The 87,555-nt window shown below is 37.2% G+C and carries 110 protein-coding genes, 3 pseudogenes and 2 other annotated features; of the genes and pseudogenes, 8 read left to right on the forward strand and 105 right to left on the reverse strand.

Annotation, left to right across the window (positions count from 1 at the left end):
• Nucleotides 1–148: 148 nt before the first annotated feature.
• Together secDF and ACIQ7T_RS20460 are read right to left on the reverse strand one after the other, a co-directional pair.
• The gene (gene secDF / locus ACIQ7T_RS20455) at nt 149–2,416 is read right to left on the reverse strand and encodes a protein translocase subunit SecDF (RefSeq protein ID WP_370075412.1); all 2,268 of its coding nucleotides are present in this window, start codon (nt 2,414–2,416) and stop codon (nt 149–151) included.
• Between the two features lie 348 nt (nt 2,417–2,764).
• Entirely contained in the window at nt 2,765–3,073 is a 309-nt protein-coding gene (locus tag ACIQ7T_RS20460; RefSeq protein ID WP_370075413.1) for a post-transcriptional regulator, read from the reverse strand.
• A gap of 93 nt (nt 3,074–3,166) precedes the next feature.
• On the opposite strand from ACIQ7T_RS20460, the gene ACIQ7T_RS20465 reads away from it, so the two are divergent.
• Nucleotides 3,167–4,684, forward strand: a complete 1,518-nt coding sequence (locus ACIQ7T_RS20465) for a putative polysaccharide biosynthesis protein (protein ID WP_370075414.1) — start codon at nt 3,167–3,169, stop codon at nt 4,682–4,684.
• Here ACIQ7T_RS20465 and ACIQ7T_RS20470 read toward each other — a convergent pair.
• The 8 genes from ACIQ7T_RS20470 to ACIQ7T_RS20505 form a co-directional block, all read right to left on the reverse strand.
• Entirely contained in the window at nt 4,681–5,316 is a 636-nt protein-coding gene (locus tag ACIQ7T_RS20470; protein ID WP_370075415.1) for a DUF421 domain-containing protein, read from the reverse strand. The two genes, ACIQ7T_RS20465 and ACIQ7T_RS20470, sit on opposite strands and share 4 nt — an antisense overlap.
• Before the next feature lie 149 nt (nt 5,317–5,465).
• Nucleotides 5,466–5,726: a preprotein translocase subunit YajC gene (gene yajC, locus ACIQ7T_RS20475; protein WP_370075823.1), complete on the reverse strand. Its 261-nt coding sequence runs from the start codon at nt 5,724–5,726 to the stop codon at nt 5,466–5,468.
• A gap of 173 nt (nt 5,727–5,899) precedes the next feature.
• A complete protein-coding gene (gene tgt, locus ACIQ7T_RS20480) occupies nt 5,900–7,045 on the reverse strand; it encodes a tRNA guanosine(34) transglycosylase Tgt (protein WP_370075416.1) in 1,146 nt (381 codons plus the stop codon).
• A gap of 54 nt (nt 7,046–7,099) precedes the next feature.
• Nucleotides 7,100–8,143, reverse strand: a complete 1,044-nt coding sequence (queA, locus tag ACIQ7T_RS20485; protein ID WP_370075417.1) for a tRNA preQ1(34) S-adenosylmethionine ribosyltransferase-isomerase QueA — start codon at nt 8,141–8,143, stop codon at nt 7,100–7,102.
• A gap of 17 nt (nt 8,144–8,160) precedes the next feature.
• On the reverse strand, nt 8,161–9,165 hold the full coding sequence (ruvB, locus tag ACIQ7T_RS20490; RefSeq protein ID WP_370075418.1) for a Holliday junction branch migration DNA helicase RuvB: 1,005 nt from the start codon (nt 9,163–9,165) through the stop codon (nt 8,161–8,163).
• Between the two features lie 18 nt (nt 9,166–9,183).
• Nucleotides 9,184–9,804 carry a Holliday junction branch migration protein RuvA gene (gene ruvA / locus ACIQ7T_RS20495; RefSeq protein ID WP_370075419.1) on the reverse strand — a complete coding sequence of 207 codons (621 nt, stop codon included), beginning with the start codon at nt 9,802–9,804 and terminating at the stop codon, nt 9,184–9,186.
• Nucleotides 9,805–9,918: 114 nt separating this feature from the next.
• Entirely contained in the window at nt 9,919–10,716 is a 798-nt protein-coding gene (locus tag ACIQ7T_RS20500; RefSeq protein WP_402873027.1) for a phosphotransferase, read from the reverse strand.
• Between the two features lie 70 nt (nt 10,717–10,786).
• Entirely contained in the window at nt 10,787–11,809 is a 1,023-nt protein-coding gene (locus tag ACIQ7T_RS20505) for a LysM peptidoglycan-binding domain-containing protein (protein WP_402873030.1), read from the reverse strand.
• Between the two features lie 141 nt (nt 11,810–11,950).
• On the opposite strand from ACIQ7T_RS20505, the gene ACIQ7T_RS20510 reads away from it, so the two are divergent.
• Complete coding sequence (locus ACIQ7T_RS20510) at nt 11,951–12,484, forward strand: transcription repressor NadR (protein ID WP_370075422.1); 534 nt, start codon at nt 11,951–11,953, stop codon at nt 12,482–12,484.
• Nucleotides 12,485–12,825: 341 nt separating this feature from the next.
• Here ACIQ7T_RS20510 and ACIQ7T_RS20515 read toward each other — a convergent pair whose 3' ends face one another.
• Nucleotides 12,826–13,215, reverse strand: a complete 390-nt coding sequence (locus ACIQ7T_RS20515; protein WP_370075423.1) for a thiol-disulfide oxidoreductase DCC family protein — start codon at nt 13,213–13,215, stop codon at nt 12,826–12,828.
• Nucleotides 13,216–13,245: 30 nt separating this feature from the next.
• Nucleotides 13,246–14,121 carry a prephenate dehydratase gene (gene pheA / locus ACIQ7T_RS20520; RefSeq protein WP_402873032.1) on the reverse strand — a complete coding sequence of 292 codons (876 nt, stop codon included), beginning with the start codon at nt 14,119–14,121 and terminating at the stop codon, nt 13,246–13,248.
• Between the two features lie 169 nt (nt 14,122–14,290).
• On the opposite strand from pheA, the gene ACIQ7T_RS20525 reads away from it, so the two are divergent.
• Nucleotides 14,291–14,440: a hypothetical protein gene (locus ACIQ7T_RS20525; protein WP_370075425.1), complete on the forward strand. Its 150-nt coding sequence runs from the start codon at nt 14,291–14,293 to the stop codon at nt 14,438–14,440.
• Nucleotides 14,441–14,702: 262 nt separating this feature from the next.
• Here ACIQ7T_RS20525 and ACIQ7T_RS20530 read toward each other — a convergent pair whose 3' ends face one another.
• The 22 genes and pseudogenes from ACIQ7T_RS20530 to ACIQ7T_RS20635 form a co-directional block, all read right to left on the reverse strand.
• Nucleotides 14,703–15,158 carry an ACT domain-containing protein gene (locus ACIQ7T_RS20530; RefSeq protein WP_053484814.1) on the reverse strand — a complete coding sequence of 152 codons (456 nt, stop codon included), beginning with the start codon at nt 15,156–15,158 and terminating at the stop codon, nt 14,703–14,705.
• Nucleotides 15,159–15,181: 23 nt separating this feature from the next.
• A complete protein-coding gene (obgE, locus tag ACIQ7T_RS20535) occupies nt 15,182–16,471 on the reverse strand; it encodes a GTPase ObgE (protein WP_402873035.1) in 1,290 nt (429 codons plus the stop codon).
• A 5-nt stretch (nt 16,472–16,476) separates the two neighbouring features.
• Nucleotides 16,477–17,004, reverse strand: a complete 528-nt coding sequence (locus ACIQ7T_RS20540) for a Spo0B domain-containing protein (protein WP_370075427.1) — start codon at nt 17,002–17,004, stop codon at nt 16,477–16,479.
• A gap of 67 nt (nt 17,005–17,071) precedes the next feature.
• Nucleotides 17,072–17,353, reverse strand: a complete 282-nt coding sequence (locus ACIQ7T_RS20545) for a hypothetical protein (RefSeq protein WP_370075428.1) — start codon at nt 17,351–17,353, stop codon at nt 17,072–17,074.
• Between the two features lie 39 nt (nt 17,354–17,392).
• On the reverse strand, nt 17,393–17,692 hold the full coding sequence (gene rpmA / locus ACIQ7T_RS20550) for a 50S ribosomal protein L27 (protein WP_132356986.1): 300 nt from the start codon (nt 17,690–17,692) through the stop codon (nt 17,393–17,395).
• On the reverse strand, nt 17,689–18,045 hold the full coding sequence (locus ACIQ7T_RS20555) for a ribosomal-processing cysteine protease Prp (protein ID WP_132356987.1): 357 nt from the start codon (nt 18,043–18,045) through the stop codon (nt 17,689–17,691). Before ACIQ7T_RS20555 ends, rpmA begins: the two co-directional genes overlap by 4 nt.
• Before the next feature lie 16 nt (nt 18,046–18,061).
• Nucleotides 18,062–18,370 carry a 50S ribosomal protein L21 gene (gene rplU, locus ACIQ7T_RS20560; protein ID WP_323647589.1) on the reverse strand — a complete coding sequence of 103 codons (309 nt, stop codon included), beginning with the start codon at nt 18,368–18,370 and terminating at the stop codon, nt 18,062–18,064.
• Between the two features lie 14 nt (nt 18,371–18,384).
• Nucleotides 18,385–18,460: a sequence feature (ribosomal protein L21 leader region), on the reverse strand.
• Between the two features lie 45 nt (nt 18,461–18,505).
• The gene (locus ACIQ7T_RS20565; RefSeq protein WP_402873040.1) at nt 18,506–19,117 is read right to left on the reverse strand and encodes a zinc metalloprotease; all 612 of its coding nucleotides are present in this window, start codon (nt 19,115–19,117) and stop codon (nt 18,506–18,508) included.
• On the reverse strand, nt 19,107–19,661 hold the full coding sequence (locus ACIQ7T_RS20570; protein WP_132356989.1) for a peptidoglycan DD-metalloendopeptidase family protein: 555 nt from the start codon (nt 19,659–19,661) through the stop codon (nt 19,107–19,109). Before ACIQ7T_RS20570 ends, ACIQ7T_RS20565 begins: the two co-directional genes overlap by 11 nt.
• A gap of 93 nt (nt 19,662–19,754) precedes the next feature.
• A complete protein-coding gene (gene minD / locus ACIQ7T_RS20575) occupies nt 19,755–20,552 on the reverse strand; it encodes a septum site-determining protein MinD (protein ID WP_370075430.1) in 798 nt (265 codons plus the stop codon).
• 1 nt (nt 20,553) lies between these two features.
• Nucleotides 20,554–21,222 (reverse strand): septum site-determining protein MinC, encoded by a 669-nt coding sequence (gene minC / locus ACIQ7T_RS20580; protein ID WP_370075431.1) that lies wholly within the window; start codon nt 21,220–21,222, stop codon nt 20,554–20,556.
• A gap of 27 nt (nt 21,223–21,249) precedes the next feature.
• Entirely contained in the window at nt 21,250–21,774 is a 525-nt protein-coding gene (gene mreD / locus ACIQ7T_RS20585; protein ID WP_370075432.1) for a rod shape-determining protein MreD, read from the reverse strand.
• Nucleotides 21,774–22,685: a rod shape-determining protein MreC gene (gene mreC / locus ACIQ7T_RS20590; protein WP_370075433.1), complete on the reverse strand. Its 912-nt coding sequence runs from the start codon at nt 22,683–22,685 to the stop codon at nt 21,774–21,776. Before mreC ends, mreD begins: the two co-directional genes overlap by 1 nt.
• 13 nt (nt 22,686–22,698) lie before the next feature.
• A complete protein-coding gene (locus ACIQ7T_RS20595) occupies nt 22,699–23,718 on the reverse strand; it encodes a rod shape-determining protein (protein WP_132356994.1) in 1,020 nt (339 codons plus the stop codon).
• 867 nt (nt 23,719–24,585) lie between these two features.
• Nucleotides 24,586–24,732, reverse strand: a pseudogene (locus ACIQ7T_RS20600) (JAB domain-containing protein); the annotation flags it as partial.
• A gap of 853 nt (nt 24,733–25,585) precedes the next feature.
• Nucleotides 25,586–25,753: pseudogene (locus ACIQ7T_RS20605) on the reverse strand (JAB domain-containing protein); the annotation flags it as partial.
• Nucleotides 25,754–25,854: 101 nt separating this feature from the next.
• Complete coding sequence (locus tag ACIQ7T_RS20610) at nt 25,855–26,388, reverse strand: hypothetical protein (RefSeq protein WP_402873047.1); 534 nt, start codon at nt 26,386–26,388, stop codon at nt 25,855–25,857.
• 13 nt (nt 26,389–26,401) lie between these two features.
• The gene (locus tag ACIQ7T_RS20615; RefSeq protein ID WP_402873049.1) at nt 26,402–26,929 is read right to left on the reverse strand and encodes a replication-relaxation family protein; all 528 of its coding nucleotides are present in this window, start codon (nt 26,927–26,929) and stop codon (nt 26,402–26,404) included.
• 4 nt (nt 26,930–26,933) lie between these two features.
• Nucleotides 26,934–28,232, reverse strand: a complete 1,299-nt coding sequence (locus ACIQ7T_RS20620) for an FtsK/SpoIIIE domain-containing protein (RefSeq protein WP_402873051.1) — start codon at nt 28,230–28,232, stop codon at nt 26,934–26,936.
• A 183-nt stretch (nt 28,233–28,415) separates the two neighbouring features.
• On the reverse strand, nt 28,416–28,592 hold the full coding sequence (locus ACIQ7T_RS20625) for a hypothetical protein (RefSeq protein ID WP_402873054.1): 177 nt from the start codon (nt 28,590–28,592) through the stop codon (nt 28,416–28,418).
• Nucleotides 28,593–28,607: 15 nt separating this feature from the next.
• The gene (locus ACIQ7T_RS20630; RefSeq protein WP_402873057.1) at nt 28,608–29,507 is read right to left on the reverse strand and encodes a helix-turn-helix domain-containing protein; all 900 of its coding nucleotides are present in this window, start codon (nt 29,505–29,507) and stop codon (nt 28,608–28,610) included.
• Between the two features lie 42 nt (nt 29,508–29,549).
• Nucleotides 29,550–29,771: a hypothetical protein gene (locus tag ACIQ7T_RS20635; protein ID WP_402873060.1), complete on the reverse strand. Its 222-nt coding sequence runs from the start codon at nt 29,769–29,771 to the stop codon at nt 29,550–29,552.
• Between the two features lie 164 nt (nt 29,772–29,935).
• Here ACIQ7T_RS20635 and ACIQ7T_RS20640 point away from each other — a divergent pair, with 164 nt between their 5' ends.
• Entirely contained in the window at nt 29,936–30,139 is a 204-nt protein-coding gene (locus ACIQ7T_RS20640) for a helix-turn-helix domain-containing protein (protein ID WP_036127261.1), read from the forward strand.
• Between the two features lie 89 nt (nt 30,140–30,228).
• On the forward strand, nt 30,229–30,783 hold the full coding sequence (locus ACIQ7T_RS20645; protein WP_402873064.1) for a DUF5067 domain-containing protein: 555 nt from the start codon (nt 30,229–30,231) through the stop codon (nt 30,781–30,783).
• 73 nt (nt 30,784–30,856) lie between these two features.
• Here the strand turns inward: ACIQ7T_RS20645 and ACIQ7T_RS20650 are convergent, their stop codons facing one another.
• From ACIQ7T_RS20650 to ACIQ7T_RS20915, 54 genes are all read right to left on the reverse strand, one after another.
• Nucleotides 30,857–31,198, reverse strand: a complete 342-nt coding sequence (locus ACIQ7T_RS20650) for a YhjD family protein (protein WP_402873067.1) — start codon at nt 31,196–31,198, stop codon at nt 30,857–30,859.
• On the reverse strand, nt 31,195–31,416 hold the full coding sequence (locus tag ACIQ7T_RS20655) for a transcriptional regulator (protein ID WP_402873070.1): 222 nt from the start codon (nt 31,414–31,416) through the stop codon (nt 31,195–31,197). Before ACIQ7T_RS20655 ends, ACIQ7T_RS20650 begins: the two co-directional genes overlap by 4 nt.
• A 134-nt stretch (nt 31,417–31,550) precedes the next feature.
• Nucleotides 31,551–32,297 (reverse strand): lysozyme, encoded by a 747-nt coding sequence (locus tag ACIQ7T_RS20660; RefSeq protein WP_402873073.1) that lies wholly within the window; start codon nt 32,295–32,297, stop codon nt 31,551–31,553.
• Nucleotides 32,294–32,710: a phage holin family protein gene (locus tag ACIQ7T_RS20665; RefSeq protein ID WP_402873076.1), complete on the reverse strand. Its 417-nt coding sequence runs from the start codon at nt 32,708–32,710 to the stop codon at nt 32,294–32,296. Before ACIQ7T_RS20665 ends, ACIQ7T_RS20660 begins: the two co-directional genes overlap by 4 nt.
• A gap of 61 nt (nt 32,711–32,771) precedes the next feature.
• Nucleotides 32,772–33,026: a hypothetical protein gene (locus ACIQ7T_RS20670; protein WP_402873079.1), complete on the reverse strand. Its 255-nt coding sequence runs from the start codon at nt 33,024–33,026 to the stop codon at nt 32,772–32,774.
• Nucleotides 33,027–33,069: 43 nt separating this feature from the next.
• Entirely contained in the window at nt 33,070–33,237 is a 168-nt protein-coding gene (locus ACIQ7T_RS20675; RefSeq protein ID WP_402873082.1) for a hypothetical protein, read from the reverse strand.
• 2 nt (nt 33,238–33,239) lie between these two features.
• The gene (locus ACIQ7T_RS20680; protein WP_402873083.1) at nt 33,240–33,506 is read right to left on the reverse strand and encodes a hypothetical protein; all 267 of its coding nucleotides are present in this window, start codon (nt 33,504–33,506) and stop codon (nt 33,240–33,242) included.
• 4 nt (nt 33,507–33,510) lie between these two features.
• Complete coding sequence (locus ACIQ7T_RS20685) at nt 33,511–34,119, reverse strand: hypothetical protein (protein WP_402873086.1); 609 nt, start codon at nt 34,117–34,119, stop codon at nt 33,511–33,513.
• Nucleotides 34,119–34,985 carry a hypothetical protein gene (locus ACIQ7T_RS20690; protein WP_402873088.1) on the reverse strand — a complete coding sequence of 289 codons (867 nt, stop codon included), beginning with the start codon at nt 34,983–34,985 and terminating at the stop codon, nt 34,119–34,121. The genes ACIQ7T_RS20685 and ACIQ7T_RS20690 overlap by 1 nt, the downstream gene beginning before the upstream one ends.
• 2 nt (nt 34,986–34,987) lie before the next feature.
• Entirely contained in the window at nt 34,988–36,085 is a 1,098-nt protein-coding gene (locus ACIQ7T_RS20695) for a siphovirus ReqiPepy6 Gp37-like family protein (RefSeq protein WP_402873091.1), read from the reverse strand.
• Between the two features lie 3 nt (nt 36,086–36,088).
• Nucleotides 36,089–36,967, reverse strand: coding sequence for a phage tail domain-containing protein (locus ACIQ7T_RS20700; RefSeq protein ID WP_402873094.1), 879 nt, complete (start codon nt 36,965–36,967; stop codon nt 36,089–36,091).
• 12 nt (nt 36,968–36,979) lie between these two features.
• Nucleotides 36,980–42,253 carry a phage tail tape measure protein gene (locus ACIQ7T_RS20705; protein WP_402873096.1) on the reverse strand — a complete coding sequence of 1,758 codons (5,274 nt, stop codon included), beginning with the start codon at nt 42,251–42,253 and terminating at the stop codon, nt 36,980–36,982.
• Between the two features lie 206 nt (nt 42,254–42,459).
• Nucleotides 42,460–42,771, reverse strand: a complete 312-nt coding sequence (gene gpG, locus ACIQ7T_RS20710) for a phage tail assembly chaperone G (protein ID WP_402873099.1) — start codon at nt 42,769–42,771, stop codon at nt 42,460–42,462.
• A 72-nt stretch (nt 42,772–42,843) separates the two neighbouring features.
• Nucleotides 42,844–43,431, reverse strand: a complete 588-nt coding sequence (locus tag ACIQ7T_RS20715; protein WP_402873102.1) for a major tail protein — start codon at nt 43,429–43,431, stop codon at nt 42,844–42,846.
• 34 nt (nt 43,432–43,465) lie between these two features.
• Nucleotides 43,466–43,663: a hypothetical protein gene (locus tag ACIQ7T_RS20720; protein ID WP_402873105.1), complete on the reverse strand. Its 198-nt coding sequence runs from the start codon at nt 43,661–43,663 to the stop codon at nt 43,466–43,468.
• A gap of 13 nt (nt 43,664–43,676) precedes the next feature.
• Complete coding sequence (locus ACIQ7T_RS20725; protein WP_402873107.1) at nt 43,677–44,021, reverse strand: hypothetical protein; 345 nt, start codon at nt 44,019–44,021, stop codon at nt 43,677–43,679.
• Entirely contained in the window at nt 44,018–44,422 is a 405-nt protein-coding gene (locus tag ACIQ7T_RS20730; RefSeq protein WP_402873110.1) for an HK97-gp10 family putative phage morphogenesis protein, read from the reverse strand. Before ACIQ7T_RS20730 ends, ACIQ7T_RS20725 begins: the two co-directional genes overlap by 4 nt.
• Nucleotide 44,423: 1 nt before the next feature.
• The gene (locus tag ACIQ7T_RS20735; protein ID WP_402873113.1) at nt 44,424–44,759 is read right to left on the reverse strand and encodes a phage head closure protein; all 336 of its coding nucleotides are present in this window, start codon (nt 44,757–44,759) and stop codon (nt 44,424–44,426) included.
• Nucleotides 44,737–45,069, reverse strand: a complete 333-nt coding sequence (locus ACIQ7T_RS20740) for a head-tail connector protein (protein ID WP_402873116.1) — start codon at nt 45,067–45,069, stop codon at nt 44,737–44,739. The genes ACIQ7T_RS20735 and ACIQ7T_RS20740 overlap by 23 nt, the downstream gene beginning before the upstream one ends.
• Complete coding sequence (locus tag ACIQ7T_RS20745; protein WP_402873119.1) at nt 45,069–45,302, reverse strand: hypothetical protein; 234 nt, start codon at nt 45,300–45,302, stop codon at nt 45,069–45,071. Before ACIQ7T_RS20745 ends, ACIQ7T_RS20740 begins: the two co-directional genes overlap by 1 nt.
• 42 nt (nt 45,303–45,344) lie before the next feature.
• Nucleotides 45,345–46,493 (reverse strand): phage major capsid protein, encoded by a 1,149-nt coding sequence (locus tag ACIQ7T_RS20750; RefSeq protein WP_402873122.1) that lies wholly within the window; start codon nt 46,491–46,493, stop codon nt 45,345–45,347.
• A gap of 14 nt (nt 46,494–46,507) precedes the next feature.
• Nucleotides 46,508–47,239, reverse strand: a complete 732-nt coding sequence (locus ACIQ7T_RS20755; RefSeq protein ID WP_402873124.1) for a head maturation protease, ClpP-related — start codon at nt 47,237–47,239, stop codon at nt 46,508–46,510.
• Nucleotides 47,232–48,476, reverse strand: a complete 1,245-nt coding sequence (locus ACIQ7T_RS20760) for a phage portal protein (RefSeq protein WP_402873127.1) — start codon at nt 48,474–48,476, stop codon at nt 47,232–47,234. The genes ACIQ7T_RS20755 and ACIQ7T_RS20760 overlap by 8 nt, the downstream gene beginning before the upstream one ends.
• 15 nt (nt 48,477–48,491) lie before the next feature.
• Complete coding sequence (locus tag ACIQ7T_RS20765) at nt 48,492–50,180, reverse strand: terminase large subunit (RefSeq protein WP_402873130.1); 1,689 nt, start codon at nt 50,178–50,180, stop codon at nt 48,492–48,494.
• The gene (locus tag ACIQ7T_RS20770; RefSeq protein WP_402873133.1) at nt 50,177–50,695 is read right to left on the reverse strand and encodes a phage terminase small subunit P27 family; all 519 of its coding nucleotides are present in this window, start codon (nt 50,693–50,695) and stop codon (nt 50,177–50,179) included. The genes ACIQ7T_RS20765 and ACIQ7T_RS20770 overlap by 4 nt, the downstream gene beginning before the upstream one ends.
• A gap of 128 nt (nt 50,696–50,823) precedes the next feature.
• On the reverse strand, nt 50,824–51,234 hold the full coding sequence (locus ACIQ7T_RS20775) for an HNH endonuclease (protein WP_402873136.1): 411 nt from the start codon (nt 51,232–51,234) through the stop codon (nt 50,824–50,826).
• Complete coding sequence (locus ACIQ7T_RS20780) at nt 51,194–51,517, reverse strand: hypothetical protein (RefSeq protein WP_402873139.1); 324 nt, start codon at nt 51,515–51,517, stop codon at nt 51,194–51,196. The genes ACIQ7T_RS20775 and ACIQ7T_RS20780 overlap by 41 nt, the downstream gene beginning before the upstream one ends.
• Before the next feature lie 161 nt (nt 51,518–51,678).
• Nucleotides 51,679–51,888 (reverse strand): hypothetical protein, encoded by a 210-nt coding sequence (locus tag ACIQ7T_RS20785; RefSeq protein WP_402873142.1) that lies wholly within the window; start codon nt 51,886–51,888, stop codon nt 51,679–51,681.
• Nucleotides 51,889–52,182: 294 nt separating this feature from the next.
• Nucleotides 52,183–52,338: a hypothetical protein gene (locus ACIQ7T_RS20790; protein WP_402873144.1), complete on the reverse strand. Its 156-nt coding sequence runs from the start codon at nt 52,336–52,338 to the stop codon at nt 52,183–52,185.
• 205 nt (nt 52,339–52,543) lie between these two features.
• Entirely contained in the window at nt 52,544–52,744 is a 201-nt protein-coding gene (locus ACIQ7T_RS20795) for a hypothetical protein (RefSeq protein WP_402873147.1), read from the reverse strand.
• 263 nt (nt 52,745–53,007) lie between these two features.
• Complete coding sequence (locus ACIQ7T_RS20800; RefSeq protein WP_402873239.1) at nt 53,008–53,427, reverse strand: SAM-dependent methyltransferase; 420 nt, start codon at nt 53,425–53,427, stop codon at nt 53,008–53,010.
• Between the two features lie 41 nt (nt 53,428–53,468).
• Nucleotides 53,469–53,885: a transcriptional regulator gene (locus ACIQ7T_RS20805; RefSeq protein ID WP_402873149.1), complete on the reverse strand. Its 417-nt coding sequence runs from the start codon at nt 53,883–53,885 to the stop codon at nt 53,469–53,471.
• Nucleotides 53,886–54,020: 135 nt separating this feature from the next.
• Entirely contained in the window at nt 54,021–54,179 is a 159-nt protein-coding gene (locus ACIQ7T_RS20810) for a hypothetical protein (protein ID WP_402873152.1), read from the reverse strand.
• Nucleotide 54,180: 1 nt separating this feature from the next.
• Complete coding sequence (locus tag ACIQ7T_RS20815; protein ID WP_402873155.1) at nt 54,181–54,681, reverse strand: hypothetical protein; 501 nt, start codon at nt 54,679–54,681, stop codon at nt 54,181–54,183.
• A gap of 45 nt (nt 54,682–54,726) precedes the next feature.
• Nucleotides 54,727–54,888 (reverse strand): hypothetical protein, encoded by a 162-nt coding sequence (locus ACIQ7T_RS20820; protein ID WP_402873158.1) that lies wholly within the window; start codon nt 54,886–54,888, stop codon nt 54,727–54,729.
• Between the two features lie 43 nt (nt 54,889–54,931).
• On the reverse strand, nt 54,932–55,147 hold the full coding sequence (locus ACIQ7T_RS20825; protein ID WP_402873161.1) for a hypothetical protein: 216 nt from the start codon (nt 55,145–55,147) through the stop codon (nt 54,932–54,934).
• Nucleotides 55,148–55,171: 24 nt separating this feature from the next.
• Nucleotides 55,172–55,471, reverse strand: a complete 300-nt coding sequence (locus ACIQ7T_RS20830) for a MazG-like family protein (RefSeq protein WP_402873164.1) — start codon at nt 55,469–55,471, stop codon at nt 55,172–55,174.
• Entirely contained in the window at nt 55,468–55,686 is a 219-nt protein-coding gene (locus ACIQ7T_RS20835) for a hypothetical protein (RefSeq protein WP_402873166.1), read from the reverse strand. Before ACIQ7T_RS20835 ends, ACIQ7T_RS20830 begins: the two co-directional genes overlap by 4 nt.
• A complete protein-coding gene (locus ACIQ7T_RS20840; protein WP_402873168.1) occupies nt 55,676–56,062 on the reverse strand; it encodes a helix-turn-helix domain-containing protein in 387 nt (128 codons plus the stop codon). Before ACIQ7T_RS20840 ends, ACIQ7T_RS20835 begins: the two co-directional genes overlap by 11 nt.
• A complete protein-coding gene (locus ACIQ7T_RS20845) occupies nt 56,031–56,279 on the reverse strand; it encodes a hypothetical protein (RefSeq protein WP_402873170.1) in 249 nt (82 codons plus the stop codon). The genes ACIQ7T_RS20840 and ACIQ7T_RS20845 overlap by 32 nt, the downstream gene beginning before the upstream one ends.
• Before the next feature lie 5 nt (nt 56,280–56,284).
• A complete protein-coding gene (locus ACIQ7T_RS20850; RefSeq protein ID WP_402873172.1) occupies nt 56,285–56,824 on the reverse strand; it encodes an ERCC4 domain-containing protein in 540 nt (179 codons plus the stop codon).
• Nucleotides 56,821–57,051, reverse strand: a complete 231-nt coding sequence (locus ACIQ7T_RS20855) for a DUF1653 domain-containing protein (protein ID WP_402873174.1) — start codon at nt 57,049–57,051, stop codon at nt 56,821–56,823. Before ACIQ7T_RS20855 ends, ACIQ7T_RS20850 begins: the two co-directional genes overlap by 4 nt.
• Before the next feature lie 109 nt (nt 57,052–57,160).
• Nucleotides 57,161–57,589, reverse strand: coding sequence for a hypothetical protein (locus ACIQ7T_RS20860; RefSeq protein WP_402873176.1), 429 nt, complete (start codon nt 57,587–57,589; stop codon nt 57,161–57,163).
• Complete coding sequence (locus ACIQ7T_RS20865) at nt 57,586–58,038, reverse strand: PDDEXK family nuclease (protein WP_402873179.1); 453 nt, start codon at nt 58,036–58,038, stop codon at nt 57,586–57,588. Before ACIQ7T_RS20865 ends, ACIQ7T_RS20860 begins: the two co-directional genes overlap by 4 nt.
• 251 nt (nt 58,039–58,289) lie before the next feature.
• Entirely contained in the window at nt 58,290–60,596 is a 2,307-nt protein-coding gene (locus ACIQ7T_RS20870; protein WP_402873182.1) for a phage/plasmid primase, P4 family, read from the reverse strand.
• A gap of 77 nt (nt 60,597–60,673) precedes the next feature.
• Entirely contained in the window at nt 60,674–61,153 is a 480-nt protein-coding gene (locus tag ACIQ7T_RS20875) for a DUF669 domain-containing protein (protein WP_402873185.1), read from the reverse strand.
• Nucleotides 61,153–61,869 carry an AAA family ATPase gene (locus tag ACIQ7T_RS20880; protein ID WP_402873188.1) on the reverse strand — a complete coding sequence of 239 codons (717 nt, stop codon included), beginning with the start codon at nt 61,867–61,869 and terminating at the stop codon, nt 61,153–61,155. The genes ACIQ7T_RS20875 and ACIQ7T_RS20880 overlap by 1 nt, the downstream gene beginning before the upstream one ends.
• Before the next feature lie 24 nt (nt 61,870–61,893).
• On the reverse strand, nt 61,894–62,277 hold the full coding sequence (locus ACIQ7T_RS20885) for an organic solvent tolerance protein OstA (protein ID WP_402873191.1): 384 nt from the start codon (nt 62,275–62,277) through the stop codon (nt 61,894–61,896).
• Between the two features lie 12 nt (nt 62,278–62,289).
• Complete coding sequence (locus ACIQ7T_RS20890; RefSeq protein ID WP_402873193.1) at nt 62,290–62,856, reverse strand: host-nuclease inhibitor Gam family protein; 567 nt, start codon at nt 62,854–62,856, stop codon at nt 62,290–62,292.
• Nucleotides 62,853–63,980, reverse strand: coding sequence for a bZIP transcription factor (locus ACIQ7T_RS20895; RefSeq protein WP_402873196.1), 1,128 nt, complete (start codon nt 63,978–63,980; stop codon nt 62,853–62,855). The genes ACIQ7T_RS20890 and ACIQ7T_RS20895 overlap by 4 nt, the downstream gene beginning before the upstream one ends.
• Nucleotides 63,977–64,159, reverse strand: a complete 183-nt coding sequence (locus ACIQ7T_RS20900) for a hypothetical protein (protein WP_402873198.1) — start codon at nt 64,157–64,159, stop codon at nt 63,977–63,979. The genes ACIQ7T_RS20895 and ACIQ7T_RS20900 overlap by 4 nt, the downstream gene beginning before the upstream one ends.
• Before the next feature lie 8 nt (nt 64,160–64,167).
• The gene (locus ACIQ7T_RS20905; protein WP_402873201.1) at nt 64,168–64,437 is read right to left on the reverse strand and encodes an AbrB/MazE/SpoVT family DNA-binding domain-containing protein; all 270 of its coding nucleotides are present in this window, start codon (nt 64,435–64,437) and stop codon (nt 64,168–64,170) included.
• Nucleotides 64,434–64,739: a hypothetical protein gene (locus ACIQ7T_RS20910; RefSeq protein WP_402873204.1), complete on the reverse strand. Its 306-nt coding sequence runs from the start codon at nt 64,737–64,739 to the stop codon at nt 64,434–64,436. The genes ACIQ7T_RS20905 and ACIQ7T_RS20910 overlap by 4 nt, the downstream gene beginning before the upstream one ends.
• Nucleotides 64,740–64,851: 112 nt before the next feature.
• A complete protein-coding gene (locus ACIQ7T_RS20915) occupies nt 64,852–65,343 on the reverse strand; it encodes a hypothetical protein (protein ID WP_402873207.1) in 492 nt (163 codons plus the stop codon).
• Nucleotides 65,344–65,401: 58 nt separating this feature from the next.
• On the opposite strand from ACIQ7T_RS20915, the gene ACIQ7T_RS20920 reads away from it, so the two are divergent.
• Entirely contained in the window at nt 65,402–65,746 is a 345-nt protein-coding gene (locus ACIQ7T_RS20920) for a hypothetical protein (protein WP_402873210.1), read from the forward strand.
• 242 nt (nt 65,747–65,988) lie between these two features.
• Here ACIQ7T_RS20920 and ACIQ7T_RS20925 read toward each other — a convergent pair whose 3' ends face one another.
• From ACIQ7T_RS20925 to ACIQ7T_RS20935, 3 genes are all read right to left on the reverse strand, one after another.
• Complete coding sequence (locus ACIQ7T_RS20925; protein ID WP_402873213.1) at nt 65,989–66,720, reverse strand: AP2 domain-containing protein; 732 nt, start codon at nt 66,718–66,720, stop codon at nt 65,989–65,991.
• A gap of 41 nt (nt 66,721–66,761) precedes the next feature.
• Nucleotides 66,762–66,935 (reverse strand): hypothetical protein, encoded by a 174-nt coding sequence (locus ACIQ7T_RS20930; protein WP_402873241.1) that lies wholly within the window; start codon nt 66,933–66,935, stop codon nt 66,762–66,764.
• A 118-nt stretch (nt 66,936–67,053) separates the two neighbouring features.
• Nucleotides 67,054–67,224, reverse strand: a complete 171-nt coding sequence (locus ACIQ7T_RS20935) for a hypothetical protein (protein WP_402873216.1) — start codon at nt 67,222–67,224, stop codon at nt 67,054–67,056.
• A gap of 139 nt (nt 67,225–67,363) precedes the next feature.
• On the opposite strand from ACIQ7T_RS20935, the gene ACIQ7T_RS20940 reads away from it, so the two are divergent.
• Nucleotides 67,364–67,726, forward strand: a complete 363-nt coding sequence (locus ACIQ7T_RS20940) for a helix-turn-helix transcriptional regulator (protein ID WP_402873219.1) — start codon at nt 67,364–67,366, stop codon at nt 67,724–67,726.
• A 559-nt stretch (nt 67,727–68,285) separates the two neighbouring features.
• Complete coding sequence (locus tag ACIQ7T_RS20945) at nt 68,286–69,716, forward strand: recombinase family protein (protein WP_402873222.1); 1,431 nt, start codon at nt 68,286–68,288, stop codon at nt 69,714–69,716.
• Nucleotides 69,717–69,749: 33 nt separating this feature from the next.
• On the opposite strand, the pseudogene ACIQ7T_RS20950 reads toward ACIQ7T_RS20945, so the two are convergent.
• From ACIQ7T_RS20950 to hemA, 14 genes and pseudogenes are all read right to left on the reverse strand, one after another.
• Nucleotides 69,750–70,136: pseudogene (locus tag ACIQ7T_RS20950) on the reverse strand (UPF0758 domain-containing protein); the annotation flags it as partial.
• Nucleotides 70,137–70,170: 34 nt separating this feature from the next.
• A complete protein-coding gene (locus tag ACIQ7T_RS20955) occupies nt 70,171–70,764 on the reverse strand; it encodes a Maf family protein (RefSeq protein WP_370075435.1) in 594 nt (197 codons plus the stop codon).
• Nucleotides 70,765–70,863: 99 nt separating this feature from the next.
• Nucleotides 70,864–71,511, reverse strand: a complete 648-nt coding sequence (locus ACIQ7T_RS20960; RefSeq protein WP_370075436.1) for a hypothetical protein — start codon at nt 71,509–71,511, stop codon at nt 70,864–70,866.
• A gap of 618 nt (nt 71,512–72,129) precedes the next feature.
• Nucleotides 72,130–73,383, reverse strand: a complete 1,254-nt coding sequence (locus tag ACIQ7T_RS20965) for a bifunctional folylpolyglutamate synthase/dihydrofolate synthase (protein ID WP_370075437.1) — start codon at nt 73,381–73,383, stop codon at nt 72,130–72,132.
• Nucleotides 73,380–74,672, reverse strand: coding sequence for a bifunctional folylpolyglutamate synthase/dihydrofolate synthase (locus tag ACIQ7T_RS20970; RefSeq protein WP_370075438.1), 1,293 nt, complete (start codon nt 74,670–74,672; stop codon nt 73,380–73,382). The genes ACIQ7T_RS20965 and ACIQ7T_RS20970 overlap by 4 nt, the downstream gene beginning before the upstream one ends.
• A 269-nt stretch (nt 74,673–74,941) precedes the next feature.
• Entirely contained in the window at nt 74,942–77,587 is a 2,646-nt protein-coding gene (locus ACIQ7T_RS20975; protein ID WP_402873226.1) for a valine--tRNA ligase, read from the reverse strand.
• A 126-nt stretch (nt 77,588–77,713) separates the two neighbouring features.
• Nucleotides 77,714–77,991, reverse strand: a binding site (T-box leader).
• Between the two features lie 269 nt (nt 77,992–78,260).
• Nucleotides 78,261–79,208: a valyl-tRNA synthetase gene (locus tag ACIQ7T_RS20980; RefSeq protein WP_370075440.1), complete on the reverse strand. Its 948-nt coding sequence runs from the start codon at nt 79,206–79,208 to the stop codon at nt 78,261–78,263.
• A 294-nt stretch (nt 79,209–79,502) separates the two neighbouring features.
• Nucleotides 79,503–79,949, reverse strand: coding sequence for an SRPBCC family protein (locus ACIQ7T_RS20985; protein WP_370075441.1), 447 nt, complete (start codon nt 79,947–79,949; stop codon nt 79,503–79,505).
• 675 nt (nt 79,950–80,624) lie between these two features.
• Entirely contained in the window at nt 80,625–81,917 is a 1,293-nt protein-coding gene (hemL, locus tag ACIQ7T_RS20990; protein WP_370075442.1) for a glutamate-1-semialdehyde 2,1-aminomutase, read from the reverse strand.
• A complete protein-coding gene (hemB, locus tag ACIQ7T_RS20995; RefSeq protein WP_402873231.1) occupies nt 81,918–82,898 on the reverse strand; it encodes a porphobilinogen synthase in 981 nt (326 codons plus the stop codon).
• Complete coding sequence (locus tag ACIQ7T_RS21000; protein WP_370075444.1) at nt 82,895–83,656, reverse strand: uroporphyrinogen-III synthase; 762 nt, start codon at nt 83,654–83,656, stop codon at nt 82,895–82,897. The genes hemB and ACIQ7T_RS21000 overlap by 4 nt, the downstream gene beginning before the upstream one ends.
• Complete coding sequence (gene hemC, locus ACIQ7T_RS21005; protein ID WP_402873234.1) at nt 83,646–84,578, reverse strand: hydroxymethylbilane synthase; 933 nt, start codon at nt 84,576–84,578, stop codon at nt 83,646–83,648. Before hemC ends, ACIQ7T_RS21000 begins: the two co-directional genes overlap by 11 nt.
• Nucleotides 84,579–84,596: 18 nt before the next feature.
• A complete protein-coding gene (gene ccsA, locus ACIQ7T_RS21010; protein WP_370075446.1) occupies nt 84,597–85,424 on the reverse strand; it encodes a cytochrome c biogenesis protein CcsA in 828 nt (275 codons plus the stop codon).
• A gap of 191 nt (nt 85,425–85,615) precedes the next feature.
• Nucleotides 85,616–86,980, reverse strand: coding sequence for a glutamyl-tRNA reductase (gene hemA, locus ACIQ7T_RS21015; protein WP_370075447.1), 1,365 nt, complete (start codon nt 86,978–86,980; stop codon nt 85,616–85,618).
• Nucleotides 86,981–87,555: the final 575 nt, after the last annotated feature.

Below are 87,555 nucleotides of genomic sequence, written 5' to 3' on the forward strand. Positions count from 1 at the left end.
ACTATATCAACAACCGACCAAGAAAATGTCTTGGTTGGAAAACTGCAAACGAGGCTTTTAATGAGCAATTGTTGCACTTAATTTGACAAATCATCTTATAAAAAAACAGGGAAAGAAATGTTTCCTTTCCCTGTTTTAAAGACTTATGTTAAACAGTAGGCTCGTCAGTACCCCATTGTTTTTTCTCTTTTTTGTGTATTTGACCATCTGATTTTTTCATTTCACGAACTTTAAGTGAATACCAGATTTGTGCAGCAATACAAATTGAAGAATACATACCTGTGATTAAACCGATTAATAACGCGATTGAGAAGTTTTGAATCGACGGTGCACCTAAAATAAGAAGTGACACTGTCACGATAATAACCGTTAACACTGTGTTAACAGATCGACCCATCGTTTGACGTAGTGATTTGTTCACGATATCCGCTAACACTTCACGGTCTTTAATCGTATCATATCGATCTAAGTTTTCACGCATCCGGTCAAACGTAACGATCGTATCATTAATAGAATAACCGACAATCGTCAGTACAGCTGCAATAAACGTAATATCAACTTCTAAGCGCATGAAACTAAATACAGCAACAATTAAGAATACGTCATGTAGTAACGAGACAATCGCCCCAACACCCATGCGCCATTCGAAACGAACCGCTACATAGATAATGATACCGATAGCCGCAAGTGATAATGCTTTTACAGCATTTTTTACAAGCTCTTTACCGACAGTTGGTGACACTGTACTTACGCCAGGTTCATGACCATATTTTTTGCCAGCTTCTTTTTTGAATTTTAAAATTTCTGCTTGCGATAGGTCATGTTTGTAACGGATAACCGCAGAGTTACTCTTTTCACCTGTCAAAACGATATCTTCAGATGAGAAGCCAATACTATCTAGATATTTAGATACTTCTTCTTTATTCAACGTTTGCTCCGCCTCAATTTGCACACGAGTACCACTTAAAAAATCAATACCAAGGTTTAGACGGAATATACCAAGAACCACTAAACCAGCTACTAGAATAGCTAATGAGAATGTATAGAATTTCTTACGGTTGTGTACAAAGTCAAAACGATCAAATTTCGTTGATAAATCTAATGTACCAATATTTTCATCTAAGCTATGCTGTTTAGATTTTGCAATACCAAACCATGCTGGATTGTTGAAATAGCCACTATTTGCAAGTAAAGCTAATAGTACACGAGAACCCCAAACAGCTGTTACGAAGCTTAGTAAAATACTAATAATTAATGTTGTTGCAAATCCTTTAACAGAGCTTGTCCCCCATTGGAATAATACAGCAGCAGCTAATAATGTAGTTAGCTGTGCATCGATAATTGCTGATAAAGACTCCTTCGAGCCAATCTGGAATGCTTGTTTAACCGAATAACCTACTCGTAGCTCTTCACGAATACGCTCCGCTGCTAAAATATTCGCATCAACGGCCATCCCTATACCGAGCACGATAGCTGCAATACCTGGCAGTGTTAATACCGCGTTAATCCAGCCAAATACAACTAGTACTAGGAACGTGAAAATAGCAAGTGTAATGATGGAAATAAAGCCAGGTAAACGATAGTAGAATAGCATAAATAAGAAAATTATTACTACGCCTACAACACCTGCGAAAATTGTACTTTTCAGTGCTTGGTCACCAAATTGTGCACCAACTGAAGTAGAATAAATTTCTTTAAGCTTTACAGGAAGTGCCCCAGCATCTAAAATACCTGCTAAATTTTTTGTTTCTTCAACTGTGAAATTCCCGCTAATCATTACATCCGTTGTATTTAATGTTTGGTTAACAGTTGCTGCAGATGCATAACGAGGCTTCGCTTTTTGTGATTCAGCTTTATATGAATCAACACCATCTTCAAAGTCTAACCATACAACGAGTAAATTTTGACCTGCTGGTTTAGCGGCAATTTTACTAGTTATATCAGCAAATTTCTTTGCATCTTTTAATGTTAGGGAAACAATTGGACGGTTTTGTTGGTCAAAGGAATCCTTAGCGCCACCTGGCTTTAAGTCATTACCATCCAGCAATATATTGTCATCGACATCACGGAATGTTAAATTCGCAGTAGTAGACAATAATTTACGTGCTGATTCTTGGTCTTCGACACCCGCTAATTGTACACGAATACGATTTTTGTCTTCAACCTGAATGCTCGGTTCACTTACCCCGATAGCATTTACACGTTCACCAAGAGCTGTTGCTGTTGCCGACAAAACACCCGGTGTAATTTCTTCTCCCTTGTGTAATTCTGTCACCTCATAAAGAACCTCAAACCCGCCTTGTAAGTCAAGACCTAGCTTAATGTCCTTTAAGACGCCGCTTACAGTCGTACCAATGGTTGCTGTAAAAATAACCAATAGTAATACGAATGCAACTATACGACTTTTTAGTTTCATTTATAAATCCTCCTCGAATTGGTGTAAGGCAATTCCTTACACTACAAACAAGTATAATAGCAAGTCCTTTTGAAACGTTTATTCCTCCTTTTCCTTTAGAATAATGTTGCCTGTGCTTCAAAAAGATTGCTCTACTTATTTCAATCGTTCATAACGCGCAAATTTATCCCTGTATTTGAATAGGTGTATTCCTCCAGATTTAGAAAAGAATTATTAGGAGGTATTTGAATAAATATACTTATACAAATAAAAAAAGCGCAACACACTCATTATGAAACACGTTGCGCTTGGTGTCAATTCAACACTTTTAGTATTCTTTTATTATTTGACAAATTTCACACATTCTTCTTAAGTTTTAACCGGACCAAGTAGCATTTTTAACTCTTCCGTATTCAATTCTGTAAACCATTCATTGCTTTGTAAAAATTCTACTTGATTAAATGATACGATATCAGATGGTGATACTGAAAAAATAGTGGAGATAATTTCATGTAAACGTAATTGTTCAATATTTTTTTTGCGCCATTTTTTTTCTATACAGAAGCGCCATAGTTCTTCTGCTGTAATCGCATCATATTGAAAATGTTTAAACTCTTCTATCTTACTATCAATTGCAGGACGAATTTTTTCAAATAGTTGCTCATACTGCATACTCATTTTGAATCATCTCCAATCAAAGTTGTATCGTAAGACATGTCTGCATACAAATAGTGTAAATGAATTTTTGTGGCTTGAGAAGGGACGGATGGCATGAGTTCTTTTGTACGGGGTACACTATTTTTAATGTTCGTGATTTTTTTATCAAAACTCTTTGGCTTCTTTTATAGAATGCAATTTATGCGTATCGCTGGTGAAGAGGCAGTCGGCATTTATATGACCGTCTATCCGGCGTTCATTTTCTTCATCTCACTCATTCAACTTGGACTACCTATCGCTGTGGCAAAAATTGTAGCAGAGTTACTAGCAAAGAACAAACGCGAAGGCATCTATGGTGTTATGCGTACGGCTATACTTTGGTCATTTATTGGAATGATCATCTTTATGCCGATTGTTGCACTTACTATACCATATATCTCGACTACACTTTTACATAATGAACAAACAACAATTACGCTTTGGATTGCACTCTTTGCTGTACCAGTGTCAGTTGGTTCTGGCTTATTGCGCGCTTATTTACAGGGTATTGCGAAAATTACACCAACAGCTTGGGCTCAAATGATTGAGCAAATTATCCGCATTACCTTCATCACATTTACACTGCCTTTTGTGGCTGCCTATGATAACGCTGCCGTTACAGCAGCCTCTGCTATGGGTATTACGCTTCTAGCTGAAGTCGTTGCTTTCTTGTATTTGTGGATGCATTATATTGTCTCAAAGAAAAAATTATTGACACAAAAAAACAAAATTGAGGCTTATCCTTCCTCTCCGATGTTACGGATTGCCCTTCCTTCTGCAGGAAGCAAGCTATTTGGATCTTTTACTTGGTTTTTAGAGCCTATCATTTTTTTAAAGGCTTTAACAATGGCAGGATTAACAGCCTCCGCTGCAACAATTTTATATGGGGTTATTTCAGGTGTACTAGTCCCCCTATTATTATTCCCGGCTTTTGTGTCTGCAGCACTTTCGATCGTTCTTATACCAGCTGTTAGTGATGCCGTTGCACGTCAGCACATACCGCTCCTACAGGAACGTATTTCTGTATCATTGCGACTTTCATCATTAGTGGGCTGTGTTGCTGCTACGTACTTTTTCGTTCATGGAGACGACTTAGCTATGAAGCTCTTTCACTTACAAGAAAATCGTGGATATGTGAAAATATTGGCCCCTATTTTTTATTTTTATTATATACAAAGTCCATTGCACTCTATATTACAAGCAATCGGTGAGGCTCGTGCAGCAATGATGAACTCCATTTATGGTGGTCTTGGTAAACTCTTTGTCATGTTCGTACTTGCTTCTCAGCCTGGGATACAGGAAAAAGGTGCCGTTGTAGCAATTGGCTTTGGCGTTTTATTAACTTCATTTTTGCATATCGCAACAGTAAGACAGCGCAAAAATTTACGTGCTGGCTTTAGAATGTTTGTCGTGCCATATAGCTGCTTTATTGCTGTTTGTGTTACTCAGTATTTCCTGATGCAAATAATGCCACTGCCTTTTATTTTAAGTAGCTGTGTAACGTTGTTTTTACTATTTACTTTCTTATTATTTACCAATCAGTTGCGCATAACTGATTTGCGCTACCTTCGTAAGCTGGCCAAGAAAGTTTAAGATTCTTTCAGCTGGATATGAAGCCGATCTTCTTCCCAAACACAAAAAAATACTATGTTACTATCCGTAATATTATTTTTAGCAAGCTCTGCTATTAACCAATCAGTATCTTTATGCAAGACCTGTAAATGCCTATCCTGAATATCACCGTCGATAATCAGTGGGTAAACAAATGCCTTTTCATCTTTTTGGTATACAGACAGATTGCCCGAGGGCTCTAGATAAGCATAAGCAATATCTGTAACGGAAGCATTTCCGTTTTCGCGTAATTGTTGACACAAATCATCTAAATTATAGCGTTGCTTGCGCATTTCACTTTCTAAAATGACACCATCTCTTATCAGTAATACTGGATCACCATCAACTAGATCACGGAATTTTTTACTTTTGAGTGAAATATATGCAGTTGTTATTTGTATGAAAAACAATATGATGATTGGTAAAATCACACTAAATAAAGGACTTTCGAAATCATCAAGTGCAAACGCAGCAACCTCAGCCATTAAAATGGATACAACTAAATCTATTACAGATAATTCGCCGACCTCACGTTTACCCATTAAACGAAAAATTATTAGGATAAACACATATAAAAAGCATGTTCTAAAAATAATCGTTAAATATTCTTCCATACAGTCACCCCCATAATATAAGGTGACCGTGTACGTTACTTTTTATACAAAAAAAGCCTTGTCAAAAATGAATTCTGCATTTTGACAAAGCTATTTATATGGTGTAAGGCGTTGTCCACTAATGTTGGACAACGCCTTTAAAATCAATTTTAGTCATTGTTAACTCGTCCGATTGCCTGACGATCAAATTTTACGCGCACATTGTCTGCGATTTTTAATGTTATAGTTGTGTCCTCAATTGAGTCAATCTCACCATGTAAACCACCGATTGTAATAACTTTATCTCCACGTTGCAAATTACCCTGCATATTTTGTGTTTCCTGCTGTCTCTTTTTGGCAGGGCGGATTAAAATAAACCACATTGCAACGAACATGATTAAAATCATGATTAAGCCAGAATATTGTTCCATCATTCTTGCCCCCTTTCTAATTCTCACTTTTTTAGTATAGACTATTCCACCCTAAAAAAGCGACGGACAAGCCCATTTTTTTTCTATATTACTAATATTTTTTCTAAGATAGACAATTTTTCGCTAGAAATATTCACATTTCACACAAATTTACATGATTTTTTTACTAAATATTAGAAGTTCTTTGCGTTTGGTCCATTAAAGCCATATTTCTCGAAAAATTCTTCTCGGAAATCACCAAGACGGTCCTCGCGTATTGCCTCACGTACTTGTTCCATTAGCTTCAATAGGAAGTGTAAGTTATGGTAAGTCGTTAAACGGATACCAAACGTTTCTTCCGTACGAATTAGATGGCGGATATAGGCGCGTGAATAGTTTTTACATGTATAGCAATCACAATTCGGATCAATTGGTCCGAAATCACGTGCATATTTTGCATTTTTAACAACTAAACGACCTTCAGATGTCATTAATGTGCCATTACGGGCAATACGTGTTGGTAATACACAGTCAAACATATCAATACCACGAATAGCACCATCAATTAATGAGTCAGGTGAACCGACACCCATTAAATAACGTGGTTTATTCGTTGGCATTAATGGTGTTGTAAACTCTAACACTCGGTTCATAACATCCTTAGGCTCACCAACAGATAGTCCTCCAATTGCATAACCAGGGAAATCTAGCTCTACTAATGCTTCTGCAGAACGACGGCGTAACTCCTCGTATTCTCCCCCTTGAATGATACCGAATAGACCTTGGTCTTCTGGACGTTTATGTGCCTCTTTACAACGTTTAGCCCAACGAGTTGTACGGTCTACCGATTGCAGCATATAGTCATATGTCGCAGGGTAAGGTGGACATTCATCAAAAGCCATCATAATATCTGAGCCTAAATCATTTTGAATTTCCATCGCCTTTTCTGGACTTAAAAACAATTTGTCCCCATTCAAGTGATTGCGGAAATGAACCCCTTCTTCTTCGATTTTACGGAATTGACTAAGTGAGAAAACTTGGAAACCACCTGAATCTGTTAGAATCGGGCGATCCCAGTTCATAAATTTATGCAAGCCACCTGCTTCTTTAACAATATCATTACCTGGTCGTAGCCATAAATGATACGTATTTGACAGAATAATACCTGCATTCATGTCCTTTAATTCCTCAGGTGACATTGTTTTAACAGTTGCTTGTGTACCAACAGGCATAAAAGCTGGCGTTTCAAAAGAGCCATGTGGTGTATGCACGATGCCAAGGCGTGCTCCTGTTTGCTTACAAGTATGAAGTAGCTCATAACGAATTGCTGGTTGTGTCATATTATAAAAATCCCTCTCTTATCTAAAGTAAAAACAGTACTCCGATTTTTATCTTTATTCTCCTTTTGGACGAATAAACATAGCATCACCAAAGCTAAAGAAACGATATTTTTCTTCTACAGCTTGATGATATGCACTTAAAATTGTTTCTTTTGTTGCAAGCGTACTAACAAGCATTACTAGTGTAGACTTTGGTAAATGGAAGTTTGTGATTAAACCATCTACAACAGTAAATTCATATCCCGGATAAATGAAAATAGACGTCCAACCTTGTTCTGCTCGCACTTCGCCTTCATATTTAGAGCCGATAGTTTCTAATGTACGTGTAGAGGTTGTACCAACTGCAATCACTTTTCCACCATTACTCTTCACTCTATTTATGATAGATGCGGTTTCTTCCGTTACACTATAAAATTCTGAATGCATTTCGTGATTTTCAATTGAATCTACACTTACAGGACGGAAAGTTCCAAGTCCCACATGTAAAGTGATAAATACAACTTCGACCCCTTTTGCTTTTACTTGCTCAAGTAATTCTTCTGTAAAATGCAAGCCAGCAGTCGGTGCTGCAGCTGAGCCACGCTCTTTTGCATAAACGGTTTGGTAACGATCCTTGTCCTCTAATTTTTCACGAATATATGGAGGTAGTGGCATCTCACCAAGTTGCTCTAAAATTTCATAAAAAATCCCATTATATTTAAACTCAAATGTACGCCCACCATGATCAAGCTCTCCTGTACAAGTAGCTGTCAGTAAGCCATCTCCAAATGTTACAACTGTGCCGACTTTTACACGTTTAGCTGGTTTAACAAGTGTTTCCCATTCATCCGTACCTGCCATTTGCTTTAATAGCAGTACTTCTATATGAGCACCAGTTTCTTCTTTAACGCCCATTAAACGCGCTGGTAAGACTCTTGTATCATTTAACACAAGGCAGTCTCCCGCTTGTAGCTCATCTAAAATATGAGCAAAATGATGATGCTCTACATTTTGTGAGCCTGGCGTCACTACCATTAAACGACTAGCTGTTCGGTCCAAAAGTGGTGTTTGTGCAATAAGCTCTTCTGGCAATTCAAAATCAAAATCTTCTACACGCATGAAAATACTTCCTTCTTCTAGGTTTGTTGGGGATACTCATATCCAAAATGTTCGTAGGCTGAATGTGTTGCCACACGTCCACGTGGCGTACGTTGTATAAAGCCAATTTGCATCAAATATGGCTCATATACATCTTCAATCGTTACGCGTTCCTCGCCTATAGATGCTGCCAGCGTATCTAAGCCTACAGGGCCACCACGGAAGCGCTCAATCATATTGGTCACAAGTTTATGGTCAATATGGTCAAGTCCTCTAGGATCGACTTGTAATAGCTCAAGCGCTTGCTTAGCAAGTCCCTCCGTTATCATACCATCTCCGATCACCTGTGCATAATCTCGCACTCGTTTTAGCAAACGGTTAGCAATACGGGGTGTACCACGTGAGCGTGTCGCCATTTCAAGTGCTGCTACTTGCTCAATCTCAACATCAAATAAATGCGCACTACGTACAACAATTTCTGCAAGTGACGTATTATCATAATACTCCAACCTCAATAACACGCCAAAGCGATCCCTTAAAGGTGCTGATAATGCGCCAGCTCTTGTTGTGGCACCAACGAGTGTAAATGGCGGTAAATCTAGTCGTACAGAACGCGCTTCAGGGCCCTTACCAACGACAATATCTAAACAAAAATCCTCCATCGCAGGATAAAGCACCTCTTCTATTGCACGAGGCAGGCGATGTATTTCATCGATAAATAGCACATCCCCTGGTTCCAGTGAGCTTAAAATAGCTGCTAAATCTCCAGGGCGTTCAATCGCAGGGCCGCTAGTCATGCGCACATTGACATTCATTTCATTAGCAATAACAGCAGCTAATGTAGTTTTACCAAGTCCAGGCGGTCCATATAACAGCACATGATCTAAACTTTCCTGACGAAGCTTTGCCGCTTCAATGAAAATTTGTAAATTCTCCTTTACCTTATGTTGACCAATGTATTGTGCTAATCTTTGTGGCCGTAAAGATAATTCAAACTGTTCATCATAGCTACCTGCCTCACTAGCAATCATACGTTCAGACATGTACTTCCCCCCCTTTCACTATTTTAACTTTAATAGCAATTGTAAAGCTTGTTTCATAAATGCATCTGTTGTTTCAAGCTTGTCGTTTTCTTCGAGCTGTGGACGTATTTTTTCCAATTCTTTTTCAGAATAACCAAGTGCCATTAAGGCAAGAATAGCTTCTTCAAGCTCATGTTTATATGGATTCACACCAAATAACGGTAGCTCATCTTCTGTACTTGGCAGCTCAATTGTCTCTAACAATCCGCCAAGTTTACCTTTTAAATCTAGAATCATTTGACGTGCCGTTTTCTTACCCACACCAGGAAACTTTACTAAAAACGATTCATCTTCTCGTTCAATGGCACTGATAACCTGTTGCGGATTCCCAGTAGCTAAAATAGCAAGTGCACCCTTCGGTCCAATTCCTGATACTAAAATAAGTTTACGAAACAGCTCTCGTTGGTCTAAACTTGGAAAGCCATATAACACTTGTGCATCCTCACGTACATGCAAGTGAACAAAAATTTGTTGTTCAAGGGCCGATGTCCGGAACGCAAATGGATTTGGTGTATTAAGCTGCCAGCCAATCCCTTGCTGTTCAAGGACGATATACTCCGGAGTTATACGCTTTACTTGTCCTTTTAAATAATCATACATTCTATAATCCCTCACAATCATCGTCTTCGATTATAGCATATTACGAACGAATGCTCGACTATAAGAAATAACACAAGTAGTCGTTCACATACAAAAATGACCGCCAAAAGACGGTCATTTCTTTATCATTTTATCAATATCGTACCACAGTTTTGGCCAATATGTGAGAGCCCGTTTTGTAAATGGCACTAAATAATCTAAAAATACCAGCTGTTGATTTAATGGTAAATCCGCTGCAAAAAGCCATTCACGTAATAGCTCATTTGGATATTTTAAACGATGTAGCTTTCTTTTATCTAATCGTTTCAACTCTGGTAGCTCAGCAAATATTTTACCAAGGTCATAATCTACGGCAGGCAATACACGATGTAACCATAAAATGTATTCATCATCTGCTTCCCCAAGGTGAGCCAAATCAAAATCAATTAAACGTAATTCCCCATCTGAGCACCATAAAAAATTATGATGGACGACATCTCCATGTAAAAGCGTTGTTTCTTTTTCAGGTACATCTTCCTGAGCGATTAGCTGTAACGATTTCTCACTATAATGTAAAATTTGATTGATTTCTTCCTTTGTTAAAAATGCACGAAATTCATTCCGTCTGCTTTTAAAACGCATATGGCGCATTTGCCATTTTAAAAGCTGTGAATAGGTGTGCAAACCTGGCACCCGCTGCCAAGCAATTTTTTTATTTGTATCATGTAATGTATTTAATAGCTTTAGTGATTCCTTCCGATCCTTTTTATGTGCAAAATTAGCACTATGACTTCCTTCTTGCCAATCTTGCACGATTAAATACTCATCTTCACTTTTCATTAAAGGTAAGATCAACGAGGGCTCCAGATGTCCAAGTCGGCGATGAATAACCCTTACCTTTTCTGCTATTTCTATCTGCTTTGCTCGTTTCACAAAATAATTTTTGGATTGATATTTATACTTCCAAATATTAGGCTTTATTTCTTCGATAATATACGCTTTTTCACCATCGATAAGGCGTCATCCCGCCTGGAGAAAAGTGCGGTGACATCCATGGTCCTACCGAAGCATGTGGCATATGGCAATGTGAATGACACGGCATTGGGCATGGTGGTGGACATGGCGGCGGACAACAACATGGGTCCATTTGCCAAGTCGGCATCATGACTGGTTGTGCGTGACAACCACATGGCTGTTCCATTTCCGGCATCATTTCCGGCATTGGCTGATATTCTGGATTCATAGGGAAGAATGGAGATGTACTAGATTCTAAGAACTCCTCCGCCCCAGCAACTTTTTCACAACCCATTTCACATGATGGTTGCTCTGGCATTGTATAAGCCTCAACTTGCGGTTCCATTGGCATTGGCATTGGCATTGGCATCGGCCAATACATATGATGATGCACTGGCTGATGGCAGCTTGCACAATGTGGTACTGCTGGCATTTGTGGCATTTGTGGCATGATAAAAATCGGTTGTGGCATTGGTGCTGGTGGTTGCGCCATCGGTTGGGCTACAGGCTGTGGTGGTGGTTGAATTTGAATTGGAGATACAGTTTGTTCTACACTTGGCATGACAACGTTTTGATTCCAGCTAAGCTCAACAGGCGCTGGCTGAGGCATCGGCATTGGCATTGGATAAGGAATTGGAATCATCTGCGGTTCTGGCATTGGTGGTGGTGGTACAACAATTGGTGGTGGCGTTGGTCTTTGAACCTCTTTTTCTTTAACGTGCCTTGTAGGTGACTCCTTGTGCATATGTTCTTTATGCATGTGCTCCTTATGCCCCTCTTTATGGGATTCTCTATGTCCCCCCTCTCTATGCATTCCCCAATCTGTTTCTCGATGATGTTCTCTATGTGGTTCTTTGTGTATTTTTTCAGGTAGGATAATTTCCATGCCCGGTACAATATAATCTGGATTAGCAAGATGGGCATTAAGCCGCTTTAAATCTTCAAACGAAATTCCGTACTCTTTCGCAATCTTCCACAACGTGTCTCCCTTTTGGACAATATGAATACGCAATTTTTTCCTCCCTTCCTCTCTTCGTATCATATGTTCAATGTTTCATTTGGATACAAAAATTTCACGCATGTTGGAAATGCTTCATGGTACACTAGTTTTAAGGAAAACTGCTTCCTTTATTACAAGCAGAGGTGATCTCTTATGAAAAAAATGTTAGGCGAAGAACGCCGACTGCAACTCCTAGCACAACTTAAAAAAAGTACAGCACCTATAACGGGGACGGACCTAGCTAAATTCGCTAATGTTTCTAGACAAGTCATTGTCAATGATATGACATTATTAAAGGCTAGAAATGAACCTATTATTGCAACTAGCCAAGGATATCTTTATATGCATCAGGAACAATTACAACAAACTGTTGAACGTACAATTCCTTGCTTCCACTCTGCTGAGGATGCAGAAGATGAACTTATAACAATAGTTGATTGCGGTGGTACAGTAAAAAATGTTATCGTTGAACACCCAATTTACGGGGAAATTACCGCATCCATTATGGTTTCTAACCGTCATGAGGTAAAAAAATTTATTCAACGCGTCAATGAAACACAGGCAAGTTATTTATCCGAACTAACAGGTGGTACACATCTTCATGTTATTTCTGCTCCTTCTGTTGACATTTTAGATTTAATTGAACTTACTTTGCAAAAAAAGAGCTATTTAGTTGTAGATCAATAATGTAACAAATTTTTATTGAATTTAAATGATTAACTTGAATTATCATTTAATTTTTATGAAGCTTATTTCATTTGTTCCATATTCATATTGAACTTACTATTGCAATTTCAACCAAAAGAGCTATCCACTTGGATAGCTCTTTTGTATGTCAATGAAATTAAGATATTAAAGTATGGCTCTGCGGCAAAATGAGGGGGGGGGGTTCCGTCCGCTGAAACAGGAAGTGAGTAGCATGAAACGGAAATCATCCTCATTTAAAGCTCCAACATTCACAAAGAATTTCTTGGCCATTTTGTTTTTCAATACTATGAGCTATCCACTTTAATTGGATAGCTTCAAAGCTAGAGAAATCTATTTCGTTGTGAAGGTGTTGGCAATAAACATACTTCTTTTCGTCCAAAAAGACGATATCTATTTTTTGCAAATAACCGATACATTGTATTTCGTATAGATGGAGGAATCATGATCAAAATATAACAAACAGGCCAAAAACTATCTAATCTCCTACAGATTTTAAGTGCTGCCGTGGATTCAAAATATACCTTTCCCTGTTCAATTAATATGACACTATCAATATTTTCTGGTACTTCGTATTGTGCAAGTAATGCCTGCCCAGCTTCACTTTGAATGGACGCGAATTGAAAATACGCTGCTTGATCATATTTGATAATAAATTGCACACTGCTATCACAAAAATTGCACACTCCGTCAAATAATATAATGCCGCCCATACTGATTCCTCCTCGTCAAGACGAAATTGATTACTCGTCTGATGTTCGATAAGTAAAGTATGTACCAAGTGATTTCACCTTGCAACCAAGTGCAGCTAGTTCTTCCATAGCTCCACGCATCATAGGCTCCTTTTCATCTGCTAAAACATCAATCATAAAGAAATAATCACCTAAGCCTGTTTTTAATGGTCGTGATTCGATTTTACTTAAATTTAATTGTCGCCATGCAAATACTGATAATACTTGATGTAATGCCCCTGAACGGTCCGTTGGTAATGTAATCATGAAAGTTGTCTTCGCTTGTCCATCAGATAATTCTTGCGGCAATCGTCTATTTTGCTTTGATAATACGAAGAAGCGTGTATGGTTAAAATGGAAATCATGAATATCAGGTTGAACGATTTCTAAGCCATATTTAATTGCCGCCGCTGCATTTCCAACTGCCGCAATGCACTCGTTTGGATTTTCGGATACAAATTTTGCCGCTGCTGCTGTTGATGTTGTTTGATGTAACGGAGCATGGCTGAAGCGATAAAATAAATATTTATGACATTGGGCTAGAGCATGTGGATGTGAATAAACTCCTACGATTGACTCCCAATTGTCCTTCTGCTCTTTATTTACCATTAAATGCTGCTGTATTTTTAACTGAAGCTCACCTGTAACATATAAGGTCGCCTCATGAAATAAATAATCAAGCGTTAACGATACAGATCCTTCTAAAGCATTTTCCAGTGGTACAACTGCTAAATCTACCTTCCCCTTTGCTACCGCTTCAATACATTCTGGAATTGTAGAACAAGGGACAAGCCACTCATTCGGAAAGGTTGCCTTTGTTGCTAAGTATGTAAATGATGCCTCAGGTCCTAAATATCCTATTCGTTTTTCCCATTGTTGCTCTGTCATTACATGTACCTCCTTAACTACAACTTGTAGCTTTTGATTTTATATTTAAATGGCTCATCACCATAACGTGGGGTTGATTTCCGTGCCGACTGCGCGCTTTGTTGTTGCTGTCGCTTCGCTTTCGCACAGAGCAGAGCTCCGATGAGCCGCTTGGGGCAACAGATGTTTTTTGCGCGAAAGCGTAGTGCTAACGAAGCGTCAGCAGCAGGATGTTGGTCACGAAGGCGTTATCACAGGACGTGATGTTCTTAGCCTTCGTTCCTCTATTGCTGATCCCCAAGGAGTCGCGCAGTCTCAACTTCTCCCTAAATTTCACTAATGAAAAAATTCGGAATTTTCAATCCGTGAAATTCACTTTATATTTCTACATCAAATGTTAGGCAAAGGCATAATGTGAAGCTTTCCAAAATGCTCCGGCGATTGCCGCACCTCTTAAATCAAATTATAGAATTTTTTGTGATAGTCTTTATTTTTTGTTATAGAATAAGGAGCTGTCCCATGAAGTGATCATTTCATCACATGGGACTGCTCCTTTTGAGCTTATTTACATTCTGTCAAAAATTCAAACTTGCTGTCAGTCATTACAATGCACCAGAACTAATTACTTCCGCTGACTCTACAAAATCTAAACGTTTAAGTTGCTGTATTAAATCATCCAGTTCACATGTCATACTAGTGACATCTAACGATAATGTAACATTCGCACGTCCTTGAATCGGTATTGTTTGATGGATAGTCAGTACATTGCAATGCGTAATTGTCACTGTTTCTAAAAGCTTTGCAAGTGTTCCTTTACGGTCCTGAAGCTGTAAAAAGACTGTTAAAATGCGTTCCTGCACAATTGAATGAAAAGGAAATACAGCATCCCGATATTTGTAAAACGCACTACGCGATAAATCCACCTGCTTTACCGCATCCCAAATGGAAGATACCGAACCACTTGAAAGTAAGTGTTTCGCCTCCAAAGTTTTTTGCATAGCATCCGTTAAAACATCTTCACGAACTAAATAATATCGCTGATTCGCAACATTCTTCATACGCTTCCCCCTAAAACCTATTCTTAGTCGACAAATTCAAATTCGAATTCCAATAAGCGTACAATATCACCATTTTGTGCACCACGTTCACGTAATGCTTCATCGACGCCCATACCACGTAATTGGCGTGCAAAACGACGTACACCGTCCTCGCGGCTGAAGTCTGTCATTTTGAAGATACGCTCAATCGCATATCCACCAAGAATGAATGTACCATCAGGATCACGAGAGATTTCGATTGAATCTGCTTCAGATTGGTGTTTGTAAAGTACCGTTGCATCTGATTCTTCATCTAGATCGTCGAATAATGGGAATTCAGGAGTCACTTCCAGTAAGTCGGCAATTTCAAATAATACCGGCTTTAAACCTTGGCGAGAAACCGCTGATACTGGGAAGATTTTCGCATCTTCGCCCACTTTTTCACGGAAAATTTCTAAGTTTTCCTCTGCATCTGGCATGTCCATTTTATTTGCCACAATAATTTGTGGACGTTCTGTTAAACGAAGATTATATTGTTTTAGCTCATCATTGATTGTTAAGTAATCTTCATAAGGATCGCGCCCTTCCATACCCGACATATCAATTACATGTACGATAACACGTGTACGTTCAATATGACGGAGGAATTGGTGACCTAGACCAACACCTTCGTGCGCACCTTCGATTAAACCTGGTAAATCTGCCATTGCAAAGCTACGATGATCATCCGTTTCAACCATTCCTAAGTTCGGTACGATTGTAGTGAAATGATAAGCACCTATTTTTGGCTTTGCCGCAGAAACAACAGATAATAATGTTGATTTACCTACACTTGGGAAGCCAACTAATCCTACATCTGCTAGTACTTTCAACTCTAATATAACATTTAATTCTTGTCCTGGCTCACCTTTTTCAGAAAGTTCTGGAGCAGGATTGGCTGGTGTTGCAAAGCGGGAATTCCCGCGGCCACCGCGACCAGCTTTTGCGATAATCGCTTGTTGACCATGCTCGACTAAATCCGCAATAACAACGCCTGTTTCTTCGTTCATTACAACCGTGCCCGGTGGTACTTTAACGATTAAATCATCTGCACGTTTACCATGCATCCCTTTACTCATACCATGCTCACCACGGTCAGCCTTGAAGTGGCGTTTGTAGCGGAAATCCATTAACGTTCGCAGACCTTCTTCAACTTGAAAGACAACATTCCCGCCGTGACCACCATCGCCACCAGCTGGACCACCATTCGGTACAAATTTTTCACGACGGAAGGCTACCATTCCATCCCCACCGTCGCCACCTTTTACATAAATCTTGACGTGATCGACAAACATTTAATTCACTCCCTGCTTGCACTCAATACATATATCCAAGACGCATTTGTCTCTTCCACTGTTTGAATGTCTAATTGTTTCAAACCTTTTTCGGTGAATGCATCAGCACTCCATAGCCCATTTAACGTGAATGTCACGGCAAATGTATGATCGTCAACACGTACATCGAGCACTAATCTCTGCTCTGTAAATGGATCTAATGTATCATAAACATGCATAACTGTTTTGTTTAAGTAATCTACAACTTCCGAATCAACTGTATTTGTGACAGACATTTTTATGTCACCGCTAAGCTTCATTGGTAATGAAGGATAGCGCCAACCTGCTGTTTGCAGCCATTCGATTGTTTGCGGTAATTGTAGACGATTAAGGATAGAAAGTACTTGTAATTGTTCTGAATAATTTTGAATAAGTTTTTTTGATTCATCAATTCTACCTAAATCTAAATTCATGCGAATAAGCTGAAGCTGATTCACATAATCATGATTTGCAAAACGTATTACTTCACTAATGGTTAGTGATTGATTGTTCATCCCATTCACTCCAATAAAGTTATCCTTACTAGTATAACAAGTTTTGCTGTATTTTTCCCTTAATTCTTCAATCAATTATGCCGAGGCATAATTGTTGCTGTCGCTTCGCTTTCGCACAGATAAAACCTTGTTGCTGTCGCTTCGCTTTCGCACAGATAAAACCTTGTTGCTGTCGCTTCGCTTTCGCACAGATAAAACCGTGTTTCTGTCTCTTCACTTTCGCTACGAAAACACTTGTAGCTGACGCTTTGCTTTCGCTACCAAAACCATTTGTAACTGACGTTTCACTTACGTTACATAAAACATTTTGCTGAAAGAAATTGAAATTTAGCCAAAAAAAGGACTGCAATAAATGCAGTCCTCCGCTTTATGTTATCTTTTTAAAAGATTAAGCTTCTTGTGATGCTGGGTATACAGATACTTGTTTGCGATCGCGACCTAAGCGTTCGAATTTAACAACGCCGTCAACTTTAGCAAATAGTGTATCGTCACCACCACGACCTACGTTTGTACCAGGGTAAATTTTTGTACCGCGTTGACGGTAAAGAATTGAACCACCAGTTACGAATTGGCCATCAGCACGTTTAGCACCAAGGCGTTTTGACTCAGAGTCACGTCCGTTTTTAGTAGAACCTACACCTTTTTTCGATGCGAAAAATTGTAAGTCTAAAGTTAATAATAATTTCATTCCGTTCCACCTCCTACTTGGTTGTAGTTGATTTGGATGTATTGTCCGTAATTTTGCACCATCGAATACACTTGGGCAGTCATTACTTGGACAATTAACTGTAGTTTCGCATCAATCTCAGGCTCTAATTCTGATGGTAAGTTTACCTTAAGATAGCCTCCACCTTCAGCAGCTTGTTCGATTTCTGGCTGTAATTGTAATAGTGCATAAATAGCATTTACTGTACCAATGGCAATTGTAGATGCTCCAGCACATACTAAATCCTTACCAGATTCATCGTATTCTGCATGTCCTGAAAATTCAAATGCTGACACATGTCTATTTTCATCGTGATGAATCGTAACTTGTATCATTCGCTACACCTCACAATTAAGCGTTGATAGCTTCAACAACTAATTTTGTGTAAGGTTGACGGTGACCTTGTTTACGACGGTAGTTCTTTTTAGCTTTCAATTTGAAAACAACGATTTTTTTCGCACGGCCTTCTTTAACAACTTTAGCTGTTACAGTAGCGCCTTCTACGAATGGAGCTCCAACTTTAACGTTTTCGCCACCAACGAATAAAACTTTATCGAAAGTTACAACCTCGTCAGCTTCTACACCTAATTTTTCAATATAGATTTCTTGACCAGCTTCTACTTTGATTTGTTTACCACCAGTTTCAATAATTGCGTACATTTTACTGCACCTCCTCTTAGACTCAGACTCGCCTGTTTATAAAGGTGATCCTAGGATACTTAAACCTTTCCAGTGCGGTTGCAGTAGCACAGGTGCTACAAACAATAACATTAAAATATTACCACAAGATTTTTTTTAAGTCAATCTATTCATTACATATTTCTCGAATGCTAAACGATATTTTCGATAATTCCATTCCTTTAACGCTTGAAGCCATATAAATAAACATAAAATTGCTAAAAAAATAGATTGTGGGAGGTAACATAAAGTTACCATGAATAGTATAAAGGCGATTATAAGAGAAAACCAGTAATAATATTCAAACGCACGAACACTTGGAGTGAATAAAAATAAGCATGCTAAAAATATTCTACCACCGTCCAACGGAATAATCGGTAAAACATTGATTGCTAATAGCACAAGTTGCACATTAATAAATTTAGTAGCAAGCAGTTCTGGCATAAAAAAAGCGAGGCCAATCCCCAATATTGTAGCGATTGGTCCCCCTAAGGCAATCCAAAGGAGTGACGTTGCAGGCACAACCGCTGGATTTTCAAATTCTATTTCCCCTCCGTAAGGTGTAATAACGCATGATTTCACCTTAACACCACAAAGCATTGCCGTTAACAAATGACCAGCTTCATGCCATAATAACGAAGATAAAATAATGGCGTAATAAGCAATTTGACCAGTAAAAATCATTAAAAATACGAGAGGGATACATAGAAGATGCAGTTTAATTTTCATTGGACGCCGCTGTTTCAAGCCATTGTACAATCTGCTCTAAGCTATATTGTGTTTTATCTTTTTCAATCGAAATATAGAGTTGTCCCGCCTCTTTCATGCCGATTAAATCGTTTGCCTGCACCGTTGTATATGGAAGTTGTGCTAAACTATCCAGCATCCCATAGGATACTGTTGTACCATCATCATAGCTTATTGTCATTGTTTTACCGGTATATTTAGTATGGCCGGTAAAAACGACAAGACCATTCTTTCCAGCATAAACCGGTAGGCCCATGTCATATTGCAATAAAAAACCTTCCTTAAAAACTTGCGCATTGGCAAATGATAATAGTTCAGTTTGCCCAACATCACTCGAAACTAAAATTGTTGTATCTTCTTTATTTAGCCAACTTTGCCCGAGCTCACTTAAGTAGGTTAAATCTGCTGATGTTGTAACAAGTTTTCTCACAGGTGTTTCCAATACACCTTGATCCTCTAAACGTATTACAAGCATAATTGCAGCCACAAGCAGTATCGTGACCAACCATTTCCATTTTTTAAACAAGCCCTCATCCTTTTTTCACACTATATGAGATTGCATGTCCATTCATGCACAAGAAAAAAACCTTCTCGTACAAATGCACGAAAAGGCTGATGATTATTTAGAAAATAACGCTTTTAGTTTTGAAAATACACCTCTATGCTCATCTTCAATTGCCATAAGTGGCACAGACTCGCCAAGAATTCGACGGGCAATATTACGATAGCCTAGAGATGCTTTATTAGTAGGATCCATTACTACCGGTTCACCTTTATTGGATGATGAAATAACTCCTTCATTATCTACGATGATCCCTAATAAATCGATAGACAAATGTGTTGTAATTTCATTAACATCCAACGTATCACCGCTTTTCATCATATGCTGGCGAATGCGGTTAATAATTAGTTTAGGTGCAGTAATTTCTTCCTGTTCGAGCAAGCCAATAATTCGATCTGCATCACGCACGGCAGAGATTTCTGGCGTTGTTACAACAATTGCATGATCTGCACCAGCAACAGCATTGCGATAGCCTTGTTCAATACCCGCTGGACAGTCTATTAAAACATAGTCATAGTCCCTTTTTAATTCTTCTACTAAGCTCTTCATCTGCTCAGGTTTAACAGCATTTTTATCTGTCGTTTGAGCAGCAGGTAATAAAAATAGTTTCTCATCTACTCGTTTATCTTTTATTAACGCTTGATGAATCTTACAGCGTCCTTCAACAACGTCTACTAAATCATAAATAATCCGATTCTCAAGACCTAAAATTACGTCCAAATTACGAAGTCCAATATCAGTATCTACTAAACATACTTTCTTACCTTGTAGAGCCAATGCAGTCCCCAGGTTAGCCGTTGTCGTTGTTTTTCCGACACCGCCTTTACCTGAAGTTATGACGATCGCTTCTCCCACACTAGCTACCTCCCTTAGACACATTTAATAATGGTCGAATATTTTTTAACGCGTTTATTTGATCGTACGTAATGCGCCCATCATAGCCAATAAATGCACAAGTCATCTCTTCATGTTTAATAGCTTTTACATGCTCGTCCGACATTGCCTGAACCTGATCAGCAATCATAATATGTGTGGCTTCAAAAAGAGATGCTGCAATGATTGCCTCCTTATTACCATGAACGCCAGCATGCGCAATTCCCTTGAGTTTACCTAGGACATACACATTGCCACCCGCTTCTACACGTCCGTTCGGATTGACATTCCCTACGATAATAATATCTCCTGACGAACGCAGAACTTGACCCGATCTGACCACACCAATATATGTATCTTGTTGACTTTCAATCCTTTTCTGGTTGCTTTCATGGACAGTCAGTACTTCACTTTGCACCTTTGAAACAATTAGTTGCTCTGTTTCCTGAACAATTTTAATAAGCTCTTTGATTTGTTCATCAGAACAGTATCGATAGCCCAAATATAATTGTACATCTACTTTACTATCGATACCGCTTTCTGACACTTTCTTTTTAAGCTCTTCTACTAAATCGACATATGCACATTGATCGTCTAAATGAAGAACAAATCCATCCTTTGTCCCCTTCATATTAACTAACTGTTTTTTCATGAATGCCTCACCCCACGTTGCTCTTTATTAAGAAACTTCACGTGCTCTCTGTAAGACACGCGCATTTATTAGATACTTAAAGGCCCAACCAAGAATCATTAAAAATAGTGCATTAGCAATGATCGTTGGCAGCAGTCGTGAACGTAAGAAATCCGATAATGGGATCGTTGTAAAGTCGATAAGATAGAAGAATTGATAGAGTATAAATTCTAAAATTGCTACTAAAACAACCGAAATCGTCGTTGTCACAACTAAGTGCTGATGAATAACTTTCACAATAGACCCTGCTAAAAAACAAATAAGCGGAAACAGTACTGAATATAATCCAATAATATCAATGTAAAACACATCATACAAGACACCAAAAAAAAGTCCATACATTACCGCTCGCTGACGGCTGTAATAGATGGAAATAAATATTAAATATAAGATTAAAAATCTCGGAACTAAATAAAAGATTTGCCCTTTCACTTCAATCGGTGAAAACATAGCAAACTCTGGTTCTACCAAAAATAGTAAAACTGCCACAGAGGGGATGAGAAACCGAACCATTATTCCGCCTCCTCTTTACCCTTTTGTGGATGTGTTAAATCCTCGTTCGATGTATTACCATCAGATCCGTCTATTACAGTAGCGGAACGTTTAGCAATAACAACATAGTCTAAAATTGAAAAATCAGCAGATGGTTTTACATAAGCCATTTTTGTTAAGCCAAAATCATCTGTACTTACTTCAGTTATTTCTCCGATTGGCACATTTTTAGGGAAAATACCGCCAAGTCCTGATGAAACGACTTGCTGACCCTTTTTAACTGTTAAACTTGAATCGATTCGCTTCATGATGAGTTCATTACGCTCTTTATCATAGCCCTCGATTAAACCGTATGCTTGTTTATCTCCTTGAACCATCGCAGAAACACGATAGTTTGGATTATTTGTATATAAAAGCTCTACCTCAGAGGTGAAAGGTGTCACTAAAGTAACTTTACCGACTAAACCTTTTGCTGTCATAACTGCCATATTTTTTTCTACACCGTGTGAAGATCCTTTATCTAAAATGATCTTTTCTTCCCACTGGTCAGGATTTCTAGCAATAACTGTGGCATGAATCGGATCATAAGCTTTTAAGCTTTCCGATTTGTCCGTAAGCTCTTGAAACTTTTTAATATCAGCTTTCAAGTCCGATGCCTCAGCCTGTACGGCTGCAAATTCATCTAAGCGTGCTTTTAAACGTTTATTTTCTTCGTACGTGTTTAAGAGGGAATCAATACTATTAAAAACACCAGTAATATAATTCGCCGGCTTCGCAACAATAGATTGTGCGACGCCGACAGTGTCTTTAATAATTTGCTCTGGTAAAGTTGCATTCGTCCGTTCACGTAATGAGAAGCTAATCAATGCCACAAGAAAAACCATGCCCACGAGTAGCAAAATTAATTTCTTATTGAAAAAAAAATGTGGCATTGCCTAAACCTCCTTACCCTTTAACTTGTTGTTGACGAATTAAATCAATATGTTCTAGAGCCTTACCTGTACCAATAGCAACACAGTCCAGTGGATCTTCTGCGATAAATACTGGCATATTAGTTTCTTGGCTAATAACTTTGTCTAAATTCGTTAATAGCGCACCACCGCCTGTTAGTACAATTCCGCGTTCCATTACGTCTGCAGATAATTCAGGAGGTGTTTGTTCTAGAGTTTTTCGAACACCATCAATAATAGATGCTACCGCTTCACGTAAAGATTCAGAAATCTCCTGTGAAGAAATTTCGATCGTTTTTGGTAAACCTGTTAAAAGGTCGCGTCCTCTAATTTCCATTCTTTCTTCTGGACCCTCAGCCAATGCTGTACCAATTTCCATTTTTACTGCTTCCGCAGTACGTTCACCAATTGTTAAGTTATATGATTTACGAATATACGAAATGATGGATTGGTCCATTGCATCCCCGCCAACACGCACGGATTCACTTGTTACAATACCACCTAATGAAATAACCGCTACCTCTGTTGTACCACCACCGATATCAACGACCATTGACCCTGTTGGATCCCATACTGGTAAGTTCGAACCGATTGCTGCTGCAAATGGCTCTTCAATTGTAAATGCTTCTTTAGCACCTGCTTGGCGAGCAGCATCAATAACCGCACGTTGTTCAACCGATGTAATACCATAAGGCACACAAATCATAACATTCGGTTTTTTCCAGTTACCGCCAGAATTTTTACAAGCTTCTTTTAAATAGTATTCTATCATTGCTGTAGTAATATCAAAATCAGCAATAACGCCATCTTTCATAGGACGGATTGCTACGATTGACCCAGGTGTACGACCAATCATATTTTTTGCATCATTACCAACTGCAACAATATCTCCCGTTTTTGTATTTTTCGCTACAACTGAAGGCTCGCGTAAAACGATTCCCTTCCCTTTAATAAACACTAATGTATTCGCTGTGCCAAGGTCGATCCCGACATCTTTACTTCCTAATCCAAACAATTTGTGTACTCCCTTTCTATTTAAGCCATACTTTCGTTGACATCAACTACACCCAGGCGTATTTACGCCCCAAGCCTCTATCTTCATTCACTCAGTGTTAGACACCTACTGAAAAAAAACTACACACTCATTTATCTCACACCTGTTGGAGTAAGAGTCTTTTTCTGAACAAAAATAAAATCATACCGTTCATTATAACGGAAAAACGCAAGAATTTGTAGTGCCACATACCTCTTCTCGCGGAAAAGATACTATTTTAATTCCCACCCAAACAAAAATAGTACGTATAGATTAGCATATAATTTTTATTCTTGTAAGACAACGTGTAATAGGCTACCAATTTTTGTGAATATTATAGACATTTTTCTACGAGTACAATAACGTTTTCTAAAAAAAAAGGTTCGCTTTTATTTTTGGCTTTTCGCAAAAAGATACAAAATATTTATTTATCAATTATGCCTTGGCATAATTACGTCCGGAATCGACTTTGTTCTTGCACAAAGCACTCCTTTCCGATTCCGTGACATCCGCCGGAGGCTTTGGGCCAACGTGATGTTGGTCACTCAGTCGTTGCCACAGGACGTGGCGTACTTAGACTGAGTTCCTCTATTTCAGCGGGTGTTTGGACACACTCTGAAAAGTAACTTAAATTCGCATTCATCTCACCACCTATAGAAGTAGGTGACTTCTGCTGAAAGAAGTTAAAATAATAAAGCGATTTGATTCTTCACTAAATTTTGGAAACAAAGAACACTGTAAGGCTTCCCGAAATGATTCGGCAACTGCTTTACAATTCTAAATCGTGTAAATCTCGCATAACCCCCCTAAATTTTCCATCAAAAAAACTCTGCAAAATTTATTGCAGAGTTAAAAGTATCCTTTTTCTTTCAAACTAATGAACTGATGATCACCGATGATAAGATGATCTATTAAATCTATGCCTATAATATAACCAGCCTCTAAAATTCTTCTCGTCACTTCTATATCCTCTTCACTAGGTGTTGGAACTCCGCTAGATAGCAATAGGTAAGGCTTTGAAGTAATCTCTACCTTTTCCCCTGCTCCACACCGTGCATGCAACTTTCATCGCACACGGCATTCCATCGTTTGCCTTCTATTTCATTTATCTCAATCTACTAAGTTTTCGCTCAAGGTCTATCACGCTCCAATCATGGCTCGTGACCTTTTTAGTCATCCTAGAATCCTTGAAATGATTGAGTTGAAATAGTTTAGACGAAACGACTTGAGGCTATTGTTCCATTTCCATTACAGAAACTTCATTACTCCTGCCTCTACTCTCACTATCATAAAAGGAAGTTATAGATACATTCCTTTCCTTCCTAACACTTCATCGAGTGTGTACTCTTCATGTTGATAGCTTTCCACGTTCCCTTAACCCTATCAATACTTAACTTAGGTGCTAGCTCTTGCCTGGCGTCCTCTCCATCGCCTGTAACGATGCATGGAGCTTTCGAAACCACCATACTTACTCGCCCACGGAAACGCACTTGAATTCTCATCAAGTCTACTCATTTCTAAATAGTCACACTTACAGACATTTCGTTCGCTAGTTCGTCAGTGTTTTACCACATTCTCACCATATTAAGTTTTAATGACTCCCGACCTATCCGTTACACCAACTACCTCTAGTTAGCTTTCGGTTATCAATTAGATTGGCACTACGGTAACATTCAGCCGACTTCACCGAGCTTCACACCTTATTCTTATACACATTCGAATAACGCATGTCGGAGTATTAGAGTAGGCGTTTCAAGGCGTTACCCTATCATTCCACCTATCGAGTGAAGAGTTCACGACTCTCTTACTTGTCAACTTGACGTTCGGACAGCATGCGCAACCTTTTCAGTTACGAACGTGTCGCACGGTGATTGTGTGCACAAATAATAGAAGCCGCAGATCTTTTTACAGCTTCGCGATATATCTCCCTAGGATGAACAATCGAAGCATTTAGACTGCCTATAAAAATCGTCTGTCTATGAATAATTTGATTTTTTACGTTTAAAAAAAGAACCACTAACTTCATATAAATACAAACTATTAAAACGCCATTAAAGATATACTTTCTTTCTATTATATGTAACGATTTAGACCACCAAAAAAGGTGGTCTTTTCCTATTAAACAGCCTTACCAATAGCTCTAAGTATTTCTAGAAACAATGGAGACATTTGAATTAATACATAACCTAATCCAGCGTTCATAATAGTACTCCAAGCCTTTTCAGAATTACCTAGCATGAAAAAGAAGCAACCACCAACCATGATTACAGATGCGATAGGAAAACTAATAGCGACTAATATTTGTACAACTGGATCTAAAGCAGTTGCTAATATTTCCAATGATTTATCTGCAATTATTCCAGTCTGTTGAGGAATAGTAGTAATAGAAATTGTGGAAGGCATTTGTGCCATTACGGGAGCTAATACAGGTTGTTGTATAGGAACTTCTACAGGAGTGTTTATGGAGGAAAGTGTGCTATGAAATTTGTTAAACATAAATAACCCAGTACCAACAGCTGTGATTGCTGGAACTGATGCAGCAATTGCTACATGTTTTAAAGTTGCATATTTTTCATCACCTTCAAATCGGTCCGAATAATCCGTATACTCATTTACAGGTACTACCTCAGTTTTAATACGTTTTTTTAACATTTATAATCCTCCTCTATTTAATTTCGTTTATTGTGTACACCTTGCACTTTAGCCCTCCACAGGATTCTTCTAGTTGTTTACGTCTTAGCTCAGTCGTGGTAAGCCAAACGACAGTTGGGTAATAGCCCATTTGATTAACCAGGTTATCCATCAACAATTTGTACCGTTTAATCTTTTCACGGTTCTCTTTCATGGTTTGTAGATTATCTACTTCAAGAAAGTGTTGAAATCCATTTCTAGAAAACATGCCGTCCACAATGATTGAAGTGGTACCATCCGATATTTTCACTTCATTCTTCCAATCCATCGGACATTTATAAAACAACCAAAATTCATTACGCATGATGGTGTGCTGTACATGGCCACCCTTTTTACGAACCTTTTCGCAGTCAACATATAGGCGGCCTAAATTATTTAGATAGTAAATTGTTTCATAGCCGTCTCGAATTGTAGATAGATATTCTGATAAATTGTGGAGGACCCTATTTGTGTTTCGCTTCTTCCCAAGGTTAAAATATCGACTGAGTTGATCACGCGTCATAAAATCAAACTTCTTCAAAAGTAACAGTATGCTCTCGTCTCTCGATGATAGCTGTTTCTTCAACGCGTTCCCCTTTCTTATCGATTATGTGAGGTTCAATAGTATCGTGGATAATTTGTGGTGTAATTAGTGGTGTTTGAAGTATTTCTCGTTTGTCTGCTGTTTGGTAAATTGCACGACCTTTAATCATAGGTAATGACTCTGCTCCCTCTGCATCCAGTACAACACGTGAAGCGACTGCCGATTGCACTCTAAAGCAAAGCTTGGCATCTGCATTTTGTTTAACCTGTCGTGGAATTACGTCACCTACAGGATACTGTGTGGCTACGACTAGCCTAAAACCTAGCCCAGCACCAAGTCTTGCTATTTGGCTCATAATCGTTTGGCATTCTTGCTTTAATAATTTTTCATCACGTGTAACAGATTCAGAAGCGTTTAACTCCCCTACTTCATCGATGACAACAAAGTAACGTTCTTTTATATTTGCTTGCTGTACATTTTTCTTACCTAGTCGCTTAAGTTGCCTTTGAATATCACGCATCTCGTCATAAGCCATTTGTAAAGTGTGGAGGGCCTCATGTGGTTCGTATGCAATGGAAATCGTCTGTTTAATATTTTCATAGTCGCACAGTTCCACTCCACCTTTTAGATCAATTAAATAAAGGTTTGTGTGTTCTGGTTCACATTGGACCAGACTGCAAATCATTGAATTAATGAAATTACTCTTTCCGTATCGTGTAGCACCACCCAGGACTAGATGAGGCACCAATTCAAAATCATGATACTTAAACTCGTTCATTGCTCTAGTGACACCTACTGGCACTCTCCAACCTTCTCCTGGTGTAAATGCTACTTCCCTTGCTAATGGCTTATCATACACCCTAACAATTAGTAAACCATCATAAGATAATTCAATTTCCTTTTGTTCAGTAAGCTTTGCTTTCCACAGTTGTTGTAGCTGCAGAAGGATGTCTTTATCAAAATTTAACTGTCGTAAATCGTTAAAGGTAACATTCTTCTTTCGATTATTCAGACCATCCTCAAAGACCTTTAGCTTAGCTTCATAGTCGCTGAATGAACGGCCTAATGGGATACGGTACTTATATTCCCAACCCCATTCATATTGTTTTTTCTTAACAAGTTGCGTGGTTAATGTGTCCTTCCCATCTCGGACATTTAATCCGGATAGAGACATGATCCGCTGAATCTTTCCGGAATCATTAGAAGATAATCCTTTGTGTTTCGAGAATGCTTTTAATGCAATTCCACCCATCAATCCAGTCGTTAAAATTTCAAACAGCAAACTTTCATCCTTCCTTAAATAAAGTAGGCGTCACGGTTATCTTACATAGTAAGAGTTGCAGTAAATGAGCATATTTAAAAGATGCACAAACTATTGATACAACAGCATTTCATCTATGCCCACTTTAATACTACCGAAGCAATCAATCAGGCATAGTATCGGGTATACAAGTAGGCATAAAAATCACCTAACAATATAACCAACCTTTCGAGGTACAATGTAATTCTTTTTAACAACAGGTTTACTAACAGTTGAGGATGGCAATCGGTCCACATCTAGCTTATGGTCCGATTCTTGGACCGAAAGAAAATCAAAAATCGTTAATTGACCTTGTTGCTGCATGTACTCAAAATGTGTCATTTCTTCATCTCCCTTTTACCATAACAACCAGTTATCGATTGTCGGTCTTTTATTAGTATTTGATTGTGGAAGGCCATCACGCTCATTCAACCAATTGTAGAAAGGTACAGGGCGTTCTTTAGATGGAGTTTCTTCTATAGAAGAAGATTTATTCGACTTACTACTTAAACACCCTAGAGCCTTGTTATAAGCTCCAGTGAATACTGCTCTTAATGTACTAGTAACAGTCAGTACACCTTCTTTAATATCCATTGCAATTTTAAATAGAACATTTTTCGCTTTAATAAAGTCCTCTACAGAATTTACTGGTGAAGCTAGTACACATTTGTGCAATTCATCTTTTAAGTTATCTGCTAATGGCAAGCTACTCATGAAATCAAACAGCATTGCCTGGTACTCGTTCATGTATTCTTTTTTCTTTTCAGCTTGCAAAGCCAATTCATTTTCTAAATCACATAAATTATTACTTGCTTGTTTAGAACTTAAAAGATTAAAAGATTTAATGCTTACATCTTCTGAAACATCTTCCGAATCCTTGTCGTTACTAGCTTCAACGACTCCATCTCGATGCATCATATCCGATACATCATTTTGTGGTAAGAAGAAATAAATGTTCGCTCCCTTGATACCGTTTCGTTTTGGACGATTTGCTTTGCCAATGATTTTTAAATCAATTAGCTTTTTAATCGCACGACTAACTGTAATTAAAGAAACTCCTACTTCCTTTGCAATTGTTTCGTTTTTTAAATGACAAGCACCAGGATAATCTAAACAGTGTGACTTGATAGCGAAAACGATGGTACGCTCAGATTTAGTTAGATTGAATCGATCTTCTTTAATTCGGTCATTGATTTCTAAATCCATGTCCTCCACAGATTCAAATGTTGTGTATTGTGCTAGGTATTCGAATGCCACCGTTTTCACCTCACTTTCATTACCATAACTTCTACTTAAATGTTAGTTTTGTTTGTTATTACATTTTTGTTCTGGAAACTTTTCTTCTACATCTGCTAATCCTTCATCGATGATACCCAATAGTTTAGTTGCAAACTTGACAACTTCACTAGATTCGTCGTACTTGATAGTGCCTTTTAAATGACCTTTTACTGTAGATAACACAAGTGTTTGCTCTAATAAATATCTAGAACGCTCTTGCTCGAGTTTGAAATAATTGTTCATATTAATTCCACCTTTCGTTATTAAATATAATAATTTAATTATTTGTTGATTTGAGTATAAATTATTAAATTTAATAATTCAAGTATTTCATAAAAATTATTTATTAAATTTATGGATTTGTGTATAATGGAATTCAAGAAGAATATAATTAAAGAGGTGAAATCATGGAACTAAAAGTTAAACTAAAAGAAGTGTTAAACGAACGAGGAATGTCACAAGTGGAATTAGCAGAAAAGACAGGACTAACACGTACAGTAATTAGCGAACTTGCAACTAATAGAAGAACATCAATTAATCGTGAACACATCACCAAAGTTTTACAAGCTCTTGAAATTACAGATATGAATGAAATGTTTGAGATCAAGTAACAGATAACTAAATACAGTTGTCTGTTTTTTTATATGTACTTTTCAATCATAATTTCCTAAAATGGAAATATAGAGGGAGGATTTTATATATGAATAAAAAATTAATTTTTAGTGCAGCTTTAGTATTGAGTTTAGGTTTAGCTGGTTGTGGAGCAGATTCATCGAATGAAGATAAACCTAAAGAGGAAACAAAAACAACTGCTTCTACCGATAAAACAGTTGATAAAGAGGTTTATTTTAAAGATAACGAGGCAAAATTAGAGAGTTTAAAAATAAAGATCACTGAAACTAAAGTAATTAAACCAGGAGAAAAAGGAAACGAACATGGCGATAAACCTGTATTCGCAATCTGGTATGAAACAACAAATTTAATTGATGAAGGTATTGATCCAATGGATGCATGGTTTGTAGTCTTTTCAGTAATTCAAGATAACAATCCAAATGCTATCAATAAATTGGAAGTTGGATTGTTACCAGACAGTAGATTTAGAGATACTCAATTAGAAAAGATTAAAAAAGATGGAACTGTAGAAAATGCTATTGCTTATGAATTGGATGATTTAGAAACACCAGTTACATTAATAGCAAATCAAGGTCTTGGTGGTAAAGAATTAGGCAAGCAAGATTATCAAATTAAACAATAATGAAATTTTAGTCACTCAAATGAGTGGCTTTTTTCATTGCATAAAAAATAGGCACTCTTTTAATAAGTGCCTGTCATTTATCTTGGTGGTTAATTAACAATTTTTCCACTTGCGTTTTAAGAGCCATATTAGCATACGTCAGCACTAGGTCTTCACCAGCTGTGGCAACAGTTAAATCACTAAAGTATTCACTATTCTTTTCCCACTTCACAATTCTAATTTTATCTTTGGCCAACAACCTTTTAGAGTTGTAACATTCTTGAGAAATGTCGTCTAAAAGCTTATCAAGTATTGGCAAATATACTTTACTCATTTTTAAGTTTTCGATTACTTTGTAATCCCTTTGCAACGATTGAACAGCCATATCATAAACCACATATTTATGAAGTAGTTTTCTTTGCTCTGCGTTTATCATACAACTTCTCGCTCTCTTTGGGTGATTGGAACAACTGCCAATACACTATCAATCATAAATGTACGTTTGGCTTGCCTTGTAAAACAATATGCCTGAAACGAATCACCAACAATTTTAATGATTTTGATTCGTCTTTTAGATACTTCACCAGATTTAGCTAAGTACATCATATTCATAATTTGATTACGTTGCATTGCTTTAATCAGTTGTTCTTTCATCCTCTACACTCCTCTAAATAAGAACGTTTGTTTGTAACTATATTAGAACAGTTGTTTGCATTTTGGCAAGAAAAAGTTGATGGAAATAAAAAAAAGACTAGCTCGGCTAAATTAGCTTTGCTAGTCATTACTTTCTATTTAGATGTTCCACGAATTGTAGCATAACTTAACTTGCCTTCCACAATAGCACGTTCAGCAATTCGTTTCGCTTCAGGTAAAGTGTTACTCCATCCGCTGATAAAACGCCAACCATTTTGATTCGAATTACCTTGCGCTGGCTCTGCATATGATAAATACTTTTGTTGCACAGCTGCATTCATGGCTGCAATCATCGCTTCGCGACTTCCATAATTACCGCTTAGAATACGGAATTTCTTTGGTTCTTTATCGATTTCTAGGTATTCAATTTTATTGCTTACATCAACACTTACGTTAACGACAGGCTTTTTAAATAAGACTACTTCGTCTTTTCTTCGATTGACTAACCCTTGAAGTTTCTTGCCACCAGCATTGCAATATAACAGCATTTCATTGCATGCTTGATCCCATTGACGGGCATTTAAATAATTTAAAAGTGCAGTATTCCTCAAGATATTACGACCAAGATTATACTGGAAAGAAGCAAGTGCATCATATTGATTTTGGTTAAGAGGCACTTTAACATACTGTTCAATTGTATTGGCATGTTCTTGAGCTTGCTTACGTAGTAATTCCAGTGCTTCGTCTTTTTTGATTGTTTGACCTTGCTTTACTGCCTGTCCGTTAGGCCATTTAGTAGTACCATATCCAATTGTCCATATGTTCACGGGATCACGATAAGCGTTTGGATAAAACCCTTCCCACTTAGAAATTAAATTAAGAGCAGTGTTTGAAATTTTCATTTAGAATCATCCTTTCTATCATCGTTATCCATCTGTAACTGTGAAAAGGCATTCGCTAAAAATTTCGGTACACGAATGCCAAGTTTACCTAAGTTTTCAATCATACTAATACCTTCCATACCGATTAAAAAGAGAATCATTGTATTACGCATGAAGTTGCCACTCTCTGTTGCTAAATCTAGTTGTACAGCAGCAATGACCATTAATACCATTGCTGTCTTTTTAATTAAACCTTTGAACATCTTTTTACTTTCGGTTTTTTTGAATACTAAACTAACCATAAATCCTAATGTATAGTCGATAGTCATAAAAATAGCTAACGCTTTTATCAAGTGGTCAATACCTCCAACAAGGTATCCTAACCACGCCATAGTACCGCCAATTATCGATGTATATAGTGTGTCTGTTTTCATCTGACACCTTCCTTTTCTGCATAATAAAAGCCCTCCACAATTATCTGTGGAAGGCAAACTGTTACTTAGTTGAATTACTTTCTTTAAGCTTACTAGCTATTTTAGCAAAGAGTTCTGATAAGTCTTCACACATTTCAACAGTTAGATTTGTACCGAAATATTCATCACACATTTCATAAAGTGAAAATACCTCTTTTTCTTCAACATAAAGAATGTTAAAAACTCTATTCTCAGCAAGCTTTTCTAACGTTTTCTCACAATCACCAAATAAGTTTTTATCTACATATTCATCAGCATCTTTTACATAGTGTTCCATGCAATTCACTCCTTATTATGAAGCATAAAAAATAACGCTAAGCTTATGCTTGCGTTTCCATTAATGTACATAACTCTTTATATTCATCTTGCGTGATACGTTTTGTCAGAACAAATAAATCCATGCTTGTTAACAATTCATTCTTTTGCGTTTCTGTCATGTTTTCACGCTCTGCTAACTTTTTGCAAGCTCGATAAGTAAGGCTGTTCATGCTTAAACCTCCATTTCTTTCATAGAAATAAGCGTTTCTGTATTTACTAAAATCTTAGCTTGTATTTCATCTATTTGCGGTTCAATTGGAGTTGGTTCAGAAATTGAAGGAGCTGTAAACTTACCTGTTTTACTGTTATAATCCCAACCTTCTTGGATATTATTTTTACTTGTGATATCAACCAAAACAATATCAGGTGCAAACTCAGGTTTTTCATCAGCTTCAAAAATCCAATGTGCTTTATTATATAATATTTGTGCTATTCTCATTTAATCACTCCCACCATTTGACTGTTAATATTCCGTTGCCACCTTTACCAACACTACCAGGACCACCAGGGTTGCCTCCGACACCTATAGTTATCGGAATGGACGTATTAGGTGTAACAGTGACAGGGTAATCTGCAACAAAGTGACCACCACCGCCGCCACTTCCTGATCCATTACCTCCACCACCACAACAGTAAGCGCCATTAGCGAATGTTCCAGTTGGAGGATAAAATCCACTACCACCACCTATTCCGCCTGTATTGTTTGGTGTTGTAACGATTGGGTATCCGCCTTGACTTCCTCCTAGACCTCCAGATAGTCCTCCTGAACCGTAATTACCTCCAGCACCTCCTGATAGACTTAATAAAGCACCAAATGATGTTGTGCCTCCTGCTTTACCACTATTTGCGTTACTATCAGCACCACCACCACCAGCTCCGCCACCTGTGATATATACCTCTGTCACACCTGCTGGAACAACAAAAGTTCCGTTTTCTGTATATACTTTACTTTTTAATCTTTTTCCTACAGTAGCCAATGAAGTGTTGATGCTATCTACTTTTGTTTTTATTTCATCTTGTGTCTTCTTAGTTGGTAATTGAATTTCAGGCATTATAGAACCTCCTCATAAACAAAAATAAGACCATCCTTATCTTGATTGGTCTTAAATCCGTATTTATATTTTTTATTGTCTGTGGAATCTAAAAACTTGTGAGGTAATGCATCATTTTTATGGTCATCAATCATATTAAACAGGTTCCCTGCAGCATCTTCGCTTAATTTACCTTTTATGGTTTCGAACCATGCAAGAAATAGCGCTTCTTCAGCACGTCTCCAAGCTATGAAGTCTTTTTCTTGTGCATCAATCCAAGCCTCTAATGCCGTTGTTACATCGGTCTGCCATTTCGAAAACTCATTTGCCTTTGTGACACTATAACTATTAAACCATGATTGATATTGATTAAAGATTGTAGTTGTGTCCACTTGATTTATAACGGCGTGCATATAGCCGCAAAGACTATTATTTAAACGCGTATCTGTAATAGATGCTTGTGTAATTGTTAAAGCACCTTTTGCGATATAAATATCAGCCAAAGCTAATTCATAAGCATCAGCATCTCGTTTTAATGTTGGTGCAACTGGAGATGCAGAAAGCGTTCCTTTTTTGACTTCCACACTCATCTTTCTTTGGAGGAAATCTAATCGTATAACAATACGATCAATACGATTTAGTGACGTATCACCAACTGCTAATGACAAACTGTAGTCATCATCATTAATTAAATAATATCCATTAATCCATGCCTTACCTGGTCTGATTATAACTTTCATAGCATTCGTAACAGCCATTACCTGTAAGCAATCTGAAGGTTTAACGAAAATACCGTTCCCAATAAATGTTGCAAAATACTGAGCGAAATCTTCCGCCTTATATCGTCTATCTCCATTAATAGAGTTCATCATTCCAAATTTAATCATTACTAATTCACCATCCTTTTTATAGCCTGTGGAAGGGTAGGAACGGATTTTCCAACAGTAACAAAGATTGATTTACCATCTTCCTTGAAAACTTCGTCTGCCTGCATCACACGACTATTCATTAAGATTCCTAACTCGTCATCTTTAATTGTGACAAGATCACCTAAAAAGAAATCTTCATTGTATTTTGTGTTTTCTTTTGTAACGTCTAATTCGGCTTCAAAGCCAATAAACTCGGTGTATTCGCTTAGTTTTTCTTTACCTTTAGCTAATAACAATTGCTGATACTCTTCTGGCGATATATCAACTTGTTCACCATTCATATCTTTTTTGTCCGAGACTTCCCTTGCATCAATAAAGATTTCACGTCGAGCCAAGCCTTTAAATTCTGTTCCTATACTAGCTAGTTTTCTTTCAGAACCTTCACCAGCACCGGCTATTAACGCTGTGGTCTTTAAGTCGTTATTCGCATCCTCATAAGTACGTTGAAGCAAATTAGCTCGACTTTTAGACAATGTAATACGAGGGTAAACAGATTGATTTATCGTGCGATTAATACCCTCGTAGAAATCATAGAACAATTCCCTTCCGTTAAAAACACAACGAGCACCTATTTCGTGGGTATCACATAACTTTTCAATACTTTCGTACACATCTTTATATGTCATTTGATGTTGGACAATCTCGCCAAAGTTCTTTGCTTGAGTTAGTTTCACTTGTGCAATTTTTTGATTAGAATCAATGGGATTAATCATTGTTTCATTTATGATTTGTCGCATAATCATTTCAGGAGTCGTGTCAAAGTCATATTGCTTCCACAAGAAACGTCTATCCGTCCATCGTAACAATGAAAAACATTTAACGACTAGCTGTTCAACCCCGTTACTATCATCAAAATTGCGATAATAGATGTACATCGCTTCATTATCGTCTTGACGATAAATGATGTTATTTTTCTTTAAAAGCTCGATGTTTTTAGTTGTGACGTCAACATGTAACTCTGCTTCAGCAAACGGTCCATATTTTTTCCTCCACAGAAGATAAGAAAATTTGCCGACATACCCCAGTCGTTCAAAGTTCTCATTACATACAAATAGCATTTACTACACCCCCACAAATTGAGGTGTAAAGTAAATAGACACCTCTAAATTGGATACAAATTCTGCTGCACCATAGCGAATCAAATTGTCACCGACATCTACAATTAGTTGGAGATCAGAGTCGTATGAAAGGTAGTTAAAATAATTTACATTAGAACCGTTTCTTTCGAGTGTGGCGTACTCATCACCGCGTTTTGTATTGACGGTGACGATATCTCCACCTTTTAATGTAGCCTCAATCTTAACAATTCTTCCTGTATCTACTACCTCTATATAAGGATTAATAACACTTCCAATGGCTTTGAATTGGATGCGTAAAGGTGAAGCTGTATCACTATCATTAAAGACATTGACTACATTATTAGGCTCTCGATAGCCCATTTCAATGCCGTCACCTTCTGCATCAATTTCAAGCTCAAATTCAAATGATGGTACCCACATAGCAATTTCATATTTTTGTTCCTCTGTATACCACCATGGATTAGGACATAAAAATGAGATCATGAACTCTGGCCAGATATGTTTACTCACTACAGGTGATTTTTCAACACGACAATCGATGAAGCGAGTAATGTCACCATTTGTGTACTCTAGAGTAAATCGGTGTTTTGGATTAAAAAAGCGAATTAATTTCTGACGATTTATTTCTTTATCTTGCCGTCTAAGCTGGCCACCCACAACAATATTTCTTTCACGGACGCTAGAACCTTTTATGTTGGTGCCATCCTCGTTGTAGTTTTTAACGTTATAAAATTCATTTTCCAAAGAATCTATGCCGTCTGCTGATTGCAAGAAAAAAGGACTCGTCACTGATATTTCAAGCGACTGCCCTTTATTATTATGGAATATTAATTTTTCATTAAAGCCGAATGATGTACGCACGCTCTCACCTCACTATCGCATCCCTAGCGCCATCTCTTTCCACCCGTTTCTACTTAATCTAGATGTCTCATAAGGATCAAGTGGTTTAGGGCTATTCACAGTTAAGTTGTAATTGTTTTCTGTATTATTTGTTGTTGTGGAAGGCATTGTATTACCTGGAACTGAGTTATTTGATTTATCAGCTACAGCATTGGCTAATCGTCTTGTAGCGCCAGCAACTTTACCAACCATATCATTGATACCTAAAATAAGACCTTCACCAATGTTAACTCCGTAACCTCGCATAACACGGGATGGACTATGAATATCTAAAACAGATGTAAATGCGTTTGAAACAATTGAAGCAAGCATCATTGCTGCACTTTCTAATTCCCCTTGTTTGGACAACATGCCGTCAATTAGTCCACTTACTGCAAATTGCCCGATATTCGGCATTTCAGACATTTCATTTTTGACATTGCCTTTAAGTGCAATCATGCTGTTACGCCACTCATTTTGATAGCTACGTAACTGATCAGCAGTCTTTATTTTCAACTCATTTATCTGTTTTTCAGTATTTTGTTTAAGCCCTGTAAGCTCTGCTTCAGCTTGAGTACGAGCTTGTTCATTTTTCTGCTTCCACAGTGCTACATATTGTTGTAACTGTTCGTCTGTAAGAGTGTTTAATGCTGCGATTTCAGCACCGGCTTTTGGACCCATTTCACGTAATTCACCAAGCAGTCCCTGATCAATACCCTTAGCTGCTAGCTCTGTAATATTCTTTTGCCAGTCCTCGAAAGCTGTTATTTGAGATTGTAGTGCATTTATCAAGCCACTACCTGTTACATCTTCTTTTTTCACAACTTCATCAAACAATCCAGCAAATGAATAATATACATTCCTACGTTTATTGAATTCATCCTCATACTCTTTTGTTAGCTTTTTTTCACCAGCGATATAATCATCGTTAAGTTTCTTGACGTTATCGACATAAGTTTTATTAATCGATTCAGCTTCTTTGTTGATTTCATCAGTAACCTTTTTATACATTTTTTGAACTTCGATTTTCTCTTTTGTACCATCCTTAAACAACTTTAAAGATTGATCTAAGATGTATTCCTCAGTTGCTATATCAAGTTCATTTGCAGACTTCTTATCATCGATATATTGCTTGACTACTTTTAAACGTTCGCTTGCTGATTCTTCCTCTTTCTTGACCATATCAGAAAAAGCTTTGGTGTTGATTTTATCAAATTTCTTTCGATTCTCTTGCTCAAGTTTTAAAATCTTGTCATTTGCTACTTCTTTTAATTTGGTAATGCGATTGTTTTCGTCTGTGGTTAGCTTTCTTTTTTTAGCTGTAGCTTTGGATTCAATTGTGTGGATGTCACTTGCTAATTTCTTTTCAATCTCTGCCTTTTTAGCTGCTGCATCCTTTTGAATCTGTGTACGTTCTTTCTCAGCTTGGTCAGCAATTTCTGTAACAGCTGCTTGATTATCCTTTGTCACATCGATTAAGAGTTGACCAAGCTCTTTCATGGTTGATTCATTTAAATCTTTTGTAGAATCTATACCAATTGCTAGACCACGTCCAACATCCTTACCAATAGCAATCATCACCCTAGAAGGTGAACGGCGCTGAAGAACACCAGATACTTTATCAATTACGGTTTGTCCAAGTTCCAGTGCTTTATTACCTACATCACTAATCATAGAAGTTATACCATTTATTAAACCTTGAACAATATCTACACCGATGTTAAACATATCAGTGATTTTGCTCTTCACACCTCTAATTAATTCAGTGATTAAGTCTTCACCAGCTGATAATAAATCTTTGGTAAAACTTAAAATCTTTTCAATAAGTCCGGTGATTAGTTTTGCTCCTGCACCTATAACATCACTGATTAAAGATAAAATTCCAGATACTAACTTACCTATTAGAGTTGCACCTGCGGATAATAATTGACCAGTAAAACTTAGAATTTTACCTAGTAATCCTAGTATTAATTGTCCGCCTGCTGCTAAAAGTTGTCCTAAAATCGATAGTACCCCTTTTACTAAAGCAACAATTAATTGTGCACCTGCGCTTAGTAATTCCGGTAGTAAATCAATAATGGCTTTCACTAAAGCAGTGATCAGTGTAATGCCAGCCTCTAAAAGCTGTGGTAAAACTTGCATAAGTCCTTCCACAAGGGCTTCCACAATTTTTATACCAGCATCAATCAGCTGAGGTAGTAAATCAATAACTGCCTTTACTAACGCCATAATTAAAGTTAATACTGCTTCTATAATTGCTGGTATAGCTTGTATTAAACCATCTACTAAAGCCATGATAATTTGTATACCAGCCTCAATAATTTGAGGTAAAAGTAAGATTAAAGCTGCTACTAAAGCAATAATAATAGTCAGTGCTGCCTCGATAATCGTTGGTAAAGCTGCAACAATTCCTTCTAAGAGCGTAGTAATGACTGATAAACCTACTTCGATTAATGCTGGTAACGCCACTATAATGCCATCCACAAGTGACATAATTATGTTTAGAGCACTTTCCACAATCAGTGGCAATGCCGTTACAATGCCATTCAGCAAGGTTTCTACAATTGTTAATCCTGTTTCTATTAATAAAGGTAGAACTGTTGTCAATGTACTTACTAATGTCTCTATTAATTGAGTCACTACTTCTATGATCATTGGCAATGCTGTAACAATACCGTTTATAAGAGTCGTTAATATTGATACTCCGACCTCCACAAGTTGTGGTATTAAAGTAGCAATTGTTGTCGTGATTAATTCAATTAAGCTAGTAATTGTCTTTACTATCAATGGTAGATTTTTTGTGATACCATCAGCTAATTTTGTGACAATATCAGCAGCCAAAAGTATTATTTGAGGAACTATCATTACAAATGCGTCAATTATGCTAGGTAGCATATCTACAAAATGAGATATTAGTTTTGAGATATTATCTGCTATACCACTTATAGATTTTGAAAAATTATTTGCAACCTCATCTAATGACATCTCGCCTTTGAGCATTTTGAACACATCTTGTAGCAATGTCGTATGATTGAATAGTTTTAATATAATATTAGCTAAAAGGCCCCATGGTCCTAACATCATCAGCACTGCTGATGCAACTGCCTCCAACGCTATTTTCAACGCATCCATTGCGTTACTTATGTTTAAAACATCAGTAACAATTGATAACTTTTCTTTTAAGGACTCTAGCAATCCTGTAACTGCACTTAATGCTCCTGACCAAGTTGACATCATCATACTTGGTACTTCACTCATTTTTGCACCAAATGCTGTAACAGTAGATATTACACTATTGAACACAGACATCGTTTTCGCACCAAAAGCTATAAAGAAATCACTGATGGGCTCCCAGTATTTAAAAATCAACACGGCTCCTGCTACTAATGCTGCTACCGTAAGACCTATAGGACTAATAAGTGCAGCGAAGACAGTGCCTAAAAAGGCAAATGTCGGTGCTAAAAATGCCGCTAGTCCACCAGCCTCTCCAATAGCTAGTGCCAATCCTCCAAACGCAGAAACAATAGACCCTATACTAGAGATCAGTGTCCCTATAATCACAATAACTGGACCAAGAGCTGCAGTTATACCAACTATCGCTAAAATGAAGTTTTGAGTTCCTGCTGACAAGTTAGAGAACCATTTAGCAAATCCTTCAACTAATGGATCAATAAAATCTAACAAAGCAATAACTTTAGGAATTAATAAATCCCCAATCGTTATACCTATATCTTTAATTTTGTTCCACATCATATCTAATTGAGCTGCAGTCGTTTTATATCTTTCAGCAGCTTCTGCATTAAGCGCGTTATTCTCTGTCCATCCTTCGTTGGATGTTTTAACAGCATCACCAAATAATTCAGCTGCTCCACCAGCACGTAACAAAGCATCACGTAATTGTATTTCGGTTATGCCCATTTCTTGTAGCATGTTAATAGCTGTAGTTCCTGATGCTTCGGCATTACCTAAACCGTCAACAAATGCCCCGATAGCTCCTACTGCATCATCTGCAAATGCCTTTTTAAATTCATCAGCTGTCATACCGGAGATTTTTGCAAAGTTCTCTAAATCTGCTTGCGTAGAGATGATGTCACCTAACTCTTTGCGTGTTAATCCCAAACTTTCTGCGAATGTACCAAATGCTTTACCACCACTACCAGCAGCAAGTTGTAATTCTCGCAATGTTAGTCCTGTAGCTTCTGTCACTGTTTTAAATTTGTCAGTACCAGAAACGGCCATCTGCATGTTTACCATAACCCTAGAAAAGGCACTACCACCCATTTCAGCCTGAATACCTACAGATGTAAGAGCAGCAGATAGACCTAAAATATCAGCTTCGCTCATACCAACTTGTGCACCTGCTCCTGCAAGTCGTAGTGCCATGTCAGTGATTTCAGATTCGGTAGTAGCAAAGTTATTCCCTAAAGCAACAATTGCACTACCAAGTTTATCGAAATCGCCTTGATTCATTTTTGTGATATTTGCAAGTCTTGCTAACGCTGTAGCAGCTTGGTCACTACTCATATTTGTAGCTGTTCCAAGTTTAATCATCGTTTCAGAAAACCCTAGAATATTTTCCTTTTTAATCCCAAGTTGTCCAGCAGCTTCAGCAACAACTGCTATTTCTGTTGCAGCAACAGGCATTTGTTTGGCCATATCACGAATACCTTTTTCAAGTGCAGCAAATTCCTGTTCTGAGGCATCCACAGTTTTTCTTACACCAGCAAATGCACTTTCGAAATCTACTGCTGCTTTAAAAGCGCCAGCTCCCAGTGCAGCTATAGGTGCTGTTACCTTCATTGATAAATCTTTACCAACAGATGTCATGCCACCACCTATAGATTGCATTTTATTGCCTACATCTTGGAGTTGTTGTCCTGCTTGTGTCCATTGCGAAGATTGCACTTGTAATTGTCTTGTTACCTCTGAAAGCTGTCGTTCTAAGTTGTTGTATTGTGTCTGTGCTTTGTTAACTGCTGTTGCTTGTCTCTCGATTTGTGCTTCTGTTGCGGTTCCGCTTGCGACGAGTTCATCATATTTTTTACGTTGCTCTTGCAACTTTAAAGATGCAGCTTCTGTTGATCGTGCTAAAATATCCTTCTTTTTAGCTATCCCATCGATAGATTTTTCATAATCAGAACCTTTACTTTTTAGAACTTGAAGTTCGCTTCCCATAGCTTTTAAATTTCGGTCAACTTGTGCAACAGTACCGTTAAAATTAGATGCGTTAAGACTAAGACTGACCTCTAATGAACCTATTTCCGCCATTCATTCTCACCGCCTTCTTGGCAAAAATAAAAGTCACAGCCAATCGATATCGTCGGCTGTGACTTCTTCTATTTCTTCTTCATCATCTTCATTGTCTAACTCAAACCAAAAGTGGATGTCCATTTCATCAATTTCATGTAACTTGTAGCCCTCTTTTAATAGGCGCCTATAAAACTGTTTAATACTCTGATATGGACTTAATCTACTTACTTTCCCTCTTCATCTGTGGAAGGCGTTGTTTCAAGACCACCAGCGTTAAGCACACCATTGAATACACGCATGATTTCAGGTTGTAATTCTCCTGAACTAACACCATCGTAAAAGTCATCGATTGTAAATTGGTTATCGAATACAGTTACAATGAAACCAACCATTTCATCAAAAGTTTTAACTGAAATTTTATTACCTTCCTTGCTCATCTGCTCATTTAGTTTTAATGCATTACGGAACACGCGCGCTTTAATAAAGTCATTTGTGAATGTTTTGTTATCTCCATCAATTAGTAATGTAATTTGCATAATTTAATCCATCCTTTTCGTTAATTACTTATTTTTAGTTAAAAGAAAAGAAGCCCTCGAAAGGACTTCAAATTAAGGTGTAGGTACGGTTGGTTCTTTTGGCTTTTTAACAGATGCAAAGAAAGTTTCAGCGGTTGCTGTAACGCCTGTGTCACGCGTATCTACCACGTGTTTAATGTCGCCATTCTTAGGCGGTAGAGCTTCTCCGCTAAATGTATCCGTTTTGTAGCTTGTTTCACCCTTTTTACGAGTGTTAGCTGATTCTTCACCTGGCTTAAACTTAACTTTGTAATACCAAACTAGTTTAGATCCCGATTCATAACCGACTGCTAAATATCGTGAAGAATCATTTGTGTTAACGATTAATCCTCCGTCAGAAGATAATTTATGACCGTACCAATCTGCTTGAACTTCCGTTGGTAAATCGGCTACCTCCCCACTTATTGAAATTGAATCTAATTGTGCCTCTGAATCTGCAACGCGATCACCTGCATCTAGAGATGCTTCTGAATAGTTAGGTGTTTGAGTAAAAGATATTGGCATATCTAATACTTTAATATCTGCTGCATATGTTTCCGCTGCTTCATCCATCATCAAAGCGTAATACAAACGTTTTAAACTAATTTTTTTTGTTTTTTCATTTACCGGTGTAATAGCCATTTACATGACCTCCTATTGTTTATTGAAAAATAATTTAACTTCTAAATTTCATTCGTCTATTATTAAGTTTCTCACCTAGTTTAGTTACAGTAGGGAGAACTGGACCACGGCACATATAACAATCAAGTCCATCGGCAACTTTAAATTGTCTTTTTGTAAATACCTCTCTATAGCCACAAACTATACATTCAAGTGTCGTTATTTTTTCTTCATACGACCTTTCATCAGCCATAGTTGTCATCTCCTTAATATTCATCAAAAAAGACGAATCTCAATACTTTGTTAAAGTGAGAATCGCCTTCTTGTTTGGGTACATCGTGTTCAAAAGTTCTTGCAAAATCTGCATCTTCTAAAATAGTACGAACTTGTTTAACTACAGAATCATAATTTGTTCTAGACCAAATGCTTATTTGCAAAAGTCGTTTTGTTTCAAGTTCCTTGTCTCCAGCTTCTAATTCAGGATTAGCAATTACCTCAAGGAAAGTAATATATTGATCAGGAATACTTAAACCTGTTGGAACAGTATTAAAATACATTGGTAAATTTAAAGGTTGTAGTAGTTGAGTAACATGAACGCTCATATCAATCATAGTTTTTTCGCCTTCTTTATTTCTTCAGCCATCTTATCAATAGCTGCTGGTTTACTTTTCTCAAGGCCTCTTGTGAAAAAAGGATTCGGTGCCGTTGCTCCCCAAGTTACTAATTGACGCTTACCATTTTTAAGAGCGTACTTACTGCCTGCACTTCGCCCAAACTCAACAATATGACTGTGATATGCTGCACCTGTATGAACCTTCGCCTCTCCATCCTTTGCTCTTTTAGCCTTGATGTTCTTCTTAAGCGTCCCGTCATCTTCTGGTGCCTCTTCAATTACAGCCTCTTTTACTATCTTAGCAGCTGCATTAAGTGCTTTATTTTCCTCAGCCTCTTCTAATGGTAAATTCAATAAATTTTGCATCAATGCTTCCATGCCTTGCAGTTCTATGCGCATATTACATCACCTCTTTTAAAAAGATTGTGAGCCATTGATTATTACCATCATCATTAACAGGTGGTGAGTCCATTTCATACGTTTTATTTGCAATTTTAACGCGCATTTTTTCGTGTATATCCTTACGATACCGAATGCCGATAACACATTTGCCTTGCCATTGTGTAGCATCTGAACTAAATAATTTGTAACCTTTTGCTGTCTTCAATTCAGCCCATACTGTTACATGTTTAGTCCAATCTTTAGATGGCCAACCGTTTGATATTGTGCCTGGAGGATTTAAAAAGGTAACACGCTTATTCATGCGACCAGGATTATTGTTGTATTGATAGTTCATCCGGGTTCACCCACTTTAACTGCAAAATCATCGACTGTAAGCCGTAAGGAATAGGCTGTTGAGCTGTTTTTATTGTGGATGGCGTAATAGTTGTGCGATTCTCGTAAAAGTGCGTAGCGAGCATCATAATAGCTAAACGATGTTGTGCAAAAACCTCTTTGTCCTCCACAGTTAGATAATAATCACTCGGTTGCTTAACACCTGCGTTCTCCAAATAAGAAATAGATGTTTGTAGAAAAGTAGAAAGGGAACGATCCTCGTCATTCCCATCTATTCGTAAATATTCTTTTAACTCATCCAGTAATTGCATTAAGCATCACTCTTTTCATCTGTGGAAGGCTCTTTTGATGGTTGCTTTGTAGTAGCTTTTTTAGGCTCCTCAACAGCTTTTAAGAAAGCTACGTTATATTCCTCATGGACTTTTGTTAAAAACTCTGCTCGTGCCTTAACTAGCTTTTTACCATCGGCTGGATATGGGTCATCTACCTCGTAAATATGATCATCATGGTTTTTTTCTTTGAAACGATTAATTACCTTGTACACTCAGTTCACCTTCTTTCGTGAAATTAAAATTCCGACCCACAATTAAGGAGTCGGAACTGTGCCCGTTTCTGCAATTCGGAATGCAGAGTTTAATGAACGTTTTTGATCATACCAAGCTGTTAAAACAAATAAGTAATCACCAGAATCAACATTTTTATCAGTGTCATATGTCATTGCATCATAGTTGATACGGAAGAAGTTGAAATCACCCACGATTGGATTAACTGCAGCATCAACAAATTCTACTGGTTTACCAATGACTTTCTCAGCAGGTGTATCATAGAAATTTGTTGTTCCATTTGATAAAGCTTTAATGATTTTTAGATAATCTGCATAACGCATAACGACTTTCGCATTTTCGCGATAATCTTCATGTAAATCAGCGATTGCATTCGTAATGGCTTCAAATAAATCTTCACCTGACACTCGTTTAATATCTGTGCCATTATAAAACGACATGTGTCCTAATCCAGTTTTAGGTGTTTTTGCAAGAGCGTCTTTTTTCTCTTTTGCAGCTAGACCTGACTTTAAAGCATTTTCAACAAATTGAGTTAATTCAACATCTGTACCATGAATAACTGTGTCAGAGATTTTTACTTTAACTTTGAACTTGTTGCGACCAAAGGCAACAGTATCACCTGTTAATTTCATCTCTTTTGCAGTCTGTTCATCAGTAATGAAGTCGTCATCATCTAATGAATAAGCAATTTTAGGTAGCTCTAATCCTTTGATTGCACTCACTTGAGCAACTTCACGTAATTGGTTCTTAGCAAATGGCTCATGTACTAATTCGTTTTGCATGTTTGTTGGGAAGAATTTATCTCCACCTGTTGGGTTGCCTCCAGGTAAAGCAATTAAAGCTTTTACATCCTCTGAAACAGCTCGCCCTTGAACTGCTGCACGGATAAACTCAGCTTTAGCTGCGATTGCTTTTTGTTTAGGGTCATCAATCCCTGCAGTAATATCTTTACGTTGTTCAAATTTCGCCTTTTGTTCAGCTTCCAGTTGATCATGTTGAGCTTTAATTACATCAAATCGAGCTTGCATATCATCCTTTTGATCCTTTAAAGCTGTAATATCTTCACGTGTTGCTTGTGTATCAATAGCTTTCGCTGTTAAATCTTTATCAATCTTTGCTACTTGTTGACCAATAGTAGCAAGGTTTTGTTTTAATTCGTATAATGTTGGCATTTATATGCCCTCCTTTAGATTAAGTTTAATGAATGTAGATAAGTAAGATTCGCCTTTGAATCTGCAATAATGTTTTGCCTTTCTTCTTCAGTAAGGACTTCTTTACTTGGCTTTAACAATGCTTCTGGAAGGTTTTTAAATTGTTTTGAATGTTCACTTGATAAACAAGCTACAGATTTATTAGAGCCTTCCACAACATCGCAGAGTCCCATTTCATAAGCTTGTTGTGCTGATATCCAAGTTTCTTCATTCATCATGCGACGAAGTTCTTCTTCGGATGTTTTGTTTCCGATTTTCGCCATATACGTTTCAATCTGAACCTCATTAATACGATCTAAATCATCTGCAACTTTTCGTAAATCAGTTGCATTACCAAATGCACTGTTCATCGCATTATGAATCATCAACATGGCGTTAGACGGCATACGCACTTCATCGCAACTAGCTATGATATTACTTGCAATGGATGCAGCTAAAGCTTCCACATATCCGACTACTCGCGCTTTATGACGTTTCAACATATTTGCGATAGCAATTCCTTCAAATACTGATCCACCGCTACTATTTACATATAAATTAATCGTGCTTACATCTCCGATTGCATCAAGTTTTTCTTTAAAAACTACTGATGACATTTCTCCAAATTCTTCCCATGCCCATGGAGTAATTTCGCCCAAAATAAAAACATCCGCTGATTTACCATCAACCGATGCTTTAACATCAAAAAATGTTTTCTTTTTACTCATTCTCGTTTCCACCTCCTTCCACAGTTGATGCGGCAGCAGTGGACTTCCGTAATGACGGGTCCATATCGATAGGATAAAGATCACCAGAAATCCACAGTTTGTTTGCATACTCAGAATCATCTGGTGGCAAATCTTCAAATCCCCTTACTTCGTTTTGTTTAAACCAGCCATTCCTAATACCCATTTGATAAAATGATGCACGAGTAGCAGTATCACCTCTAAGAAGGCCACCTAGATTAAACTTGAAATACATACCTGCTTGTCTGTCTTCTTTGGTTAACAACTTTCGGTTAAACTCATGTTCATACTGGCGAACGGTTGGCAATAGATTCATATTCGTAAATTGAATCATTTGTTGCTCGTTCGATCCTAGAGTGCCACCTTCCGAATCATTTAAAAACGAAACTGGTACATTAAAAACGTTGGCTACTCTTGAGCGTGTAATTCGCTCTGATGCCAACGTATCGGATGCAAAGTATTGTTTTTTTATTGGATCAATTTCGACACCTGGTTCTTTAAATAAAATTCCTCCGTTTTCAGAGTAAAATCTTTTAAAGTCACTTATAATTCGTTTCCTTTTTTCATCATCAACATTTGATGCATAACTCAATGTGAAAGATTCTTTCTTTTCCATTTCAGAAAGAGAGAATTCCTGAACAGCCTTATCATATTTAATTGTATTGGCCAATACCTTTAAAGGGTTAAGTCCTCGCAAACGTGCTGGACCTCGGATATGCTTAACATGGATCATGTCACTGTTGTGAACATACAAATTTTTATTATCACCGCGAACTTCATACCACAACGAGCGATCATCACGATTAATAAACTCAGTCACGCAGTTCGGATCAAGTGGTAATAACTCCATTGGTCGCATCCTTTTATCACGTAAAATGACTGCATATCCATTACCCGCTTCATTTCTACTAACTTCTAAAGAGTTAATAAAATCAAAGCTACTCATATTTTGATTAGGCTCATTTATGAGCACATCTGAAACACTATTTTGAATCACCTCATAATGTTGATGTAATTTTATAGGCAGTGCCGACATAGTATTGGCCAAACGACTAATAACGCTAAAAATCGTTTCGTTGGTTGCTAACTGGCTGTTATCGATGCCCCAAAAGGTTCGTCCAAACCAGTTCGAAAAATCCCACGTTGTACCCTTCCAACCTGTGCTAGCTCCAGCATATGCCATGTACGCAGAAGTTTTAATTCGTTGCCAAAGTTTCAATTTCTCACCTCCCTCTTATAAATCATGAATAGAAATGAAGCTTATATTGCCTTCTCCGCTTTCATTAATTACATGTCTAGCTTGAACAAAAGCATTCATTACAGCAGCAACTGGATCAATTCTCTCCCTAGATTTCTTTTTAGAAATTTTAATATTTTCATTTGAATCCATATCAAGTACGACATTACCAACTGCCCATGATAGCGTTTTGTCTTTCCGATGTGAAATTGTATTATTATAAATACCTTCTCTAAATTCTTTGGTAGGCTCTGATAGAACACCGAATACTTGGCGTATCTCAACAACTGTATACCCCTTTACTTCCATATTTTGTGCAAATTGACCAGCTCCCCAAGGGTCATAACATAAAAGTATTGGATTCCAATTATGCTTTTCAATCTGTTCGATAATCCAATTTTCAACATAAGAGTAATCAACTACGGCACCTGGTGTGACATCTAACCATCCTTCTTCAATCCATAAATCATAAGCTACTTTATCCTTAGAACGTCTTTCAGCAAGTGCTTCTTCCGGCATAAATGAATGCTGTTCAATATGAAAACCATAATCTGTCGGAAAAACAAAACCTGCAGATGTTAAATCGATTCGTTTAGATAAATCAACTCCGATATAAACATCACTACCATTTAAATCTATTTCATCTATTTCGCTTGCTTTCCATTTACTTGATGGTATATAGCCGCCTACTTTCATATCCACCCAAAGATTCATGGTTTTCGTGAGGAAATTCCTCATTTTTTCAGGTACATCTAAAGCAGCTTTTAATGCTGAACGAATTGACTCTAGACCTTCTTCGTATGTGGCAACAATAGGGTTGGCTTTAATCCAATTCGACTCATCTTTGATGTCGTCTCCCTCATCAAGTTCACAAATGATTGCAAAATAATCTTCATTTTCGACATCATCATCTGGATCTAAAATTCGACTAACGTATTCGTATTCTCGAAAACATGGTCTACTTAATTCAAATCCAGCAGTTGTTATAACAAACATTAGTGGTTCTTTACGAGCAACCATCCCTGAATCAAGAACATCATATATTTCTGAAGTTTCATGTATGTGGTACTCATCGACTATCCCAACAGATGGATTTTTACCGTCACCTGTTTTACGTGTTTCTCTTGATAATGGAACGATAACAGAGTTATTTTTAAAGATTTCAATTTTCCCATAAGCTTCTTTCCATTTACCATCAAGTAAGTCACTTGACCCTATTCCATCTCGAACAGCAGTATATACTTCATCTGATTGATCTTTTTGCCAACCTGCTATATACATACGTTGCTTTTCATCACCAAGGAAAGCAATATATGATCCAATAATAGCTAAGAATTGTGACTTGGCATTTTTACGAGCAAGTTGAATATAAACTTTACGAAAACGACGTGCTCCATTACGTTTTTTCTTGAAACAGAAAATATTTACTGAAATGAACAGCTGAAAATCTGTAAGTTCTACTTTTTGACCAGCTAATACACCTTCAACATGTTCAAACTCATTGGCCCACCAATAAAAATCTTCTGCTACTTCTTCATCAAAATAAAAAGGACTGTCATCTGATTGACAATCCTCGTAATCTTTTAAGAAGCGTTTTACAGCCCATTTATGCTTTATACACGCTTTTATTTTCCCACTTAAAATATCATCACAGTAGTTAAAAACCCGTTCTAAAACCCAATTCATAACCTATCACCAAAACGCTTTTGCGCCTCACTTTTGCCTTCCACAGTTGAGGGTGAAGGGATGACTAATTTCAAACGTGACGTAATAGTAAGTCCAAGATCAGCAGCTGCGGAACGACATTCGTTAAACAATGTATTTTTGGTTCGCTGTAGTTTTGGATAATCCTCATTTGCAACTGTAACTTTCTTGCCGTTTTCTTGCTCAATCGTCTCTGTTGGTTTGATTTTTCGTATATCTTTCACAAGTTGTAAGTACTGGTGTTTTGAGTCCAGATACCTAGCTAAAGAATCCACATCAAGCTCGCTGAAAATTTCAAGTGCTACTAATTTTTCAGCAATCTCTGCAAATTCCTTCTTTTGTGTTGCCGTTAAATACGATGGAATTTCAATGTTTTCAGTCGGTCCACGCATCTTTTCTTCATGTTTTTGACGCTTTTTTATATCATCTTTTGTTAAATGTTTAGAGCGTCCATTCCCTAGAATCACCTGCAATGGCTGCTTATTTCGACCTGCCATACTATCACCTCACTTTCAATTAATCTAGGTCCTTCGAAAAAATATTCAAAAACGGGTTTTTCTGCGCGGAAAACGGGCAGTCGGTGTAGGGCCCTTTCATGAATCAAAGTGAAAAGGAGGGGGCTATCCTATTTTCTTCCGTATTTCTGTATATCTTCGTTTGTTTTTTTGTTGTGACAACTTGTGCAAAGCAATTGTAAGTTGTCTTCATCTAATCTTTTGTTCCAATCAGCAGATAACGGAATAATATGGTCAACTAAAACTCCAACTGTAATTCGTTTTTCATTTATACAATGCTGACACAATCCGTTATCTCGAATCTTGATGTAGTCACGACATTTAATCCAAGAAGCTGAATGATAAAAACGATCATGTTTCTTGTTGCGTTGATATTTGTCGTAGTAACGATTGTTATCAGCTTTCGTTGTCTTGTGCTGTTCACAATAACCGCCATTAGTTAAGTTAGGACATCCCGGCTTGTTACACGGACGTAAAGGTTTACTGTTCATGTTGCTGTTCAACCTTTTGTTTAATTGCATCCATACGTTCCTTCGTAGCAGCACGTAGCTTATCTTGCTCTATCAGTAGCGCCTTCACTTCATCAGCATCAGTCACCCACTTTAGCTTACGCTGTAGTTCACGTTGCTTCTTCTGTAGCTTCCTTACTTCTTCATCGGTATAAAAACAGACATACTCTTGTCCGCAGTTAGGACAGTTGAAGTATGTCTTCTCAATGGTGTTATGCAGCTTGTCTTCCTTGAAGTGTTTAACATAGAAGCTTTGGTTGCATGACTTGTCACACCTTGCGTAGATTGGTTCCATGTTACTCATCCCCTTTCACCTCGGGCTTCAGTATTATCTGCTAATATTCTTTTGGTTTTATTTTTCATATTCAATTCAAATAACCATTATTAAAATTGATTTGCAAATCGCAATTTAGTTTTCGAATTTGATTTCTGGATTTGGAAAGCGAAACCCAAAAGCTATTCGCTGCCTTCTAAACGTGTTGGTAATTCTGATTCGCTTAGCTTCGCGATTGCTGATTCAATATCTTGTAATGTTGTTAGCGTTTGGTTACGTTCACTTGTGCGTTCTGCTACTTCAATCCTTGCGTGTTCAATACGTTCATCCAATCGAACAACTCTCTTCTCAAGATATATCTTTTGTTCTTCTAGAATTTGAATAGCGTTCATTGTTCAGCCCTCCACAATTTATTGTTTAAATCCATTATCCTTCAGCCATTGTTCATCAGCTCTCGAAAGATTTGTATGTTCTTGAATACGAGGTCTTGGCACTTCATACATAACTCCACATCTTATACAACCTACAGTGTGATAGTTATAAAGCTCAGTGTTAAATGCTGTGTTTAATAATTCACCACACTTACAAATGAATGTAACCGCTGTGTTTGTTGTAATACTAACCCCTCCATATCCATATTGTTTTGCTCATTAGCTTTTATAGTCTGTTTAGCTTTCGACTTAGGATTAATCCCAAATATTATTAGCGTAAAATTGAAACTCTTCTTCATCCCAGATAGATTCAATTTCTTTTTTAATTTCTAATACTGTTGATTCATATTCGGTATTAGATAGTAAAGTGATTAATCGTTCTAATGGTTTTAAAACTGCTTCTTTATCCATTTAATCGCCCTCTCTTATATCTTCAAGACTGCATCAAACTCCGCCCTATCGGTTACTAGTACCTGCCAGTCTCATTCGGTATCTAATGTTCCTGAGATACTTACTCACCCGTAAACTAGTCCTTTATTATTTAATTGGCTGTTTGATACAGTCTTCAAGGCATAATAAAAAGCCGCACTCAAATGAGTACGACTTTATGTATTAATTATTTTTCGACTTCTTCAATAGATACAATGTGTTTAGTATAAATCAAAATTGATGGTGCATCTTCCTTGTTGTCTTTTGAAATTCCTATTACATTATCTTTAAAAGAACCGTCTGGACCTAAGAAATCAGAAGTGAATTCCTCTAAACTGCATTCCATATAATAATGCTTCCCGCTTGCTAAATACAATTCTACTCTCATGCTACTCACCACCCTTCACACTAATCATAGTGTAAATGGAAGCTCATGCCAATAATATAAATCTGATACACAGAAAAGAGACTACCAATTTAGTAGCCTCTCATGCTTGTTTGCGAAACACACGTACAAGCGAACGTGCTTATATTTGTAATGCAATTTGTTAACGCATTTCCGTGCGCTTTTGTTATTACTTCACAATATCAATTTACTACAGATTTTTGCGAACTTCCCTGGTGTTAACAAGTTCACTTTTACAGTTGCAGTTATTTCATGAATACTAACCAATGTGTCTTGCTTCGTTTATTACCGAACAATGGCTTTCTATCAAAACATTTTAGTACATCTTTCAAAGGTATTTGGTCCTCATTCCACTTGAAAATCAATGTGCTGTTTGTCTTTAAAACTCGTATGCATTCTTTAAATCCTTCAGCGATATCGGATTGCCATGTATCCTCATTTAACTTTCCGTATTTCTTGGACAACCATGAATTTTGACCAGCCTTTAATAAATGAGGTGGATCAAATACAACTAAGTAAAATGATTCATCCTCAAATGGCATATTTTTAAAATCGGCAACAATGTCAGGTTTAACAATTAACTTACGACCATCACATAATTCAGTTTCTAATTCGCGTTCATCCATGAAAAGTGTGTCGCCATTCTCTTTATCAAACCAAAACATTCTACTGCCACAACAGGCATCTAATATTTTCTTTTCAGCAATCACACCCAACCAATCCTTTCAGCTGTTTTATCTATTAAGATGTTACGTTTACGTAATACCTTATGACGTGAAATGTACAACTTGTCAGCTATGTCCTCCCATTCATAACAGCCGTCTTTATCCCAATAGCGCATGTCTACTATTGTTCGCATATCCTCATCTAACTCGCTATATAGGTCTTCCACAGTCTTGATGATGCGTTTTAAGTTTTGATAATAAGCATCGTTAGCTAGTACCATGGCTTTCTTCGCTGTAGTATCGGAAATCGTATTACTACGACCACCGACCATCTCACCGCCTGTATTATGTGGATGCAACAACTCCCACTCACGGTATTGTAATTTCTTCTTATATTGTTCATATTCAATCCAATATTTCTCGATGTTCTGTATTTCACTACGCGATAACGTAGGCATGTGCAGCACCTACCTTGTTTCTATATTTTGAACGGATTTCTTAGACATCATCGGTTCTCCACTGGTAATCGATATTGTTTTAAGGTGTTGGATTATTTCCCTCAAAATGTTCAGTAACTTTAATAGAATGTGTAACTACTCAAACAGACTAACTTCACGAAATAACTGTTTTCTTTTGTATCTTTTTTCTTCTCCCCAGCTGTCGATGAAATAAAAATAGCCAGTGTCATATCCGAGTAATTTACTGTTTGTAGCACGACAATATTTATCAATAGTTCGTTTAATTGCTCCCATTTCACTTGCTCCCTCTCGGCTTAAATTCCCCAATATCTGTACCTAACGAACCTAAATAACTTTCACGGTCAAAATCCCAACAACTACGACACATGCTTTCGCCAGGAACAAAATCAAGTAAATGCGGGCCACTTAATTCATGGGTTTCGGTACCACACCAACCACATTCGCCTAATACTTCTCCATCCCAATGCCCATTATTCGCCAATATTTTAATGATTTCGTTGATATACGGTTCATCACGATTGATAACAATGTAATCATTTCCAGAAGTTTTACCACCGTTGATTCTTCCTTCTTCGATTTTTTCAAGAAATGGCTCTAAGGCTTCAACCATTGCCTTAAACCCTGTTGGACCTAAATGTTCAGCTGCGTCAGCTAACTTAATCAGTTGATAACGATACGATTTCGTTACTTCTTCAATGGCATACTTCAACTTAGCATTTTCAAAAACCTCCAAAACCTCTTGGTTAATACGGCGTTCACTTGTGTTCAATTCCATTTACTTTTCCCTCCTTAACGTGATTCTGAGTTACGGCGCTTTTATTTATTGGTTCATTGGAATTAGCCATTTTTTATTAAATCTTAATTTTTTCCTTTTTTTATTTTCTGTAATTGCATGTGTTCCATCATCTTGTATTACTTTGACTCTCATATTGTTCCATTTTGAAGAATTATACTTTTTAGGTACTTTTACGATATATTCCACTTGTATAAATACACCCCTTAATTTACTCTGTATAATGTTTCTTTTACTGAACAAAATCTTTCGTTGAATCATCTAAAGAAATCATTTTCAATCGATTTTTACCGTTTTCACTTCGCTTTTCATATATTGGACAAGTCATGTATTTCAAGAAATCAATTGTTTTACCCGTCTCTCTACAGATCTCTCTTATCGTTCCTTCTGCAATAAACTGTTCACCTTTGTATAATGCGTAAATCCGTTTATGCCAAGGGATTTTCATGTTAATACTCCTCTATTATGAATTTTATAAATCGCTAGACTTTACGAATACACCATCAACCATTTTTCCTGTACGCCCCTTAATTTCGTCATAGGCTGTATTTAAGCATTCGTGAATGTCCATATCGTTTTGTTGTGCAAGGATAATCATCGTTACGATTACATCACCAATACCGTCACGCAACGAGTCTTTATCATTACGCGCAAGTGCTGCCGCAACTTCACCAACTTCCTCTACTACTTTCAAAAATTGTTTACTAGATTCGGCTTTGTCTAATCCCTTATTGATTGACCATTGTTCTACTTGTTTGATTAATTCATTCATTTTTGCATTTCCTCCATTTTCTGTTTTAAAACTGTCAAATAAACAAGTTCGTCCATTAACTCTTGTCTAGCATGTTCAATCCATTCGATAGCTGTGTAATCCATTGGGTTGACCGTTGTTCCATACTTAGCAAGACCTTTTGCTGTTTGATTTTCGAGTAAATCACGAACCTCACGTAATACTGGATTTGCTAAAATCTCATCTTCAATTGACATTTTTCTTATACCTCTTTCTTTTAGTACGCTCAATTTCAATACCCTTTGCTTTCTTCCAATTTTGAATAGTACCTGGTGATACATTACATATTGCAGCAATTTCTTTATCATTTTTATTTTCATGTTTTAGTTTCAAATATTGTTGTTTCGTTAATTGAACCATTGGATTTTTAACAGGTGCATGATCATCTAAGTCTAGAAATTTAGAAGCTTGTCTTTTATTTACTAAACAAAGCAACCTTTGACCGTACTTTGCAATTTGTTTACAGTTAGAGCAATTTTGAAATTCAATAGCTGTTTGACAATTACACTTGTCTGAAAGTACATTGATTTTCTTCAATATTTCAATACGCTTCTTGAGCATGTCTGCATTCATCTACATCCCACACTCCTCTCTCAATCCATCCCTCATTTAAATACTGTTGAATCCATTCGAAATCGTAAGGCATGATTATACTTACTTCGCATCCATCAACCGTCATAAACATTTCGATATACTTTGTAAATGGATTGGGTTTGGCCTTCCACAATCTATCCTGTGGTTTCTTTTTTTTCACCGACTGAACAATAGGAATCCCATTGCGCATGTTCATGATGATTAGAAAGCACCTCGTTTCAGGTAATTTTTCATTTGATGATAGAAATGGTAGTAAATAAAATTCCCACTAAACTTATTATCTAAGTAGACAATTTCAAAGCCATAACGAGCCTTGAAAGTATTCAACGAGCCTAGTAATGCAAGTGGTTCGTATCTACTTCTGTAGTTTCCATTTATGATTTTTTTGTAGCCTTCTGGATCTTCAAGTAAGATTGTGAACGGTATGTTTTGCGCTCGAATTAATTCATTTTCAAATCGAGTACGCTCGTCCTTACATAAGTTGCCTACAATCTCATCTACACTAGCTTTTCTCTCTACACGACTGTTTAAATAAATATCTCGCATGATGCCTAATTCTTCATTTTTAGGAATCATTGCTCCATAATCCCCAGTGTCGAGTTTTTTCAATTTGATTGGTACATCCTTGCTGCGTAAATAATCCATGATATGGCCGTTTACTTGTTCTCGAGTATCAACCACGATTGTCATTGTTTTTAGGATTTTATTTAGTTCAGTGTCGCTATAGTGATAATGGATCATTTAGAATCACCTTCACAAACTTTGAAACGTGGCACCCATTCACCTTTATAACGTACAGTTTCATAAAACATATCTATAGGCCTTACCCAGATACGATTATCAATATCGTTGCGATATATGCCAACTTCATCTCCTGTTTCGGAATCAGTTCCTATACCAATAACTGTGTAGATACCACCTTTGTAATGCTTGATTTTTATTCCTTCTACAAGATTAATCTCTCTCATTCTCTTAACCTCCTTGTTTTTACTCATTAAAAGCACCGTACAGACGTTCTAATTACGAGTTTGATATATTTATCACCTTTACTCAAACTCTCGTTAAATCGCCTGTAAATCACTTATTTCGATTAGCGTATAAAACGGCACTTTCGTACAATTTTTTCTTCATGACATTTGAAGCTTCATTTTCAAATTGTCGATAGTCTTCGTAAATATCGTTCCACCCGTTTTTAGCAAGCTCCTCTTGCCACTCCATGAACAACATCAATGCATCAACGTCCTCGCATATCCATTCATTCAACTTTGGGTTGTGTTGCCATCCACAAGCTTGATGCACCATCTTTTGCATAGTTTGATTAATTCCATCGGCACCTTCCCATGATTTGAACCAATCTTCAATTTGATTAAATATCGGTTCAGCTGCTTTTAATGTTGCATTTGGGACAAGTTGATAGTTTTCTAACTTCAGTGATTTGTCTGGCAAAACAACAATCCCAGCACCCGATTTCCATATCTCGCTTAAAACTTTTAAGACCTGAGTCATGGCATTTCTCCATGTTCAAATCGAGCTTGTTTAGCTTTATCTACAGCTTTGTTATACGTTTCAAAATCAACACCAAAACGCTTCATATCTATCCAAGACTTATTAAAATCAGGTCCATCTTCATCGCAGAAATAATAAGCATGCTCAAATTTTGACATCATCATTACGCCTTTTTTTCTTAATTGATCACTATGATCGTCTAGATAAAGCGCTTTTCTTATACCAAACTCGTCATTCATATTTCCTTTGACTTCAACAAACCATTCATCACCATTAGCTAGTTTTATTTCAAAGTCAGGAAGATACCAACCAAATTCACCAAGATCGTAGCCTTCTTTTTCATATTCCCATTCAATACCTAGTGCATCGAAGAAAACTGCCCAACGAGCTTCTAAACGACTACGAAATCTATAACCTTTGTAAACTGTTTCAATCGCTTTTATATTCATTTTTCACCTCGTAAAATATCTTTTAGGGACAGTCGGGAGGGTTTGAACCCATTTTTCATAAACTTCTCTATATATATTTTTTAAAAATAAATTACCTACTTTACTATAAAAACTATCCCTACTATCCCTTTTATCCTTAAGATAGAATCAAAATCATAAAAAAAGTATTATTAAATAAGGGCTCAAGCCACTTTTGGATTCAGGGAGGGTTGAGTTTCAAACTATCCCTAAACCTTCCCTAAACTCTCCCTCTAGTCATCTGTTTTGAAGAAACCAGTGTCATACTTTTCCAAAAGTCGTACACCTGCATAATGCATTGTTCCATTTGTTTTGATTTTGTTGAATTTTTTTCCCATTTCACGACCAAATTTTGTACTCGACATCATATACTGACCGTTGTCGCTTGCCCAATTTTTATATTCATTGAAAAGAGTTTTAGCTGGCACTCGAAATTGAGGAGCTTTTATACAACATTCCTCAATGAAGCACTCGATACTATCCATTTCAACACGATACTCTTGGCGCTGCTGCTTAATAATTTCAGGTTCTTTTAAACCATCCTTTTGCCATTTTAAATATCCTTCAACAGCCCAGTTTAAAATTGCAGTAATTTCACGTTTCAACTTATTAGTTAAGTTGTAGTCAATTTTGTTTTCCGGAATCTGTACTACAAACGGAATAATTGCAAGACGTCTCCAAATTCCATCATCAGTGCCGCGAATAATCGGTTTATGGTTTGTAGCCATCCACAGTTTGAATTGTGGTTCAAAATCAAATTCATTTTCGTAAAGGAAGCGAGCTGTAACCTTATCACCACCAGTTAACTGTTTAACTAGCCCTTCATCTAACCGAACACCCTCATTAGGCTCTGTAGTAGTAACTAATCTCGCTCCGGCCAATCTAGCAATATCACTATTTGCTCCACTAGATTGTTGTTTAACCATGATCGTCTGCGGTTGAATATTTGTCGCGTAGCTACCGAACATTTCGGTTATTATGTCCAAGAAAACCGATTTACCATTACGACCATTCCCGTACAAAATAAACATCATTTGTTCCTGGGTGCTACCTGATAACGAATAACCTACAGCTCGTTGCATGTAATCAATTAAAGCTTTGTCTCCATCAAATATTTGATCTAAAAACTCAAGCCATAAAGAGCAACCGATCTTGTCCGTAAATTCCACGTTCGAAATCTTTGTGAAATACTTTGATTTGTCATGTTCCATTAATGTAGATGTTTTTAAATCTAAGTAACCATTCTGTACATTGAACAAATCAATATCACTATCGAACTGTGAAGGTTTTACCGATGTTAAATGTTCTGTTTCTTTCAACATATTTGTTTTACCTTTGCTGCTTCGAGTTGCTTTGATGTGTTTTATGAAGTTCTTTCGGACCTCTTCTTCATCTGCTTCCTCTGGAATAAAAAGCGCTTCGTTTTTCATTTTTTCGACTGTTTTATCAACCAACATTTTAATCATGCCTTCCTGGTCAATTTGCCATATCTTCCCGTCGTAGTAGTACCAATTTTTACGAATGTACGAATAACGAATGTGATCACCATATGCATCTCTTAAACGCTGAGCATTTCCTGTATCATCAAAACTGTAATATTTCCGTTCAACTTTTTTTGTATTACCTTCTAGTGAAAAAACATCTGAATCTCCATCTTTTCGTGGTTCTGGGTCAAACGTATTTGTACAATCTGCAATTGCCTTTCTTAATGTCTCGTCTCCGTACGTTGAGGAATTTTGTTTTCTATCCCATTTATCACGCATAAGAGATGAACGACGGAAAATACTATCCATCATTGAGTAATCACAATTTGTCCAAAAAGCTAAATCATTACAGAATGACATATCTGCTTCGGATTGCGAGCTGTAGAATTGCTCCCAACCACCATCCATAAATACTTGAAAACGGCCACCAATCTTGCTCTTCGTAGCAATGTTTATAAGCTCATCCTCGGTGAATTTAGTACCATGAGATTCATTTATTTCATTTCTGCTTTCTGGCACTTTCGGTTTATGCAAATATTTATTGTGGAGGTAATTGATTTTGTTGAACTCATCCTCTTCCACACGAGTGTATGTCCCTATTTGATTACCTGTCATGACGAAGAAACGACCACTATCGTACATTTCAATGTTTCCACGTCTACGAGCACCCTCTGGCAATTCACCTTTTGCAATAATGTGGATACCTGTTCCACTAACCGAAATTTCGCTATAGCTGCACATCATGTCGATAAATTCTGAAACGATATTATTGTCATGATCATCATTGTGATATCTTTCGATTTCTTCTTTCACACCGTCAATATCAATTCCAAAATAAGGTGCTTTGAAGAAAAAGCCTAAACCATCTAAATTAAATTTTTTGATAGCCTCTAGTGCTGTCTCGAAATCTGACCAAGTATTTTCATCATTACTCTTTGCTGGAGAGCCATCATAAGCACTCACCGGGATTTTCGTCATTTTATCTTCACGTGGTTGTAGCTTAAAGCAACACCACTGTTTTAGTTCCTTAAGTTCTTCCGGTATTGCCCCGTACACTTTTTCTCACCTCATTTGCTGTTTTTGGGTATAAAAAAGAGAAGTCCATCGAAATAGACCTCTCTATTAAGTTTTTATCAGAATGGAAGATCATCTTCGCCAACCACGATTGGAGGCTCACTAGGTTGAGGAGGATTTACTTTTGATTCAGCTACAAACGAAACATTTGCAAACTTTTGGTTCGGGTCTTTTTTACTCGGTTTGTGCTTAATGTAAACCAACACAGATTTCCCAACAATGTTTCGAACAACTTCATCTAAATCTAATTTTTGCTGACCTTTATACCCACACGCTACCAAGAATGAGTTTCGTTTTTGCTCTGTACTTTCTTTGTACTCAGATACAGTACTCGTTAAATATAAAGTGTTATATTGAACTAATACACCTTGATGAGGTTGGTTAACATCAGAACGAATTAACACATCAAACCCGATATTTGGATTACCATCGTAAACATCTACCTTTGCGTCGGCGATAGTTGCCTCGTACTTACCTTCTGCTACTAATTCAAAGCCCTTTGAAGTATTTTCCTCATTAAAATCAATTACAAATCCCATTATTTATTTTCCCCCTGTTGTTGTTTATAATCTGTGGATGGCACATGGCCAACTTTAAAAATATCTTCTTGCGAACATGCTTTTCGATTATCCAATTGATTCTTAGCGAATAAAAAATCAGATGGTTCTAAAATAAATCCACGTTTTTGTGTTTCTGGATTGATAACTAATTTGCCGACTACGTGACATAGGCCCATGAAGTTATTCAAAATCTTGTCTCGCATATCTGGATATGAACGGTTAACAGCTTGACCACTTGGCAACTCCCATTTATCAGTTGTTTCCCATGCAGTGAATACCACTCTTTTTCCTAATGTTTGAATAAAACGAACACTATCAATGATGAAAAAATCAATTTGTTGATAGTTGGCCATCGATGGTACTCTGTTGTTTTTACCGTCTCGCCCTAAATTACCTAACATAGAACGAGTTAATTCTGATATATTATCAAACACAAGATTGTCATATTTTGATAAGTCGGTACGTGCTAAATCTCGCATAAGAGCATTCCACTCTTCCCATGCCTGGTGGCTATTGAAATCCACAATGTCGATATTCTCGCACCCCTTTAAAACCGAATGCGTTTTATCAAGTGGAACATATAGCGTTTTACCTTCTAAATATTTGATTGTAGACGTTTTGCCCATGCCAGGTGGAGCATAAAGTAAAAACGTTGAAGCATCTATTTGTATATCAGTTGCATTTGAAACTTTCATATTGCCTTCCACACTCCTTTACTATTAAAATGGCACTTTCTCATCAGAGACTTCATTTTTCACTTCTACATTTGCAAATGGATCTTCGAACTCCGGCAATTCTTCATCAGTATTTTCCACTGTTACACTGCCATCTTGATTGACTGTATATGGTACACCTTCATGTACTTCTTCAATGCTCATTTGGCCATCTGGAGCATCATCTTTTGGCTTACCTTCCATAACCTCTTTAGGAGTGCCGTATTGATAAGTTAGGTCCACTAAGAAATACTGACCGTATTTGTTGTATTTCTCGTTGATTTTATACATGATAAGTGCTTCGTTTTCTTTAGCAGCTACTACGATTTCTTCTGCCTCTTCACGTGTATCTGCATAATGTTGTTCTTTTTGATTAAGTAATTTTTTCAAGTGTTTTTCCTCCTATATTTCTACTTTAAAAGTAGTAGTTTGTGGTTTTACTGCTACACCTGGAACGACTTGACCGTTTTCGTTGACAACGATTTGTTCTCCGTCTTTTTCAACGATTTTAAGAGTTTTCTTTAAATCACCCCATTTAAGGTTTGGCACTTTTTCGACAAACGGTAATTTGTTATCTTCCACAAAAATGATGAGCTGTTCTTCATCGACCTTATCCGGTTGGGCTTTGGAAGTTGTCGATTTCGATTTACCATAAGGAGTAGATAACGTTTTTTTCTTTGGATCCTCAGCCAAAACTTTCGTATGGTATTCAGCTATAAGATTGTAGAAGAACTGAATACTTTCATTAATTCCTTTGCTTTCACGATGTTCCCAAGAATCAATTCTTTGACGTTCAGAATTAGCAACCGTTTGAATTTCTTTTAGTTGAGCATCGTATGCATGTACTTTGCGTAGTGCCCAATTCAAACTATCTAAATCAGTTATTTCAAATGTTTGTCCAGTTTCTTCTGCATCACTTAATACATATCCGTCTAGCTCATCTAGTTCTTCAGCTAATAATGGATTCACTCTTGACCCTCCTCGTATTTAGCGTTAGTGTCGTTGAGGATAATCGGTTTATCTGCAAAAGGATGAAATTCTGCACGATCAGCTTCGAACCAACCGCCTTTGTAATATAATTGGTTGCCTATTACTTTTGTGATTTCGTAGATAAAAGATTCCCCATGACTTTTAAAATCAACTAATTGTCCTACTACAACCTCACTTGGCTGCACAGCCTGTTCAAACTCACTCACATCAAGACCAAGCGCTCGTCCTAGTGCGATAGCTTTTCCAATCCACTCATTGAATACTTCTTGTGGATGACATTTGGCGATACCTTTAGCATACAAATCACCACTTGCTACCCCTTTTATCAAAGCTACTACTGTTCTTTTTTCTTCATTTATAACGAACTCTAATTTATCTGTGATATTTCCAATGAAACGAATTGTTGTTCTTTCGTTATTACCTGGGTGTATTTTGCTATTGTTTTCCACTACAAACTCCTTAGCCTTCAAAATAATCTCAGCACGTTGTTGATTTGGTGTTAGTGGTTTGGTTTCGATTAATTCGTATACATCAGTAGTTTCAGGTCTACGATTGTGAACAAGGGTATATACAGCATAATCACCACCGTTATTTCCGATAAAACGAACATGGTCCTCAAAATCCTCTGCTACTTTATAAGGTTTACCAACTGTTGAATATTCGGGATTGGTGTCATTCACATGAAAAATAACCACATCACCTTCACGTGCTTCACGATCAACCTTGCGATATTGCTGACCTTCAAATTCGATGATGTCCTCCACAGTATTAGTTGTGGAAGGCTCCTGTGGTGCATTATTTATAACAGTCGTTAACTGTGGACGTTCACGTAATTCATGAACAATTAGCTTTAATTCAGCTACTTCTTGCTTTAATGGACGTAGTTCAGCTACTTCATTTTCTAATGCTGTTATGCGTTGTTTTTTCGTTGGTTTCGATTCTGCTAATTTAAAGCGTTTGTAATATGCGCTACTTTTACCATGTTTCCCGACAAATTCAATCCCGTGACTCCAAAATCCTATTACTTCAACAACGTCACCAACCTTATGATCCATATAGTTTTCAATGAATTGAACTTTATCTCCAACATTAAACTTTGTCATTTCGTATCCTCCTGTGGTACAATACCAGTGTCATTTTTAAATTTTTCATGCTCGCCATTGGTTGCACCCTTTGACGAGTTTTTTTGTGCCTCAATTTGGGCATTCTGCGCATCTTCGATGTCTTGCCAGTAATCTGATTCACGGTCGTATACATCAGCGTGAGAATAGCCTATACGCATGGAATCACCTACTTTAACTCAATCTCAGTGACAAGCTTTTTAGCCTCGTTTAGACTTAGAATCAATTTGCCACCTAGTAGAATCAGATTGTCATCTGAGACTTCACCAGTAACAGCACATGCCATATTAGGCTTGTACTTCTTTAAAATAACCTTGTCGCCATCTGTAAAGATTTCTACCGGATCTCCTTCATCAATCCCTAATGCACGACGCAATTCTTTTGGAACTACCACACGACCTAAATCATCTACCTTGCGAACGATACCTGTTGATTTCAATTGTTTTCTCCACCTTCCAATGCTTGACGTGCTTTTTCACCTGCATCATTTAAAATGATGATTTCGTTGTTATGTTTAAGGTGATACCAATCTGAATCTGCATAAAACTCAAGCACTTCACGCAGACGTTTATTTTCTTTTTGTGCATCTAATTTCTGTTCGCCAATTAAATCAATTGAAAAATTCTTTTGGTCAATGATTACACGTAAGCGACCTAATTCTTTAGCAACTGTATGAAACAAAACTTCATCAACTCTGTCGCCAGAATTTTTGTACTGCTCCAACATTTTGACAGCATCCATTATTTAAATCTCCCTTCAATTATCAGCAGCTCGTTTAAGCGCTAATGTTTTAAGTAGTGCTGAATACAAGACAACATCTAACGGTTGTCCTTCAATATTGTGGATGCCAAGCTTATTCAGTTGCTGGATTACTGCTTTGCGTTTCAGTTGCTTCGTCATCGACATGTGCGTAATAACCCTCCGTGTATGCTTTGACCTCTTCTACTGCGTCAATCCATCCTAATACACGTTGTTGTTGGAGCTTGTACTTACGTTGCTTTTTTGATAGATGGCTATCAAACGGTAAGTCCGGCTCACTTTCCATAGCTTCAATTGCTATATCTGTTAACTCACTATTTTCCTGTTTAACCATTTCATCAAGATGCTCGATAAGCTTGTTATTGCCTTCCACAATTCTTTCTTCAAGTTCGGGATACTCAAGTGCCTTTTCTAAATCATCGATTGCATTATGTGGTGATGTATCGTATTGGCTTTGTGATTTTTCGATAAAACGCTCTTCACAACCATTTTCATCAACTGCATAAACAGATGTAATCTTACCTTCACGATAATGAATTGATAGAACTGATAACTTAGAACCTTTAACATTTAATACTGCGTTCATTTTTGTTCCCCCTTATATTTCCTTTCTGTTAAACTATTGGTAGAAAGGTGGTGTTAAAATGACTATAGAAACACATGATAATAAATACTTAAAAAATTGTTTAAGATGTAATCATGAAATTACTGATCTAACTGAAGACCATATTTATTGCACTCAATGCGGCTCTCCTATTCGCAATGAATGTACTGGAACATCTTCATTCATTACTGACATCAACGAAATTGTAGAACATGATTTTGAAGACGAAGAAGAATTCGTTCTAGATGCTGATGCTGCATTCTGTCCAAAATGTGCTTCTCCTTCACTTTTCAATCAAGAACAATTGATTGAAGTGAAGCACCCACAGGTTGAAGTGGTTAAACAAACCGGCTTTAAGATTACTGGAGATGAAATTCCGTTTTAGTAACCGCATTTTTTAATTCAAGTTTTGTTCCGCAGCGTGTGCAATACATAGCTTCTTCTATGTGAAATTCTTTACTGCACACGTTGCATTTACATTGCATTGTTTCAGCAGGCATAATTTTTGTTCCCACTCAATTAACCTCCAAATAGTTTGATAGTTTTACTTCTGACGTGTTGATACTACTTTTTTTATTGCTTCACTGACTAATACAACTGGTACTGGTTTAATTTGCTTCAATAGATTCACCTCTTTGCAAGGCCTTGTATATATTCATTTTTCATTTCAGGAAAATTTAAAATTGCTTTGTCACCATACAATTCAAATGCTTTTTGATCGTAGGCTTTAGCAGCTTGTATTGAATCAGCAAAACTACCAACATAAACATCAACGCCGTTATAATAAACAGATGATGTAAATGTTCTGTCATTAACCCTCACACCTCTATAACCACTCTTGCCATTTCTTCTAGTGAAAGAGTTTTCCTTTAAAGTCCAATCTTCAACGTTGTTATTTTTCCCTATTACATTTAAGAAGCAATCTTCACCGTAAAATTCAAAAGCAGCTTCATTGTATTTTTTAGCAGCGTCGTCCTCGTTATCAAAACGTCCTAAAAATCGTTTTTTATTGTCAACGCGAATTTCAGCGACCCATTTACCTCTACTTTTATCCCAATACACACCTTTGTATTTTGATGATGAACCTTTAGAACCCCTAGTGTTTCTGGTGATAGTTCTCTGATTAGCGAATCTTAAATTTTCTTTTCTGCAATCAAAAAAGTTTTTGTTTATATTGGTAATTCCTTTACTATCAAAATCACCTATTATAAATTTTTTAAGTGATACTTGTTTACCGTCAATTCGACTAACGATTTGTCCTATTTTTCCAACGCTCCAAATATGCTGATTTACTCTTTCGAAATCCTCATCATCCACAAGAGCAACCATTCCATTTTGCAAAGGTATTTCTTTTACCACTTAATAGTCACCCTCTCGCTCGTTTATTTAATGCAGCTTGTTTATCCTTGTCCGACATTTTGTTCCACTCTGCTACTTTGATTTTTATTTAATGCCTCAGCCTCCTTTCTTTGTTGCTCAGCTTCTAAAAGTTCTTTATAGATACGTGGTATTGATGTTTTCATAAAGAAAGCATGCATACGTTGTTGAGTTTCAATAGATGGCATAGTTTTCAATATATTTCCTCCTTCTGATAAATCTATTAACGTTGCTACCGTCATATAAGCTATAAGTAACGACTATACCGTCATCGGCTCGGTATCACAGCGCATTGGTAAATTTGTCGAAAGTAATTCAAAAGGCCTCATTTCCATCATTTTGAATTTGTCGTTCTAGTTTCATACCAGCGATCACACCGCTAATAAGTGCAAGTTGCACATTGTCCAACACCAACAAACCTTCTAATGTCTGTTTCAAATTTTCTTCTTTATTAAAATTTTGATTTTGCGAAGTTTGCTGATTCATAAAAATCACCTCGTTTCGTGTCTACAAACACAATATATCACCAAAAATAGTGTTTGTAAACACAAAAGGTAATTTTTTTGTGCTTGCAGACACAAAAATAATATTGTACACTTAATGTATAGAAGGGAGATTGGAAATGGTGAATAAAAGAATTAAAGAGGTAAGAAAACATGAAGGTCTTTCTCAAGAAGATTTTGCTAATAAACTTTCTGTAACAAGAAATGTAATCGCGTCATATGAATTAGGTAGAGTAGAACCAACAGAATTATTTATAAAACATTTATGTAGAGAATTTGATGTAAACGAAGAATGGTTATTAAATGGTGAAGGTGAAATGATTTTAACGCCAGAGGAGTTATATGCAGATATAGTTACAGAAGCCATGTTACGTGGAAATGATCAAATTAGAGATTTAATCATCGAAGCAAGTGAGTTAGATGATTTACAATTAAAAACATTACTTGAATTTATAAAATCCATAAATGCTGGTAAGACAAAATAAAGAAAAAGCAACTCAATCAAAGTGAGTTGCTCTTTTTTAATACTGATTTGGTTAGAACGTATAACGTGTCTAATGCCTTTTTGTTGTTAATCTTTAACACCATTTCAATTATATTCAGATGATCTTGCGTTAAACTACTTGGACTGCTTTCAATTAAATTAATTATTTCTTCATTATGTAACCCATTACCATTCACCATACAATCACCTCTTATTTTTAAATTATATAAGAACACTTGTTCTTAATCAACGGTAATTAAGTAATAAAAAGATTTAAACCAACTTTTACAACATTCGACATTTCTGTTTATAGTTATATTGTAAACATAAATATTGAATTTGTGAAAAAGTTTTAAATGACGCGCATCGACATATGAAGAAATATTTTCCTTGTTATACATTTTCTCCGATTGAAATATATTAATATTTGTCGTTATTTATCGAAAGATGTTTAATAATGTAGTAATGTATTTTATTCCATATTCTTAAAAGCGAATATTAATACTATTCTATTTTGCTATAATCAATATGAATTACTTAAACAGAAAGGAAGTATTACTATGACAGTAGGAATTTACATTCGTGTATCTACAGAAGAACAAGCTAATGAAGGTTATTCTATCTCTGCTCAACGAGAACGTCTAAAAGCATTCTGTATGGCTCAAAATTGGAACGAACATAAATTTTATGTAGATGAAGGTATTTCTGGGCGCGATACAAAAAGACCTCAATTAAAAAAGATGATGGAAGATATTAGAGCAGGACATATAAAAGTTTTATTAGTTTATCGATTAGATAGATTAACACGTTCAGTACGTGATCTACACCGAATTTTAGATGAGTTAGAAAAATACAATTGTACATTTCGATCAGCAACTGAATTTTATGATACATCCACAGCTATGGGGAAAATGTTTATAACGATAATAGCTGCAATTGCAGAATGGGAAAGTGCCAATTTAGGCGAACGTGTAACAATGGGACAAGTAGAAAAAGCTCGTCAAGGTGAATGGGCTGCTCAACCACCTTATGGATTCTATAAAGATGAAAATCACAAATTACAAATACACAAGGAAGAAATCAAAGCAGTAAAATTAATGGTTAAAAAGATACGTGAGGGCATGTCTTTTAGACAACTAGCATTTTATATGGATTCCACTAAATATAAGCCTAAACGCGGATACAAATGGCATATACGTACGTTATTAAGCTTATTACACAATCCAGCGTTGTATGGAGCTATGTATTGGAAAGATGAAGTTTACGAAAATACTCATCAAGGAATTATGACAAAAGAAGAGTTTGAACAACTACAAAGAATAATTTCGTCACGGCAAAATTATAAAAGTCGCAATGTAACAAGTCACTTTGTTTATCAAACAAAAGTAATATGCCCTGATTGTGGGAACCGTTGCACATCTGAACGTACTACTTGGGGTCGTAAAACTGATAAAGCTGTTGAAGTAAGAAATTATTACAGATGCCAAGCATGCGCATTAAATCATCGTGATCGACCTCCTTTCAGTACTTCAGAAATTAAAATCGATGAAGCTCTAATTGAATACATGAGTAATCTTGCGGTTTCAGCATCAAAAACTGAAGACTATAAAGAAGACAACAATTTGTCAGAAATCAAAAATGAAATAAAACAAATAGAAAATCAACGCGAGAAATACCAAAGAGCTTGGGCTAATAATTGGATTACAGATGATGAATTTAAAGGCCGAATGGATGAATCAAGAGTACGTTATGAATCTTTACAAAAAGAATTAATAAATATTGAAGGAACTCCTCGAGATCCAGTAGATATAGAAAGATATAAAGAAATAACAAATTCCTTTAATGAAAATTATTTTCGTTTAAACCAAGAAGAAAGACGAGCTTTTGTTCAAACATTTTTTGAAAGTGTTAAAATTGAAATAGTAGAGCGCTCTAAAGGTAAAGGACACAGAAATCAAAAAATACGAATAGCAGATATAAGCTTTTATTAGGCTCAATCTGCTAGTATTTATTCGTATTTATGTTAACTTTACTACTACAAAATGCTCCTGATTCAGTGAGGTCATATCAGGCATTAAATAGGCAGCTGCATCTTCCGGTGAACGAATCGTATATTTTTCATCGTTATATTTCTGTGCGAGACGTCTACCGAGTTCAATTGCCGCTAATAATTGAATGGCTTTGACCTCACCAATCCCTCTAATAGCAACCATTTCTTCTATTGTTGCATGTTTCAAATGATGTAAACGTTCAAAAACGCTTAGTACGCGATTTGCAAGTACAAGAACAGACTCTTCTTTAGTGCCTGTTCTTAGTAAAATAGCTAGCAGCTCCTGATTCGATAAACTCATAGCTCCTTGTCTCCGTAGTCTTTCACGAGGTCGATCCTCTATATTAACGTCTCGTATCATCGTCCTTGGTAAAACATCATTTGGCAAAAAAGCCTCACTCCTTTGCAAATTGGATAATATTGAGTGCTACCAATTGCGTAAACAACGCTGCAAGTGGTAAGCCGACAACATTGTTATAATCTCCTTCAATTCGTTTTACTAGAAGAGTTCCAGCAGTTTGAATACCATAACCACCTGCTTTATCAAATGGATCTCCCGAATCTACGTATGCTTCGATGAGCTCCTTCGATAAATGATGAAAAACAACATTTGTCTCTTCGACGAATGTAGTTTCATTACCGTTAGGCTCAATAATGGCAACAGCTGTCATGACCGCATGACGCTTACCTGATAAGCGCAATAAGTGAGAAATTGCTTCCTCACGATTTTTAGGTTTATGGAGTAGCTCATCATCATAAACAACAATAGTATCTGCTCCAATAATCGTGGCCTTTGGAGCTTTTTTCGCCACATCACGTGTTTTTAATAGAGCTACACCTTTTACATAATCTTGCATTGTAGTTGCCTGGACGCTTGTCTCTTCTACTTCACTAGTTATTATGTCAAATGGAAGTGATAGCATAGCAAGCAATTCTTTTCGTCGTGGTGAAGCTGAAGCAAGCACTAGCTTGTGATTTGTTTTAAACATTATCTGACCATTCCTCCTTATTAGTTATCATAACGGAGAAATTGGGATTTGAAAATTTTCTAAAAATCAAGATAATGCTAATTTCACTATCTTTTGTGTTTAAAATTTCACTTGAAGACAAGCATTTTTCGATTTGTAATGGGCAAAAACTTGTAAGCGAACAATACTGATATCGGTTGAAATAGACGAGGCAGCCGCTCCAATAGATTGCCAATCAGCAGGCAACGTAGAATCCTTCGAATTATCTTTAAAATTTAATTTTGTTGCATTTTTGTCAGCTAGCACAGATGGAAGTTCTGCAATCGTTGCCTCCTTACAACTGTCACCGCTTAAAGTAAATGCTTTTTTAAATGTTGCAGGATCTTTTAAAAAGACAAGCTGACTTTCATCTGTAACCATACTTGTCCAAACATAAAATTTTCCGTCAACCTCGACAACGGCACTTTCTTTTAATGAAGGATGTTCAGATACAAACGAGCTTGCACTTTCATAATTTGAATAGACCCCTGCTTGACTTGCAAAAAACATAGGTCCGTTCGTTGCTCCTCCAGCTGTTGGAATTGTTTCTCCGGATGAATTACCATTATTACTTTTAGTGGCTACCTCAGTGCTATCGTTTTTTAAAGAAAATTTAGTACTTGCTTGAAGAATACCTAAAAAAAGGGCTACACCAAAAAGTCCAACTATTCCTCCAATAATCATCGCTCGAAATACTTGTTTTTTCATCACATGACTGACAATTTTCATTCGACCATCACCTCTTTCTTTAACATATCAAAATCAATTTAGACAAGACGAGATTGTTACAATTTGATATATAAGTATATGTATAAAAGAATGTGTAAATGCTAATTTACTACATTTTGATTTAATAGTTATTTTCGATGTTTCACTTCAAAAATAACTATTTTTGCAACGAAAGTTTTACTATAAACAAAAGGGATCAAGCGTGTTTATTAACCATTTTTATCCACTCCAATTAATTTGAAGGCTCTGATTTCCGCTACGGGCTACTCGCTTTGTCGCTGACGCTTCGCTTTCGCGCAGAGCAAGGCTTCCTGCGGGCGAGCGTCGAGCCGCTTCCTCCGCTGCGCTCCGTGCAGGGTCTCGTCTGTCTCGCTTTCCCGCGGGAGTCGAGTAGCCCTACGCTACAATCAGTTAAAATGGGCATACATTAGCAAAATATCAACAAAAAAATCCTTTAACAGCCAATAAAAACCTATATTTCCCTAATCAACACGCCTGAAAAAAGATCAAAGAACAATTTTACTCAAATAGTCCATCGTATAAATTATTTTTCACACTAAATAAAAAAAATCAGGACTCATTTTTATGAGTACCTGATTTTGTTCGTTCAACTAAATGCTAACTATTTTTTAATCTACTACGTACTTCCGTTAATAAATACAGCGAACCCGATACAATCGTTCTCGATTTGTTTTCTGACTGTAGTTTTAAAAATTGCACATAATCTTCTAAAACTGTTTTACGAGAGGCGTTCGACAGCTCAAGCATGTTGTGAGCAGCCATCGCACGGGGATTATTGAAATCAACAAAGTAAAAACTATCACTTACCTGCTCGAATTGCTGCAAAATCTCTTTTACAGCCTTATCAGCAAGAATACCCATTACAAAAGTAATCTGCTCACCTGGGAACTCTTGCTTAATCGTTTCTATTAATTTCTCAGCACTCGCTGGATTATGCGCACCGTCTAAAAAAATATAAGGCATAATTTCTTCAAAACGTCCTAAAATGGTTGCGTTTTTCACAGCTTTTTGAACAGCTTCTTTACTAACTTGTAACTGTAATGAGTTCGCCACTTCAAAAAAAGCTGTAATAGCTAGAGCCATATTATTTGCCTGATGAGCTCCCTTCATTGTGCGTGTAAGCTTTGTTATATGGAAGTCATTGTCGTTAAGCATATAGCTCTCTCCATCATTCTCTCGTTCTACATAAAATTGATGATTTAGTTCAAGAACGGATGAATGTTTTTTTTGAGCTTCCTGATAGACTATATTCTTCGCTTCTAACGGTAGATCCCCGATAATAACTGGACGATACGGCTTAATAATTCCTGCTTTATGATGGGCAATACTTTCAATCGTATTTCCTAAAAAATTCGTATGCTCTAATGCGATACTCGGTATGATTGACACAATTGGTGTAACCACATTCGTACTATCAAGTAACCCCCCCATACCTGCTTCAATAAGGGCGATATCTACATCACTAGCAACAAAGTGTAAAAATGTTGCAACCGTTAAAAGTTCGAAATCTGTTAGTCTCCCACTTAGTCCAGCTGCCTGCATTTGTTGAAATACATGATTCATTTCCGCTTCTGTAATAGCTTGACCCTCTACTTGAATTTGGTCATGTACGTCCACAATACAAGGAGACATAAATTTACCAACACGTAAACCATGTTCTTTGGCGATAGATTCTAGAAATGTAAGTGTCGAGCCTTTACCGTTAGTCCCTGCTAAATGCACGACTTGCAATTTGTTTTCTGGATTACCTACTCGTGCCAATGCCTCTTCAATCGCAGTTAGACCAGGTTTAATAACATCATCACTCTGAACATTCCACTTTTCCTTGTAACTATTCAATTTTGGAATCATCGTTGTTCCCCCTGTAGCCATTGTCGTATTTCAGCTATAAAATACAATGAGCCTGTAATGACGATAACATCTTCATCATTTCTTTGATGCAGCATCGTTTGAACCATTTCACGGCAATTCGCATTATACATTTTGTTCGTGTTTGTAGATAATGCAGCTAATTGATCAGCAGGCATAGCATTCGGTAGCTCAATTTGTGTAAACGCAATTGATGTAGCAATACTATCCATTAAAGCAATACTTTTCGCATGATCTTTATCCGATAATGCTGCATATATAAATCGATAGTTTTGGCGTGGATAAACCGTTTTTAGTGTTTGAATTAGTGCGGCAGTTCCTTCAGAATTATGTGCTCCGTCTAATATAATATTGTCAGGTAATTGCTCAAAACGGCCTGCCCACTGAGCTTTAGCCAAAGCTTGACGAATTGATTCATCTGAAATGTCAATGGCTTCATTCTCTCTTAACGTTAGGATTGCTGTAATCGCAAGGCTTGCATTATTTATTTGATGCGGACCAGCCATTTTTAATGGAACAGCCACCATCTCCACATTTGCTTTTCGGTAATTAAAGTGCTGTATATTAGTACCTTGTTCAATGTTTTCAACCGTAAAGTCCTTCCCTAAAACAAGACATGGGGCATGACGCTCATTTGCTACCTCTTCGATAACAGTAAGTGCCTCCTCACTTTTAACACCCACTACAACAGGTATATTTTCTTTAATAATGCCAGCCTTCTCAAACGCTACCTTTGCTAATGTATCTCCTAAAAACGCAGTATGTTCTAGTGAAATCGTTGTAATAATTGAAATTAGGGGCGTAATGACATTCGTAGCGTCTAAACGTCCACCAAGTCCCGTTTCAATCAGCGCAATATCCACTTCTTCATCCGCAAAATGTTGGAACATAATAAGTGTTACAACTTCAAAAAAGCTCGGAAAGTCACCTTCATAATGTGTCTCAATAATCTCAGCAATTTTATTCATATAGTGTAAAAATTGTTCATCAGAAATTTGATTTCCATTAATAGTCATACGTTCATTAACACGCTCTAAATGGGGTGAAGTAAAGGCGCCTACTTTATAGCCAGCATGCTGTAACATTTCTCTTAGAGCATTCACTGTTGACCCTTTTCCATTTGAGCCTGCTAAATGGATAGCGCGCAGCCTATCCTGCGGGTTATTAAGAAGTACCAATACCTCTCGCATTAATACGAGCGGTGCACGCTTATGATCAATTGCCTTTAACGTAAAAATAAAATCTGTACATTCTTTCATCGTTTTAAACAAAAGAAACACTCCCTCTTACTACAATATCTCTATTTTAGTATAAGTAGCGCCCAATACACATACATTTCGAAAAAAACTCTTGTACTTTGAATGAAAGCTAAAAAAAACACTTTTAAAAGCGAGAATCCGTGTATTTTTAAGTTGATTTCATACTATTGCAGTTGTTGTGCACCATAATGTTCCCAACTAAATATTTTCACCTAAAACAACACATATGTTTTGTTGCATTAAAAAACAGCGGATGACTTTCGCCATCCGCTGTCTCAATCTTACATATTTTTCAGTTCTTCTAAACGTTTTAATACAACCGCATGTTTACTTTCGTAATCGGCTAATTTTTCACGTTCTGCATTAACTAATGCTTCTGGCGCTTTGGACACGAATTTCTCATTCGATAACTTACCAGTTACTAGTTTGACTTCTTTTGCCCATTTCTCTAATTCTTTTTCAAGACGAGCAATTTCTTCTTCTAGATTAATAAGTCCAACAAGCGGTAGGAATAGCTCAGCTCCAGTAACTACTGCTGTCATTGACTGACCAGGAGCTTCTAAACTTTCTCCAATTGTTAGCGTTTCTGGATTACAGAATTTTTCTAAATATGCTTTATTGGCTTCAAGTACTGTAGCCGTTGCAGCATCCTTCGCTGAAATGTATAGCGGCACTTTTTTGCTCATAGGTGTATTTACTTCCGCACGAATATTACGTACTGAACGTATAATATCCATTAGGAGCTTCATATTATCCGCTTCCTCAGCAAAATGAAGATCCGTACGTACAGTTGGCCATGCTGCCACTGTAATTGATTCACCTTCATGAGGTAAGTGCTGCCAGATTTCTTCTGTAATGAACGGCATGAATGGATGTAATAGACGCATAGTTTGATCTAAAACGTAAGCTAAAATAGAACGAGTTGTTTTCTTAGCTGCTTCGTCATCACCGTATAACGGTAATTTCGCCATTTCAATATACCAAGAACAGAAATCATCCCAAATAAAGTTATATAGCTCGCGGCCAACTTCGCCAAATTCGTAGCGTTCTGCAAGAGATGTTACACGTTCAATTGTTTCATTTAAGCGAGTTAGAATCCATTTATCGGCAACTGATTTTTCACCAGTTAAGTCGATTTCATCAAATGTCATACCTTCCATGTTCATTAAAGCAAAACGAGAGGCATTCCAAATTTTGTTAGAGAAGTTCCAAATTGCTTCTACTTTTTCAGTTGTATAGCGTAAATCCTGACCAGGTGAAGATCCAGTAGCTAAGAAGTAACGTAATGAATCGGCACCGTATTGATCAATAACGTCCATAGGATCTACACCATTGCCAAGTGATTTACTCATCTTACGTCCTTCACCATCACGTACTAAACCGTGAATTAATACATCTTTGAATGGACGTTGACCTGTAAATTCAAGACCTTGGAAAATCATTCGAGAAACCCAGAAGAAAATAATATCATAACCCGTTACAAGTGTGCTTGTTGGATAGTAACGTTTATATTCTTCATTTGTCTCATCTGGCCAACCCATTGTAGAAAATGGCCATAGTGCTGACGAGAACCATGTATCTAAAACGTCTTCATCTTGTGTCCAATTCTCTGCATCTGCTGGTGCTTCTTTTCCTACGTAAATTTCACCTGTTTCATTGTGATACCAAGCTGGGATTTGGTGACCCCACCATAACTGACGAGAGATACACCAGTCACGAATGTTATCCATCCAACGAGAATATGTGTTTTCGAAACGAGATGGTACGAAGTTCACTTTTCCTTCTTCATCTTTTTGAAGGGCAAGTGAAGCATCAGCGAGTGGTTGCATTTTTACGAACCATTGTGCTGAAAGATATGGCTCTACAACAGCACCAGAACGTTCAGAGTGACCTACTGAATGTGTATGCTCTTCAATACGGATAAGCACACCCGAATCTTGTAAATCAGCTACGATTTGCTTACGGCATTCAAAGCGATCCATACCGTTATACTTGCCAGCAAGCTCGTTCATTGTACCATCTTCATTCATAACAAGAATGCGTTCTAGGTTGTGGCGGTTACCAACCTCAAAGTCATTAGGATCATGTGCTGGTGTCATTTTTACAACCCCAGTACCAAATTCCATATCTACGTAGTCATCTGCTACGATAGGAATTTCACGACCTACGATTGGTAAAATAACTGTTTTACCGATTAAGTGTTGATAGCGCTCATCTTTCGGGTGAACAGCTACCCCAGAGTCACCTAGCATTGTTTCAGGACGTGTAGTCGCAACTTCCACATATCCTGAGCCATCAGCTAATGGGTATTTCATATGATAGAATGCACCTTGAACATCTTGATAAATAACTTCAATATCTGATAATGCTGTTTTTGCAGCAGGGTCCCAGTTAATAATGCGTTCGCCACGATAAATTAAGCCTTTTTCATATAATTGAACGAAAACAGTTTTAACTGCATCGGAAAGACCTTGATCAAGTGTGAAACGCTCACGAGAATAATCTAACCCAAGACCAAGCTTCGCCCATTGATCGCGAATATGCCCAGCATACTCTTCTTTCCATTCCCATGTTTTTTCGAGGAATTTTTCACGTCCTAAATCATAACGTGTAATATTATCTTCTCGTAGTTTGGCTTCTACTTTTGCTTGTGTCGCAATACCTGCATGGTCCATTCCCGGTAACCAAAGTGCATCATAACCTTGCATGCGCTTCATACGAATTAAAATATCTTGTAATGTTGTATCCCAAGCATGGCCAAGATGTAGTCTACCGGTTACATTCGGTGGTGGAATAACGATAGAATAGGGCTCCTTTTCACTTGTAGGCTGTGCCTCAAAAAATTTCCCTTGTAACCACCATTCATAACGACCCGCTTCAATGGACTGCGGATCATATTTTGTAGGCATTGAAATGTTTTCTGTCATTTTGACTCCTCCTGTTGACTTAATAATTTTACATGTGTGAGATTGTACCAATCATTCTGTTTTTATGTCTCAGGTAGAGGCATATGTACCAGAAGATTAATGAAAATAAAAAAAACTCCTAACGTCTAAAAGGACGAAGGAGTTTAAGTTCGCGGTACCACCTTTAATTCCAGCAGAGGCGTGTTAAGCTGTCACACATTTCATTAGAAAAAAATGTACTACTACTTAAGCCTTTTACTACTGGCTCTTAATTCGGTAACGGTGTTTAACCGGCTTTAACTACTGTTAGTTCACTAAAGCTGCTCGAGGGCTACATTCAATTAGGTACATATAGAAACTTTTCAGCTACCGTTTCCTCTCTTAAAATGTACTAATAATTTACTCTTCCCTGTCATAGCATCTATATTCGACTTTTTCACATTGTACCGCAGAATCGTAGAATTTTTCAAGTGATTTAGTCATTTTTTAGGAAGCACTACTAGAAAAGGAAGTGAAAATTCAAATGCGTCGACGTAAGTATAATCCTTGGCATTTACCACCATGGCTACGACAATTTCGTTTTTACTGCAAAACGATAATTGTGCCAATTTGTGTTTTTCAGTTTATACGTGTCATCATCATTCCAACATCTGGAGATTTTGTCATCCTATTGCTCCTGCTTCTTCTATGCTATTTACTTTTGAATGAAGTCATTTGAAACACGAACCTTTAGCGGCGTATAATCTTCCGTTAAATCCCAAATCATCGATGGAACTTCATGCCAGGAGCTGGATTCACGGACTACAATATGACTTGAGGATTCCCTCAACATTGTTTTTTGCACAGCTGGTGCAGCCTTTTCTTTTTTGTCTGAAGCTACTATTGCTTCAGACTTTTCCTTTTTTACTGCAAATGTTACAAACTTTGATTTTTCCTCTTGTTCTGATGTTGTTACAACTGTAGAATTTTCTTCTTGTGCCGAAGCCGCTTCAGCTGCAGGTTTTTCTTCTTGTGCCGAAGCCATTACAGCTATAGTTTTTTCTTCTTGTGCCGAAGCCGCTTCAGCTATAGTTTTTTCTTCTTGTGCCGGAGCCACTACAGCTATAGTTTTTTCTTCTTGTGCCGAAGCCACTACAGCCGCAGGTTTTTCTTCTTGAATCGAAGCTACTACTGCTGCCGTTTCTTTTATAAGAAATCCCTTCTCTATTTGAGCTGAGGCATTGACAGTGACAGGCTGTTTTTCTAAAGCATGCGCTTTTTCGAATGCTGGCTCAAGCTCATTAAAAATACTTGTAACCGTCCATTCGAGCTGACACAACTGATTCGTCAATTTAGGTCGAACATCCTTTACCATTAAATCTTCAATAGCTGCTTCCTTTGGTAAATCCACATTTAAAGGAACTGCATATTCAAAATAACCAGTATCCCCTTGAATATCGAGAGCATCAATTTGTACTAATTCTTCATCATCTAAGAAAGCTTGCATGTCTTGAAAATCAAAACGAACATGTGCTGTGATATGATAGATACCCATTAATCGTAGAGAATCTTCTAACTGCATCGTCTGCCACCGTGGCATAATTTGTACATCTGCTATTTCTGTTGGACTGCCATAGCCAGGAAAACAAAAAGTTTCACTCATATTCCAAGTTTTCTGTTCGATAATAATCCCTCCCCTTGCATCATATGAAGCTCCGAAGGATAGTATGCTATAGGATGATTAATCAATTTCGTTTTGGCTTAATAATGTAGCTGTCACTTTGCTTTCGCGGAGGATAAACATTGCGTTCGAATTTCGAACTGCACCTTGGAAAGTGACACATAGAAAGCCCCAGGAAAGAACTAGAGCGGAACAGTTAAATCACCGTTGATAAGCCTAAAAAAGGCATACTAGAAAACTTCTAGCATGCCTCTTTACTGTTGGTTCAACAGCGAATTATACATTCACCAATTTAATTCTATTCGCTACACGATCTGTTAACATTTGTGTTGCTTTTGGTACAATCGGCTTAAAGATTGGATTTAAAACAGGACCAGCTAATCCTCCTGCTGTTACTTCTAAGAAGCCTGTCATTTTTGTATTTTCTGCATCAATACTTTCTGCTAAGAAATAACCGTTTCCTGAAAAGTTATCAGAAAGTCCTTTTAACTCGAATGTTACTTTTGTAGGCGCTGCCCATTCTAAAATAGTAATCTCTACTTTTACTGTTTTTTTCAGAACACCAACATTGCCTTTAAACGTCCAATTTGAATGTTTTTCATCAATCATTTCATGTGCATTATAACCTGGGACAAGCTTTGCCCATTTTTCCATATCACTGACGAAATCCCATACATTTTCAATTCCTACGGGTACTTCGACCATATGTGTGCCAGTTGCCATATCAATTCACTACTTTCTTTTACGAATAGCTCTATTATATACGATTTCGCCTACAATTTGGCTATGCTGAAAGTTATAATTTTAATAAATTTTTTTCAAGCGGTAACGATCATACATTCATTATCATTTAACGGGTAAAAATGGATCATCACCAAAACGTGTGGTTGATTTCCGTTCCGACTTGGCGCTTTGTTGCTGACGCTTCGCTTTCGCACAGATAAAACAATTGTTGCTGACGCTTCGCTTTCGCACAGAGCAAAGCTTCCTGGGGGCGTCCGATGAGCCGCTTCGCTTCGCTGCAGGGTCTCGGGCCAACAGATGTTTTTTGCGCGAAAGCGTAGTGCTAACGCAACGTCAGCAAAAGGGTTTCATTCTGTGCGAAAACGTAGTGCAACGAAGTGACGGCAACAGCACCGATGTTGGTCACGAAGGCGTTATCACAGGACGTGATGGTTTTAGCCTTCGTTCCTCTTAATCGCTAATCCCCAAGGAGTCGCCCAGCCGGAACGAAGATCAACTTATTTACATAGTAGACATTTCACCAAAATTCATCCACAACTTTTTGTGATGAACCGTAAAAATATAACCATTGCAGACAAAAGTAAATTACATTACTAAACAACAAAAAATAGCATGCCAGAAAATACTCCTAGCATGCTATTTTGTAACTACCTATTATCTTGCTAATTGTGCAAATACTTTATGGAAAGCATCAACCGTTTTTGCGATATGCTCTTCCGTATGCGCAGTAGAAATAAATAAACCTTCAAATTGAGATGGCGGTAAGAAAATACCTTCCTCTGCCATTAGACGGAAGTATTCAGCAAATAATTGTAAATCAGACGTTTTTGCTGAATCAAAATCAATAACATCTTCGTTCGTAAAGAAGAAACCTATCATTGAGCCAGCACGATTCACAGTATGTGGAATATTGTATTTCGTTGCTGCTTCACGGAAACCAGCCTCTAATTGATCTCCTAGCTTTTTGAAGTATTCATAAGAACTATTATCAAGGCGAGATAATGTTTCATAGCCTGCTGTCATTGCTAATGGATTCCCTGACAATGTTCCAGCTTGATAGATTGGACCAGCTGGTGCTACTTGCTCCATAATTTCTTTTTTCCCTGCAAATGCACCGACAGGAAGTCCACCACCAATTACTTTTCCTAACGTTGTCATATCTGGTGTTACATCAAAATAACCTTGTGCACAGCCATAGTCAACACGGAAGCCTGTCATAACTTCATCAAAAATTAACAATGTTCCATGTTCCTTTGTTAATTCACGTAAGCCTTGTAGGAAGCCTGGTTGTGGAGGGACAACGCCCATATTCCCTGCGACTGGCTCAACAATTACTGCCGCAAGCTCTGAACCAAACTTTTCGAAAATTAGTTTTGCCCCTTCTAAGTCATTGTACGCTACTGTTAACGTATTACGTGCAATATCCGCTGGGACACCAGGACTGTCAGGTAAGCCTAATGTAGCTACCCCTGAGCCTGCTTTAATAAGTAAGGAATCTCCATGACCATGATAAGAACCCTCAAATTTCAAAATTTTATCGCGTCCTGTAACACCACGAGCTACGCGTAAAGCAGACATCGTAGCCTCTGTCCCAGAAGACACGAAGCGAATCATTTCCATACCAGGAAGACGATCTAATACTAATTTAGCTAATCGATTTTCTGTATAGCTCGGTGCTCCAAACGAAGAGCCTTTCGCTGCTGTTTCTGCAATTGCTTGTACAACTTCAGGATGTGTATGACCTAAAATAAGAGGTCCCCATGATAATACATAATCAATATATTCATTGCCATCAATGTCTTTAATAATAGCACCTTGACCAGATTCCATGAATATTGGATCCATATTTACGGATTTGAATGCACGTACTGGGCTACTAACGCCACCTGGCATTAAGTTAATTGCTTCAGCATAAGCTTGTTTTGATTTTTCGTAAGAACGCGTCATTTATTTCTCCTCCAACCAACGTGCAACATCTTTAGCATGATACGTAATGATTAAATCTGAGCCTGCACGTTTCATGCTAAGTAACGTTTCAAGCACTACTTTTTTCTCTTCAATCCAGCCATTAATAGCCGCTGCTTTAATCATTGCATATTCACCAGAAACGTTGTATGCAACAATCGGTAATGTAAAGTTATTTTTTACATCACGAATAATATCTAAATAACTTAGAGCTGGCTTAACGATTAAGAAATCTGCACCTTCTGCAATATCCGACTCTGCTTCACGGAATGCCTCCATACGATTCGATGGATCCATTTGGTATGATTTACGATCACCAAATTGAGGCGCACCATCAGCCGCTTCTCGGAATGGACCATAGTAGCTAGATGCATATTTTACGGCATATGACATAATCGGAACATTTTCAAAGCCTGCTTCATCTAGTCCTGCACGAATCGCTGCCACAAAACCATCCATCATATTGGAAGGAGCGATGATATCCGCACCGGCTTTTGCTTGTGATACTGCTGTACGTGCTAAAACATCTAATGAAGGATCATTTAAAATTTGATCGCCTTCAATTAAGCCACAATGACCATGATCTGTAAATTCACATAAGCATGTATCTGCAATAACTAAAAGCTCTGGGTAGCGAGCTTTAATAAGTCGTGTTGCTTCTTGCACAATACCATGATCATGGAATGCACCAGTTCCGACTGCATCTTTTTCTGCAGGTAAGCCAAATAAAATAACCGCAGGAATACCTAAAGCAACAACTTCATCAATCTCAGCTTCAAGTTTATCTAATGAAAATTGAAAAACTCCCGGCATAGAAGATACTTCGTTTTTAATATTTTCGCCTTCCATAACGAAGATTGGATAAATTAAGTCTTCTTTGTGTAAGTATGTTTCTTTTACCATTGATCGTATTGCAGCATTTGCACGCAAACGACGATGTCTTTGAAATTGTAATTTTGTCATTTTCTTTCTCCTACTTTCGTTATTTCCTCGATGACTGCGTGCATTGTATATACGCTCGGCATAACATCCACAATAGCACCGTGATTCAAAATAGCTGCTTCTGTAATATGACCGATTACGGCTACACTTACTGCCTCCCAACCAATTACCGAAGCTACATCCTTCGCGTAAACATCAACAGCGGAAGGGCTAGCAAAAATCACTGTGACATCGCTATTCGCACGGATACATTCAATCATTAATTGTTTTTGGTCGTGTCGCTCAATCGTTTCATAAACTGTCCATTCCTTCAATTTAAAGGGTAGCCCTTCTTTTAATGTCTTTTTCGCTTTTTCTCCACGAATAAATAGACATGTAGGATTGCTTTCTGCAACACTAGGAAATTCTTGAACAAAAACATCTGCACTAAATATAGAAGGCATAAAGCTCACGTGGAATCCTAGCTGTTCTAAGGCTGTAGTAGTTTTAGTACCAATAGAAGCAATTTTCCCAGGAAAATGCGCTGCCTTTACATTAAATCGGCGCATCTTACTAGCAAAAGCTTCTACAGCATTTTGACTCGTAAAAATGAGCCATTCAAATTGACGTGCAAACTCTAACTGCACATCGTCGTTACTATCGATCAGCTCACAAGTTTCAATCAATGGGGCAATTACTGCTTGGCCACCTAAAGCTGTAATATCATCTATTATTGTTGTCGTTTTAGATGTACCTGTCAAAATAATAGTTTTACCTTCTAAAGGTAAATTATTTTGCATCTTGCTCTGCCTTTACTCGTTGAATTAATTCAAAAGCACCTTGCTTCGTTAAAATCTCAGCAAGCTCTTTCCCAACTGCTTCCGCATCAGTGCCCACAACAGTTTCCTTATAAACAACTGAAGCATCTGGTGCAGCAACAAGGCCAGTTAATGTAATTTCTTCCCCATTAGACTTTGCGTATCCTGCGATAGGTACTTGACAGCCACCATCCATAGCCGCTAGGAAAGCACGCTCTGCATGTGCTTCTTTCCATGTTAGGCTATCTGTTAACTTGCCTAATTCCGTTAATAGCTCCGTATCGTCTCCACGGCATTCAATGCCTAAAGAACCCTGTGCTACTGCTGGTAGACAATCCTCTACAGATAAAAACTCAGTCACTACATCATCGCTCCAGCCAAGGCGTTTTAGTCCAGCTGCTGCTAAAATAATTGCATCATATTCATCCGTTTCAAGTTTAGCTAAACGTGTATCTACATTTCCACGAATCCATTTAATTTCTATATCTGGACGGACTGTTAAAAGTTGAGCACTGCGACGAAGAGAACTTGTCCCAACTACAGCTCCTGCTGGAAGATTGGCAAATTTCACATGTCCTTTTGAAATAAATGCATCACGCGCATCTTCACGTGGTGGAATACAGCCAATTACTAATCCTTCAGGCAGTACTGCAGGCATATCCTTCATAGAATGAACAGCAAAGTCAATTTCTTTGTCGTAAAGTGCTTGTTCTATTTCTTTTACGAAAAGCCCTTTACCACCTACTTTAGATAGCTGTACATCTAAAATTTGATCACCTTTCGTGACAATTTCTTTCACTTCAAATTCAAATGGTACACCAGCTGCTTTTAACTCATTGATAAACCAATTTGTTTGTGTTAAAGCTAGCTTACTTCTCCTAGAACCTACAATAATTTTTCTCAACAGTCTCCAACCTCTCTTCTAATACCATAAATGGAATCGTGATAAACTACTTCCTAAAAAGAAGTTAACTACAACTAATAGGTAAGCGTATATATGTACCCACGCATAAGTTGTCCCTGTCAGTTTACCTTTACGATTCACATACAATATAAAGCAATACAAAATTAAAATAATAAAGGACCCAATAATCTTCGCATCAAAAATCGAAAAACTCTCTAGCGTTAGTAGTGCCCATTCAAACCCTAAAACTAAACTTACAAATAGCACTGGAATAGCAATGAAAAATGAAACATTCATCCAGTTACTCGTCTGCTGTAGTGATGGTAACCTTGTCCATAAATGTGACCATTTTTTCTTTTTTAGCAAACGATATAATACTAAATACAATATCGCAAAAACAAATGTTAACGAAAACACTGCATACGATAATATTGCAAATGATATATGAATAAACAGCAATTCCGAAATTAAAGTATCGCTAACTACTCCTGTTGACCGTTTTGGCATAAAAGTAAAGATACTAGCGAATAAAAATCCTAGTATATTAATAACAAACACCGGTAGATCAACCCGTGCAATACAGTGCAAAATAATTGATAATGTCACGAGCAGCCAGGAATAAAAGAGAATCCCTTCTGACAAAGATAAAATCGGAAAACGCTTCGTTTCCACAAAAGTTAAAATAATAATGGCACTTTGAATTACCCATACGAATGAAACAAGCCAAAAAGCAATTCGCCTTGCTCGTATTTGCTTATAAAAGTAATCAGTAAAGTAAAATACTAGACTGATCCCATACAAGACGATCATTACTTCATAGAGCCTTGTCATTGTCAAATCAGCCAATAGACATCCCTTCTTTATTTTGAAAGTGCTAAAGTAGTGTACTTTAGCCTAGAAAAAAAACGTTTTCGTATCCTTAGTTTACCATACAGATACGAAAACGCCTCATTTAAAAATCAGTAGAAAATCTCGTTCGCGGGATAAAGCTCGTAGGACAACTTTTCTAAAGTTGCACCGCGAACACATAGACATCTTTAGAAAGAATACTTTGGTTCAGTGGAAGATTGTGACGACTGTAAGCGCTCTTTGCGTTCAAGCTCTTGTTCTGTCATCGCAGTAACTTCAGCTTCCACAGCATCCTCAATACCGAAAATTTGTTGGAATAAACGTAACTGTTCATTTGCTTTTGGTGAATTTGCCATTTCCTTAGCTTGCAAAATTGGTTCTTTTAACAATTGATTAATAATAGACTTTGTATGCTTACTTAAAATTTTACGTTCTCGATCCGTTAAATCCGGCATTTTATTTTCGATACTAATCATTGTCTCTTCTTGAATATGATTCGCTTTTTTACGTAAAGCCGAGATGACAGGGACAACGCCAAGAGTCGCAACCCAATCTTTAAATTGCACAACCTCTTTGCCAATCATAACAGAAATATCAGCCGCAGCACGTTCACGTTCAGCTAAGTTTGCTTCGACGATGCCTTGTAAATCATCTATATCATATAAGAAAACATTTGGTAAATCTCCAACACGTGGATCAATATCACGCGGCACTGCAATATCTACCATAAATAATGGTTTACCTTTACGCAAACGTTCAACAAATTGCATCAATTCATAGTCAATAACATAATCTGTTGCACCTGTAGACGTAATTAAAATATCCGCTTCTAATAACGAACATTGTAGTTCCTTCATAGATTTTGCTTCACCGTCAAATTTAGCTGCCAGACTTTCTGCTTTTTCGAACGTACGGTTAATTACGGTTACTTTTCCTACACCGCTACCGTAAAGGTTCTCAATAGCAAGTTCCCCCATTTTTCCTGCACCTAAAATTGCTACATGTTTACGTTGTAAAGATCCGAATATTTTTTTCGCTAATTCAACTGCTGCATAAGAGACAGATACCGCGTTTTCACCGATAGCCGTTTCATTATGTGCACGCTTCGCAAATGTCACCGCTTGTTTAAATAGTTGATTGTATACCGTACCTGTTGTTCCAATCTCTTGTCCATTTAAGAAGCTTTTTCGTACTTGTCCTAAAATTTGAGTTTCGCCAAGTACCATCGAATCAATTCCAGCCGTCACTTTAAATAAATGTTCGATTGCCGCATCTTCTTCACGAATTGTTAAATACGAAGAAAATGTCTCCACAGGTAGGTCGAACCAATTTGCTAAAAATTGTTTCACAAAATGACGTCCAGTATGCACTTGATCAACTACTGCATATATTTCTGTGCGGTTACATGTCGAAACAATAACATTTTCTAATATACTTTTTTGCTTCTGCAGCGCTTCCATTGCCTGTGGTAGTTCACTCTCTATGAATGATAACTTTTCACGAATCTCAACTGGCGCCGTTTTATAATTCAAGCCTACTACGATGGTATGCATGAATAACACCTCTCACGTTCTAATTAACAAATCTCATTATAGCACAGTTCGACAATAGTTCATCAATAATTTGTGAACATGTCATGAAGAACTGAAATTCATCTACATTAGAATTATTATAATCTAAGTTTAGCAAATTATACGTTCGGTTTCAAATTTATTGTTTGTCCAGAAATTTTATAAAGAATCAGGATATATTGTTTAACCATCTTCATCTACTTCTATTAATTAGAAGACAATGATTTCCGCTACAGGCTACTCGTTTCCTGCGAGCGAGCGTCGAGCCGCTTCCTCCGCTTCGCTCTGTGCGAAAGCGAAGCGGCAGCAACAATTGTTTTATCTGTGCGAAAGCGTAGCGACAGCAACAATTGTTTTATCTGTGCGAAAGCGTAGCGACAGCAACAACAAAGCGCCCAGCCGGAACGGAAATCAACCCCACGTTTTAGTGAATGCTATAGTTTCTTAAATCACAAAAAAAGAGGCTGGGACAAAACCCATCTCTAAACTAAAAAGCCGGCGAAATTTTACGATCAGTAAAATTTCACCGGCTTTCAATTTTTTTCATAAAAAATAAG

Origin of the sequence: Lysinibacillus sp. NPDC096212 (assembly GCF_044763105.1) — a bacterium.
In the GTDB taxonomy this organism is placed as follows: domain Bacteria; phylum Bacillota; class Bacilli; order Bacillales_A; family Planococcaceae; genus Lysinibacillus.

Bases quoted from the DNA above. Each gene is read 5' to 3' on its own strand.
- secDF (WP_370075412.1), bottom strand. From the start codon at position 2,416: ATGAAACTAAAAAGTCGTATAGTTGCATTCGTATTACTATTGGTTATT.
- ACIQ7T_RS20460 (WP_370075413.1), bottom strand. From the start codon at position 3,073: ATGAGTATGCAGTATGAGCAACTATTTGAAAAAATTCGTCCTGCAATT.
- ACIQ7T_RS20465 (WP_370075414.1), top strand. From the start codon at position 3,167: ATGAGTTCTTTTGTACGGGGTACACTATTTTTAATGTTCGTGATTTTT.
- ACIQ7T_RS20470 (WP_370075415.1), bottom strand. From the start codon at position 5,316: ATGGAAGAATATTTAACGATTATTTTTAGAACATGCTTTTTATATGTG.
- yajC (WP_370075823.1), bottom strand. From the start codon at position 5,726: ATGGAACAATATTCTGGCTTAATCATGATTTTAATCATGTTCGTTGCA.
- tgt (WP_370075416.1), bottom strand. From the start codon at position 7,045: ATGACACAACCAGCAATTCGTTATGAGCTACTTCATACTTGTAAGCAA.
- queA (WP_370075417.1), bottom strand. From the start codon at position 8,143: ATGCGTGTAGAAGATTTTGATTTTGAATTGCCAGAAGAGCTTATTGCA.
- ruvB (WP_370075418.1), bottom strand. From the start codon at position 9,165: ATGTCTGAACGTATGATTGCTAGTGAGGCAGGTAGCTATGATGAACAG.
- ruvA (WP_370075419.1), bottom strand. From the start codon at position 9,804: ATGTATGATTATTTAAAAGGACAAGTAAAGCGTATAACTCCGGAGTAT.
- ACIQ7T_RS20510 (WP_370075422.1), top strand. From the start codon at position 11,951: ATGAAAAAAATGTTAGGCGAAGAACGCCGACTGCAACTCCTAGCACAA.
- ACIQ7T_RS20515 (WP_370075423.1), bottom strand. From the start codon at position 13,215: ATGGGCGGCATTATATTATTTGACGGAGTGTGCAATTTTTGTGATAGC.
- pheA (WP_402873032.1), bottom strand. From the start codon at position 14,121: ATGACAGAGCAACAATGGGAAAAACGAATAGGATATTTAGGACCTGAG.
- ACIQ7T_RS20530 (WP_053484814.1), bottom strand. From the start codon at position 15,158: ATGAAGAATGTTGCGAATCAGCGATATTATTTAGTTCGTGAAGATGTT.
- obgE (WP_402873035.1), bottom strand. From the start codon at position 16,471: ATGTTTGTCGATCACGTCAAGATTTATGTAAAAGGTGGCGACGGTGGG.
- ACIQ7T_RS20540 (WP_370075427.1), bottom strand. From the start codon at position 17,004: ATGAACAATCAATCACTAACCATTAGTGAAGTAATACGTTTTGCAAAT.
- rpmA (WP_132356986.1), bottom strand. From the start codon at position 17,692: ATGAAATTATTATTAACTTTAGACTTACAATTTTTCGCATCGAAAAAA.
- ACIQ7T_RS20555 (WP_132356987.1), bottom strand. From the start codon at position 18,045: ATGATACAAGTTACGATTCATCACGATGAAAATAGACATGTGTCAGCA.
- rplU (WP_323647589.1), bottom strand. From the start codon at position 18,370: ATGTACGCAATTATTGAAACTGGTGGTAAACAAATCAAAGTAGAAGCT.
- ACIQ7T_RS20565 (WP_402873040.1), bottom strand. From the start codon at position 19,117: ATGAAAATTAAACTGCATCTTCTATGTATCCCTCTCGTATTTTTAATG.
- minC (WP_370075431.1), bottom strand. From the start codon at position 21,222: ATGAAAAAACAGTTAGTTAATATGAAGGGGACAAAGGATGGATTTGTT.
- mreD (WP_370075432.1), bottom strand. From the start codon at position 21,774: ATGGTTCGGTTTCTCATCCCCTCTGTGGCAGTTTTACTATTTTTGGTA.
- mreC (WP_370075433.1), bottom strand. From the start codon at position 22,685: ATGCCACATTTTTTTTTCAATAAGAAATTAATTTTGCTACTCGTGGGC.
- ACIQ7T_RS20610 (WP_402873047.1), bottom strand. From the start codon at position 26,388: ATGTTAAAAAAACGTATTAAAACTGAGGTAGTACCTGTAAATGAGTAT.
- ACIQ7T_RS20615 (WP_402873049.1), bottom strand. From the start codon at position 26,929: ATGACGCGTGATCAACTCAGTCGATATTTTAACCTTGGGAAGAAGCGA.
- ACIQ7T_RS20625 (WP_402873054.1), bottom strand. From the start codon at position 28,592: ATGACACATTTTGAGTACATGCAGCAACAAGGTCAATTAACGATTTTT.
- ACIQ7T_RS20635 (WP_402873060.1), bottom strand. From the start codon at position 29,771: ATGAACAATTATTTCAAACTCGAGCAAGAGCGTTCTAGATATTTATTA.
- ACIQ7T_RS20640 (WP_036127261.1), top strand. From the start codon at position 29,936: ATGGAACTAAAAGTTAAACTAAAAGAAGTGTTAAACGAACGAGGAATG.
- ACIQ7T_RS20645 (WP_402873064.1), top strand. From the start codon at position 30,229: ATGAATAAAAAATTAATTTTTAGTGCAGCTTTAGTATTGAGTTTAGGT.
- ACIQ7T_RS20650 (WP_402873067.1), bottom strand. From the start codon at position 31,198: ATGATAAACGCAGAGCAAAGAAAACTACTTCATAAATATGTGGTTTAT.
- ACIQ7T_RS20655 (WP_402873070.1), bottom strand. From the start codon at position 31,416: ATGAAAGAACAACTGATTAAAGCAATGCAACGTAATCAAATTATGAAT.
- ACIQ7T_RS20660 (WP_402873073.1), bottom strand. From the start codon at position 32,297: ATGAAAATTTCAAACACTGCTCTTAATTTAATTTCTAAGTGGGAAGGG.
- ACIQ7T_RS20665 (WP_402873076.1), bottom strand. From the start codon at position 32,710: ATGAAAACAGACACACTATATACATCGATAATTGGCGGTACTATGGCG.
- ACIQ7T_RS20670 (WP_402873079.1), bottom strand. From the start codon at position 33,026: ATGGAACACTATGTAAAAGATGCTGATGAATATGTAGATAAAAACTTA.
- ACIQ7T_RS20675 (WP_402873082.1), bottom strand. From the start codon at position 33,237: ATGAACAGCCTTACTTATCGAGCTTGCAAAAAGTTAGCAGAGCGTGAA.
- ACIQ7T_RS20680 (WP_402873083.1), bottom strand. From the start codon at position 33,506: ATGAGAATAGCACAAATATTATATAATAAAGCACATTGGATTTTTGAA.
- ACIQ7T_RS20685 (WP_402873086.1), bottom strand. From the start codon at position 34,119: ATGCCTGAAATTCAATTACCAACTAAGAAGACACAAGATGAAATAAAA.
- ACIQ7T_RS20690 (WP_402873088.1), bottom strand. From the start codon at position 34,985: ATGATTAAATTTGGAATGATGAACTCTATTAATGGAGATAGACGATAT.
- ACIQ7T_RS20695 (WP_402873091.1), bottom strand. From the start codon at position 36,085: ATGCTATTTGTATGTAATGAGAACTTTGAACGACTGGGGTATGTCGGC.
- ACIQ7T_RS20705 (WP_402873096.1), bottom strand. From the start codon at position 42,253: ATGGCGGAAATAGGTTCATTAGAGGTCAGTCTTAGTCTTAACGCATCT.
- gpG (WP_402873099.1), bottom strand. From the start codon at position 42,771: ATGCAAATTACATTACTAATTGATGGAGATAACAAAACATTCACAAAT.
- ACIQ7T_RS20715 (WP_402873102.1), bottom strand. From the start codon at position 43,431: ATGGCTATTACACCGGTAAATGAAAAAACAAAAAAAATTAGTTTAAAA.
- ACIQ7T_RS20720 (WP_402873105.1), bottom strand. From the start codon at position 43,663: ATGGCTGATGAAAGGTCGTATGAAGAAAAAATAACGACACTTGAATGT.
- ACIQ7T_RS20725 (WP_402873107.1), bottom strand. From the start codon at position 44,021: ATGATTGATATGAGCGTTCATGTTACTCAACTACTACAACCTTTAAAT.
- ACIQ7T_RS20730 (WP_402873110.1), bottom strand. From the start codon at position 44,422: ATGCGCATAGAACTGCAAGGCATGGAAGCATTGATGCAAAATTTATTG.
- ACIQ7T_RS20735 (WP_402873113.1), bottom strand. From the start codon at position 44,759: ATGAACTATCAATACAACAATAATCCTGGTCGCATGAATAAGCGTGTT.
- ACIQ7T_RS20740 (WP_402873116.1), bottom strand. From the start codon at position 45,069: ATGCAATTACTGGATGAGTTAAAAGAATATTTACGAATAGATGGGAAT.
- ACIQ7T_RS20750 (WP_402873122.1), bottom strand. From the start codon at position 46,493: ATGCCAACATTATACGAATTAAAACAAAACCTTGCTACTATTGGTCAA.
- ACIQ7T_RS20755 (WP_402873124.1), bottom strand. From the start codon at position 47,239: ATGAGTAAAAAGAAAACATTTTTTGATGTTAAAGCATCGGTTGATGGT.
- ACIQ7T_RS20765 (WP_402873130.1), bottom strand. From the start codon at position 50,180: ATGAATTGGGTTTTAGAACGGGTTTTTAACTACTGTGATGATATTTTA.
- ACIQ7T_RS20770 (WP_402873133.1), bottom strand. From the start codon at position 50,695: ATGGCAGGTCGAAATAAGCAGCCATTGCAGGTGATTCTAGGGAATGGA.
- ACIQ7T_RS20775 (WP_402873136.1), bottom strand. From the start codon at position 51,234: ATGCAATTAAACAAAAGGTTGAACAGCAACATGAACAGTAAACCTTTA.
- ACIQ7T_RS20780 (WP_402873139.1), bottom strand. From the start codon at position 51,517: ATGGAACCAATCTACGCAAGGTGTGACAAGTCATGCAACCAAAGCTTC.
- ACIQ7T_RS20785 (WP_402873142.1), bottom strand. From the start codon at position 51,888: ATGAACGCTATTCAAATTCTAGAAGAACAAAAGATATATCTTGAGAAG.
- ACIQ7T_RS20790 (WP_402873144.1), bottom strand. From the start codon at position 52,338: ATGGATAAAGAAGCAGTTTTAAAACCATTAGAACGATTAATCACTTTA.
- ACIQ7T_RS20795 (WP_402873147.1), bottom strand. From the start codon at position 52,744: ATGAGAGTAGAATTGTATTTAGCAAGCGGGAAGCATTATTATATGGAA.
- ACIQ7T_RS20800 (WP_402873239.1), bottom strand. From the start codon at position 53,427: ATGTTTTGGTTTGATAAAGAGAATGGCGACACACTTTTCATGGATGAA.
- ACIQ7T_RS20805 (WP_402873149.1), bottom strand. From the start codon at position 53,885: ATGCCTACGTTATCGCGTAGTGAAATACAGAACATCGAGAAATATTGG.
- ACIQ7T_RS20810 (WP_402873152.1), bottom strand. From the start codon at position 54,179: ATGGGAGCAATTAAACGAACTATTGATAAATATTGTCGTGCTACAAAC.
- ACIQ7T_RS20815 (WP_402873155.1), bottom strand. From the start codon at position 54,681: ATGGAATTGAACACAAGTGAACGCCGTATTAACCAAGAGGTTTTGGAG.
- ACIQ7T_RS20825 (WP_402873161.1), bottom strand. From the start codon at position 55,147: ATGAAAATCCCTTGGCATAAACGGATTTACGCATTATACAAAGGTGAA.
- ACIQ7T_RS20830 (WP_402873164.1), bottom strand. From the start codon at position 55,471: ATGAATGAATTAATCAAACAAGTAGAACAATGGTCAATCAATAAGGGA.
- ACIQ7T_RS20835 (WP_402873166.1), bottom strand. From the start codon at position 55,686: ATGTCAATTGAAGATGAGATTTTAGCAAATCCAGTATTACGTGAGGTT.
- ACIQ7T_RS20840 (WP_402873168.1), bottom strand. From the start codon at position 56,062: ATGAATGCAGACATGCTCAAGAAGCGTATTGAAATATTGAAGAAAATC.
- ACIQ7T_RS20845 (WP_402873170.1), bottom strand. From the start codon at position 56,279: ATGAACATGCGCAATGGGATTCCTATTGTTCAGTCGGTGAAAAAAAAG.
- ACIQ7T_RS20850 (WP_402873172.1), bottom strand. From the start codon at position 56,824: ATGATCCATTATCACTATAGCGACACTGAACTAAATAAAATCCTAAAA.
- ACIQ7T_RS20855 (WP_402873174.1), bottom strand. From the start codon at position 57,051: ATGAGAGAGATTAATCTTGTAGAAGGAATAAAAATCAAGCATTACAAA.
- ACIQ7T_RS20860 (WP_402873176.1), bottom strand. From the start codon at position 57,589: ATGACTCAGGTCTTAAAAGTTTTAAGCGAGATATGGAAATCGGGTGCT.
- ACIQ7T_RS20865 (WP_402873179.1), bottom strand. From the start codon at position 58,038: ATGAATATAAAAGCGATTGAAACAGTTTACAAAGGTTATAGATTTCGT.
- ACIQ7T_RS20875 (WP_402873185.1), bottom strand. From the start codon at position 61,153: ATGGGATTTGTAATTGATTTTAATGAGGAAAATACTTCAAAGGGCTTT.
- ACIQ7T_RS20880 (WP_402873188.1), bottom strand. From the start codon at position 61,869: ATGAAAGTTTCAAATGCAACTGATATACAAATAGATGCTTCAACGTTT.
- ACIQ7T_RS20895 (WP_402873196.1), bottom strand. From the start codon at position 63,980: ATGACAAAGTTTAATGTTGGAGATAAAGTTCAATTCATTGAAAACTAT.
- ACIQ7T_RS20900 (WP_402873198.1), bottom strand. From the start codon at position 64,159: ATGCGTATAGGCTATTCTCACGCTGATGTATACGACCGTGAATCAGAT.
- ACIQ7T_RS20910 (WP_402873204.1), bottom strand. From the start codon at position 64,739: ATGGATGCTGTCAAAATGTTGGAGCAGTACAAAAATTCTGGCGACAGA.
- ACIQ7T_RS20915 (WP_402873207.1), bottom strand. From the start codon at position 65,343: ATGAACGCAGTATTAAATGTTAAAGGTTCTAAGTTATCAGTTCTATCA.
- ACIQ7T_RS20920 (WP_402873210.1), top strand. From the start codon at position 65,402: ATGACTATAGAAACACATGATAATAAATACTTAAAAAATTGTTTAAGA.
- ACIQ7T_RS20935 (WP_402873216.1), bottom strand. From the start codon at position 67,224: ATGAATCAGCAAACTTCGCAAAATCAAAATTTTAATAAAGAAGAAAAT.
- ACIQ7T_RS20945 (WP_402873222.1), top strand. From the start codon at position 68,286: ATGACAGTAGGAATTTACATTCGTGTATCTACAGAAGAACAAGCTAAT.
- ACIQ7T_RS20955 (WP_370075435.1), bottom strand. From the start codon at position 70,764: ATGTTTAAAACAAATCACAAGCTAGTGCTTGCTTCAGCTTCACCACGA.
- ACIQ7T_RS20960 (WP_370075436.1), bottom strand. From the start codon at position 71,511: ATGAAAATTGTCAGTCATGTGATGAAAAAACAAGTATTTCGAGCGATG.
- ACIQ7T_RS20965 (WP_370075437.1), bottom strand. From the start codon at position 73,383: ATGATTCCAAAATTGAATAGTTACAAGGAAAAGTGGAATGTTCAGAGT.
- ACIQ7T_RS20975 (WP_402873226.1), bottom strand. From the start codon at position 77,587: ATGACAGAAAACATTTCAATGCCTACAAAATATGATCCGCAGTCCATT.
- ACIQ7T_RS20980 (WP_370075440.1), bottom strand. From the start codon at position 79,208: ATGAGTGAAACTTTTTGTTTTCCTGGCTATGGCAGTCCAACAGAAATA.
- ACIQ7T_RS20985 (WP_370075441.1), bottom strand. From the start codon at position 79,949: ATGGCAACTGGCACACATATGGTCGAAGTACCCGTAGGAATTGAAAAT.
- hemL (WP_370075442.1), bottom strand. From the start codon at position 81,917: ATGACGCGTTCTTACGAAAAATCAAAACAAGCTTATGCTGAAGCAATT.
- hemB (WP_402873231.1), bottom strand. From the start codon at position 82,898: ATGACAAAATTACAATTTCAAAGACATCGTCGTTTGCGTGCAAATGCT.
- ACIQ7T_RS21000 (WP_370075444.1), bottom strand. From the start codon at position 83,656: ATGCAAAATAATTTACCTTTAGAAGGTAAAACTATTATTTTGACAGGT.
- hemA (WP_370075447.1), bottom strand. From the start codon at position 86,980: ATGCATACCATCGTAGTAGGCTTGAATTATAAAACGGCGCCAGTTGAG.